Below are 115,343 nucleotides of genomic sequence, written 5' to 3'. Positions count from 1 at the left end.
TAAACGACCAATTGACCATATGTGTAATCCGGTCAATTACAGACACATTTTTTACTCATTCAGACAACAAGGAGGTGCATATACCATGAGAACCATTGATCGAAGGCAACAGGTCATTGACTCGGCGGAGAAATCCTTTGCCCTGTTCGGCTACAAAGCAACGACCATGGAGCAAGTTGCCCGACTCGCCAATGTAGGCAAGGGAACAATTTATACTTTTTTCGAAAATAAGGAAGAACTGTTCGACGAGATTCTTCACTCCATCATTACCGATATGAAACAGATCACGGAGCAAACGGTGAAGGAAGAAAATTCGTTTCTGGACAACGTACACCTGAGTATGGACTCTTTGCTGGAGTATAGGGAGGAGCATGAGCTGTTAATCAAACTGTTCCAGGAAGTGAACGATTTTGGCACGCCACAGGCCAAGGAAGGTCTGCAGAAAGTAGAGACAGCGATTCTCGAATATCTGGAACGCCAAGTTCAGCGGGCAATGGAATTGCAGCAGATTCGAGAGGATGATCCCAAGCTGGTCTCTTTTGTCCTGCTGAAACTCTATGTCACGTTAACCTCGGATTGGAACAAAACGCATCCTACGCTACACAAGGATCAGATTAAGACTTTCGTAGGCCTCTTTCTCAAGAGTGGATTATAGAGGAGGATGTGCGGCTGAATCCTTGTAAAATTAGAGATAGATATATAACGGAGTAGCGTGATAATGGGGAGAGAACATGATGAAATCATTAACTGTATTTGGTCAGGATTTGAAATCCGCATTTAAGAAACCCAAAGTATTCATTCCGATTCTCGTTGTGCTGTTCATTCCGGTGCTGTATAGCGGTTTGTTCCTCAATGCATTCTGGGACCCGTATGGCAAAATGAATGAATTGCCTGTGGCCGTGGTCAACACGGATCAGGGCGCAACCTACAATGACAAATCGCTGGAAGTCGGTCAGAATCTGGTCGATGAATTGAAAAAAAGTAATGATTTCGACTGGCAATTCGTGACACGGGAACAAGCGGAGCAAGGTATGGAAGACGACAAGTATTATATGACCATCGTGATCCCCGAGGATTTTTCAGCAAAAGCTACCACTCTGATGGAGGATCACCCACAACCAGCGGAGCTGATCTATGAGCCCAATGAGGGATACAACTTCCTCGCGGGTCAGATTGGTGGAACTGCGGTCAAACAGATCAAATCCAAAGTCTCCGCCAAAGTAACTGAATCGTATACCGAAACGTTACTGGATCAGGTGGAGAAGATCTCTAGCGGTTTATCGGATGCCGGAGATGGTGCTGGCAAGATCAACGAGGGCGCAGCCAAGCTGGATAATGGTGCCTCTACTTTGAAAAAGAACCTGTCCAAACTGGCGGATGGAACCGACAAATTGGAAACAGGTATGGCACCATTAAAAGAGGGTACAGCTACCTTGGCACAAGGAATCGGTACGCTTCATGCAGGAGCCAGCTCCCTGTCGGATGGATTGTCCCAATTGGCGGCAGCAGGCACGAAACTGGGTAACGGTGCATTGCAGGCTGAAACGGGCGGCAAACAGTTACAGGCAGGTATTCAGTCCGCTCAAGAAGGCGCGGCTAAGTTGGATGCTGGACTGGAAGCTTCCGAACAAGGAAGTGCGAAGCTGGTAGCCGGATTGCAAACCTCAGTGGAAGGCAGCAGCAAAGTAAGTGAAGGTGCCAAGGCCGTTGCACAAGGACTTGCCCAATTAGCCGAAGCAAGTCCCGAGCTTGCCGCTAACCCGGCTGTTCAGCAATTACTGGCAGCAAGTCAGGCCGTTGCCGCTGGCAGCGAACAGGTCTATCAAGGTGGACAGCAATTAGTGGAAGGCAGCAAAAGCCTTCAGGCTGCGCAACAGCAACTGCATCAAGGCAGCAGTCAGCTAGTGCAGGGTGAACAGCAACTTTTACAAGGAGCAACACAATTATCAACCGGACATAAGCAGCTTGCAACGGGCCTTCAACAATTTAACACCAAGTTGACCGAAGCAGCAGCCGGAGGAGCCAAACTTGCAGAAGGTTCGAGTCAGTTAAATACAGGTGCAGGCCAATTGGTTACGGGTATGAACCAGCTTTCAGACGGAATCACCACCATTGCCGAAGGTTCCCGCAAGCTGGATGATGGTGCGGGAACATTAAAAGAAGGCACTACCAAATTAACCGACGGCTCTAGCGAACTTTCCACCAAGTTAAACGAAGCGGCAGCTGAAACGAGCAGTGTGAAAAAGACGGATGAACTTGTTGAAATGTATGCACAGCCCGTTCAGGTGGATGAGCATAAACATAACGAAGTGCCCAATTATGGCACTGGATTCTCGCCATACTTCCTGTCATTGGGGCTTTTTGTCGGCGCATTAATTGCAACGCTAGTTGTACCCACACGCGGCAGTACGTTTACCGATACGAGTAGCTGGAATCGTTTTGTGAGTAGAACACTTGCTTTCACGATTATGAGTGCTGTCCAGTCCCTTCTCGCTTCCTGGCTCGTATTGTCCGTATTAGGTCTGGAGGTTCAAAGCATTCCGTTATTCTTCTTATTCAGCTTTGTGACCAGCTTGAGCTTTATGTACATCATTCAGGCTTTGGTTACTTGGCTGGAGAATCCCGGACGCTTCCTGGCAATTCTCATGTTAATCTTCCAACTGACAACCAGTGCCGGTACATTCCCGTTGGAACTTATTCCGAATTGGTTGAAAGTGTTTAATCCATGGCTGCCAATGACGTATTCGGTAACCGGGTATAAAGCCGTTATATCAAGTGGTCAGTTCGGCGTGGCTTGGGATCAGATCGGCATTCTGTGCATCTTCGCCGTGATTGGTCTCGGAGGAACCTTAACGTATTTCCTGATGCATCACACCACGGAGAACGCAAACGTCAGCAGTGAAGTGGCACTTCACCTGTAAATTCGTAAATTAAAAAGCAAAGGCGTGTACCTAAGTCCCCCTCTTATGGACAACAGAGGTGTTGGCTAAGGTACGCCTTTGCTTTTCTAGTTTTAGATACAATCTAAGTTTGCTAACTTCATATTTCTAGTATGTAGAAGATATATCAAAGCTTGTGACAGCGAAAGTAAACAATAGCACGAACGCAATAAGTAATACATACATCGCTGTACCAATGATTCCACAAACTAGACCAGCAATCGCTAACCCTTTTCCTTGCTCCATGCGAACTCTGATCTCTTTGAAGGCTAAAGATGCAAATATAATCGCGGCGATTCCGATTAAAATTCCCACGTAAGGAATCGTGACGGACAGAATCCCCAAAACAAGTGATACAATCGACTTACTATTGGTCTTTGGTACTACATAAGGCGGTGGTGGCAATGTGTCGTTATAATAATGATCTACATCATTTTCGTGATGTTCCAAGGTAAATCCTCCCTTCAAGGATATGAATTTAAGAACTGTTTATCCATGTGATGATACAAATCAAGAATACCTCTAACATATAGATATTATTATAGTCGTAATACTTTTCTGAATATCTTTGGGGGATCACTACGATGAAAATCGATAAAGTAATGAACATACTTATGATTGTGATGCTTCTACCTATTGCTCTTTATCGAAATAATGTAGCTGTATTATGTTTTAGTATTGTTTTGTTTGGAATCATGAGTTACACCACTTATCGAATGCGAACACGTTGGAATGTAGTAACTTATATCGTGTTGACCCTTGTATTGATGATCTGGAACATATACCTGTGGACATAAGCTATATTTTTTAAAAAAAGAACGCACCCTTATTACTCAAAGGATTGCGTTCTTTCCACATTTCTTAGATTTGAAGTCTCTTCTATCCTTCCACTTCCACCCGCTGCAAAAATGTCCGAGTACGTGCAAGTTTTGGATTGCCGAAGATCTGTTCTGGAGGTCCCGCCTCTGCGATTTCCCCGTTATCCATGAAGAATACGCGATCCGCAACGTCACGGGCGAAGCCCATCTCATGCGTGACGATCATCATCGTCATGTTTTCCTGTGCCAGCTGTTTGATTACGCGTAACACTTCCCCGGTCAGCTCCGGATCAAGTGCCGATGTCGGCTCATCGAACAGGAGGATGTCCGGTTGCATCATGAGTGCGCGGGCAATAGCTACACGTTGTTTCTGTCCACCGGACAGATTACCAGGGTAGACATCGGCCTTGTCCGACAGCCCTACTTTGCCGAGTAATTCCAGACTGCGATGCCTGATGACGCTTGAACTTTCTTTTTTCAAAGTTTTCGGTGCGAGTTCCAGATTATCTTGTACAGTCAGATGCGGGAACAAGTTGAAATGCTGGAATACCATCCCCATACGATCCGTCATCTTGCGAATATCTGCGGCACCCGCGTAACGGCCATTATCAACCAACGTCTGATCCTGAATGCGAATCGTTCCGCCCGAAATATCCTCCAGATGAATCAGGCTGCGCAGCATCGTACTTTTCCCCGAACCCGAAGGTCCGATGACGGCAATTACTTCGCCTGGTTCCACGTTGAAAGATACCTGTTTCAGTACATCAAGTGTGCCGAATGATTTTCTCAATTGATTTACTTCTATTATATGTGTCATATGCAGACAGTCCTTTGATTGATCAGATTTAATTTATTCAAATGAAAACCGCTTCTCCAGTGCCTTGAACAGCACGGTGAGTACAAGTGTCATGAGCAGATACATAACCGCCGCCACGAAGAAAGGTGTCAGCTGTAAGTCGCGATTTACCGCCGCTTGGGCGTAATACAACAGCTCGGGCACAGCCACGGCATAGAGCAGTGCCGTATCCTTGATGAGCGTAATGGATTCATTGGCCGTTGCGGGCAATACTACACGAATCATCTGAGGAATAATGACTTTAGTCATCGTTTGCCACTTTGTTAACCCCAGTACCTTCGCTGCCTCATGTTGCCCCTTATCAATGGAAAGCAGTCCGCCCCTGAAGATTTCAGCGAAGTACGCCGCATAGTTTAGGATGAACGCAATCCCCGCTGCAACAAAACGATCAAACACCAGATACTCTCCAATCACCGGAAGCAACGGTAATCCAAAGCAGAAGAATAGAATTTGGAGCAGCAGCGGTGTTCCTCGCATCACATATACATACGTATGGGCAATCCATGCCAGTGGTTTAATTTGGCTTCTCATAGCAAGCGTGACCGCAAATCCAAGCGGTACAGATAACACAATCGCTAGCAAGAACATGAAAACGGTGGTCTGCGCACCCTCTAGCATAGGTTTTAAAATGGTCGATAAATAATCCCAACTCATTGTTTTGTCTCCTCTAATCTGTTAACCCCGCATTCCTCTGGGGCATGAATCGCTCCAGCATGGAATACGGGGTCCGTTTTGTTTCTAACTATATATCAGGTGTGTAACCTGCCTATTTCAAAACCTTGTCTTCACCCAACCATTGGGTGGAGATTTTAGCAGCTGTTCCGTCTGCATTCAGCTCATCCAACGCTTTTTGCAGCTGATTCAGAAGCTCTTCATTGCCTTTTTTGATACCAATGCCATATTGTTCCGGTGCAAGAGATTCATCCATCAGTTTGAATGTTCCCTCTTCTTTGGACATGTAGTATCTCGCTACCACTTCATCAATGATGACCGCATCCAGACGTTTTGTCTTCAGATCCGTCAGTGCAAGCACGTTATCCTTAAATTCGGAAGCTTTCACTTTATCCTTCAGTGGACTTGCTGCTAGTGCATCTGCCGCGGAGGATAGTGCCTGCAATCCCACATTTTTACCATCGAGTTCATCCAGCTTTGTGATTGGCGAGTCTGCCAAGGTAATAGCTACCTGACTGTTTTCCAGATACGGCTTCGTAAAGAGCACTTTCTCTTTACGCTCATCCGTAATGGTGTACCCGTTCCAGATCATATCGATCCGGCCACTGTTCAGCTCTGATTCTTTGGAAGACCAGTCGATTGGCTGGAATGTGATTTCTTTACCCATTTTCTCCGCTGCAGCTCTTGCGTAATCAATATCAAAACCAACAATTTCATTCTGCTCGTCCCGGAAGCCCATTGGAGCAAACTTGTCATCAATTCCTACAACAATCGTGTTATCGTCTTTGCTTGCGGAACTGGAACAACCAGCCACAATCAATACACATATACTAATAAATAATAGTAGAATCGCTTTTTTTCTCATCTCTCGAACCCCTCCAAGTCTGTAACCAAAACCCAAACGCTTTAGTTCGTTACCACGTTATCAGAGATTTATAATAACATAGCATGGGAGAAGAGTCGAGTCTCTTGCCTATTTCCTTCTATTTCATGCAGCTTAATTGTCAACAATCTGTGAAAAAACCTCTTTCACTTGTGCCGGTTCCACCAGCTTCTCGCGTACAGTCGAATTCCATAGCTCCGGGTTCTGAAGCTCCTTTAATTCCGTACCTGTCCATTGTTGGGCAGATTCACGACGTAAGGTATGGCTGGTATTCTCAAACTGGTAGACGATCTGCTCCAGATTATCGATCATAACAAAGTTCGCAACCGCATTATATACAAGTATCCGCTCAAGTTCCTCTGCATCCATCTCACGCGTATCCAAGCTATAATTCACTTGGACCGTGAACGTCTCCGGGTACAGTTGGTAACCATTCAATCTTTCACGTAAAGGTAAAGCCTGATTCAGATGACTAAGGTTTGAATGATCACCCATGTAGGGACTGCGATATTCGGCTAACGCGGCAAAATCATGTGTCAGCGGATTCTGCTGCTCTTCCTCGTACCGAGCCTGTTTCGCCTCGATCTTCGGATTAACGAAGCCCTCAACAATCACTAAGCCAATGATGCCCAACACAACAAGTGTTATAATCCATATGTTTCTAATTCTCATAACGCATCACTCACTTCATACTTACTAACGATCCGATACGCGCGATGCACAACCAAAGGAATAATAACACTTAGTAATGGGATGGCAAAGGCAATGACGATCACTGCAAACTGATAGGGTCCATCCACCTGAATGGGTCGATTAAACCAGATGCTGCTTCCGAATCGCAACGCTGCCTGCGTCCCCCATAGTACGAGTATTAATACCGCCCACAACCACCATATTCTGCGATTCCACTGCACTAAGGCAGGAATTCGAATAACCGTGGTTTTCACGGAAGTTGCAGAATCGTTCGTCTTGTTGATCAACAGATACAATACATACATGCCACCAACAATGAGACTCACGATCATAAGCAGATTGTTTATGGCGGAGCCTTGCATCAGCACTCTCATTGGAATGGTAATGATCCAGGCTATGAGGCTATAAATCAGAGCAGACTGCAACAACGCTGTCCAGTAAGGAACACGTTGTACCCTTCGATGGTCACTCATCACTTCATCCATACCAGCGATATGCTGAATGGCGGTCTGGAACGCCTTCTCTTCACTCATCCCCTGCGAGATATAATCGTCAATCCGCGCAGCGAGATTGCTGTGAATCTCTTCTTTTAATTCTCGGTTGTCCAATGTATCTTGTGCATGAGCGAACAAACGATTCACATGACGGGTGATGCGAACTTCCAATCTCATAGGTCTTCATCTCCTTTTTCTCCAGTGACAATCATGCAATCAATCAGTGCCTTGGCTGCTTGCCAAGCATGAACCTGCTCTCTATAGGCTTCGAGGCCTTGCGTTGTAATTCGGTAATATTTGCGTCGTCCTCCCTGCGTCTCTTCCCCCCAGTAGGACTCCACATATCCACTCTTCTCCAGCCTCTTCAAACTGGAATAAAGCGTGGGTTCCTTCAATTCAAACTGCTCTCCGCTCTTGCGATAGATCTCCTTAATAATGCTGTAGCCATAGTTATCTGCGGGTATAAGTACACTCAGAATGATGGGGTCAATATTGCCCCGAATCAGATCACTGTTAATCACTTGCACATCCATCTACGAGTTTCACCGACTTTCTTCCGTCCTGTGTATACTATAAGACACATTACTATGTCTGTAAAGGTAATATGTATCACATGGTAAATATGCATCGCAAGAGTAACTTTAGCAACATTCCTCTCTTGCTTTTCGTCTGGAAGATATTAGGGAGGTGGACAAAATAAAATTCTTCAATACGTTAAGAACCTTGACCACATTGGTATTTCTTTCAACTATGCTGATATTATCTGGCTGTAATTCGACTCCAAGTAATGTTACAAAGGAAATCGAAATGGGACTAGAACAGGTTCAGGAATCGGAATCCAACTTACCTCAGAAACTTCCTACGCCAACTATTCAGAGCGAAAGCGGCATCTCTATTCCCGCTATCCAGGGCAGTTATTGTTGGGGAGGCGCCTGCGCTGATTACGCTAGCCTAAATTTTGAAGACAACACTCCCGTCCAAGTTCTTGTCGGTGAGACTTTATCCATAGATATGGGTATAGATATCCCCCCAGATGAGATAAATATTTCTGAATATGTGAACAAGCGCAATCAATCCATTACTTCTACGGAGGGGACCTTCCAACTTCCCAAGGAACCAGGGACACATTATTACAGTGCATTTCTCCGCTGGTCTTCACCTCAAGATTCACAGATCAGCCTAGGAGATACTTCTTTTACGTTTGTGGTTCATGTCGTTGAATCAAAATAAAACCAAACAGGCCCTCCAATACTGGGGAGGGCCCGTCTACTCTTTATATTTCTTATTCGTTTTTCTTCATTTGATTCCATATTCCGTTTATATTTCGTTATTGTACATCTTGCCTCCATCTATTGCTGCACTTTCTCTCTATCTTTCCCTTTATCGGATTCACCTGCGTTTTTGTTGGCAGCATCGCGATCCTGTTTCATTTCTTCCACCGTTTTCACCTTAAGACGTGCTGCACCTTCATATTCCTTTGTTGGAATAAGGTCGCCAGCAGCAAGTCTCTCTTCTGCGGCAGCAATCGCATCCCCGTACTGCGGCAACCACTGGGCCTGTGCAACCAGCATCTCGTCGACCATCTGCCAGATTTCTTTTGGATTACACACGGCACCCACGAGCGGGTCCATCATGAACGCCTGACGAAGTAATTTGTCGTCTCCGTTCACCGCGGCTTCAACCGCAAGACGTTGCACGAAAATGCTCACATTACATACCGCAGCCGGACCAAGTGGCAGATCGCCTACATGCGGCATGGAGATGCCGTTGCGATCCACATATCCCGGTGCTTCAATAATCGCATCATCTGGCAGGTTCGAGATTACTCCATTATTAACGGTATTGAAATGTCCACGATAGACACGTCCCGTCTCCAGCCCTTCAATAATGTACGAACCGTGCTCCTCACCCCGTTTTTCCGGAATGAATTGCATCGGTTCATCCTTCATCCAGTTTGGAAAATCAGTCTCAAACCAGTTGCGTCCCTCGGTACATACCCGCAGATACCCACCTGTCTCTCCGTTAATCCAGTTGCCCAGGTCGATCCATTCGTTGATCTCTTCCGGACGTTTGCGATACCACGGCACATATTCACTCAGATGACCATTCGATTCCGTGCTGTAGTATCCGAAGCGGCGCAGCATATCGATCCGCACTTTCTCAGTGCGGCTGTACTCCGGATGTTTCTCGAAGGCTTCGAGCAGATCACCTGTAAGGTCTTTACCTTCATGAGACGCCTGAATGTACCAGGTCTGATGGTTGATGCCGGCACAGATAATATCCACTTCGCTCTTTTTCAAGCCAAAAGCTTCCGCAATCTGATGATGACCATGCTGTACACCATGACACAGTCCGATCGTCCGCACACCACCATACTTATTGCAAGCCCAAGTCAGCATCGCCATCGGATTGGAATAGTTCAAGAGCAGCACGTCGGGTGCACTCTGTTCACGAATATCTTTACAGATATCCAGCATCTCGGCGATTCCCCGTTGTCCGTACATAATGCCGCCTGCACACAGCGTATCGCCGACACATTGATCAACCCCATATTTCAGTGGAATATCCACATCGGTTGCAAATGCTTCCAGTCCCCCAACACGAATCGTACACAGTACATACTTCGCATCTTTTAACGCTTCTCTCCGATCCGTTGTCGGCTGAATCTGAATATTCAATCCATTCTCACGGATATCCCGCTGACACAGCTCAGTCACCATATCCAGATTGTGCTGGTTAATATCGCAGAACGCAATCTCGATGTTGTTAAACTCTGGTACCGTGAGCAAATCCCTTAGCAATCCCCGTGTAAATCCGATACTTCCTGCCCCGATAAACGCCACTTTAAACGACATGCCTATGTCCTCCCCTAATCCGAATCTTTTGCTTCGGTTAATGACTCTCTTCATGAAATCATTGTACCAACGGCAAATAGGGAAGCGTTATCAAAATCATGACCTGTTCAAGATCTTGTTGTCAAAAATCCTAACTTTTATGCGCCAGATCCACTAATCGATATGTATTCAAAAATAACTGCAATCGGCTCATTCATCCGGCGGGTACTGACTAACATGTCGTTCCATAGAGGAGCGAAATTCAACTGGAGTCGAGCCTGTATATTTCTTGAACAACATATGAAAATACTGACGACTGCCTACTCCAACATAGTCGGAGATTTCCGAAATCGGGATATTCGTCTGCTGAAGCAGCATCTTGGCCTTCTCCATGCGAAGCATCGTCAGGTAGTCGGTAGGTGTGCGCTGCGTGTGCTGACGAAAAATACGATGTAAATAGCCTGGATGCAGATTAACTGCTGCCGCAATATCCTTCATCTGAATGTTGCGATCCATATTGTGATGCATGAATTCAATGGTTCGTTTGACATACAGCTCCGCCTGATCTGGCGCACTCCGGCTCATTTCTCCGCGCAGACGTGCAACACGGACCAGCAACTGAATAAACAGTGTACGTACCAGCATACCCTGTTCCGGGGACGAGAGATTCCGGGCTTCGCGATGTTGTGCCCTTTTCTCTGTAGGAATAACTCCTATTGGTAAAGATGACCTTCCTTGCTCCAGCAGACCTCGCTGGTCGAGTTCCAGGACCAGACTTTTCATAATATGATACACCTCTTCCGGGTCAGGCAGTACCAGATATGGCGAAGCATTAGAGAGTAGAGTGCGAACTTCTTCCTCCTCCAGCGCGAGCTGACGGATGGATAGCTGTCCGGGAGGCGAGCCTGAGAATCCAAACTCCACATTGAGCATCCGGCAAGGGACACCATCTTCCACCAGCAAACGGTGCGGGACACCTGCGTCCAGCATAATGAACTGCCCTTTTTTCAAAACAGCCTGCTCCGAACTCCCATCCGACATCTGCACATCCACCCGGCACATTCCCGAAATAATATACATGATCTCTGTGGATTCATGATGGTGATAGGACATACGATAGTTGTCCCACTGCTTGTAATAGTAAGCGTAGAAACGCGGCCCGCAGTCCTCAGTTCGCAATGCCTCCTGATACAGGCTTCCTGTCCAGTGCTTCGTAATGCTCATATCCATACCTCCATTCCTACAATGATCGATCCTCACTTTTCTCCATTGTAACAATTCTGTCGGGTGGATATAAACTGTCCTGACTTAAATGATGGTTGTATTATGTAATTAGATAAATATATAATTAGTATATCATCTAATCCTTTATGTAAACTGTCTATACTTAAGGAGGTTTCCGCTCATGAGTACCACCTTTCATTTGGTGAGACATGGTCTCAAAGAACGACGAATCGGTGATGTCTCCCTCACTTCCGAAGGGGCTTTACAAGCCGAAGCCACGGCACTTCATTTTGCCAAAGCTACCTTTCCCGTTACTAAAATTCTTACCAGCCCACTTCGACGAGCCCGAGAAACCGCAAGTATGATTTCCCGCCTTACCCATGCCCATATAACCGAAGACCCTCGCCTGCGCGAACGTGCCAATTGGGGCGATTCCCCGGATCAGTCATTCGAAGAATTCATTGCGATGTGGGATCGATGTACGTCTGACCCAGATTTCATTCCACCCGTGGGAGACTCGGCAAAACAGGCTGGTGAACGTCTGGCCTCCCTCCTAACCGAACTGGCTAATGAAGAGCCAGAGAACAGTAACATTATTGTGGTTGCACATGGTGGACTCATTACGGATTTTCTGGTGCAAACCTTTACCGAGCGTGAGCTTAACGTCTGGCATTCCGACTTTATAGCTATGCAGAACCAATTGATCCCCGAATGCTCCATCACCACATTGATCCATGATCAAGGAAATTACACCATTGAAGCGTTCGCTTCAACCGAGCATCTAGACTCTAACGATATAAAAGATTGACGTAACATGGATCGCCCGAACATGGCAAGCTCTATTCCCAACTCCATCAGATCCTCATGTAAAAAAGCTCTGAAACCCCCATGTGCCGAGACACAGGGGAGAATCCAGAGCTTTACAACACTTCAAAATGCTTTAGAACTTGCTCATAACCATTGACGCTGCTTCTTTACGTTACAATCTGATCCAGTTTTATGCTATCTTACTATTTCATCAACCTGCTTACTTTCCGCCCTTACCTGGCGTGTAGAACTTAGGCAGCGTTACTTTGGACCAGTCCATATCCGACGCCATGTAAAAGGACGGATAGGAAGGCTGGTTGTATCCACTGTTCTGCCCGGCAATGCCCACACGATACATCGCATCATGCATCAGCGTGTACAATTTGCGGTCCGTTTTCTCGGTACTCAGATAGATACGAATCGCTGAACTGTCGGTGGTTCTCACCAGCATCTCTTCCCGCCAATCCCCGAAGATATCAGCCACGAGAGAAGGTGTACCTTTGGTGTGATTGTTAGTCAATGTGCCTGTTGCCGTCAGCAATGTGCCACGATTCCAGTCTTTGATGGTTGGTGTAACATCAATCGCACCATCAACGATCTGTGTCGTCATATCGGCAGCCCAACGGATATTCATATTCGTTCCCGGCATCTGATCATTGATTTTTTCACCAGTCGCTGTCCATAATCCTACAGCCCATGTCTCCAGCCCACGGCGAGTCGGATCAACATCCCCCACCATGCCGCGACCGGTATCTTTCCCCGTGTATCCACCATAGATTACTTCTCCGGTCTTCGCATCACGCAGGGAATAGCCGTATGGCGCCCAAGGACCACCCTCATGTACCATAAAAATCTCCAGTCCCGGACGATCCGGGTCGATATCTGCCACATGAAGAGCGTCCCCATGACCCAGACGGGCAATGGTTCCCGGTGCAGCACTTTCGGCAGGCATCAGGTCTGTTGAGCTGTACAGCACGCTGCCGTCATGATCAATCGTGGCGGAGCCATAGATAATCTCCTGTTTGCCGTCTCCATCCACATCCGCCACACTGAAATAGTGCGCTCCCTGAGTAGTAATGGAGCCGTACTCTGGATCTGTGCCATCCACACCATGCGGCCCGTCATTGAACGGGTTCTTCATCGGTGTCCAGCCGCTGTCCACTTTCCATTCCTTTTTCAGCTTCTTGCCGTCCCAATTGTAGGCAACCATCGTTGAACGTGTATAATATCCGCGTGCAAAGATAGCAGACGGTTTATTTCCATCCAGATACGCCACGCCTGCCAGGAAACGGTCCACCCGATTGCCCGGTTCGATCCGTGCCATTGCATAATCGCCCCACATCAGACCATCATCATAACGCTCAGGTTCATATGGAATGGTCTCCAGCTCTTTGCCTGATTTGCCTTCAAATACCGTAACATACTCAGGACCATCCACGATAAAACCTTCAAACTTGCGCAGCTCATTGCGGTTGCTGCGTTCTACCGCATATACATCAATGAAGTAGTCAGCCAGGCTCTCGGCATCCTGCTGAGATAATGGGTAATTATATTTTTTCTCCATTCCAAAAGCCTCTTCCAATGTCGCAGGCCAGTTCCCTTTCACAACCTCATCATGTTTATGCCAGCTTCTGAACATATCCACCACGTGGTCGTAGTAACCGTCAGCACTTAAACGATAATCATCCTCGTTCTTCACACCTGCCTTGCGATCTTCCTTCGGTAACGTGATGTACTTCTCGGATGTCACTTTGCCTTTTTTGTTATATTTGATAATCTTCGTGCCCGGAGCGGTCTTAAACATCATCTCGGCTTTGCCATCCCCGTCAAAATCATAAACGAGCATCTGTGTATAGTGAGCACCTGCCCGGATGTTGACCCCAAGATCGATTCGGTACAGCAATTGTCCGTCCAGGGTGTACGCATCAATGTAGGTTTTACCGGTGTATCCTTTTTGCGATACGTCCTTGGCATTGGAAGGGTCCCATTTGACGAAAAACTCATATTGGCCATCCCCATCCACATCACCCACGCTCATGTCATTGGCGGAATACGTGTAAGCTTCTCCCGCAGGCGTCACACCATCGGCGGGTTTTTTCAGTGGAATGTCCACATAGCCGTTCGCCCAAGGTTTGACGGATGCACTGCGTTTGCTCTCCTTGCCCTTCTTGTTGACTGCTGCCACTTCATAACGGGAAGACGATTTGCCTGCGGCATCTACATAGTTGGTGCTGTCGGTGACGGTAGCGACCTTTTTGCCATCACGGTAGACGTTGAAGTCCGTACCTGTCAGCCCTTTGTCGCTATACCCTGTAGCCTCATCACCAAGCAATCTCCAACTGAGAAACACCCCTTCGGATGTCGACGCAGCCACCAGTCCCCGATCCAGATACTCCAGTTGAATACTTTTCATGTGACTGCCTCCTTTGCTAGATTGCAGGCTGGCTTCCGGCGCACCCTTCCCATTCGAAGCTTCTGCTCCAGTGATTCCTGCTGTTCCTCCAATGAGCAAAGCTACGCTGAGTGCCGAAGAGAGCACCTTGGCTGCAAGTGGCATACGAGCCTTTCTGCGGCCTGATTGCAGACCTGAAGCCGATCCTTTATGTACCGGCGCTGTTGTTTCTGAGTTCATCCACCTTCACGCTCCTTGAGACAGAATAGGTTACGTTTATACATATCGAATGATTAGACGTTCGGTAATCCATATGTTCACATTTTCCTGAATGCGCTTACAAAAGTATAAAAGAATAATTCTCCTAAACAGACTTTCTCGGCTCCGTCCCCCTTTCCTGCCCTCTTTACTCTGAGCAGCCCCATCCTGCCCGTCGGGTATTATTATAGCTACCCTGCCTGGAATGACATAGGCAAATATCCGTCCAAAACGATTAATATTCAGTGTTTGTGAGGTTATCCCGCCAAAGAATTAATTAGCACATACTAACTAACTTGGGGTACACTTTTCCAATTCACATACATCGGGCTGTCGCATTCTTTAAAGGATTTCACCATCCTTCTTTTTCTTTTACTTTCTTCTAAGTAGACTCGCGTATAATCAACGAAGTCTTATAGGTTTTCACTATAGGAGCAGATTGCATCCCCTTCAAACGCCGGGTAAGGCATTCCGTAACGTCCCTGACCATTTCGGGAATACAATTGGTTAATGTGGTCAGCTCCGGGTTAGTCATCAATCCGACAGGATGGTTATCAAACCCAATAACGGACATTTCCTGAGGCACGGATATTCCCCTTTGCTTTGCTGCTCTCAATAAACCAGTAGCTACAAAGTCACTACCCGTTATCATTCCATCCGGCAATGGAGCAGAAATAAATAATTGTTCACCCAAGGCATAACCATCCTCCATAGTTACCAGACCTGCATAACATTGTGATTTCGCACACGGAAGGCCGAACTGTTGGTGAGCCCGTTGAAACCCGTTCCATCTCTTCTCTTGCAATGGTGTCAGGTAATCCATACAGAAAAACAGATGACGGCGTCCCTTCAACAGCAAATATGAGGTCGCTTGAAAAACCGCATCTTCTTCATCCATTCGAAAGACATCGAGAAACTCCCCGTCCATCGCTTCGTTGCATATGATCCCGATGCCTGAACCTAACCATTCTTTAATTTCTCTCTCCGAGAAATGGGAATGCGCAATAATTACAGCATCCATCTCCCGATGTAACAATCGGGCATACACATCACGTTCATACTCGCGGGATAATTCGGTCTGATAGATGACAAGTCGATACCCCACGGAGCCTAAGGAACGACCTAATGCACTAACAAGCTGGCTGAAATAGGGATGCTCCACATCGGGGACAAGCACGCCGATATGATTGCTTGCCTGCAGGCGGAACTGAACCCCATGCGTATTGCGAACATATCCCAGCTCCTTGATAGCTTCTTTTACTTTTTGCCTGCTTTCAATGGATACATGAGGATGGTCGTTTAACACACGGGATACCGTAGATTTAGAAAGACCACTTACACGTGAAATATCAATTATGGTAGGCAACATAAACACCTCATATGAAAAGTATTGACCTGGGAACGTTCCCAGCAACTATGATATCGAAAACAACCTCTAGGGAGGAATAACACAAATGGAAGTCACCTATACCCCGGCTGTAACTGAATATCTGATATTTTTTGATTTTGACGAAACGTATTACCCACATGAATGTTCGCCTGAACACCTCAGAAGAGTATACGAGTTGGAAAGATATATCCAGCACCTTGCCAAAAATCATCATGTAAAGGTAGCCTGGGTCACCGGAAGCAGCATTCAGCAAATACAGGCAAAAATGAAAACGGCCGGTATGACGCAGTTCCCCCATTTTATAGCAAGCAATCTGGGAACAGATCTATGGGAAGTCCGGCATGACGGACAATTGCTTACCCTTCCTTCATGGCAAAAGATCATTCGAGAATCCGGATTCTCCCGTAGAGATGTAGAAGATTTAATTGGTGAATTGAAATCAACATACAACATTGCTCTCCACGAACAGACTCAATTTGGTCATTCCGGTTACAAAATGAACTACTATTATTATGCAGAATCTTTAGTCAAAACCCAATATGATATTCATATTATCAGGCATCTGGCTACCAATCACGGAATTGGAATCAATATCAATGAGTGTAATCCCAAGGCGGGTGATCCAGAGCACGCCTATGATGTTGATTTTATCCCCGCAGGAACCGGAAAGAAAGCGGCTGTGCAATTCCTGATCGATTACAATCAGGTGCTCCTGTCCAATACATTGGCCTTCGGTGACAGTGGAAATGACATCGAGATGCTTCAGATGGTTACCCATGGATATCTTCTCCAGAATGCAACGACCGAGGCAAAATCATTCCACCACAACGTTGCCCCCTATCCATACGCCGAGGGAATTTTGCATATATGTAGAAATTTCTTTGGCGAGTAATTCATGTTTTGGCGAAAGTACTATCAACTGTACAATGTAAATACCGCCACTTTCCTCAACGGAGAAGGGCGGTATTTTACATATGATTGACGGGTTAACATGCTTGTAGCTTATCTTAAACTCCGAATTACCGAATTACAGATCACCGATGATTCCTCTTAAGGCTCAATACCCCATACCAGGTTTTCACCTTGGTAGAGTGTTACCTTATTCCAATCCTGGTAGGATGTTTTCGTTGGATCGAAGGAGTAGTCATTCGTCTCGTCAAAGTTGGACCAGTCTGTTTTGTACATGCGAAGCTGGATGTCTCCAGTCTGTCCACCAGCCTGAATGCTGCCAGCAGCAGATGTGAAGCTCAGCTCCACATAGGAATCTGTGAAGGTACGCTGGATATTGGCTCCACCCACTTGAGCGTAATCGATGGCAGAATCCATCGCAGCTGAGCCTTCTTTGGAGAAGTAGTACCGGATCTTCAGATCACTCAGATTCACAGCAGTACTGCCCAGGTTTTTGATGTTGAAATACGGTTTGATCTGGCTATCTTGAGCATTGGTATCTCCAGCACGATATTGCACGACAAGATCACTCGTTGGTACAACGACACTTTGAGGTGTCGCGGAAGCTACAGCGGAATCGGCACTTTGCCCTGCTGCATTCACTGCACTTACCACATAATGATACGTCGTGCCGTTCGTGAGGGCAGTGTTCGTGTAGGACGTACCACTCACATTCGTGGCGATCGTTGTGAACGGACCTGTTGCACTCAGCGCGCGTTTCACATCATAACTTGTTGCACCTGTAGAAGCGGTCCACGTCAGGCTCACCTGTGCATTGCCTGCGGTTGCTGTGAGAGCAGTCGGTGCTGCTGGCGCCGTCACACCTGCAACGGGTGTAGCTGTTGCTGTTGCAGAGTTAACACTTTCACCTACTGCATTTGTTGCTGTTACCACATAATAATAGGTTGTACCATTGATCAGGCCGGTATTGCTGTAAGACGTTCCACTTACATTGGCTGCAATTGTTGTGAATGGACCAGATGCACTCAATGCCCGCTTCACACTGTAACTTGTAGCCCCTGTAGAAGCAGTCCACGTCAAGGAGACTTGAGCGTTACCGGCAGAAGCTGTCAATGCTGCTGGTGCTGCCGGAGCTGTTGTTCCCCCCGGAGGATTGCCTCCACCGTTACTTGCAGGAAGTACAGGGAATGCGTTTTCCACCAGTGCCACGAATTGATCATGGAACCAGTGACCCGATACCGGAGCATTAGGCAATGCACCTGTTAATACACCATCCCGCGTTGTGAAGGTTGGATCACACATCCGGTCGAAACCTTTGCCTTCGTTATTCGGAATTTCGGAGCTGGAGCCATCGGATTCACCCGGAGGTTTCACCCATACATAAGCATCCAGATGCGCTGGTCCTGGTGCAGCCTTAGGTGCTTCACCAATACCTGCGCCACTGGCATTACACCAGTTCCCCCGATGCTCCCGGCGATCTACACGTCCGGAGTTCACATAATCGTTGATGTTGCTGCCCGTAGCAGATGCTGGACGGTCTACCCCGCCCCACCCATTTCGGCTAGTATCAATCAGGAAACCTGTGCTGCTTGGCCAGCCAGCTTGTACGAAATCAGCATACAGCGCAGCGGTGAAATCGGTTTCGTCAAAATAAGGATTCCACTCATAAAACTTGGCAGATTTAATCGGTTGTCCACCGATATTGAGATCAGGGTTAGACAGGTTCGGCTCCCCCAGCGGTGTGGTGTTCGCTGTATTTGTAATGAAACCATCTGCACTGCTCAGACCCGCGGCTGTCCCTTGCACAACACTTGTATACAGCGCAACTGCTGCAGAACGGTTGTTATCCCATCCAAGCCAGCCGGAGTGGCCGATATCCAGATAGTTGTACACATTCGGAATGGCGTGCAGCTTGTCCAATGCATACTTCACACCCGCCTCATAGATACCTGTTGAGCTGGCTTGACCACAAGCTGGTGTACTCAGGTTGGTCACAAGGTTAGGCAGACTGTCCGGTTCAATGACAGCAATAATACGAATATCCTGATACTTCGGATCTGCGAAGATATCTGCGAGCACATCAATATAATCCGTTTTATAGGTCTGCAGTGCTGCCTGTGTTAGTGGAAGTTCACCATTCGATGCGAGTGCATGACAATCCCGTCCAGGCAAGTTATAGATAACAAATGAAGCCGTTATAGGCGTACCCGGTTTCTTTTGAGCGAGAACGGCATCCAGATGTTGCTCTACACTTTTGCGACCAGCGTTGTCCGTCCCGCCATAGATTGCAGCAATCCGATCAACCCATACTGCGGTTGGATACGATTTGACCGTCTCCATCTTGGCCTTCAACGACACATCGTTGGTCAGTGCAATGGACGTATCCACGAGAGCTGAATAGTCCTCGTTCAGATACGCGGTTGCCCCTACAAATGGATTATCCACATGTGCTTCAGCGGCCTGAGTCAAGCCTGGAGACAGTCCAGGGAAAATCCCCGCCGCGAGCAGCGTTGCTGCAAGCATTTGTTTTACACCTTTGCGCAGGATCTTCTTACCTCTCGATTTGGTTTTCAATTTAGTCTTCATAGTTCCACCTTTCCTTTAGTTAGATTGGGTTGTACTCATGTCTGATCCTCTGTGTCATTATGATGCTTAGCACGAAGAGAACGTTCGGATGAGTTGGTTGTATCACCTCCAAAAGAAATGGTTGTATCACTGGAATCTTGAGCAAACAAATGGTGTGTGAGGGCGAATCATGTGAATGAGTATAATATGGTGGGTGTGGTTGAACGTGTGTTAGACATGAAGAAGTGTGAAAAATGACTTATGGGATGTCTGAATCCTAAATTGGGTAAGCGCTTTCTTCAAACAGTTAAAAAAAAGGTCTTCGCCTATCCATCTACAAACATGATGTTCGGTGTCACCTCCTTATGTTCTGATTATACGACATGTAAATATTACTGTAAATTGAATTATATAAATTTAATTATATTTTTTTCCATAATTCAGGCAGGAATCTGGACATCCCTTGCTCCAAAAGACACACGAGGTCCATCCTGGCAATCTGCCACAATGAACCTCGTGTTTTCCAATGCCGAATTAACCCGCTCGTCTAGATCGTCACTACATATGATGCCTTGTTCTTAAATTCCTACGTCTAGGGCAAAACGACAATGTCTCCCGGTTTCAACCCGCTAACTACTTCTGTCTTGTCCCCCGATTCCATTCCAGCCTGGATCGTCAGCGGCTCTGTCTGTCCATTGCCTTTGTCTAACAGTACGTAAGGCTCGGTCTGATCCCGCATAATCGCGAGACTGGACACTACCGTCACTGTATCCTTCCGCATTGTCTCGATATCGCCTTCCAGACTCACGCCTCCATACATTCTGGCGTCCGGCTTCAGATCAATGACCACGTCAAACTGTGAAGCTTGCTTGAGGTCCGTATCGGTACTCTTGCGGGCGAATTTGGACACCTTACTTACCTTTCCGGTGAATTGCAGGTCTTTCTGCGCTGTCATTCGCACCTTAACTGGCATGCCCACCTTGAGCCTGAACATTTCTTCCTCACCAACAATCGTCATAAATTTCAGTTTGCTGATGTTTGTAATGGATCCGATCAGCTGTCCTTCCGTCACCGCACGTGTCTTGCTATCCTCTTCATTCATCTGAAATATACCGGAAGCGGAAGCATACACAACAGACTTACTTATAACTGCCTGCTTTTTCTGTATCTCCTTCTCCTTGAGGACCAGCGCTTTCTGATTCAACTCATTCGTCAGGCGTTTACCTTCCCGATCTGCAAATGCCTTCTTGCGCTCCTCTTCCGTCACGCCAAGGGTCTCACTCATATTCGCCTGATCCAGGCTAACCTGATTCATCTTGTTTTCCAGCTGGGCTTTCTCCAGATCACTCTGCAACTGTTCAACTTCTGTTTGCAACGTAGAAGTATCGAGGGTAAACAGGATATCGCCTTTGCTCACCTGCTCACCACTTTTCACGTGCCACTGCTTGATGTTGGAAGCATACGGAGCGAAGATATCCGTCTGATCGGTGTATACGGATTTCCCCTTCACCTGTATCGTTTGCGTCATCGTTTCCTGTGTCACATCAAAGGTAATCGGGGGCGGAATCTCTATAGGCGCCTCCGGTTGTGGCTTGTACTTTTCATACAACCAGTACCCCACACCTGCCAAAAGTACAACGGTGAGGATAATTTTAATCCATTTCTTCATGTGCCCAATTTCCCTTTCGCTGATAAAATTACATTGATTTGATCACAGTTAATGCATTGGTCCGAGATGCGCTGATTGCCGGATATATACCCGATACAATGCCAACCAGAACAGCAAAAACGATACCAAGTGGCAGAGCCGACTGCTGAATAACGACGGTCATCGGACCATTCATCTGATCTGCCATCTGACTCGCCAGCAGACTATTCACCCCGCCGAGGGCAGCAAAGGCGATCCCCACACCAGCCACACCGCCCATTAACCCAAGCATCGCTGCTTCCGTAATAAACATCTGACGGATCTGCCACAGATTTGCGCCCAGCACCTTCATCACACCAATCTGTTTACGACGCTGATGCGTAGACATAATCATCGCTACAATAATGGATAATGAGGCCAGCAGCATGATAAAACCACCGATCCCCAATGCTGCTTTTTGGTACATCGCCAATTGACCTGACATCGCTTCCTCTTGGAACAGATTACTCTGTGTGTTTAACGTCAGCTTTTTAATCTGTTCTTCCACCTGGGATACATAACGTTTGTCTTCAACCTTGACCAGAGCCGAGTTAAGATGTTTGGCCGCACTGCTGTCGGCCTGCTGTAATCCAAGCTCATCCTGCAATGCACGAGCTGTATCGAGCGGCAGATATACTTTTTTATCGTTTTGAGCACTCATATCATCCATGTTGGAAGGCTTCATCAGTTCTCCAGACACGCGTATAGAGCCGCTCATTTTGGTTTTGCTCGCATTCGCATAATCTTCATATCGAAACTGAATACGCTGCTGCACCAACTGATCCTGCTTCGCAGACATTTCCGTAAACTGCTCCAAAAGCTCATTGTTATATGGATCAGCATTCAACTGCTCGAATAACTTCTGAGTTACTTTGGGGTCCACGAGTCCAAATGCAGCCCCATAACTGGTTACCGCCATACGACCATCCTCTGCCCCACGTCCCTCAGCATACTTGTATCCAAACCCGCCCAGGGTCTCCAGCTGGGTACCAATGACCTCAACATACGTGCTGCGACCATCCGGAAGCACCATTTCCAGCGAATCCAGCTTTAACATGGGAGCCACGGCAACAACATGGGGTAGTCTTTGGATAATCTGAATCTTTTCCAACGTCAATGCTCCCCGTTCAAACTTCGATGTCTGACCATTCCCCTTGCCGTTCCCCGTACGAATGCCTTCATTGGGCGTAATCGTAATTTCATCCATCTTGTAATTGTCGTTCAATGTTTTCTCGCTATAGGTCTGCACGGACTGCCCTACACTAAGTGCAATGATCATGGCGGCAGAGCCGATGGACAGCCCCATCATGCACAGCAGTGTGACCATTTTTCTACGAATGATCTGTCCCCAGGCCATACGTGCTACATCCCGTATTCTCACATTTCCTCTCCTTTTGCCTCAAACTTCCCTTACTGCTTCTTCGACCAGTATTCCATGTTGCAGGGTAAGCACAACTTGCATCTGCTCTGCGACCTCTGCTTCATGTGTCACAATGACAAAGGTTGTATTCATATCCCGGTTAAGCTGCTGCAAAATCGCAATGATCTCTTCCTCCGTCTCAGTATCCAGATTCCCGGTAGGCTCATCTGCAAAGATCACCGAGGGTTCGGTAATGAGCGAACGTGCAATACTGACACGTTGTTGTTGACCGCCCGACAACTGGGACGGGAACAAGCTTGCTTTTTCACCCAGTCCAACCTGTTCCAACAGCTTCAATGCTTTTGCTTTGCGTTTCGAAGGGCTTATCCCCATAAATACCAAGGGTAATTCTACATTTTCCCGGATTGTAAGATTGGACAGCAGTTCATAGGATTGAAAAATAAACCCGATGTGACTGCGCCTGAACTCCGCCAGGCGATTCTCACTGAAACGTACAATATCTTGTCCCGCAATTAGAATCTTGCCCTGATCCGGTTTCATCAGCCCCGCCATCAGATTAAGCAGTGTAGACTTGCCTGAACCCGAACTGCCCAGCAGGGCCACCATCTTGCCTTCTCCAATCTTCAGGTTGATATCCTGAAGCACCGGCACGGTTCCCTGGCCATTGCGGAACGAGTGGGATAATTGTTCAACTTGAAGCATTGCTACATGTCTTCCTTTCTACTTGCTAAATATGTACAGAGGTTGTATGTAAAGATTCGCGTAGCTCATTCCCTTTTATTATAGGATGGAGATGTATCGGGGCTGGCCGGAGTTGTATCCAACTTGTAACATGTCATAACAAAAAGACCTTGTCCGCAGAGCAGCTATCGCTCCATCAGACCAAGGTCTTATATTCGTATACCTTCCGCAGCTTACCAGGCTCTGAAACTAAAGCGGTACATTTCACTTTTATCCACTGAGCTGCTTACAGCAAATAATTCATCGTCATTCCATTTCAGACTGATGAAGTTATCAATATTGCGATAGATCACCGTATCGGACGAAATCTTGCTGTCATTCAGGTAGGCAACATGTAACTCATTCTTCTGATTCTGACTGTCCATCGGGAAAAAGTAAGCTATTCGGGATTCATCTGCATCCAGATCGAAGCTCCAGATCGAACCTTGTAATAACAGATCATACTGCTCCTCTGCTGCGTGATACCGATACAGCCCCTGTACCTTATTCATCGTTCCCTGGATGAGCATGTCACCATTTTTCAGCAACTTGTACTGTTGGATGTCTTCCATTGCAGCATACGCCTTCACTTCATGCTCATCCTCAAGCGATACACGATAGATAGCATACTTGTCTTTCAGCATCACCAGTATATAAAACTGTTGGTGATCCTCGCTGACCTGCAACACATCCATAACGATAAACGTATCACTCGAACCTTTCCCTTGTCCTGGTCCTGTGAACATGCTCATCAGCTCTTCATACGTGTAGATGACATGACTCGTCCCCTGGCTCAGATCAACTTGTTTAAATAACAGATCATCCTGACCGATGTAGGAGTCGTTCCCCACAAACACTCGATAATACGAGTTATCGTACGGAAGCTTGCGACGTTCCCCGCTCTGTATCATATACTCATACGTTGTCTTCTGCGTCTGACCTGCCCGATACTGGGAGTAAATGATTTTCTTGTGATCCGGGCTGATCGTTACACCGTAATCCGTATTAGCCGCAATGTTCTTCACTTCCTTATCATCCAGATGCAGAAGAGACAGCTTGAGCCCTGAATAGGAAAATTCCGGCTGATTAAATATAATCGTATTCCGGTCTAACACTTCAAAATCAAAGATCGCAAAGTCATTTGGAATTTTGGTAGCCGACTCGATCTGAATCGTACTGCTCGGTGGTGGTGCCAGACGGCTGTTGAACTGCTCACTTGGCAAAATCACCGTTCTTGGTTTGAGATTTCCGAGACTGAACAGGCTCCCAATCCCAAAAATCCCGCTGACAAATGCAATCAACAACCCTGACAGCATCAATCTGTCACGGTTTTTACGCCAAAATCCAGGATGTCTCATGCGTTCATTTCCCCCGGAAGACTGATATTCACTTGTGTCCCTTCCCGCATGATGCTCTTCATCTCCACTGTTCCTCCATGACGCTCAACGATGTTTTTCACAATAGACAAACCCAGCCCGGCACTGCCTTTCTCGGCCCTGTTGATTCCTTTATCCTGGTAAAAGGGTTCAAATACATGTTGGAGCGCTTCAGCACCGATTCCTTCCCCCTGATCACGGATCACAATAGCAATGGATTCACCTAACCGGAAGGATTGTACTTCGATAATGGAGTTCACATCACTGTACTTGACCGAATTATCCAGGATGTTGAGGAAGACCTCCTTCAACTTATCCCGATCTCCCTGTAAATACTGATGTTCCTCCAGCTCATAGTGAATGCCTATATTGTACTTGCTCGCCTTAATCGACATGTCCTCACAAGCTTCACGAATAATATCTGATATATCGATACGTTCGAACCGGTATGCCTGAATGACCGCAGAGGAGACCGAGACCTCCAGAATATCCGCAACCATCGTGTTGAGACGCTGGCTTTCCTTGATAATATAATTCATGCCTTTGTCAAAAAAGTCCTGGTCGGTAAACCCGTTATCCCGTAAAATCTGGGCGTACCCCAGAATCGTTGTTAAGGGTGTCTTCAATTCATGTGTCACATTGTCAAAAAAGACTTTGCTTCTCGCCTGTACTTGCTTCACTTCGTCCCGCTCTCGCTCAATCACATCAATCTGCTCCCGCACCCGATCAATCATGACGGTGAAGCTTGAAGCCAGTTCACCGATCTCATCCTTGGTTGTAATCTGAATGTCCGCATTCAGACTTCCTTGGGCCACTTCCGCAGAACGTTTCGTGAGTACACGGATGGGTTGTGTAATTTTCCGGGAAATAAAGATGGATGCGATAAATACAAATACGAAAATAACTGCTGCAAAAAACTTGATTGTATTTTGAAAACGAAGGTTGCGTTTGAACAATTCCGTGTAATCCTTCTTCATCTGTACGATTCCAATCAATTGTTGATCCATCTGGAGAGGGAAGGACAGACTGGCTGTGACCCGACCCTCATCCACAACTGTGGTGTAAGCAATCCGGGAATGTACGGCTTCCTCCACATCAGGATGGTCAGACCGCTTAGCAACGTTAACCTCGCTGCCAACAGATTCGTATGGCGAAGCATCGGGGCGATATACTATAATCTCCCCACCAACGGCTGATCCAATCTGCTCCGCGAGCTCGCGACTCCCTGCTTCGAGCGAGTCTCTGCTCATGCGTTTGTTATGTATCAGAAAGTACTGATTCAGCGCGATGTCCAAATTTCTTTTGGATTGCACCATATCCTCATGCACTTCCCTGTACATATTCTCCTGGGCTACCTTATTGGACAGAATCAGCAGGACGGAGAATCCGATAAAGACAATGACCGAGAACAGCACCACCATTTTGAACTGGATCGTCCACTTCATGTCTGTACCTGAATATTCAGCTTGTACCCCACACCGAATACCGTTTCAATCATCGAAATGCCTTGCACACCACTATCCAGTTTCTTGCGAATCCGTTGCACGTGAATATCCACCGTTCGAGTGTCCCCTGCAAAATCAAATCCCCATACCTTGTCAAGTAGTTCAGAACGTGTATGCACCTTACGATGATGGGTCACGAGAAATAACAACAGATCATATTCTTTATTCGTGAGTCCTGCCCGTTCCCCGTCTTTCCACACTTCCCGTTCATCCTTGCGGATCTCAATATGCTTGCCTAGCCTTACCACCTCATAGGACTGATTCTCCAGTGTCTCGCTGATCAGATCAATCCGGCGAAAAATCGCCCGAATGCGCGCAACCACCTCACGGATATCAAAAGGCTTCGTGATATAATCATCCGCCCCAAGCTCCATGCCAAGTACCTTGTCCAGCATGTCCGACTTCGCAGTGATCATGATGACAGGTATCTTGGAGTTCACAGATAGTTGCCTGCACACATCAAAACCGCTCATATCTGGCAGCATCAGATCCAGCAGGATCAGATCCGGCTTCGAATCCCGAAGCAGATCCAGACCCTCTTTTCCCGTAGCTGCTTCCTTGATCTCAAATCCTTCCTTACGTAACGAATAGGACAAAATATCGCGAATGGACTCCTCGTCCTCAATAATTAAAATCTCTTTTTTTCTCATGATACTTTCGTAATCTCCCTGCTCTATGAATTTCCTTCATCTGCCTATATTTTGTATCCCAAGCCGTATGCTTGAATAGAGGGAAGCACGAAATGTTACAACTCCGATACAACTCTGAACCTTTTGGAAACAACCTCCCGATATACTTGGATCATAAAGAGACTCATACCAGACCGGACCCAAGCCTGATCTGTATCCAAGGGGGATTCACATCATATGAACAGCACACGAATTAATGAAGCTTATATCAACTATAAATCAGAAATCACAAGGTATCTATCCCATATCGTCAAACAACCGCAAGACGCAGAAGATCTGGCACAGGATTGTTTCATTCGACTAATGAACGTTACCGTGGATATCCCTGAAGATCGTATTCTCTATTATCTCAAACGCATTGCCCGTAACCTGGCGATGGACAGCTTCCGCAGGCGGACCCGTACACTCAGACGAGACAGCCGTCTGGAGGTACCTACCCATCACGTCGATACGTCCCACCTTGAAATTAGCGAAGGTGTTCATGATCTTGTTTCCCATATCAACAACACCGAACATCGTAAAATATTAGAACTTCGCCTCATCCATGGATACTCCATTAAGGAAACGGCGGAGCTGGTGAATCGCAGTGAAGGCATGATTAAATCCTCTGTCTTCCATGCCGTCAATCGAATTCGAGCCAAAGTCATCTCATAAGAGATGGCTTTTTTTATGCCGAAATCAATATACGAGGGTAGATTGGATAAATAAAGACAGGATCGAATTACCTATGGATATGTCAAAAGACCCAATTTTACAAATATCGAGTTAATTTTTACAAATTGTTATGACTATGTGAGATTTTCATGTGGTAGAATATGGACGAACTCATGAATCAACTAATATTTGGGAGGGATTTGGTTGGGTAAATTAACAGGTATGCGAGGAGTATTTTTAAAATCACTCCTGGCATTGTCCATGGCTTTGCCGCTTCAGATCGGATTATGGAACGGAGATGCATCGGTTCATGCGGAAGGACCGACAGACCCGGCACCGTTCATCCAGGCAAAGGTTGTGAACCAAAATGCAGGTAAAAAAGTATTGTTCGACAACTCTCACGGCCAAACGGCTGGAGCTGCAGACTGGGTCATTGATGGAGGTTTCTCCGACTTCGGGAATGCACTCGCGAATGATGGTTATTATGTCAAAGAACTTCGCAAGACAACTCCATTTACCTATGATGATCTGAAAGAGTATAACGTATTCGTTATTGCAGAGCCTCAAATTCCTTTCAAAACATCCGAACAAGCAGCACTGAAACAATATGTTGAAACGGGCGGCAGTATCTTCTTTGTTGGAGATCACTATAATGCAGACCGTAATAAAAACCGCTGGGATGGCTCTGAAGTCATCAACGGCTATCGTCGGGGAGCATTCGAAGATCCGGCCAAAGGTATGAGCACCGATGAGCGTAATTCTGAAGCGATGCAAAATGTAACCGGCTCGGACTGGTTGTCCGATAACTTCGGCGTACGTTTCCGCTATAACGCACTTGGCGATATCAACGCCAATATCGTCGTACCGGCAGATCAAGCCTTCGGCATCACAGAAGGCGTATCGGCTGTAGCCATGCACGCCGGTTCAACACTCGCAATCACTGATCCGGAAAAAGCAAAAGGTATTGTGTACCTGCCTAAAACCAATGCTAAATGGAATAATGCGGTAGACCAAGGTGTCTACAACGGTGGTGGGATTGAAGAAGGTCCTTACGTGGCAGTATCCAAGCTGGGCGCAGGTAAAGCTGCCTTCATCGGTGACTCCTCTCCAGTAGAAGATGCATCACCAAAATACTTGCGTGAAGAGACAGGCACACGCAAAACAACTTATGACGGTTTTAAAGAAGCCGATGATGCCGTGTTGCTCGTGAACACCGTGAACTGGCTTGCTACACAAGAGAACTACACAAGCCTGACTGAAGTGAACGGACTTGAACTGGACACAGCTACAGCGCTGCTGCCATTCGAAGAGCCGGCTGCTTCCACAGAACCACAAGCTGAACCTTGGTCCGCACCTGCTGCCGGATACAAGTGGTACGATCGTTCCACATTCAAAGCTGGTTCTTACGGTGGCCCTGCATCCAGTGCGAACGCTGCATACAGCTTCGTGAAACAGGATACTCTCCCAAATGCAGAAGACTTCCAGGTTCGTGTAGTTGTGGAGAACATGCCACCCAACACAACCGTATCCGGTTATAGTGCGGGTATCTATCTGACTGGCGGAACACAGGTCGCCATGATCCAGAATGAAAGTGGTACTTGGCCGACTTCGTACGGCTATAGCTCCACATTCAGTGTAACCTCAGACAGCAAAGGTCGTGCGATCAAAGACCTGAACGTACGCATCAAACCAGGTACAACTGGCGCTGCCAGCTTGCGTCTGCGTCTGAATGGTAGCAACCTGATCACCAATGCCGTGACTGTTGGCAATGTGCCAGCAGAACAGCTTCCGGAAGAAGAAGGACCGATTCCAGCAGCGATCACCGTTGCTGAAGCACGTACCAAAGCTGTTGGTACGACCGTAACTATCGAAGGTGTTGTAACGACAGAGCCGGGTGCATTTGGTGGACAAGCCTTTTATCTTCAAGATGAAACTGCTGGAATCTACGTATTCCAGCATACTAGCGGCTTCCATGCAGGTGACAAGGTGAAAGTAACGGCAGCAACAACCATCTATAACAGCGAGTTCGAGCTTACCGATATCGTTGCGATTGAGAAAACAGGTACGGCTTCCGTACCTGCTCCAATCGAGGTTACTGCAATTACAGATGCGAACCAAGGTCAACTGGTTCAATTGAAAAATGTAACGATCGAGAATATCATCAGTGCTACACCAGTTGGATCTTTTGAATTCGACGCGGTAGCAGCAGATGGAACGAGCACACACATCCGTGTAGACACCCGTACAGGTGTGACGGAGACTTCCTTCCCTTATGCTGCGGGTGACAAAATCGATATCACAGGCGTTTCCGCTATTTTCAAAGATGTATATCAATTGAAACCTAGAAGTTTGAATGATTTTGTACCTGCTGAAGAGCAAGGTGGCGGCGAAGTGCCTTCCACTCCAGCTGCAGGAGCACCGGGTAAACCGGTGCTTTCTTCTGATAATGGATATACCACTGGCCTGTTCGAAGGTTCGTACAACGTAAGCATGAACCTCTGGTGGGGCGAAAATGGTTCTGAGTACAAACTGTATGAGAATGACGTTCTGATTGATACACAGAAGTTGACTGCGGCTTCACCATCGGCTCAGTCCTCCAAAACCACCATCACAGGTAAGGCTAACGGCACGTATACATACGTAGCTGAGCTGACCAATGACAAAGGCACAACACGCAGTGACGTGCTGACGATACAAGTAACCAATGCTGCTCCAGGCAAAGCTACGTTGTCCCAAAACAACTGGGATGGTGATGGCAACTACAACGTATCCATGAACCTCTGGTGGGGTACAAACGCAACTGAATACCGTCTCTATGAAAATGATGTTCTGATTGATACACAAGCGTTGAAAGCTGCTACACCTGCTTCTCAAAGTGCTACAACGGAATTGTCCGGTCGTGCTAACGGAACGTACATGTACCGTGCTGAGCTGATCAACGCCGCAGGCGTAACCAGCACCGAGACAATTACAGTTCAAGTAACCAAAGCATTGCCTTTGGCTAGCTAAGAGGAATGTAAAGAAGCCTAACGTTTAACCAAGCAACTAAAAAACCGAAACCAACATTGCCTGATCCACAGGGCAACCTGGTTTCGGTTTTTTTCATTCATTTCAAACGTTCCGGCTCATATCCATTTCTAACAAATAGAATGCTGTTCCATACAGCAGAATAAGCGGCGACGGCGATGACACTAATGACAAAAATCAAGTTCATCTGTGTAAACGTATTACCGCTTCCCGTGAAAATGATCAGAATCACACTGAGTCCAATATTTTCTCTGTTATGTTTTTTAAACTTCTGAAAAACCATTCTGTATAGTAGTAGGAGCACCATAAACCCAATCCATATATATTTAAATAATTCCATAGGTCACCTTCCTTTTAAAAAAACTCATTTCTTATATTGGTATCGATGAGGGGTATATATTAATATCCTTAATTCCCTTTATATAGAAACCTATTAATATTACATTGAATTGGAAAATAATTCAATCATTTTTATACATATTCTTGAAACCCTCTTATTCCTCAACGGTTAGCTGAGCAACAAGAACGTACCGTTGTTTATTTGCAGACACAAAAAAGACTATCCCTGCCAATATTCTGGCACCCGGATAGCCCTCTCTTTTTCCTCTATTATCAAATCTTAATTTATCATCTAATATTCTCGTAGCTCCACATTAACTCTACACCAACTTCTTACGAATATACCCCGAGATCAGGTCGATAATCGTGATCATCACGATAATACCCAGCAGGATTATACCTACTCGCGGCCAGTTCCGTGTGCTAAGTGCAAAGATCAGTGGTGTACCAATTCCCCCTGCTCCAATTACACCAAGTATGGTCGCGGAACGTACATTAATCTCGAAACGATACAATGTATAGTTCAGGAATCCAGGCATAACCTGCGGCAGGATGGCAAACCACAACTGCTGCATACGATTGGCTCCAGAGGCAAGCAGCGCCTCAGATGGGCCATAGTCGATATTTTCAACTTCATCCGCGTACAATTTTCCTAACATACCAATCGAGTGTAAGCCAAGGGCGAGTACCCCTGCGAACGATCCCGGGCCAACTGCCTTGATGAACATCAAAGCCATGATAATCTCAGGGAACGTACGGATGAAGCTGAGTACCATTTTACCTGCACCTGAGATGGAGCGATGTCCACTCATGTTGCGGGCAGACCAGAATGCAAACGGGATACAGAGTACTGCCGAGATTACAGTACCTAGTACGGAGATTGCCAACGTGTCCAGGAGACCTCGCAGCAAGTCTTCTCCCTCAGGCAGATATACAAAATCCCAGTCCGGTGAGAAAATTCCGGCTACAATAGCCTTCATAATCTGAGCAGCGGTTTCCTTGAAACCAGTAAACGGTACACCAGCAAGGGCCCAGGCATACACAAGGATCAGCAGTAATACAATAACCCAGCGTAGCGGGTTTTTCCGTGGTTTTGGCCGGATGCGGCTTGTTTCATTTTTCATCATAGCAATTTCTCCCGCAGCTTAGTACTTACATAATCAATGACCAGAACAATGACAAGGGTAAACAGAATGATTACGCTGGTCTTGTCATACTCCAGGAATCCAAGTGTAGCCTCATAGTAGAGTCCAATCCCTCCGGCTCCGACCAATCCCAGAATGGCAGCAGCACGTATATTAATTTCGAATGCATACAGCACATAGGATGTGAACTGGGCAGCCAGTTGCGGCACCACGCCATATACAATGAGCTGAATCCGGTTCATACCAACAGCCGTCATCGCTTCCAGCGGCCCCTGATCAATGGTTTCCAGCGTCTCATACGTCAGCTTCGCAATCAGACCTACGGAGAACACAGCCAGTGCCAAGATTCCGGGGATTGGCCCCAGACCAAACACAGCAACGAACAAAGCAGCAAGCAGCAAATCCGGCACGGTCCGAATCAGGTTCAGCAGAAAGCGCGCCGGATAGTAAATCCAGCGACTCGGCATCAAGTTACCGGCACAGATGATCGAGACTGGAATGGCAATAATGGCACCGATCGTTGTTCCAATCAAGGCCATTCGGATCGTCTCCAGCATGCCTTGAACGATATTATCAAAGTAACTCCACCGGGGTGGGAACATATCCTTTAACAATTTCCACATTTCAGGGAATCCCTGAAATAACTCTGTGAAGCCGGCATCCGTTTGCTTGGCACTGGCCCACAGAAGGAGCAGAATGATCACTAAGGTGAGCAAATGTTTGGTACGCCCAGGCGGTTTCGGGCGATTTACAACCTGAGCCGGGCTGGAACCAGGTTCCTTCCCCACTCCGCCTGAATTCTGAAGTGGAACGTTGGACTGCCCCTTCATACCACAACTTCTCCCTGCTCATGCACAGCCTGCTTGTCCAACAATTCGTCAGCCAGAATCGGTCTGCCGTATATTTCTGCAAAGCGCTCATCCGTTGCCTCTTCTACCGGGCCGTCGAAGACCACCTCACCTGCTCGCAATCCGACAATACGGGTCGCATACTCTCTCGCCAGATCAATAAAGTGAAGGTTGACGATGGTCGTAATCCCAAGATCCTGATTAATACGTTTCAGGTCATCCATAACCTGCTTTGTTGTAAGTGGGTCGAGTGAAGCAACCGGTTCGTCGGCCAGAATGATTTTTGCTTCCTGTGCCAGTACCCGGGCAATAGCCACACGCTGTTGTTGTCCACCAGACAACTGATCTGCACGGGAATAGGCTTTCTCCGAGATATTCACACGATCCAGCGCAGTGAATGCCAGTTCAATATCCTCTTTTGGAAAACGCCCCATAATGGTACGCATGGTGGAATGATATCCAACCCGTCCAGCGAGTACGTTACGTAGTACACTGGACCGTTTCACCAGATTGAAACTCTGGAAAATCATGCCGATGTCACGTCTGATCATGCGCAGCCGTTTGCCTTGTGCCTTCGTGATGGAACTTCCGTTAATCAGAATCTCGCCCTCACTAATGTCGTGCAGTCGGTTAATGGAGCGTAAGAGCGTTGATTTACCTGCACCGGACAGACCCACAACAGCAATGAATTCACCCTGCTCAAATTTCAGATTAATATTATCCAGGCCCTTGGTGCCGTTAGCGTAAGTTTTGGTAACGTTATGAAGCTCAATCATGACAATATCCTTCTTTCATTCATAATGATCAACCATACATGAGTCCTTGTTATAATGGCACAAGCCAGCGCAGCGTAGATCACGCTGAACTGGCCTGTCCATTGCTACGATTAAGCTGTTCCCATCCAAGAAAGCGACTACAAAGTGAACAGATTCCGAATTACTTTTGGATCAGAATTATTCACCTTTCACTTTTTCGCCATACTGACGAACGATCTCAAACTTGCTATCATCGGACTCTACATAACCTTCATGCGTATAGATTTCTTTGATGATCTGGTGACCTTCAGTATCTTTACCGATATCGATGAAGGCTTGTTTGATCTTCGCAGTCCAATCTGCATTCATGTCTGTACGAACGGCAATGGTATCGTTAGGAATAGGCTCAGTGAACGCCAGTACACGTGTATCTTCAAATACAGTCGGATAGTCTTTTGCTACCGTGTTGCGGGCATCTTGGAAAATAGCTGCTGCATCAACGTCACCGTTCAATACAGCGATAACACCTTGGTCATGACCTTTCAACGTTACAGGTGTTACATCTTTTAATGGATCAATGCCTCTATCCAACAACAGACCTGCTGGCCATACATAACCTGCGGAAGACGTTACGTTTTGGTAAGCGACTTTTTTACCTTTAAGGTCCTCGATGGATTGAATCGGCGAATCTTTTTTCACAATGAACATGGATTTATATGAATCTGCCAGTTGCTCTGTAGGAGCTCCTGTCTCATCATTTACACCGAAACGTTGTGCTTGCAAAATAACCTGCGCAGCGCCTTTTTCTTTAGCCAGTACATAAGCTGTCGGAGGCAAGAAACCTACGTCTACTTTGTTGGAAGCCATTGCTTCAATAATTGTGTTGTAGTCGGTGGATACGCTGACTTTTACCGGAATGCCCAGTTTGTCACCAAGCAGCTTCTCCAGTGGTTTCGCTTTGGCTTCAAGCGTATCTGCATTCTGGGAAGGAACAAATTGAACCGTCAATTCAGTTGGCACATAACCTTCGACAGGTTTCTCTGTCTCTGCCGTAGACGTACCGGATGCATTCGAACTCGAATTATCCCCGTTAGCCGAACCTGTTGTACTACTGCTAGACCCACAAGCACTTAGAAACAGAACCAAAATCAACAATGGTAAAAATAAAGCAGACTTCTTCAAACGAACACCCTCCAAAGAGTTTCTATTTTTCAGTACTTATCTACTATAGTTGCCAAATATTAGCGCGATGTGAAACGAAATTTGGAGTTTTGTAAAGTTTCCTGTCAGGCTGTCAGCGCGACTTGTATCTGTTAGAATAGGCTCATTATGGTTGAAGATATAAGAAGAACATCGGAGATAACGGCGTATACTTCGGTTCTTCAGGCTATTCATTCTTCTCCGTTTTATGGTAATTCCATATATCTGAACTTATATATTAGAGGAGATTGTAAAATGACATCCACAAACCATACGGCAAGCTTCGACATTCTGTTCACCAGTGATCTGCACGGGGCCATCCGCCCCATTCATTACAACACCAATGCCTACCGCCCAGCTGGGCTTGCCCTGCTGGCTTCCCTGATTCGTAAGGAACGTGAACGTTCACCTGAATTGATGCTGGTGGATAACGGGGATCTGCTGCAAGGATCACCCTTGGCCTCCTATGCAGCTTCACAGGTTTCCAAAAACGAAGTGCATCCATTCATAACAGTACTGAATAAACTGGGTTATGATGCTGCGGTGATGGGCAATCACGAGTTTAACTATGGTCAGGCATTATTACGCGGAGCAGTTGAAGCTTCCAATTTCCCTTGGCTGTCTGCCAATATTGTAAAAGATGAGCAACCAGATGTACCTGCCTTCGGTCCTCCATATCTAATCAAAACCCTATCTTCTGGCGTCAAAATCGCCATATTGGGCGCAACTACGCATTACATACCGAACTGGGAGCACCCCAAGAATATTGAGGGTTTACAGTTCCTTGATGCCTTGGAGACCATTCGTACATGGGTTAGCTATATACGCGAGCATGAACAACCCGATGTCATGGTTGTGAGTTATCATGGCGGATTTGAGAGTGATCTGGAGACAGGAGAACCTGCTGAACGGTTAACTGGAGAAAATCAAGGCTATGCCATCTGCCGGGACATCGAAGGCATCGATGTGTTGCTTACCGGACACCAGCATCGTCAGCTTACCGCTAATATTCATGGTGTAACCGTCATTCAGCCGGGATTCAGTGGAAATGGTGCGGGGCTTGTATCCGTTCAGTTGGAACAATCATCGGGCGGTAAATGGCAGATTACAGATAAGAAGGCTCAGTTGTTACTTCTGGATGAACATCATGAGGTTGAACCTGATGCAACCGTCATGAAACTGACGGATGGGCTGGAAACTGAGGCACAAGCATGGCTTGATCAACCTATTGGCGAGGTGGCTGGGGATTTATCCATCACCAATGCTACGGCTCTGCGACTCAAGGCACATCCATTCATTGCTTTTGTACATCATGTGCAGATGGAAGCGACCGGGGCTGAGCTGTCCAATACCGCGATGCTGAGTGAAGAAGCTCGGGGATTCGGACGCCATATCACTGTTCGGGACGTGTTATCCAACTTCATCTATCCCAACACGCTTACAGTACTGGAGCTGAGCGGTCAAGATATCCGGGAAGCGCTGGAACAAACGGCCCGTTACTTTGAAGTGAATGTTTCTGGCGAGGTGGCAGTCAATCCGGCTTATATGGAACCCAAACCCCAACATTATAATTACGATATGTGGGCTGGCATGGAATACGAGCTGGATATCTCCCAACCTGTAGGCAGTCGAGTTGTGAAGTTGGAACATGAAGGCAAGCCAATGGACATGAATGGCACGTACTCTGTGGTGATGAACAGCTACCGCGCTGCTGGCGGCGGGGATTATGCAATGTATCCGGGTAAAAAGGTACTGCACGAAGGTGCCACGGACATGGCCGCACTGGTGGAGGATTACATCCGCAGACACCAGCCGTTAAGGGTGGAGCAGGCGGATAATTGGAAGGTGGTTGGCAGTTAAATGAGAAAGAGCAGATCCTGAGATCAGGATCTGCTCTTTTGTTTTCAACCTATTGCTTACTTGTTCTTATTTGAATTATCCTATCCTGTCCGGTTATCCGATATATTGAAGAATTAACTGATATAAGGCTATTGAAAATCCTAAGATACTCGCTTTCATTTTAGATGGATGATTTCTTTCGCTGCGAATCAAATAAAAGAAAACCACAATAAATCCTGCGGGGATCCATAGCTCAAAGACACCTTCTGATGTACTTTGAGAATAAATTGGAGTAATGAACGTACTGATCAAAAAGTAAAAGAAAACCGTAAAACGTCTTGTTTCTAATTGCTTGCTCCACCTTACTAAAATGAAAATAATAATGATTGCGATAATCGTAATGTGTAAAGGGGGAAGAAGAAGAGCAGCATTCCCAAATTTGAATTCCATTCCGCATTGCCCTCCTCTCTTCTAATGCATCACATGACTGACTACAGGCATACGTGTAAAAATTCATTCTCATGCTTCAAAACCGCTGGCAACTTTCCAAAAACGGACCTATTCCAATATATTCTTATTTTAACATACAATCACATTTCCATCTCCATTTTCCTTCAAGGGAATATGCAAAAAGAGCAGAATTGAGGAGCATCGTGCCCTCATCCCTGCTCTTTTTACATACCTACAAGTTCTCTAATACATGTCACATATTATCCAAAATGACTACTGAGCCTTTTTACGCAGCTGACTGTAATACAACTCGCTGTAGAAACCGCCTTGTTCCAGCAACGCATCATGCGATCCTTGCTCCAGTAGCTGCCCATCCTTCAGCACCAGAATCCGGTCGGCCTGACGGATCGTGTTCAGCCTGTGGGCAATAACAAAGCTGGTACGGCCTTGCATCAGGCGTTGCAGCCCTTCCTGAATTTTGATCTCTGTGACGGTATCAATACTGCTGGTCGCCTCGTCCAGTACGAGTATCGATGGATCTGCCAGAATTGCCCGGGCAATGGCGAGTAATTGCTTCTGCCCCTGACTAATGCCGCTCCCGTCGGCCTGGAGCACTTTGTCGTATCCATCCTTCATTCGCACAATGAAGGAGTGGGCATTCGCCAGCCGGGAGGCTGCTTCCACCTCTTCATCCGTTGCGTCCAGACGGCCAAATCGAATATTTTCCCGAATCGTGCCCTGAAACAAAAATGAATCCTGTAGTACAAACGCCATATGTGACCGCAGATTCTCACGCCGAATGGTGGTCATATCGCGTCCATCTACCGTTAATGTGCCACCTGTCGGATCATAGAAACGGGATAACAGCTGAATTAAAGTTGTCTTCCCGGCTCCGGTCGGACCCACAAGGGCAATCATCTCCCCCGGTTTGGCTTCAAAGCTGATCTCATGCAAAATGTTACGCCCTTCATCGTATCCAAAGGATACTTTGTCGAAGCGAACGGCTCCCTCTACCTTGTCCAGAGATACCGCTGCCCCTTCATCCTTTGCTTCCTCATCTTCGTCCAGCACCTCGAATACACGCTCAGCCCCAGCAATCGCGGACAATAACGTATTCCACTGGTTCGCCAGATCATTCAGCGGACGGGTGAATTGACGGGCATATTCCACAAAGATAATAATTACCCCAACCGTAACGGAACCCTGAATCGCCAGAATACCACCGATGCCCGCAACAATCGCAAAGCTCAGGTTGTTCAATCCATTCATCAGTTTCGGGATAAAACCAGAGATCGTCTGTGCCCAGAAACCGGAAATCCGAATGCGGGTATTCCGTTCCTCAAAACCGCGAATCACCCGCTCCTCTTGCGAGAATGCCTTAATGATCCGCTGGCCGGATAACGTCTCTTCGATGTAACCGTTAAGTTCACCGAGATTGCGCTGCCGTTCCTTGAAGAGCGGCCCCGTTCTGCGCGTAATCCAACGCATGCCGATGGCCATCAAAGGCACAACGATAAAGGTAAGCAGGGTCAGTAACGGGCTGAGCCACAGCATAACCCCAAACGTTCCGAGCAGTGTTAATACACTCGAGAAAATCTGGATGGCCGAGCTGTTCAACGTACCGCTGACATTCTCGATATCATTGGTCACCCGGCTCATAATCTCCCCCTGCTGGCGTTTACCGAAGAATGGAATCGGTAATTTGTGCAGATGGGAGAACAGATCATACCGCATGCGGAACACGGTTTCCTGTGCAATTTCGATCATCCATATATTTTGTAACCAGGATGTAAGAGAGAACAAGACATACACAGCAGTTAATCCAATCAGAAACCGAGTCCAGCTTGAGTCGGCTTCACCCGCGATGAAATCATCCACGGCCACCCCTACCATGTAAGGGCCAAGCAAAGCGAGTGCGGAGCTGGCAAACACCATCAACAGTACCATGGACAGCTTAACCTTGCGACGTGCCAGATAGGTCCAGATACGACCTAGCGTACCTGACCAGTTCTTCGCCCGTGCCTTGGGTTTGCGACCACCACCTGATCGTAATGTCTCCGGATCAATCGGCGGTGGCGGCTGACGGAAAGGCTCAATGAATGCTTTGAACATGCTGTGCACCCTCCCCGTATTGTGATTCATGGATTCGACGATACAGCTCTGACGATTCCATCAGGTCTTCATGTTTTCCTTGCCCAATGAGTTGTCCATCATCAAGTAGCAGAATCAGATCCGCCGAAGTGGTCGAACTGATCTTCTGGGTGATGATAAACGTGGTACACGACAATTCTTCCAGCGCATCCAGCAGTCTGCCTTCTGTAGCCACATCCAGTGCACTTGTGCTATCGTCCAGAATCAGAATTCTTGGTCTACGTACCAGCGCTCGTGCAATGGAAAGTCGCTGCTTCTGTCCACCGGAGAGATTCACTCCCCGTTGACCCAGCAATGTATCATAACCGTTTGGTAAATTCTCAATCGTTTCATGGATCTGCGCGCGCTTCGCGGCTTCCACGATCTCATCCAAGGTAGCATCTTCCTGACCCCAGGCAATATTCTCCCGGATGGAACCGGTAAACAGGACAACCTCCTGAGGCACATAACCAATCGCACCACGCAGCATGGACAGATCCAGCTCTGATGCATCGGCACCATCAATCCGTACCTTTCCTTGATCCTCTGTGTATAACCGCGGAATAAGCTGTACGAGCGAAGATTTGCCTGAGCCAGTTGCTCCCATAATGGCAATACGCTCCCCCGCTTTTGCCGTGAATGTGATGTTATCCAGTACTGTAATTTCACTATTCGGATAACTGAATCCTACACTGCGGAATTCAACCGCTCCCTGCACAGCGCGCTGTTTCTTCGCCGGGTATACAGATTGCGGAAAATGCGAAGATTTCATAGATCCAGCAGATGGTGCAGACGTTGATAACGACTTCGTCTGTTCAGTCTCCGACGTGTCCTCCGTATTAAACACTTCATTCAGTCGTTGCGCCGAAGCGCTTGCTCTGGAGAAGGTTACCAGAATCCATGATAACGCTGACATGGCACCAATTGTACGAAGCAGGTAGTTAATGACGGCGACCACTTCACCCACAGTTGCATTACCGGAGGCAATGTCGACTCGTCCAAACCAAAGCACAGCGATGATACAAACGTTCATCATTAGCAGCATGAACGGCATCGTGGTCTCCGTCAGGCGCAGCGCGGAGATAGTGCCTTTCATCAGCTTGCCGCTGAATCCGGCAAAGCGTTCAATCTCATGGCCCATCCGTACGAAGACACGGATCAGCCGAATGCCTGTCAGATTCTCCTGGATGACTCCATTGACGGCATCCAGTCTGCGCTGCACATTGCGGAACAGCAGCGCTGCCTTTTTGATCATCCACACCACAACAATGAGCAGTACAGGCACCATGACAACCAGCAGCAGACCCAACCTCGGGTTCACGATCAAAGCCATAATCATGCTACCAATCACCACCAGGGGCACACGTGTCATGAATCGCAGACTCATGAAGACGGTGTCCTGAACCTGGGTCACGTCCCCCGTTAATCGAGTAATCAAGGACGACGTCGCGAACCGGTTGAAGACGGCATAAGAGAACGTTTGCACTTTCTCATACAGCTTCTCCCGCAGATCGTATCCGAACCCCAAACTCGCATGGGATGCAAAGAACGAACTTGCAATGCCGGCAGCAAAAGCCACAACAGCACTCCCCACGAGCACGCCACCCCATAACCAGACGACAGATAAGTCTCCCTGCTGAATCCCGTTATCGATGATCTTGGAGATCAGATAAGGCTGAGCCAGCTCCACCGCAAGCTCAATTAACATCATGACCAGGGCTGCAATCGCGGCAACTCGGTACTTCTTCAAGTAGTACAACAGCTTGATCATAAGCATTCCTCCGGCTTGAAGCACCCTAAACCGATAACACGTTCCAGCTCAGAGCCTCCATTAGACATGTTGTTTTCTCCACTGCGTCCAATATGTAATCATTTCTATGTACACATATGGTTATTATAGCGTATTTTACAATGCCGCTTCTATTCTTATTACCCTACTTTTCCCATTACAATAAACTTCTCTTCATTTTGGCATTAAAAAAAGGAAGGTCTCCCTCCCCCACGCTAGTTAAGTGCTTACAGCTGATGTATTCTCTCGGTCAAATATTCCCGCCGTTCCGCCACATAGGCACGAATTCGCTCCGGTTCACCCGCAAATACATCCATGGGCCATTTCATGTATGGGTCCTTGTTGACATCTTCACGAATCTCATTGTGCAACCGATTCACCAAGGGCATAATTCGCTTCTCTGTAAAAGCCTTCATCAGATGCTGGCGCAGCAGCTTTTTATATTGCTCACGAAAATGTCGGAAGGCCAACATTTTGCCCGTAAGTTTATTATACCCCTGGATACGAACAAGGCCGGCATCCACCTTCGCCCCGTAACAATTTCTTCCCCAGGTACCTTCATAATCCCATGGCAGGATACCATATTTTTTGGTTTTTGTTTTCTCATACCACGTGTAATTCTGATCAAATCCGTCAAAGTTGCCGGTAAGTACAGCCCCGCATAACCAGCGCAGATAGTTGTCCGTATCGATCCTCGACTGTAAAAAGCGAAACAGCTCCAGTCTGGACTTTGTGTTCAGTTGTTGAATAAACGTACGCAGCCTGGCCTTATCCACATCCTTGCCACGAATCAAACTGTATCCTGACAACAGGTTCGTACTCGTGTTTGTTGATGATGAGTTCGAGTTGATCGTAAACCCCGCATGATCATTGATCGCATAAAAGATACTTCGCACAGGAATTTTCCTTTGGCGAAAAAAGAAGGATTTCACCCCTTCGATCCGCAGGTATACCCCTAACAGCTCCCCATTAAGGTAGAGCACACAGTGCCGAGTCGCTGGGGCCGGTACACGGATCGACTCGAAGAAATGAAAAGACAGCGCATTTCGAAGCAGCGAGGGGTCATCATACTCCGCATTAAAATGATACGTCCGGCTGGATGTACGAATCTCAAATGACTTTTTGGGATAACCGCGTGTATGCCCTCCTCGATAACGAATCCGGATCGGAATCTGTTTGTCCTCCATCTGCATGGAGCCTTTAACCAGTTGTTCAGACCATATATCGGATGTCAGTTGTTGATACTCCTGCGCAGGTACAGCAATCCGGTAGATAGGTAAACCCATGCTCATCCGCCTTTCAATGATCTGTAATATTGGTCCGGTACGTACTTCCTGCATCCTATGCAGGAGCACAGCAGGTCGAACGGGCATATGCACAGGATCATGCAAGCAAATACAAATGTAGTGTACTCAAATACGAACAAAATCAGGAATCTATCATCTATGAATATACAAGACTTTGTATAGATGATAGCCAATTTGATATACAAATGGTTTGTTGGCTACACCCTCCAACGAGCATGCCACATATGATTAAACTACAGACAAACTTGAATGCAGATTGAGAGATTATCACAGCACCCGTCATTTTAGTTGATCTGAACTTATATTTTGGAAGGGGTAAATACAATGTCTATGAATGGTCAGGGAATACGAGGTTTGCTTGGGAGAGAAGTCAAAGTCAATCGGGGTCCGGAAGCAGTTCAAGGGAAATTAATAGATGTTCGTGGTGACTACATGGCTATTAGTTGTAAGAACGGACTCGTATATGTAAATGGATTAAATGTCAAAAGCATCACCGACACAGGTCGTTCCAGTGGCAGCTCAACTCCGATGATGAACTCCCTACCTTCTAAATCCTTTTTGGAAGTGTTAGAGGCATTGCGTCTCAGACGTGTACAGATTAATCTGGGATGCCGGGATGAGGTAGAAGGAGTACTGACTGAGGTTAACCAAAATTCATTAATCATCATTACAGCTCGCCAGGAAATTGTTCAGATTCCGACATGTCACGTCAAATCGATATGCATCGTTCGTGGTGGCAATAAATCTAGCGGAAATAAGTCCTGCGGGAAACCTTCTCACCCTGACAAATCCAGTGGACACAAGTGCTGTGAGAAACACCCTCACAAATCTACTGGACACAAGTGCTGCGAGAAACACCCTCACAAATCTACTGGACACAAGTGCTGCGAGAAGCACCCTCACAAATCTACTGGACACAAGTGCTGCGAGAAACACCCTCACAAATCTTCCGGACACAAGTGTTGCGAGAAGCCCCCTCATAAATCTTCCGGACACAAGTGTTGCGAGAAGCACCCTCATAAATCTACGGGGTATGTCTCAGGCCGGAGAAAGTAAGCCATGCCTGCAATGCTAGTGATCTGCCAGTATAAAAGGGAGAGTAACAGTGGGGCCCTTAAGGCGCCGCCAGAACTTCTCCCTCTGGGAGATCCCTGTAAAATAACATATGAAGATCGCCCTCCATATGACACATATAAATCAGGATGATCTGCCTAACTTCGCAGAAATATAGTTATCTGCTTACATACTAAGCGGGATGTTCACTACCATCTACGTCCACGATCACCCCTGTTGTGATCATTCAACTCACCAAGACGATCATAAGTCTCTTTATATATCCGAATCACAGCCTGAACTTTAATAAAATCAGCATCTTCCGGTCCAAGTCCCTCCATAAACATTCTCTGAATAATCTGTTGGAAGAATTGCACTCTGGCCTCAATCTGTTCTTGCTCAAGCTGTAATATGTCTTCGAAACTGTGGTTCCCTATGTAATCCATCAACTCATCATCATGTCTGGAATAATCTGCGTTTCTCCGATCTGCTACCCATTCATCCGGCTCATTGGACTGGAGGTTAACACTGGTGCGTAATTGGGATAAGATGATTTTCTCTTTGGCTAACATAACATGAAAATCTTTGTTACGGAGCAGCTCCGATACAATCAGACTGCACATTTCACGATTTTGGATCAGTATGCCGTCAAAAGGATGCAGCGTCCACTCCCCGTTCGCATAATACAGGTTAAAGTTAAAGAACTCACTGCCATATTTGTATTGAATATTAATCTTGGTCTCATCAATAATCTCGAATGAAAAGTCCAGCATGTTCAGCAAGCTCCTTCGCACAACCCCAGATTTTACCATCATTCTATCAAATAAATGAAACAAAGAGACGCACTCGGCGTCCCTCGTAGAAAATAAAACCATGTAGCAATCTCGATACGATATGCAGCGAGTCCTACCCTAATCCAGGAAAGATCCTAATGCACTGGAATCCGGTTTGTTTTTCTCCGGAATGGCAGCAGCCTTCGGCCCTTCCAGACCCAGTCGATCGCTCATTTTAGCGTTAAGGGTTGTCATCTTGTTGGTATAGTCATTACAGCTCTCGATGATCCGGCGATTAGACTGCTCGGACAGATCCAGCGCAGACATCAGATCACCCATCGCCTGATTGACCGCTTCAAGGGACATCGCCGGTTTGGACAACAGTTCATTTGTTTTCTCTGTTGTTGTCTTCAACAATCTGGCGTTCTCCTTGAATTGATCTTCAATCGTCTTATTCGTAGCTTCCACAGCAGAAATGACCTTCTCCTGATCATTAAGAGCCATCGCAATCATGGCCGAAACGGTGATCAGATTCGCTGTTTTATCAATGGCATTATTAACGGAATCAATCAGCTTGTCATTGTTATCATTAATGATGTCGGTAGCTGCGATTGCCTGATTGTACAGCATGATCATCTCTGTCATGGATTGGGTACGTGTTACCACTTTGCGCAACCCACGCTCCAGATGTGCTTTACGATTCTCGTTCTCAGGCTTGGCAATCTCGGTTTCGAACAATGCTTTCAATTGATTACCAAAGGAAATTTTGGTCTGCAGATTGTAGATCTCCTGAATCGAAGAACGTTTCAGCTGACGCATGTTCACGATGCTTTCTTCCAGGTTATCCTTACCGTCGCGCAACCCGTTAATGATGGCATCAATGTTCGTGCGAACGGATTGATAACGGTACACGTAGTTTTTCAGCGGGCTTTTACGCAACAACTTCCCGACAAAACTCACATTTTTACTCTGCTGCAGACTCTCACATTCATCACGGAGCTTCAGGATCATGTTGGATACCTCTGCCCGATTCCCGGACATCAGTTCATTGACTGGACGATCAAGCAGCTTGAGAGTCTGTCCTGCTCTCTCTTGTGTTTTCACGCCCAACTTGCCGATATCATCCATTAAGGTATCCAGGTGAGCCGGATCACTTTGGGACACTTTCTGAATAAGCTGCGTTGCTTCCTGGTTAATCCGTTGCTCATCTTCCTGCTTCAACTGAGCCCATTCCGTTGCCATGCCAATCCCTCCTATAATTCAGAGCTGTTATACCGTTGATGTATTAGTTCCGCTTTGTTCTGGAGCTCCATTAAGTCTTTATGTTCAATCGTTGATACAATATCCGATATCTTGGAATCCACGTCTCGAAGACCATTCAGAAGCATACGCCGATTATTGCGTTTCGCTTCTCCACTTAAACGTAGAAATGGATTAATAAAACCGTTCAAGTCTTTCAAAATCAGTCTGCGCACCGTATGGTTAATATCCCCGTTGTTTAGTTCCTGAAGAGAAGGAATCACACGCTGCAGACGGGCAAACAACGCCAATGATTTCTCCACGATCTCATTATCCAGCTCGTTCTTCTGACCTTCTGAGATGATCATGTCTTCCAGAACTTCCAGGTACTCAATCACCGGATCAAATACAGGATCTGGTTCAGTCCGGGAAGGCTTCGCTTGTTGTTCTGAGCCCGCTCGTTGTGCGGGAGTGGAGCTCGAATGGGACTGTGCCGGAGAAACTTCTCTTGCCCCTGATGGCACTGCGCTCGGCGCTTGTCCACCATTCAAACGGGATGGTTCATTTCCGATATCTGTAATGGGTACAGGGGCTGATGACGAACCCTCGACCTGTTTGCGTGGCGTGGAACGTGAAGGAATCAGTCCCCCGACCACAGTTGCCAGTGCCGGAATTGCCCACGTGATGACATCCGGTAGAAAGGGACTCGAGATCGCTGCGAGACCATAACCGACCAATGCGCCTATACCTATCTTCGTTTTCCGTAACATTACTTGTCCTCCTGCCTTAACAACACATACCCGTATTGTAAGAAACTCATCCAGAAGGTGTCAATGTTGAGAGAAATTCTCAGCTAGACGTGGTGTACTCCGCTTACCTTCTGAACGTCGATTATAAATGGCTGTTCAATATGACTTCCCAGTATGCCAAACTTCGGATGAAGTGGTCCAATATCATGGCCAAGTGCAGACTTGACCGCTAGATACGGGAAGTTCACGCCCGACAGACAAGACATGTGCAACCCACCCGACATACGCGGATTGATCTCCAGCAGCTTCGGTGTATCCTTGCGATATTTCATCTGTATATTAAAATTATAAGGAATCCGATATACTTCTGCCACATTGCGGGCAATCGCGAGCAATTCCTCGTTTTCTTCAAGCAAACGCAAACGTCCTCTTTCTTTTCTACGCGGGATGGCCGTTATAAGTTTCCCATTGCGATCCGAAAGACAATCAATGCTGTATTCATATCCTTCCAGTACCTCCATCACCATGACATTTTGAAAGGACGGAGCAGAAGAGAACGCACGCAGAGCATCTTCATACGAAATGGAGTTAAGCGTGTATCCGAACAACTCCTGCAACGGATCACGTTCATTATTAATCACTCGGAATCCCATACCACCCTCACCATTACATGGTTTGAAGCATACATCGTGTCCACGTGCACGTAGCGCCTCATAGGCTTGCTGGAATTGTGCAGCATTATTAACCGTGAAATAATCCGGAATCTCCATAATGCCCTTCTCACGCACCGATTCATAGAACCGGTCTTTCTCCATCAATTGTTCCAGCAATTCCGTGTCCGAGCATACGATAACCCGTGTACCGATCTCTTCGAACAGGGAGATATGTCTGCTGATGTCCAGCATGTTCCAGCGCGGAATAAACACATCAATCTGATGACGACGGCAAAAGTCGAGGCAAAAATCAACATATTCCCGGCCCGTTAGACGCGGTTCAACTTCTGCAACATCACAGCCCTGTAATGCCATGTGTCCCGGATCAGGATGAGTACCGTAGATCTCAAATTCCATGCCGTCCTCATTGTCCCTAATTGCATTCATATAATGGTACGTTACAGAGAACCAACGGTTGAAGTAAATCTTCATTTTTTTCATTTATACGGTCTCCCTTATCTCGGCATGGTCTAGCTGAGTCTGTTGATCGTTATGAATACGGTGAACGTAATCGAGAATCTCATCTGCTGCAAAAGCACCGAATTGTTCCGTAAATTGATACGGCACCAACTCAGGTGCACGCTGTCTCTCCACATGTAATTCTCCGTGGGACGGAGCAATGGCATGCTGCGCAAAGTCCAGCAAACAGCGATCCAGCAAGGAATCACCCGAAGCAATCACAGGTACATCGCCAATGCGTTGCCTAATGTGCTCCACTGCAGCTCGTTTGTTCACGGCCGAAGGCACCAGATAGAGCTTCCGACCCTGAATCGAACTCTCCCATCCCAGCGTCTCTAACACCCGAATCTTGTCCGCAATATGCTCCATTGGAAGCTTGTCACGTTCGATTAGCAATGCAAAGAACAGCTCATCACACAATCGCTGATTAATTACCCACTCCGGGCTCAGCACATCGTCAAATAAATTCAGGATCTCTTCGGGAGTAGCTGCCTGCTGACGAAGCAAAGAACGAATATGCAGATTCCATTCATCGTCTACCTGACCGTCAACAATGATGTTGCCACCATTACTCGTCACTGCATATTTCGGGATACATTGGCTCTGAAAAATATGAATGCGCCGGTACTGCTCCACGGTACGTGTCGTCACCGGCATAAATACAATGTCTTGTGGCAAAGACTGCAACCGCTCCAGTGCATATGCTGACATAAAAGCGGACAACTTGCCGTTAATCCACTCTGCGGGAACAAGTCCCGGTGTATCTTCGGGAATACGGAGCGCACGACGGGAGTACACCAGCGTCTGGTCCAGATCACTTGCGTAGATCATCATTCTCCGCCACCTCCCAGGGATTGAATAATGCCGCAACAGGAATAGGTTAATCCCGGATATACCTCAACCGGCACATTTCTGTCTCTGGCGAGCATCATGATATGTTGCAAATCCGGATTATCCAGACGGTCCACAAGAATCTTCCAGGGGACCCGTCGCAATAACACTCGGGTTGTTTCTCCTATTCCAGGTTTGATCAGATTAATGTTCGCAATACCAAAGGATTGCTGGATGGACTCGATATCCTGCCAGCCTTTCCAGGTAATTTCCGAAGTACTGGTAGCATTGTCGTCCGAGCGAATCTCCACTTGTTCCATCATCTGCGGAAAATGCTGAGCAATAGTATCCACGTATTCGGTCGACACATCCGCAGAGGACCATTCACGATACCATTTGGCCCCGTGAAAATCTGCCGGTCCAATCAGATCATCGCGAAGTACTGTACGGCTCACCATTCCAGAGACTGTGGAATTCAGACAAGCGCTAGGAATGAGATAATCTTCCCTCGTCCCAAAGGTGCCTGAACATTGCCCCGGATCGGCCAACACGGCAAGATCATCATCGAGGCTTACACCATAAGTCCGTTCCATTTGGTCACAGGATTCTTTCAGCACTTTGCGAATAGCCCCTTTGCCTGTCCAACCATCTACAAATTGAATGGCTGTTTCCAGACCATGCTGCTGTAAGATATATAAAATTGCGTTCTCGTCCATACCCTTGCCACGAATAATCGAAATGCTATAATGCGGAATCGTCACCTTGTATTTCAATTCAATATAACGCTTGATCAGGATGCCCACAGGCGTTCCGGCTCGAGCCAAAGATACCAGAACAAGATTCAGTCCCCTGCGCTCTACAATCTTCTCAGCCACAATGGCGGTATGACGCGCGATTCTTGCAGCGGATTGTTCCAGCGTCTGATGGAACAGCTCAATGTATTCTGCTGTGGGCTGATATTCCACAGGCAGCATCTCCGAATAATGAACCCCGGATTGGATCGCCTGCTCCCGTTCACCCGTTCCCTTTTCCAGATCCACATGGCTGATATCCTTCAGTAGGAAAATAACGTCGGATGCATCATAACTGCCCATCGGTTCGGGAGACGGAATCTCACGTTGTCTGATTAGCTCCAGTGTAGTTAAGTTCATTGCTCGTTGTCCCCTGTCTTCTCTGGCAAGCCGCAATACACAATATGAATGTGTCCGCATCCCAACTGCTCCAGTACCTTCACCATCGGTTCCATTCGCTCTTCGGACATCTGTCTCTCCAGCAGAACAAAAACCTCGTCATATTGTCCCGGGGCGATGTTGTAGATAAAATTACGAACAGATGCGTCTTCCGGTGAGGCATATCCGGCACCACTACGAACAGCATATCCTGGAGTCGGATGGGTGTGGATTGGACTGCGAGTCGTGGATTGATACCACACGCCTTCTCCCATCTCGGCAGCAATACGCATTGGAATGTACATGAACTCCCCTGTTCCCATCACCAACGTCCGTTCTCCCGTACGCTGCAACCGAAGTCGTTCTGCAATCCGGCTAACCTCCTGACGTAATACGCTATTATGACGGGATTGCATACCAAACCTGCCCGTATGCTGGACGTAGCTGGCTGTGCTACGTTTACCTTCACCATCCTCCGAAGTGGCTTGAAGCTGATGGAAGGCATCGGCAACGGTAGAAGTCTGAAGCGTTACGGCAGGATGAGATAACTGCTCATCTTGCTGTGTTGGTTCCAACTGTGGAGTACCTACCACTTCAATGCGGCCCTTCAACAGGCTTAACGGTGTAATGGTAATTCCCAATTCAGCTTCCAGTTCGGCAAATCGAAGTTCGTCCGCTTCCGTACGCCAGTCTAGCAGCGAAGCAATCACATATTGCTTCCGGGGATATCTGGCCTGAATATCCCGAATGATATTCAACGTCGTTTTGCCCGTCGTAATCTCGTCGTCCACCAGAACAATCGGGCCCTCTCCTGCAAAGGCTCCATGATCCAGCGCATAACAACGATGAGCCATCGCGTGGGAATGTTCTTCTTCAAATTGAATATCTGGATGCATCGCTGGAACATATTCGCGAGTGGTGTGAATATAGGAGGCTTGATCAGCAAACATCTCGTACATGCTGTGACCCAACGCTGTAGCGGTCTCGGCAAAACCAACAAAACGAATCGTTTCCGGCAAACTCAAGCTTTCTTGCAACAGCATGTTATACACTTGCCGGGCTTGCTGGGGATCAATCAGCCCCTCGACCATTTTCCGTTTCCACTCGGTGATCTGATCTTTCGTCTCTTCCGTCTCCTCAGTCAGGTGCTCATATAACAGAACAGCCAATGCCGCGCCGCTCAGAAGCGAGGTATACGGGTTAACCGGGATGTGCTTGCCCAGCAGTCTGCTTACAAACAGAAATGAACGTTTCTTATTGATTCGTGCAGCCATGGAAAATAGAGATTCTAGTGGAAGTTGCAGCGGGTTATGTGTAACCTGAACGTTTAGACTGAATTGATCAAGAATTGGGAACGTAGTTGTGTTGTTGCTCATGTTTGGGCAAGAGCCCGACAAAATGCTGCTGTTCATGTAACACCCCATATATTTGTGATCGGATTAGAATTCGATTCGCCCAGCTCAAGTGTGGTTTAATCTCATTCATTTTGTTATAGTAATTACTTTTGAACACACCCAGGCTACCGTCATTACGGGCGATGATGTCTTGGGCATCGGAATATTCTTCATGTGTAACAACGTACATCGCTTGTACGGGCTTAATATGAGAAGGATGAATGATCGTTTTGCCAACAATTCCATTTTCCTTGTCCATCATGACTTCACGCATCAATCCATCCATTGTGTTCGTAATATATTTCATTCTCAGATGCAGCCCTGATTTGCCCAGGGTTTCTTCGAATGGAGTCTGTCGTAATTGAGGTTTGAACACGCGCTCCCGCTGACTGAAATATTCCCAGACAGGACCTGAGATCACATACGGCTTGTCCATTCGTCCAAACAGATTGATAATATCTGAGATGCAGTCACGGATCGTGGCGATATCGTATATGGTCAATTCAGGACTTCGGCGTAGTCCAAACAAGCTGGAGAAATCGGTCGCACCAATGCGTACATTGAGCACATATTCAACATGTTCATCGAGGATGTTTCGAAGGCCCAATAAGGTCTCCCAACGTGTCTCCCGATATATAATTGAAGCCGTTTCCAAAATAGGCATTCCATAGAGAACGGGATAATGATCCGGTTTCCGTTGATTATACTTGCGGATCTGGTCAAAATAGGCTCTTCCATTGCCTACACAAAACTTAGGCAAAGCCACGCCTGTCAGCATAGAAACCAATTCTCCCAACGTATCAATGAGACGTTCCAACTGTTGTGGTGAACGTACACGAGCAAACAGAAGAGGCATTTGATCCTGACTCAGCATGCCTGTCTCCATATAAGTCATCAGTTGAGTTAGATGCTGTACCAGACACTGCTCGGCAAACTCTACTTGGTCGTCACCTACAGCGTCCTCCAGATCAATAATAATGGTCGTCAGACCTTCATGCTTACCATTTATAATGTCGTCCGCGATATGTGCGCGCGTCGCGGGCATATATAAAGCAGCCCCAACAGCATATGCCAGTAGATCTTTGGAAGTCCGGTGATTGAACGAGACGGGTGAAGAGAAAAATAAAGTATCTTCTTCTTCCAGACTCAAAAAGTTAAAATATTTCAGGATTGTCTCCTCCTCGCACCTTTGGCAATAGCCAATCTGCAATAGTTGATTCAAGCTGTCGGGGCATAAAAACCAATCCCTCCTAATCTGGAGGGATTGAATGAATACATACGAATGATTACTTTCTTCCCGCAACCCACTGCATTCCCCAATCATGAGCCTCGTCCAACGCCTGATGCCCATTATAGAACTGCACAATTCGTTCAATACTGAATGTCTCATTGTTCACATTGCGTAACATCGCGATGCCACACATGCCAAGCGGGCTCCCGTATTCATTCATTCGGACAATGATATCCGGGCCGTCCTTCTGCTGGATGGTTACCACACCGTCTACTTGAGACCAGTTGGCCACACCACCATAAATATAGGTAAATACCAAGATGCGCTCAATTTCCGAGATACGGGCACCATTAATCCGCAGATTCTCTCCCGTCTTAACCGATCCTGTCCTGTCATCCCCATCCAGTGCAATATAAGGGAAACGGTTCAGTGAACCAAACGTCTGTCCCAGGGCCTGAATCACATCTCGTGTACCATCCTTCATCTCGAACAGGCAGCCCAAGTCCAGATCCACACTCTTGCTGCGACCAAATAATCCTTTGCTGCCCTGTTGATTCCAGTTCAGGTTAATCAGGATTTCACCAAGTCCCCCCGCATTTTTCTTGAGGTTAATGGTGTCTCCCTTCTTCTTCAATTCAATTTTGCTGAAATTGATCGAATTCACAGGAGCAGGTGTAGGTTCTGGTGCGGGTGCCGGGGGTGATGGAGTCGGTGCAGCTGTCGGGGGAACAGTTGATGTGGTTGGTGCAGCGTCTGATCCACCATCCACATCAACACCAAAGTTAGCGCAGAGTGCATTCAAACCACCTGCAAAACCCGATCCTATCGCATTGAACTTCCATTCTCCGTTATGGCGATACAATTCACCAATGACAATCGCGGTCTCCACTGTAAACCCGCTTCCCAGATCATATCTCATCACTTCCTGACCTGTAGCTGCATTGGCAAACCGTAGAAAACCATGCTGAACCTGTCCAAAATGATGGCGTCGTGCTTCACCGTCATGAATCGTCAGGCTGAAGGCGATTTTCTCAATTCGGGCAGGGATTTTGCCAAGATCAATGGCGAATTGTTTCTTCTCGCCACCAACCTGTCCACCATCCATATACGTGATGAACGAGGTAGAGGGCTGATTATAAAAGATAAAATCCTCATCTCCAGCCACTTTATTGTCTGAACCCAGAAGGAATGCTGATGTGTCCAGTTCCACACCCGATGCTGCCTCCCAACCAATGCCTACCGTTAGACGGGACAAGCCGAGATTGGTTTTGGTCAGATCACTCTTCTGGCCTTTCACGACAGAAATCGCCATAGCAGACTCACCTTTCTATGCCAAGTTATTGTGCATCCAGTCCGTAATTTTTGCATAAAGCAGATAGTCCACCTGTGAAGCCGCTGCCTACCGCCTGGAATTTCCAGTCCGCACCTGCACGGTAAAACTCACAGAACACCACAGCTGTTTCTGTGGAATAGTCCTCTCCGAGGTCGAAACGAAGCACTTCCCGATCACTTGCAGCATCTACAACACGAACAAAAGCGTTGGAGACTTGTCCAAAATTCTGCCCTCGTCCATCTCCATCGTAGATGGTTACCGTAATACCGATCCGGTGAATGTGCGCAGGGATTTTGCTGAAGTCAACGACAACTTGCTCATCATCGCCGTCACCCTCCCCCGTACGATTATCACCGGTATGTGTGACTGAACCCGCACCGCCGCTTGGATTGTTGTAAAAAACAAAGTCATCCGTGCCTTTGGCTTTTCCATCTTCGTACAACAAAAAAGCCGAAGCGTCCAGGTCAAAATCGACTCCACCACTATATTTGTTTGTGTCCCAACCTAAACCAACTACCACACGGGTAAGGCCCGGATTCGTCTTAGTCAGGTCAATACGTTGTCCTTTGGCAAGACTGATCGTCATTTGTTTTTCCACCTTTCCAAGATATGTGATTAAACGAAAAGGAGAACCGTCCAGGAGACGGTTCTTCCCATCCTGTAAGTCGTTCTGTACGTCCTATTGCAAACCGTAATCGCGTGTCAATCCAACCAGTCCATCCTGGTAACCACTACCGATGGCACTGAACTTCCACTCGCCGCTATGACGATACAATTCACCAACAACTACACCCGTTTCAATGGAGAAATCTTCTCCCAGGTCAAAACGAATCAGTTCTTCGTTGTTTGCTTCGTTAACAATTCGCACATAAGCACGGGAGACTTGTCCGAAGTTCTGGCTACGTTCTGTAGCTTCGTAGATCGTAATAGAGAATGCAATTTTCTCTACATTTGCGGGTACGTTAGGCAGGTCGATATTGATCTGCTCATCATCACCATCGCCATCTCCTGTACGGTTGTCACCTGTGTGAACAACAGAACCATTTTCATTTTGTGGATTGTTGAAGAAGATGAAGTTTTTCTCGCCTTCTACTTTACCGTTTGCATTGGCACAGAATACCGATACATCCAGGTCAAAATCTTTTCCGCCATCATACTTATTGGTATCCCAGCCCAAACCTACTGTGATTTTTGTCAAACCTGGGTTCGTTTTAGTCAGATCGATTTTTTGACCTTTAGAAAGATTAATTGCCATCGTATGATCATCCTCGCTTATTTAAGTGTATTGTATTATCGTGACATATGAATATCAGGATTATTGTCGATTTAGGTTAAATCTTGTACTTAGGAGTACCTGCGAGCGAGTTCATTGATATGTACCGCATGGGAACCCTCTCCAATTGCCGAGAATTTCCATTCGCCTCCATGACGATACAATTCACCACAGATCAACGCTGTTGAACCTGTGTAGTTATCGGATAGATTGAACTTCACGAGCTCACTGGAATTTTTACCATCCAGAATACGAATATAAGCCTTCTCAATCATGCCAAAATCTTGCTTGCGATTGACACAATCGTAGATATTAACAACGATTAATACTTTATGAACATCAGCAGGAATACGGGACAAATCCATTTTGATCTGTTCGTCGTCACCGTCTCCCTGTCCTGTTAGATTGTCACCTGAATGGATAACCGAACGACATGCACTTTGCTTGTTGTGGAAGCAAACCAGGTTGGAGTCCTTGACCAACTTGCCTTCCTCATTCAACATGATCGCCGATGCATCACAATCGATATCCGCTTGTTTTTTTCTTCCAAAGAAACCTTTGGCAGTTACCGGGTCCCAACCGAGACCAGCAATCACCTCAGTAAGTCCTGCATTGCCTTTGGTTAAATCAATTTTCTGTCCTTTGACCAAATTAATGCTTGCCACTGATTTTCACCTCCCTTCATATGTAAATAGCTACTTAGAGATTGAATTCACTCGGATTCAGTCCAAGTACGATGCATATCTCGGCAACGACTCTTTTCTCCTGATCATCAAAGTTACCGTCAGCTGAACCAATCGCACTGCATACGCCCACAATAACGCGTCCTACATCCGGCTTGGCTTTGAATTTCCCAATGGCTTTCAGCGCTTCCTGCTTCCCGATCTCTGGAGAGAACTCAAAGTTCGCGACATAATGATTAAAGCGTGTAATCACTTCAGCCATATCAAATACTTTCAATTCCTGACTCAGATTGATATAACCGGCCATCTTGTTCTTTTCCGCTTCGTCAATGGAACCATCTGCAAAAGCAACCAGTGCACAACCTGCAACCACGGCATCCATAAAATCTTTATTTTTAAACTTTTTGACTTGCTCTTCAAGTCCTTGTTTTGTAGAATTTAACCAGCTTTTAAATGAACTCATACTCAACCTCCAATAGTTTTAACCTGGTGTTCCGTACATTCTTTTCAAGATTTTTCAGTAACTTTCATCTCTACATCATGTTGAATATAAGTTAAATTATTCCTTAACTATACTCTGAAATACGGCAATTTTCTACATTAAAAAACAATTAATACCTTATGATACGCATCGTTCTGAATATAGTTTCAAGCAAATTTCAAAAAATTGCTCGACACTTCTTTTCTACTCACATACAACAAATAGAACCCTAACCACCGATGATTCGTTCCGGCAGTCAGGATTCTATGTAATACCTCAACATATATATAATTCGTTCAACTCATTCAAATTCTATGCAATACTACTATTCCTTTCCGTAAATCTCCTCCACACGTTCTTCCTCATTCGTAGACAACAGAACATTAAGCAACCCCATGGCATTATTGGCATCGGTTCTCGTCGTCTTGTACATCTCGGAAAACGCCGCTTCATCCTGCTCCGGGTCCATCGCAGCAAGCTTGCCCCATGACGTGCGGGCTTTGTCGTATAGCGTACTCAACGTGATGTCACGCGGATGCTGTGCAACAGGTGCCATGGATTCAAATTTCGCTGCGACCCTGAAGAAATCCATCGAATCCTGGAATGATGTACTGTTATAATCCTTATTTTTCATCGCATCTTCAGTAATCAGCAGACCTTCACGGGCGATAAACAGTGTTTTCACCATGGCACGTTCCAGATTGGTAGCTTCTTCCCAAGTTATATAAGATTCATCAGGTGCTTGTACGGTTGTGAAAAATGGAAAGGCATCATCAATTAACCGCTGCGAATCCGAATGAATTGGAACCTCTGCATTCATGTCCACAACGGCATCACTATAGTTGGCCACATTAATATTTTTGGAACCTTCCTCACTAACCCGACGCACCGGATGATCATTCAGAGGGATACGGATATAACCGAGCTTATCGGCATACTGCTGCTTCAACTCTTCCAATGTGGAGTCCTTTCCAATCTTGCCGTCGTCGGCTGAAGAAGATTCTTCTGTAGTTGAACCTGTCTCCTCACTCCCATTCGAACCGGTTGCTGCGGTTTCCGTTACGGTCGCATTTGAGCTACTTGTCTCTGACGAAGCAACTTCTGTACCGGAAGCAGACTCCGGCGATGACGTCTCTTTCGCTCCGCCACCACAAGCTGTCAGAATCGCTGCCAAACCAAGCATAACTGTGAACGTCTTTATCGTATAATTCCATTTCATCGTATAATCTTCCCCTATCGTATGTACATTCCTGAGAACCATTAACCTCTGCTCCAAGACTTGAACACTCACTTACAAAAATATCCTTTCATATAACATGCTTGATTCACACAATTGGACATGGTCTACATTCTATCATAAGTTAAAAATCGGTTGTATACGACGATATACCTGTGTCTAAAGCCTTTTACTAGGAGCGCATTAACTACCACCGCAACACAAAAACACTGCCGCCCGTATGGACAACAGCGTTCATGAAACGTAATTATTTGATACCTTTAGCCTTCTCCATATGCTCTGACCGAATCTGAGGATCCGTGGAATTGACCGATGATAACAGAGCGTAGATCGCCTGGATATCCTTCTCTTGAAATACCGTTTCGGGAACCTCTGTCTCAAGTCGTTCCGTCTTGCGCTGAATCGTCTCCACCAATTCATGATCGTAGATGATCAGTTCATCCGAATTTACATATCTCACAGCAGGATCAACACTGATGCGGCATCGGTTGGTGAAGGTCACCATAGAGACGAGACGTACTCTTTTGTAGTCTCCAAGGTGTGCATGGATGGCTTCCACATGTGCACGATGCTGCATAAGTGGATTGTACATTTTGACCCGGCTGCTGCTGACCGACCAATTGGCCTCTCTTCTTCCACCGCGAATCTCACCTGTCGTCAGATTTCTGGTTTCGATCACAAAGATTGCCCGAGGGCCGATCACGACATGATCAATCTGCGAATAACCGGAGCGTGACTTCGGATTGGTAACGAGCAGGTCGTTCAGCACTTTATATTGACTTGGAAGACCTATCAGCTGATCTGCTGTGCTAGGCTCCTCCGGCTGGCGTGTCCAATCCCCTTCCGCTTTTTTCTTGCGCTTACTTCGGACCATACGCGGGGGAATGGTTGTCGTCGATGGTAATGCTGAAGCGGAGGCTGTAATCTGGTTCGCAAGCTCTGGCTGTGTCTTGAACAGAGACAGGATTTTCTTGAACATGGGCAAGCTCCGTTCTATTGTAGTGTGGGTTACGGGTGACCATTACAGGAGGAATAACATCCTTTGACACATTCATTATGTAAACTTCTATTACTTATGTCGGATAAAGCGGGGTAAAAATAAAGGGAAGGTGACCAAAATCTCTCCATTATGCAAAGTACATATGAACATTTAACCAATTTTGTGACTTTAGACGCATAAACAGGCCGAAAATTGAAAAAAACAGCGCAACCTTTTCTGAATCGAAAAAGAATTACGCTGCTGTTCTCTTGGATGTTAAGCCTGAAGATAATAAGTGTAGAGCACCTGTGTACCTTTCTCATCCAGACCATTATTCGCTATTTCGTGGTACAGGGATTCGGCCAGAGCCAGCCCAGGCGTTTTCATGCCCATCGCTTTTGCAGACTCCAGTGCAATGCCCATGTCTTTGATAAAATGTTTCACATAGAATCCAGGCTCATAATCGCCTGCGATCATGCGCGGACCGAGATTGCTGAGCGACCAGCTTCCGGCTGCACCGGTAGCAATGCTCTTCAGCACGGTCTCCGCGTCCAGACCAGACGTCTTGGCATAGGCGAGTGCTTCGCATACACCCATCATGCCAGAGGCAATGGCAATCTGGTTGCACATTTTGGTATGCTGCCCTGCTCCCGCCTTGCCTTGCAGCACAATGTTGGTGCCCATCTGCTCAAACAGCGGACGCACGGCTTCAAATGCCTCCGAACTACCACCAACCATAATGGACAGCTTCGCGTTCTGCGCTCCGATATCACCGCCCGACACAGGGGCGTCCAGTGCATGCAGTCCTTTGGCTTCCGCAGCTTCAAAGATTCGTGCAGCCAGTAACGGACTTGAGGTTGTCATATCAATCAGATATGACCCCGTTTTGGCATTAGCTACGAGTCCATCCTCACCGAGATAAATCTCCTCCACATCCTTCGGATACCCCACCATCGTGATGATGACATCACACGCGGCAGCCAGTTTGCCTGGTGTGTCATGCCATACGGCACCCTCTTTCATCAACGCTTCCGCTTTGGCAGCGGTTCGCGTGTACACATGCAGCGGATACCCTGCTCTCTGGATGTGCCCAGCCATGCTTTTACCCATCACGCCTGTACCAATAAAGCCAACTTTTGTCTCTTCAGGTGCCTTCGTTGTATTTGTCATCGTAGGTTCCTCCCTATTTCTCTATGCTTCGCTCAGTGTTTGTCTTCGACATTGCTATATCTGTATGTTAAAGCTTTCTGTCTAGCTCGTCTATCTCGTTTGCAGCTTTCTGTGAAAAAATCTGAAAAAGGAATCAACTTCCTATATGCTGTACAACCTAACGGAAACTTCCTTCATTGGAAAGGAGGATTCGCATGAGTCGTGAAAAAGGTCAAATAACCATTTGGTTGTCCTTTTCCATCATTTTATTAAGTGCCGGACTGGTCTGCCATGTCTTGTCCATCCCAGCAATTCTCGAAGCTGGCGGCAGAGACGGATGGTTGTCTGTCGTGGCGGCAGGACCTTTTTTCATGTTGTTTCTATGTATGATGTACATCATTATTCGGCGTGTACGTGGACAGCGATTAACAGATTGGATTACGCGAGAATTCGGGGCGGTCCCTTCCTGGATCTTCCGGATCTCCGCTTCCATTCTGCTGTTCACGCTTGGCACGCATACGCTGTATGAGACAACCAACTGGACCGTATCCACGTATCTCCAATTCACACCTCCCTATGTTCTGGCAGGTGGCGGAGCACTGGTTGCTGCGTGGGCAGCGGCTAAAGGCATACGCTCCATTGCGATGACTTCTAGTCTGCTGCTGCCCTTTGTCATTTTGCTTGGTTATTTTGTAATGTCCGCCAATATGAAATATAAAGACTACAGTCTATTGTTCCCGATTATGGAGAACGGCATGGGTCCCGTGTGGCGGGGCATGATCTACTCTCTTGCCGGACTTATGGAGATCTGGATTCTTATGTTGTTCCAACATGAAGTCAAAGGCAAGATTCGTTGGTGGCATGTTCTGATCCTTGGCATTTTCATGCTCAGTATGGCTATCGGACCAACCATCGGAGCCATTGTGGAATTCGGACCTGAAGAAGCAGCCAAACAACGAAACAGTCCCTATGAGCAATGGAAACTTGTGAATATCGGCAAGCTGCTGCAACACGTTGATTTTTTGTCCATCTATCAGTGGCTCAGTGGTTCCTTCGCAAGGGTCGCTATATCCATGTATCTCATCGTGGATCTGCTGAATTTCCGCAGGCCGAAGAAACGATATATCGCGATTCTCACCATCACCGTCCTCATGAGCTTCATGGCGATGCAATGGTGGCGCATTGATTACGTCGACTATTATGTGGAACATATTCAGTTCCCGGTCATGCTCGCTTATGTATCCATCGTTACCGTAATATTGACCATTGCCGCATTAATCCATAAAAAGGACAAGGAGGCTCCCAAACGTGCCGATCTCAACCCAGCCCAAGAATAATCCTGACGTTGAACCGTTCCGAATGAACGAGCATAACCTGAACACCTTTTTTGCCGGATCTGACGATGTCATCATCAATAGTCACATGATCGGAGAACCTCCGATGCAACTCCTTATGACCTATTGCAGCGGTATGGTAGATAGTGAAGCGATCTACGATATTATTCTCCCGGAACTCAGACGAACATATGAAAATACACACTTTATCCGTACATCCGACATTGAAAAGTGCATCAGCCTGGATTGGACCCGAATGGATCTGCAAGACCCGGCATATGGCACTGAACTAATGTCTCTCCGTGTTTTTGAAGGTCATATGTTAGTCTGTATACCATCCCTTCAAGCCATGTGGAGTATTGATATATCTAACCTCCCTACTCGGACACCGGAGGAATCGACCACCGAAGTTTCGATCCGCGGGGCAAGAGATGGGTTCATTGAACCCCTTGCCGTCAATGTTGCCTTGATACGCACCCGTCTGCGTACGAACCAACTGGCCTGCAATATCGAACTGATCGGTACACGTTCTGCAACCAAGGTGGCATTGATGTATATCAAGAATATCGCCAATCCGGAGCTGATCGAAGACGTCCAGGATCGGTTGCGTAAGATTGAGATCGAACGAATCTTAACCGCCAATGAACTAGAAGAATTGCTGTCGCCTTCGAAGATTACTTTGTTTCCCGTCACCCATTATACGGGCAGGCCTGACTTTGCTGCAGAATGTCTCCTGAACGGACGTTTTATCCTCATTGTCGACGGCAATCCCAGCGCCATTATTGGGCCAGTTAATCTGTTTCTTTTGCTCAAATCACCGGAGGATGCAAGCTTTCCCTTCTTGGCTGTGAACGTAGGACGGATGCTGCGCTTTCTTGGCCTGATGATCACCGTGTTCCTGCCCGGATTCTATATTGCGCTGACATCCTTTCATATGGATCAGATCCCCTTTCCTCTAGTCGCGACGATCTCGGTTGGACGCATGGGACTTCCGATGGAATCGGGAATGGAGATGTTTCTCATTATGCTGCTGATGGAGCTGTTCCGTGAGGCAGGGGTACGTTTGCCAAGTGCCATCGGCCAGACATTAACTGTCGTTGGAGGTCTGATTATCGGAGATTCCGCCATTCGAGCCGGCATGGTCTCTCCCCTCATGATTGTCATCATCGCAGTTACCGTCGTAGCTGGAGCAACCATTGTGAATCAGGTCATGACCAGTTCTGTGCTGATCCTCCGGTTCCTTTGTTTTGTCTTGGGAGCTTCCCTCGGTATCTATGGGTTCATCCTGTCGTTGATTCTGTTCCTCATCTACCTGACCGATCTCAAATCATTTGGCATTCCATATCTCACGCCGTTAACACCACTTCATTTCAAACAAGCGATAGCTTCATTATTCAAACTGCCAAAGGGGTTAGGTAAACGAAGACCCGTCTATCTCGAGACCCAGGAGCCCCGCAAGAAAGGGAACGAACGATGAAGCGTTTGTTGCGGCGATATATGCTAGGTCTGTTAAGCCTATCGATGTGTGTGATGACAAGCGGATGCTGGAGTGCCTTTGAGATTCAACAGGTAGACTACGCCAAAGCATTTGGGATTGATTACAAAGACGGCATGTATCACCTGTATGTACAAACGCTGGATTTTGCCAGTGTCGCCAAAAGTGAAAGTTCAACCAAAAGTGCAGATACACCGCCTGTATGGGTCGGACATGCCGAAGGGAAAACCATGAGTCTGGCGTTGAACGAACTGTTCCGTACGGCTCAATTACACATGGCTTGGGGGCATGTGACAGCCATCGTTATGGCCGAAGGTGTGCTAACCAGCAAACACATCAAAGAAGTGTTCGACATGCTGGGACGGTTTCCAGAATCCCGTTATACAACCTGGGTGTATGGAACACGAGAGCCTCTGGAGAAAATCCTAAGTGCAACGTCCATCTATAATATGTCGCCACTGGACAGCATTCTTCACAATCCACTCCCCACGTACATGGAAGAATCGTTGTACCCGCCTGTGCTTAGCTTTAAGCTCATTGCAACACATAACGATCCGGCTACAACGACGTATCTGCCGAGTATTGCATTGAACGATACCCAGTGGGCTGAGAATGAGAAGAAACATGATTTGTTTCTGGTGGAAGGGGCCTTTTTCGAAAAGACTGGTTATGACTTTGAATACTTTCCACGCAGTCAGCTTCCCGGTTATCATTGGTTAATCAAAGACATGCGGCGTGCTCCCTTGCTTGTGCAGAAGGATGGAACGATCTATGGGGCACTCAGTGTAGGATTGCCAAAGATCAAAATTAAACCTGTCATTCAGGGTGAAGACGTTACGTTCAACATTGACGCCCAATACCTAACTGCCCTGTACGAATACCTGGTGCCCACCTCGTATGAAGAGATGATCCAGATTAGTGAAGTGAAGTTACGCGAGCAGATCATGCAGACCTATCGTCACGGCCTTGAGCGTGGTGTGGATATTTACGGTCTTCAGGAGAAGCTGTATCGCAAGAATCCGAAACTCTGGCGTAAGTTATCAAACAATGGCAGCAAGATGATGCTTACCGAAGACTCGATTCAGGATCTGAAAATCCATCTCACCATCCCGTATACAGGGAAATATAAACGGAAAGTATAGCAAGAACGCGAAACATCCCTTGTCCGTCTGGAGCCGGATAAGGGATATTTATGTAGATGGATGTCGTTCGCTTGCAAATCGGATCATGCGGATCTATGACTGCGAAGTTTCCATTCCATTAACTTTCACTTCTTATAATAATGCATTACCCGCAACCGGGTAGTCAGGATTAAGGTCTGAGGAATGAGCACAAAGACAATATACATAAGTACAATTAACCATAGATGTGCGGCAAAATGTTCTGCACCGAACGATGGTTTCGGACGCTCAATCCAATACCACCAACAAGGGATGGCAATAAACCATGTCAATCCCGTCGAGAGGAACATGTCTTTTACATCGCTCCACAGAAAGCAGAACACCGCGACGAACAAAATAGGACCTGTCCAAGAATCCAATATCGGTCCCCAGCTCTGGAAGATAAAGATAATGGCAGGATACAGAAGATTAATGGTCCAACGCCATATGTTATTAGTATAAAGATTCATAAAACTTCTCACCCCATACATACCGTTACGATCGTAACTTTAATTATTTGGGTCATTTTCTCCATTCTTATCACTAGAAGAAGCATGATTTTGGATATTATAGCTCATACTACCTTCAGGAAATTATCGAAGGAGTGACAGCATGAGGTTAAAAAGTATCATCGCCGTTGGAGCCGTGTTAACTTGCTCAACTCTGTTATGGGGCTGTGGCAATGGCACTGCGAATAATGCTTCCCAGCAACAGAATGACACTGTTCGATCGGAGAGTTGGAGCGATCCCAAACGACTGGAAGCTTCCCATCTTGAGGCGCTTGAGCGTATGGAGAAAGATCATATCCACCGGATGGTCTCGCTTAGCGCAAGTACAGATGGAGACAAAGTGATGACCACACTTGAACGGTCGAGCCAAAAGTTGGAGGAAATGCGACCGCTCGCTGAGATGCTCCAGCATGAAGGGCATCCAGCACTATTACAGCGAATTCAGGACATGTCCGGTGACATCCAAGGTTCCAAATCCGTCATTGCCGAGATGAAAAATCTGCCTCAGGACGGTAAAATTAAGATCCAGTCTGAGAACTCCGATTCCTTGCATCACATCAGCAGCTTCCGCGATTACCACCAGTACATCCAGGGACAAGTGCAATCTTTAGACGGTAAGTCTAAGCAAATGTCCCACTAACCCTAAAGATAGTTCAGAGAATCGTTACAGTCGGAATACGATAATCCGATGGTTAACGATTCTTTTTTATTAACTTCATATTGTTATCCCTCTACTACAGCTTCATTCCACCCACAACGACACCCAGATGAACACGCTAAATAACAAGACCGGCGTAAGTGCACCTGTGGCTAGGATGATCCAAAGTGTCGCGGGTTTGATCCTTTGGCAGTATGTATCAACCTTGCGCATCCGATCTTTGCGCCACTTGGCGAACCTGAGCTGTCTGACCATCCGACTCAGAACTATTTGCCGCTGCTCGCCCTCTTCGAATTCATCGATCGCACGCCGCAACTCCTCGTATAATTGAGCCTCTTCCTGACCAGCCACTGTAGGTGTAATCATCTGACCCTTCCTCCCATGAGAATATTATTGAGATACAGCCGCTACTTAATTAACACGGTAAGGACCTTCAAAGTTTGGGGTTTTATTATAAATGAATACACCAAAATTCCGGGCAAGCCCGGAATCGACTATAGGTTTCTTATCATCATTTTGGTAATTATTCACGTACAAACTGCTCTGCACATTGAAATTTATTGTTTTCTTGCCTTTACACCTTTATACCTGCGACTCTACTTCGAGTAAGAATCGGATTATGGTGAACAACATACGCTTTTTTGAATCGATCCAGATAGGTATTCTCATGAGATTTGGGCGTCAGGATAATTAATTTCCGTGACAGTTCCCTATGATACAGATCGAAGACCTTCAGCTTGCGTTGTTCGTCCAATGCACTGTCGAACTCATCAAGCACGATGAAGCCTGGGCTTGTCTGCAAGTTACGCAACAACGCAAGTGCGAATAACAACGAACTCAGAGACTCTTCTCCACCCGATACCCCTTTTCCAACTCGTCCTCCGCGTGCCTTGAGACTCACATCTTCCATCGTTCCTCGATGTCCTTCCTTGCGTGCACGGATATACAGATGAAAGTGGGTTCTCCCTTTTTTGTCCGCATATTGCTCCCAGTTGATTTCGCCTTCGAACTGAAATAGCGTCATGTACGAACGAAATTGCTGTTGGATCTCAAGGACCCGCATCTGTATCGTTGTCTCTAGTTGATCCTTTAATTGAATGGTCCGCTCTTCATCTTGTTCAAATAACAGTTTGGTCCGCTTGTATTCATCCTGAAGTCGTTCAAATTCCTCTTTCACTACCCTGTAGTTTTCCGGTGCTGCTGGATCAATGTTGGCTTCATTACGGGCGTGATTATACTTCGTTTTCCCCGTTTCATAGCCCATTCGAATCTGGGAAAGGGACGGTATTGTACGAGATGACTGTTCTATATCCTGACCTTCATCCAATTGCAAAGTCTGCAGTTCCTCGAGAACCTGCTCCATTAGTAATGAAGAAACCCCTTTAAAATCCTCAATCTCCAAAATGATATTCACATGCTCCGCTTCTGCGGTAACAAACGACTCCCGACGATTCTCCATCTGTTTATTGATCCAATTCAGCTTATTCGTCTCGGATTCCAATTGGGCCTGCGTATCATGATCTTCACGCTTCAACCGCCGTAAGCGAGTGCTGATTGCATCCTGCTGGTCCTCATACTCCTTCATCTGAACTTGAATATCCCCAATCTGAGCCTTCAGATCAGCCAATCTGCGCTGGCTTACATTTAATTGTTCGTATTTTCCCTTCAGGTTACCGAGACGTACATAAAAGTCAGCTTCCAGTTGCAATACGCGAAGTTCTTCCTCCAATTGTACAAGTTGTTTTATGATACCGGACTCCAGCTTCTTCATTTCCCGGATGCTTTGTTGTTCTGCCGCCAGCAAGCTATTTTCCTCCATCAGCTTGTCTCTACGATGATTGCGTTCATGTACACGCGTCATGAATGCCTCTGCACGCTTCATCATAGGCAGTATAGAGTTTAGTTCCTGTAGTCTACTGGCCAGGCGTGTGATGACTCCATCTGTCCGTTCAACCTTCTCCATCAGAATTGTAATATTTTTCTCCAATTGCGCCCTTCGGAGCACAAGAGCCTGTTCACTCAAAATGTACCTTCGTTCCTCCTGCGGTCCTCGGATGCCCATGCTATCCAACAAAACACCTTCTTTAATTCTGGGCTCGAATTCATGGAAAAACTGTTCTACCCACCATAGGGCTTTCATTGCAAAAGGCAATAATTCCTCAGTCAAATCTGGCTTTACCTTCAAGTGAAGAGAAGGAATTCTCATCACTGATTTATCCGGAATCACGCTGTTCAATGGCACATGATACAGATCATTGGGGACACTGGCATATCGACCATCAAAAAACACGGCATATTTAATGGGTTCAAGTAATTCCTCGGATTGAAGCGAAGCTTCTTCATCCATCTCCACAAGATCTCGCAGCGGATAAGCCTGAACCCCGCGTTTATCGAAATAGCTCAAAGATTGACGCTGACGGCTGGACCAATCCCGGTTGGATGCAAGACGTTCCCTTTCATCCAGAAGCTCTTGTCGCTGATGCAGCAGATCACGTTTAAGATCCTTGTTCACATTCAGTTGCTCTTCCAGCACTGTCATCTCTTTCAGTACCTGATAACTTCCGGTATACCGCTGCAAATAATCACTGTGCTCCTGTTCAGCCTCTCGATCTCGTTCAGCTTCCGTTTCCAGTGACGCAATTGCCTTGATATGTTGGGTAACTCGATCATCAGCTGCGCTTAACATATTCTGTAACTGCTCATGCTCCAGACTACGCTTCTGCAACTGTTTACCGACCTGATCCAGCTGTAGCTGCACCTCGTTCTCTGTCCGGGTAATCCGTAGCTGCTCCTGTTGGATTGCTGCCAGATCAGATTCCAAACGCTGGATAACCTCCACCATTTGTGCCTGTTCAACATTTAACTCCTCTTGCCAGCTAGAACGTTGCTGCAGTTCAACCGTGAGAGCTTGCATCTGTTGCTCGCTGTCCGATTGCCTCAATTGAATTTGTGTTACTTGTAGCCTGATGCGAGCAAGCTGATCCTCCGAATTCTCCCGATCTAATTCAAGTTGTTCCAACTGGTCCTTGAGATCCTTTTCTTCACGCTTGTAGTAATCCTCCAGTTGAAGCAAGGAGGAAGCATATAATTTCCCACCTTCCAGAAGACGTTTCCGGTTATCCTCATATCGATCCAAACTGGACTTCTGTATATGCAACCACTGTTTTTTGTTACTCACATTGGTTTCAGCCTGAATCAGCGTTTGCCTTGTCTCCTGCAGTTGTTCCACACTTTCTTCCCAGTTTCGCTGCACTGCATCTATACCATGCATCTCAGCAAATATCCGAAATCTTTCCTCCGAATGCATAACCGCGAACTGATTAACCTCCTGCTGATACCAGATCAAATAGAATAAATCAGGGTCAATTTTATATTTGTATTCCAGATCTCTTTTATATGCCGTAAAATTATATTGCCGATCCCCTGAGCTATATCGTGTTTCGTGTAACCACTCTCCAGGACGATCCCCAGAATATACAACATACTCCCGCTTGATGGGCTGGCCTGATCCGGGCTCCTGCGAAATATATATCGCAAATTCAATCCATTCAGGAGCGTCGATCTTCATGTCCCCTTCGTTGCGAAATAACAACCGGATCTGTGCATTCCATGTATGATCGGGTAACAGATTCCGGGATTTCAACCCTTCCAGTTCTACTTTGGATGAATACAGGACCGCTCCCATGCAATACGTGATCGTCGATTTTCCAGCCCCATTAGGTCCAGTAATCAATATATGTTCCTGTTTGCCTGACAAATCCATAACCGTATTGTCATAGTCACGAATTCCGGCGAACCACATTTTATAAGGTATCATCTCTTGTTATTCCGCTCCTTGCTGTTGAAGATTATATCTTTTGAAAAATTTCATGACCTCTTCTTTATTCAACTGGTTGGATTGACTGAATTCGACGGTACGGCGCAAAAATGAATCGGAAAACATATGTACACCTATCGCCGTTAGTTGATACGCCTTTTCGGGTGAACGGGTATCATACTCTTCAATCGCACCAATTTTACGTAAAGGGTCCAGATTCATGAGCAATCGCTGGTTGGCCTTGGTCGTTTCATGTCCAAATGCATCCAGGAGTTGGTCAAACAGTGTATACTCATGCTGCAATACTTCCTGTTGATAGAACATGAACAATAATATCGCCAGACTTTCCTTGGAAAGTGTACTTCGGGCTGCTCTCGCTGGTACTCTCATCATGACGACAAGCTGATCCCGATCCTCATCATAGATCAATTGAAAATAACGGCTTACACCCTGATTCACTCGCTGTATAAACGAATAAAAGGCTTCCTCCTGACCTGTAATATTCAATTGCTTCTCAACCTCTCGGCGTGACAAGCCAAAGTTCCCTGCCCGAATCGTGGCAGACGAAGAAAACAACAGGTTCATAAACACCAGTTCTTCCTGCTCTGTAAGCATACCTTTGAGCGTCTGCATCACATGAAGAGCATTGAAATTGCTTGTGGTCTCCATTCCCTGCTCTTGGTTTACCTCTTCAGAGGAGATATTCGCGTGCTCATTCGTCATGCTGATTCTCCTTTCGCAGCTTACGGCTGGTTATCCTTTGATTTCGATCATCAGGCTCGATCCAGTCCCATAACTTGGCATACGGTGGACCTGATGCCACGGCATTGATCTGTTCCATATCCAGTGTTTTGTTACCGATCAGGGCAGTGATGGCAGTCAGCGCATTTATTGCGTCACCCCATTCAGATGATGTAGCTTCGATGATAACCTGTTCCACCGGTGCTTCTTCCACAGCAGCCATATATTGCTCGATTGCTTCTGTCTGGATCATGGATTTGGTCAATAACCACTCGGTATCTCCCATTAATTCACTTAGTTGCTCAAGAGATACTACTTCTTCTACAAACAGCAATTCAGCCGGATCGGACAGATCTATAGGTTCAGTAAGAGGTTCGTATGTCTCCAGGTATTGTACTGACTCACTCACAGCTGTGCCGGACAACGGCGAGGCAAATTTAACGGGGACCCATAAGCCGTCCATCGCTTCATCAGCATACTGGTTCTGTTCCATAAAACTAAGTAGCTGGTAAACATTAGGCGTGTCCGAATCCAACGGAGGATCATACATACTGACAATAAATTCACGAACTTTCTCGGGATGAATTGTAGACGACAACAGGGTTTGCTGCATGGTTGTGAATTTCAAGTATTTATTAATCATCCCTATACTCAAGTGAGTCCCTTCTGCTAATACGGCTGTTCCCTGCTGCATGAGATGACTTAAGACAAGACTGTCTTCCAGTGTCTGAAACTGATGAAGCCGCTCACTCAGCTTCTGCTCAAGTTCCCGCATAAGCTGATGTATAATTTCCAGTTGTGGCAGCGCATTGCGATCAGCCAGTAATTCCAACTCTCTTTCCTTCAGTAATTGAAGTGCATGTTCGACATTACGGATCATGCTTGCGATTTTATTCCCCCCGGATATACCGTGATCGTCATAAGCCTCACTATGCTCAGCATCCCGTCTCGCTTGAAAAAGAGATCTGCCGATGTCATCATGCATGTAATAGGCCAGAGAGTCATTCGCCAAGCGGATCAGGGCATCCATCATTCGTTTGCCCACATCTCTCATCTTGATCTGCCGAGTCTGCTTCGAAATCCAGTTATGCTTAACGAGCACACCTACGATCTGTTCTACTTTCTTGATCTCTGGTGGTTCAGCATCATGATATTTATTTCGATAACGATAATAGAGTGTGCTTGCGTTCTCAATGGGTTCATCCAGCCCCAGCGCAGCCTCATTGACTAACTGGATGATCCGTAAAAATCTCAAAATCTCAACCGGCGTCTGAAAAAAATTCTGAGACCCCAGATCACTCAGAACACCGGATAAGGAGGAAATATCCCGCATGGTCTGAAGAAGTTCGGGTGCTGACTCCTTATGCTGAAATATAGAGATTAAAGATTGATCCACTTAGTCCACTCCTCCCGCTTACCAAGTACCTGCTCCTGTTCTAACTGAGTAGTTGTCAGTAGTAAGTCCATATATGCTTTGAATAGAGACTGATCCTGATAAACCTGATGATCGTGGGCTATGAATTTCAACACAAGTTCTTGACCAGCCAAAGCAGCGCTCATCTCACCAGTAATTAGAAGTCCATCTGCATCATAATCACTCCACAGCATGGCTTGTTTAATTGAGCTATCTTCTTCCAGTAAACGTTGAATGAATGTCCTGTGCGAGCTGCGCATATGTCCATCCACACAGACGATGAGTGAATTGGTTTGCTCTACAAATCCCGGTTCAGCAGCCATTCGGGTAAGCACAGCCCGATTTTCCACCAGCCACAATGTTTCAGCGTTGGTTCTGTAATGCTCCTGGGCAATGGACAGATCCGTCAACGCGTGGACTGGTCCAGCTTTATAGGAAGACCACTGCCCCTCCAGGTGACCTGCAAAATACATGGGCGTTATTTTCCCAGGACTAATCATACCCAACCATTCAGCTGATGTGCCTGAGCTGTGCTCAAGCCATGACAGGAATTCCTCCCGATGCATATCAAATGCCTTAGAGCCTCCAATTCCGCCATAATAGCGGGAACCGATCTCCTTCCAGTCAAAGACAGTAGCAGATAACGCAATCTCTGTAATCGCATGTATGAAATGTAACCCCTTCATTCTCTTTTCAACATTCCAACGAGCAGGGAAGTGTTCGCTCTCCAGCAGTTTAGCAACGTTCCATTGAAGACTCTCATTCAGCAAAAGTACAGGCTTGGAGAGTTCTGTTGCCCTTCCGGTTGGATTGTCTTTGTATACTTCCGTCAGATTACCTACACGTAATTGATACTTCTCCAGTTCAGCCGATTGAACCTGTTGATTACATAACACCCGTCTCTCCATATCGTTAAAAAGACGATATCCCATCCGATAATGGGCACGCTCTACCGTCTTTCCATCCCGCTTCAATCGAATTTCCTTGATAATCCAGCCCTGTTGCATCAGATCAAAGGCTTCCGATTCATCCATGTCCACCCTCTTGCCCTGTGTCCATCCTTGCAGAATGGATGGAGGTTGTACATGCTCCAAGTAGCCAGTTTGGCCCCCATCATCTGTATTTTCTTCTTGAAAATCCAGAGCCAGAATAAGTGTACCAGTATGACGGAATGTCCGAGCAGTTTTGCGGATGATGTGAAGTTCATGAAGTGACGTTTCAACATCAGTTTCCGTCCGAGTTGGCGTTGTGCTCCTTATCTCCTCGCCCTTCTTTAATAGATAATTCGTTATGTAATTCAATATTGGCTCTGATCCCCTCATTACTCGCTCCATCCTCATGTACTAGATTATTCTCTATTGTATCAGCAATACGCTAGCCTGCATAAAACCTGATTTTGAATACAATGGGTTAACATCCTTGTCCGTTATCGTATCATGGCTGATTGATTTGGAATCGTGAATAAATATGGTAAAATCACTCTAATCAAGAATTGGTATGGAAGGAGTAATGATCATTAATGAAATTACTTATTGAAGAAGCACGTCCGCTGTACGAAGCAGCCAATCGTTTCAAACAGCAAGCAAGCTGGCAATGGCTGAGCAACTCCCATACTTTTGGTGTCCAGGACCCGGAATCCGGACAGATCGGCTACTGCACCGTGATGGGCAACGGAGGCGAGATGTATGGAATGGCTGTCTACCTGGGTACAGAAGGACTGAATACCTTGGCTAATCTGATGCAAGGGATCATAACGGAAGACCCTGTTTTCACCCAGCACTGCTTCCTGTTGTCCTTCGATAACCGGGACGAGCTTACTGCCGAAGAATACAAACAATTAAAGGCTTTAGGCTTCTCTTACCGCGGACGCAACGCCTGGCCTACCTTTCATCTGTATGAACCGGGATACGTGCCGGGACCTGTTCGGAAAGCCGAGGACCTTCGATTCTTCGCCACCTGTGTTGAGCAGGCCATTGAAGTCGCTTCAGCAGTACGGTCTGACCCGGATCAGCTCTTTCCTTCTGATCAGCGTCTGTTCCTCACACGTGTGCCAGAGCTTTCCTCTGACGGACAAGCATTGAATTGGAGCAGCCAGTGGCTTGAACCACAGCCTGTCGTTGTAAAGGAAACTGCGTCTATGTTTATTGACGAATTTCAACAAGCGCGTCTGCGCAAGCTGCCTTGCCCATCAGAATCATTCTGGGAATTCGGATTATCCTATCTGCCTACAGCGATTGGTGATAAGGAACGCCCCTATTTCCCACAGATTATCATCGTCACTGAGCCAGCCTCCGGCATGATTATCCACTCTGCCGTCGCAGAACAAAAACGCAGTATGCAGCAATGTGCAGAAGTATTGATTGATCTTCTGTTGCAGCGCGAATATAGGCCTTCCCGACTGATCTTGTCACGACCTGAATTGGCACAAGCCCTGTTGCCCTTGCTTACCTCCATCGACATTGAAGTGTACACTGCGGACCAGCTACCGATGGTAGAGGACGTTTTACAAGAAATGAGTCAGTTCTTGCATTAATCCTTGGTTGGGTATGACAAAAAGCGGTGATCTACCTTGACTTTAGTCCGGGAAGATCACCGCTTTTTGAGTACACGTAGATTTTTTGGCTACGCTCCTATTCGTTCACGCTAACCACCAATGCATTCAGACATACCGCACCCTGTGCACGCACATTAACAACAATAATCGGCGTTTCCAGCATGTCGTGCATCCAGGACATATACTCTTCTACTTTTTCGTTCGGAAGGATCGTCAGAATAACCCCTGCGAATCCACCACCATGAATACGACAAGCGCCATCACCCAGGTTTTGCAGATAATTCTCGGTCAGTGCCAACGCGATGCCAATCTCCTGCTCCTTCACAGCGCCACTCTGATATACATTCTGCAACCACTTCCATGACGAGTTACCGGACGCTGTAATCAGCTTCAGGAAATCAGCAAAACGTCCATCCCGCAACGCCTGAACCTGACCATCGACACGATTGTTTTCTTCCAGGAAATGAAGCGCACGCAGCACGGCACGATCCCCAGCCGCTTCACGAACCTTCTTGAGGTTGGCATAGATTGCGTCAGCTGTAATTTCCCGAACATACTCACTGCCCAGCGCCTGAGCAACCGCTCTCATCTCATATGGCACAGCAGCGTAATCTTCCGTCAGATCGGCGTGGTTACCGCCCGTATTTACAATGACCAATGAATAACCATTCTGTTGGAAATCCCACTGAACAGGCTCAATGACAGGCTGTGCAGGATTTTCAAAATCAATGGCAATCAGTCCGCCATACGCACAAGCCATCTGATCCAGCAGACCGGAAGGTTTGTTCCAATAGTGATTCTCCGCATACTGGCCGATTTTGGCCATGGTCACAACATCCAGTCCACCGTCATTATAGAAATGATTCAAAATCGTACAGATCAGCATCTCGAATGACGCCGAGGAACTAACTCCTGATGCCGAGAACACATTACTTGAGAGGTACGCTTGGAAGCCGCCTATTTTATATCCAAATTCTCCAAATCCCGCAGCCATACCGCGAATCAATGCTGTTGTGCCATCGTCTTCCGTATTTGGCGTGAGATCTGTGAGATCGATTACATATTTCTTGTCGTAGCCTTCCGAATAAAAAGTAATAACCGACTCCGCAGTTGGTGCAGCCACGGCAAGTGTATCCAGTGTAATGCTGCCCGCCAGCACTTTACCATGGTTATGATCCGTGTGATTGCCGCCAATCTCGCTGCGTCCTGCCGCGCTGAACAACTTGCTTCCCTCTTGCGTGCCAAAGTACTCTTCGAACGTTGCGTTCAGCTTCGTGTAACGTGCAGTCTGTTCCCCTACTTGTGATTGTCCATACATTTGGGCAAGCAATGCTTGGCCCTCCGTGGATTGGATCAGATTCAATGGTTGTGTTGTCATTCATAATCCTCCTATGGATATGCAGCTTTTATTTTTAGACTGTTGGTGAACATGGTTGTCGCATCTGTTTCATACCTTATTCCTCTCCCATTATCTCAGCTTCGTAGCGGAAAAGGTAGGGTAGAATTGAAAGTTTGTAAGCGTTTTGTGAAGTTATTTGTTGTAAAAACAGGATTGAAAACCATTTTACAATAACTTAAATTTGTATAGAGTAAAAACACATTATTTTCCAACCTCAATGTTGCTATGCTTTACATCTTATTCGTGGAGGAAACTATGAAGATTAAATCGAACTATACCAAGTTATTTGGTGCATTTTCGCTTACATTTTTGGGTGATGGACTTACACTTGCTGCGGTTCCTTGGCTCATATCAACACTTACGAGCGATACGCTGTATGCCTCCATCACCATGACGGCACTTCGTTTACCCTGGCTGCTATTCAGTCTGCCCGTGGGTGTTCTCATCGACCGATACTCACGCAAACATATGCTGATTGGGGCAGGCTTTACGCGAATGATGCTTCTGCTTGCTCAGACGTTATGTATCTGGGGAGGATGGGTGAGTATTCCGATTCTCGCTTTATTCATGTTTGGTATTGGCCTTAGCCGAGTCGTATTCGACAGTACGGTGCAGACGATCATCCCTCAACTTGTAGATGAGAGTAAATTAGAAAAAGCGAATGGGCAGTTCACCGCCGGACAGTTAATTACCAGTGACATTCTGGGCGTTGCTCTGGGAGGGTTCATTATCACCCTGCATATTGTTTTTCCTTTTGCCATAGACGCCGTAACGGCTGTTATTGCTCTGTTTTTTTTAATCAGTTTGAAGGGAAACTTCTATCCAGGGGATACGGAAACATCCAAGAAGGAAGTTCGCCCAATGAAGAATTGGAAACGTGAGATGTGGTCCGGTATTCGATATGTCTATCATGATCGTTTTCTCCGCGGATTAGCTATTCTATCTGTCACCATTACGCTGATGTATTCGATTATCCTGGCTACTCAGATCTTTTTTGTACGAGATGTGCTTCAGTTGGATGCTTTTGCATTTGGTATTCTCATCTCCATTGCAACCATCGGCAGCATTGTAGGGAGCCAGGCTGTTGCATATATGCGTAAGAAATGGAGTACAAAACAATTAATTATCTCCTCCATTCTGTGCATGGGAATGATCTACGGTGTGGTGGGCCTAACTACAAATGCGTATATGGTAGGCGGCCTGTACTTCTGTGCTGCATTTTTCATTATTGTGTACAATGTTACCCGTTCCTCCATCCTGCAACGTTCCGTTCCTAATGAGCTACTTGGTAGGGTCGGAAGTGTGTTTCGCTTTTTATCCTTTGGCATCAGTGCCATTGGTACGCTTCTCGGCGGATTATTGGTGCGGGTTAGTGAGACGACTTTTGACCGCATATTCTCGCTGCAACTCCCTTACCTCTTGTTAAGCCTGATCTATATCCTGTCTGCTCTGATATTCGCACTGAAGATGAAGAATCATTCAGAGAGCCAGCAGCGTAACATCAACGCTTGACTGTAACGTTAGGTCATACTTGATAATGATCTCAAGCTTACATGAAGGAGAGATTAAGGATGAAAATTACCGCGTTACGTTCAGATCAAATCTATGAGGAGATCATCCAGGCTGCACCTGATGAGAAATTGGAGTTATACCGCGAGCTTATGATGAGTCCATTCATGAACAAATGGAACATTCAACAGATCCCGTTTCGATCTCAAGAGCCTCACGGCTTCGACGTGATTATGATGAATAATTTTATGAATATCGCTCCCGCAGATATCACACCTGAGATTAACAAATCGTTAGCAGCGATTTCGTCTGAGGCATTTTGGCAACAGTGTCATGAAGCTGTCCGTAGGAGTCTATCTACCTTTACAGATCACGGGATTGAGCTATCGGTCTCCGAATATCTATATACGATTTTATTAGGCGATAAAAACAGTCCATCATTGACCATGAACGAAGGCATCAGCGGAGATGGTGGAATCCCGGGTTATATTATTGCGAACCTGATCCCCAATAGGTATACTCTACCTCGTATGCAATCCGTGTTAGCCCATGAATGCAATCACAACATAAGGTATCAATATATCCAGTGGAATCCACAGATTACGCTTGGCGAGATGGTTGTTAGCGAGGGGTTGGCAGAGAGCTTTGCGACATCCCTGTATGGAGAAGATTTGCTAGGCCCCTGGGTAGCCAAAACGGATATGGAGACTTTGAATAAAGTAATCAAACCGAAGATGAAAGACAAGCTGCATGTCACCGGTTTTGACCAGATCAATCCGTATCTATACGGCGATGAACTTGCCCTATTGCAAAATTTCACGCCCGTAGGTATGCCCTATGCGGCTGGTTATGCCTGCGGTTATCACTTAATTCAATATTATCTGAACAAAACAGGTACACCGATTACCGAAGCAACCATCACTCCGGCAAGTGTCATCCTTGCTGAAACAAAGGAATTTTGGAATGAAGACACCCTATTTCACCGTTAAAGACATCATTCAGATTACAGGCATCACCAAACGCGCATTACATTATTACGATAAAACGGATCTATTAAAACCGAGCAAAGTCGAGGACAATGGCTATCGGTATTATGATCAAGAGGCACTCGGGAATCTGCAAATGATTCTGTTGCTCAAAGAAATGAATTTCTCACTGAAAGACATTGCAGCCATGATGCAGCTTTCCAAAGACGAACAAAAAGATATCCTAAGAGAGCATCGCAGTACACTGGTTCAACGCAAACAAAAGCTCGAAACCATCATCGACCAGTTGGACGAGTATGTGGATGGAACGGATATCTCTCATCTTAATCTGTTTGACGATTCTCCCATTCTGTCCATTCAAGAACAATATGAATCCGAGGCGAAGTTCATCTACGGAGATACCGAGAAATACCAGGAATTCGAAGCGAATGTGAGCCAGCTGTCTGCGGAAGAGCAAGAACAAGCCTACCAGCAGTTCTCGGTCAACATGGAGCAGGTATTTCGGGAGTTGGCGAAACATCAGGATCTGTCCCCTGCTTCTGGTGAGGTGCAATCGTTAGTGCGTGAATGGAAGAGTTGTCTGGAGCAGTTTATGAGCTGTGATGCTGAGATTCTGAGGTGTATTGCAGAAGCCTATACGACAGATCGTCGCTATGCGGGTTATTTTGATCAGTTTGGCAATGAGGGATTTTTGAGGTTTTTGTATCAAGCGATTATGGTCAATGTGGAGGTTGGGGTCATTTCAGCTGTGAAAGATGTTAGGTAACCTCCGAAAGAACGCACTGAAAAAACACGGAACAATGGTAATATCAATTAAACGCCCATTATGTAAATGATCAATCTAATAAACCCATGGCTAGAGCACCTTAGCCATGGGTTTGATGATGGATATTTTAATTTCTAGAAATGTTTTTATCTGAACTCACCGGCTAAATCAACTCCGTCAAATGTAGCCTTTGGATAATAATAAACAAACATAGGTAGGCCTGTGAATGAATCAGACTTATTTAAGGTAAGGAAATCCACTTTGCCAGACGATGTCTGGCTTACTGTATTGTTATAGATTTTACCTATTGCTCCAGTTTCAAAATTTACAATACCTACACAATCAATTTTAACTTCTGCTCGGATGTTTCTTTTTATGCCAGCTGTGTCCCATCGTCCATATAGAAATTCCAACTATTTTTACCGAATCCGTTATCGTATTCTACATAACCAGTTAAAGCTAATGTTTTATTGTTACCTGTGAAAAATTTCTTTGAGACAGAAAAGACTGATACGTCCCCTTTATTTTGAATATATGTTATATTATTGTTTAAAGCTGAGTTTTCTTTTAAATATTGTGTATCTTCGTCAGAAAATGGTTCGTTCACTTCATACTTATCTAGTATATTTTGTATTGACCTCTTAAAAATTATTATGAAAGGGGTTTCGACAATGCACATTGTGTGGAATAATATACTTATTCTCGTTGTTAGCCTTCTTATCTTAGCTGGACTAGTTTCTGGCACAATCTACTTTTTAATAAAAAATAGGTCTAAATAGTTCACCTCCTTATGACGATACAACTTCCATATATTACTCAATAAATTATAACAAAACCCTCTTTTAAAATTAATAATATCTTATCTTTTTATATTGATATATTTGTTGTTCGCTATCTCTCTACAATTATTAGACAGTTCCCTATTCGAATAATATAAGCGAACTACAAAAAGTTAATTTCAAGTAAGCAAAAAGCGTACCGCTATTCCACTGGTACGCTTTTTGTTTTTTCTTCTTGGTAAATTTTTATTTGCCAAATAAAATTTCAATTTGACTGACTGTATAAGAGCTTCTTCTCTACTTACCTTTCCCCCGCTCAAAATAAGCATGCAACCGATACAAACAAATCTCCTTCGTCCAGCGATGCAGCAACGCCTTTTCCTCCGCATCCTGCACCTGCACATTCAGCGAGAACAGGCCATCCTCGAATCGTGTCATGCTGTCCTTCGCCCCACTCCACATAGACATCGGCATGTCGATAATCAGTTTCTCAACCCGTGTTGCCGTCTTATCATTCCATTCCCATAGCGCAAGTTTGCCTTTGTCCGAAAAGTCCTTCCGTTTCCGGTACTCCTTCTCCGTCAGGTACGTATGGAAAAACCTTGCCATCTCCCCCGGTGTGATCGGGTCCATCCAGTGCGCTTCGCCTCGCTCCAGCATGTACAGCAGCACGATCATTTTGTAGCTTTTGTTCATGAGTGTCTTCTCCACATCACGCAGCCACGCCTCATGGCGGACGTACACCTCTCCCTCAGTCGGGGACAGCAGCTCCGCCCAATAGAGAAATCCAACATAGGAGCCAAATTCGTTCCGGTACCCGATGCTCTTCGAACGTCCCATCAGATGCAGCTCCAGATAGTTCGGAATACGCCCCAGCTCTCGCTTCACACTTAGAAAATCCTGATGCAGCTTCTCTCGCCGTGGCAGCCGTTTGCGGCTTAGCTCCTGAAGCAGATTCACCACTCGGGTCTCCAGATGAATCCCGCAGTTGTCTGGAACTTCCGGCACAGCCGAATCCCGATCTTTCGCGGTTCCCTCCAGCTCCCCGCGCACATCCAGCAGACTCAGTTTCACATCCGCATTGCGGTAATTCCCGATCAGATCGATGATAACACAATGAAATTTGCCCTCCGCTAACCTTAGACCACGCCCTACCTGCTGGGTGAACACGGTGAGTGACTCCGTTGGACGCACAAAGAGAAGCGTGTCTACACGCGGTATATCCGTTCCTTCATTGAACAGATCCACCGTCAACACAACCTCCAGTTCACCCGCATCAAGCCGCCGAATGGCTTCCTCTCGCGACATCTCCGATGTGCGCGAATGCAGACTGAGCACCTTCACCCCCTGACTGCGAAAATACGCAGCCAAATAGTCCGCCTGCCGGATCGATGAGCAAAAGCCAATCGTTCTCGTCTGCTTGTGCCGCAGCCAGGCCGCATAGATCGTCTCCATATGCTCCTCTTGCAACTGAACAGCCATGAGCTGTTCTTCATCATACTTTGTCCCGATCCAGCGGATCTGCGAATAGTCCGTATCGTCGAATACTCCGTAATATTGAAATGGCGCCAGCCAACCTCGCCGGATCGCTTCAATAAAATGCATCTGGTACGCCACATTCCCATCACAGAGCGCATACACATCCTTGCCATCCAGTCGATCCGGGGTAGCCGTGATGCCCAGAAGGAACTTAGGCTGAAAATGCTCAATCACCAACATGTACGTCTTCGCCGCCGCATGATGGAACTCATCCACCACGATCAGATCAAAGGCATCCATCGCAAAACCATCCCGGTGCTTCTGCATACTCAGCGTAAAGATCGAAGCGTAAACACAGTCCGCTGCCCCATCCTTATAATGCCCGTTATAGATCCCATGACTGCGCTCCGGCATGATCCGTTGAAAAGACCTCTTCGCCTGGAACAGAATCTCTTCCCGGTGCGCCACAAACAACACCCGCTGGAACCGCTGGGCGAAGAAACCCGCCAGATACGTTTTGCCGAGCCCGGTCGCCATAACGACCATCGCCTTATCATACTGCTCCTCCATCGTGCCATGAAGTGCTTCGAGGGCATCCAACTGAGCATAGCGCGGTTGAATCGGCACCAGTGACAGCTCGGCGAACTCTTCCTCTTTGTCCTCTGGCAGACCTGTGCCAAATTCCGCTTCTTCCATCTCCGTGATGCGCTGGATCATCTCCGGGTTCTTCTGGTGATATTTGCGGTACTCTTCCTCATACAGTTCAATCGAATCCGGGTTCACCGGCAAGGTTGTCTCGTGGTAGAAGCTCTGCATGAACTTATCCAAAGCCATCTGGAACGTATATGGCTCCGCCTCCGCATTCATCGCGAGATTCCACTCATACCCCGTCTTCAGTGCTGTGAAGGAAAAGTTCGAAGAGCCGACAATTAGTAGTCCTTCGCCGTTGTCATGATCAAACAGATACGCTTTCGGGTGAAAAGAAGTCCCCATACTTCGCCACAGCCGAGCTTCAATTCGTGGATCGACCTCACACAATGCCCGCAAGCCCTCCGGCTGCGTGATATACAGATAGTCTCCCGCGAGCATCCGCACCTCGGCTCCACGTTCTGCTGCCCGTTTCAAATGCGGCGCAAGCAGCTTCACACCAGACTGCATAATAAAGGACGTCATAATATAAATCCCGGACGCATGCTGCATCCGGGAAATGAGTTCGTCTGCCAGGTTATCTGTAATGAGTTTAACGTTAAGCTTCGTCGACATCGATCAGATACACCCGTTCCTGGAATCCACCGCGTGCCTCAGCCTTGTCCGCCCGTAGCTTATCCAACTGCGCCGCATTCGCTCCATGCACCTCCGCCAGCGCCCGGATTACTTCGAGCATGTCAGCCAGTTCTTCCAGCGCTTCCTGATCACTTACAGCACTCATGTATTCTTCCGATTCTTCTTGCAGCTTTGTTCTTAGTTCTTGCTTATATTCCTCCGGGTCCAGAATGCGTGTGCGGCATTCCTTGCCACTGGATGTGATAATATGCGGAATCTTGTCCCGCACCAATTTGTTGTATGTAGGCATGTGGTATAACATCCTTTCTGCTGTGAGAGCCTTCGAGCCTCGCGCCAGAATCTCCCTTTTTGCCATTATACCATTTGCTATGGGGAGGGATGGGTTGATTTTGTAAAGTGGTTGGGATGGAATGAGGAGATAAAAATAACCCATGACTACTCGTATTCGAGTTGAAATGGGCTTTTAAGTATACGTAATGTCCAATTGTTTGCATCCAACTGTGGATCAGAAGAATTCTATCCCAATAGTTTTGCAACGATCGAATTCGTATCCATTGTTTCTTTATTAATTTCGACCAAGCAAGTGTCATCATCCATAGCTGGTTCATATCCGATTCTAACCTTCTCAATTGCATACTTCTTCTTAATATCAAGAATATACTCTATTAACTTCTGAGCTTTTAACGTTGTCTCTGAATTTTCTCCGCTGAACAATTCCTCTTCAGGAAAATTAATTACAATATCTCCAAATTCCTCATCGAATGAAAATACAATCATCACGTCGTTAAGGGTATGACCCAAGCTAAGCTCAGACAATAAAAGATTCCCTGATCCCTTAGGAGAAAGAATCTTTTCAAAGCTCTCTATTTGCTGAAATTCAATATCGCTCTCACTATGGTTTTCATAAAAATGAGAACTTTTGATCCGTTTCGCCTGAATGTTCAAATCATTCTTAATGAATCGATCCAGATTGTTTTTGTTAAAATCAATTAAAATCATTTCCATGCAGTCCATAGCCAAACCTTCTTACATCATATAATCTTTTCATGTAATCCCAATGTGACAATAATTCGGTATTGTAGATGGATATATCAGCCGGCTCAATAACTAAATTTTGATTTTTGGTTATAGGACTTACATGGATCGTCCATCCACCACTCCTATTATGATGCGAAGTAATTACTGGCAATTTCGGTTAAATCATCATTCCCTAGCTCGATGTTGGTCAGGTAGTACACAAAGAAGTCGTTAATATCTTCCTCTTGAAATAAACTCAAATATTTGAATGCAGTCCATAAAATATCATCTTCTGAATAAAGATCATCACCCAGCTTTGTTTTTGCAAACCGAATTACTTGCTTCGTATAAGTTCCACATTTAGCTTTTATTAATGCATTCAGGACAAAATGAATCTCATCTTGATTGTCACTCTCCAGAATATTTGTTATCTCTGAAGCTTCTAATTCTTCTAAGTATACTCTGGATTTGACTTGCTTGAATGCACGTAGCGCTTTGGGTTCATCATTGTAGAAATCTTCCCAAAAGGTTAAATACGCAATCTCCTCGGGCAGTCTAGTAGATGATTGATTAGGCTTATTTAATACAGTCCAATCATTATTCAGTTTGTCTGAGACCACATTAAATAGTGTCGCATCATAAGGAAGAATCCGATTAGCATCATTTTCAATTCTATAATACGTCTCTCCAGACACGGTAGACTCTATTTCAAATACGGTATATTTTTTATCAATAGATATATCTATTTGCATCTCCGATTTATCTTTAAATTGTACTCTCATCATCTCACTCCAGTTATGTTAAAGTTACCATCTAGATCAATGATCCAAAACAAGTCATCTTCGTTCTCTCTAAGCTTCCTAGGTTTGGATACTTTCAACTTCAAGTCAAAAGTGCTTAGCTCTCCAGTTTTTTGATTTTGGTAGAAGTGGATTTCTCCTTTTCCATAGGGAGTCTCATATTGTTGCTTTGATGTCATTTTCGCCCAATCCTCTATTCTACTACCATTGCTTGTTAACATTTTTCTAGCCTTTTCATCCCATAGATTCTCGCCTCTGATGATAACTTCCGAATTGGACATCACATCTTTTTTTAGAAGAGTTTGTTTGTATTGAGTATACTGGTGCACATCTTGTGCTCCCCATTTCCCTCCGTTAGAACTCTTCATGACGTTACCAGAAGTTGAGGGATAACCTCCAGATGGCACTTCAGGTTTAGACTTCGAGAACTTCAATCCACCATTTGGAACCTTATAGCCCCTATTATACGTTCCTGTAAAAGCCAACACGAGCTTAGCAGTCTGTAAACCTCCAATAGAAACTGCTGCTTGCCATGCAGGTATGGATTCTCCAGTTACGGGATGATGACCTTCCTTAAATGCGCTGATCTGTTCATCATATATATCCCCCCCACTAGACACCGGTTGCTTAGGCCCAGCCCTCATTTCCTCATAGGTACCACCCTGTTCCCAATACTTAACAAACTCCTTTTGCCCTGGCATCCCATCCTCTGCTTCACTGGCAGGCATGTTAACTCCAAACAAAGGGTTATATACCATTCGTCGTTGTTCTTCTGTGTTACTTATATTATGGTTCATCATTGTATGGACAGCAATCTGTCCAGCAACGGCTCCCAAGCTCACCTGTTCCTGATCTGCTTGTTCGAATCTCTCGGCAATCGCGAACAGATCTTGGGATGACTTAACCATACTTTCCAGTGCTCGGTCCAATACTGGACGTGACTGCTGATAATCATAGAAAAATCGTTCCTGCGTTGCTCCCGCCCACTGAGACTGGATGAATCCGATCCGTGCGGTCAGGTCATTACGTATACCCTCCAACTGCTGCCTACCCTGCTCGATCTGTCTGGATACATACAACAGTTGCTCTGGTGTCACCTTAATTGTACTCATATCATTCTCCGCGTTTGAAATAGGATTATACCATGTTAGCAGAAGCTTGATGTATATACATCCTTCTAACATCCTAATATTTCCTTTCTCACCATAACAATATTTCCAACAACGTACTTCATAGGTCCTAATTCAAAGGAAATCTTCTTAATCTCTTGATTTAATAGAAAATAATTAACAAACACACCAACGGGCACGCCGTTAACAATGCCGCTGTAAAACTGATCTGTGCCGCGACTCGTCCTCCGGTAAACTCTTGCCGTGAAAAGAACATCCAGATCGAGAGGTACGTAGCGCCTAGTGGGAATGAAATTATCCCTCTAAACGTACTCGGTTCCATGTATCCAGTCATCATGCTTTTACCAATTAGGATTAATGTAACCAATTCCAATATAGATAATATAAAAAACGCGATAGCAATCACTCTTTTCAAAATGTACACCTACTTTCCAGACGCAAAGCAAAGAGCATCCTTTGTATTCTCTGCATCATATATCCTTTATTTGGATGATATCATCTTGTAAGCGTAACATAGATAAATCAAACATTTAACCCAAATGATCAATTAAAAAAACATCTTACTCTGATGAATCCTTCATCAAACGTGCAGATAGATCATCCAATATCTCTTTCGTTCGTTGAATAAGACTTTCGATGTTGTTTAGTTTTAGTGGTTGATCGTGTGGACAATCCTCCAAAGATGACATATGTTGCATCGTGCCGATGAACAAGGCAATATCTAGTCCGGGTTCAGTCTCCGTATGCACTAAAGGCAAGATTTCATTCATGGTGAGTTCTTTGGGTGGATGAACTGAATGATACTTATGGATATAAAGCGCCTTAATCATGGAGGCTAGAGCCCAATCACATAGAATTAGACAGGCTTTAAGCTGATTGTGATTACGCATGATGACGGCAAGTCTGAGATGATACTTAGCATGTTGGTGATAGGCCGTTATTGTGGTACATAGCATGTGGTAAGCAGGAATGTGTTTGGACCTAGGTTGTGTGGAGATATCATGGTCTTGCAAACGTGGGGTAAAATCTACTTGGTGATTACAATGCGCTTCGGTTATGGACCAATTTCTTGCCATTGTCATCCCTCCAAAGAGTTAATACCAGTATTATACAATAAATTGATACATATAGTAATCAAATAAATTATTTGTATTCTTCGTTTGGTGTTTACCTTAAGGAAACTTGTCTACACTTTTGAACATAGAGAGGTGAATACCATGAACGAGGACAGAGAAGTTTTGAAGCTGGTCGGAGCCAGAATTCGTGCACTACGCAAAGAAAGAGGGTATTCACAGGAATCCCTCGGAGAAAAAGGTGGATTTCATTTTTCATACATAGGACAGATCGAACGCGGAGAAAAGAATGTTTCTTTGGTAAACCTCGCAAAGATCGCTGAGTCACTTGAAGTGAACTTAATGCAGCTTTTTGCTTATGTTGATGAGGACATTCATTTCACAGAATCAGAAGTAGTTATACAGGAGATTGTAGCCATGTTGAGAGACGCCTCCCCTGACAGTATTCAACTAACCAAAAATGTGATACGTGAGATATTAAAGTGATCTTGAGCATATAAAAAAACAAAGGCAAGGCGGCTTACAAGCTGCTTTGCCTTTGTTAAATCCGTCATTTTAGTGAGGTCACTCAGATAGCTTTCGTTTTTCTACAAGTAGGGTAGCTACTACATCCCCAAAATTCCGCCCCAGCTTTATTCTTACGTTTAACCATTGCAGCCCCACAACTGCACTTGATATTAGATACGGTTTTAGATAAAGATTGCTCTTTCTTGGTCATAGTAGTTTTTACTTTTCTATTGGAAGGCGTCCATTTCCCCCAACTGCGTAGCTTGCTGTCTACTAAACCACCGTGCCAATAATCCACTTTGAATTGATCTGCTTCTTTTCTTGCTGGACCCGTAAGATCAGATGTCGTCACGATTAGAGACAAAATACAGTCATGATTCCTTTTCGCACCTACCAGCTCACGAACCGTCATTACTTGCACCTTATTATAATCGGCATAACATTTGGCTTGGACTGCTGTTTTTTCACCGCGCTTATCCGTAATAACCAGATCTACTCCTCCATCTTTACTCCCAACGCCAACTTCTTTTACGGTATAACCGTTGTCTCTAAAATAGAGTGTAAGTAAACGTTCGAACTCTGCTCCGGTCATTTTATCTAGTGGTAAAGTTAGAATCACTTCGTCTGATCTGCACGTAGAGGAGGCACGATTAAATCCGCTACTCACGGGTTTTTAGTAGTCTGTTTCTTCCGTGGGTTGGACTTTTTTCTTTTTTTCTTTTTAGAAGGCTGTAATAGTCCAGCAACAACTGATAATGTAACAACACCAATAGCGAGCCATATTGTTTCATTCAATCACTTATTCTCCTTAGAACTTATAAAAATATAACCGATATACCTTTTAAATGGCTTTCATACTTTTAGCAATACGAAGTATAGTTTTTTCATTTTCATCAAAAAAATCCTTTGATACTTTAACGTAGTAGTTGTACTCAATTTCATCATCAGACATACAGGGTAACTCCAGTAAAACCATTCCATCCTCATAAACAACCCACATATCTGCCTTTACTCCGCTATCGAGTTTTAAACTTTGATATTTCAACGATTGTGACACTGAATATTCTATACCTTTGAAAACGTGATAACTAATACTGAAGCCGAATCTGTTGTTATGATATGTGGTCCACACTTCATTGCTTCTCTCATTTTCAACACTCTTATATGTACTTGACTCAGTAGTTATAGTATTTTCTTTGTTATTCAGACCGGTACTAGAATCACAGCCTGTAATTACAATGATCAACATTATGACTAGTAAATACTTCATCGTTTTATTCTCCTATCCAATTAGCTGTATAGCAGTAATTTCATTTCTTCAGAATTAAGGAAGTCTAATAAAGAAGCGTTTTCCGAAAGCCAATGTAGAAGTTTTTTCTGTTCCAAGCTCCATTTTAAAAATAGAAACAAATATTAGATCTTGTTGCGTAGTAACACCATTTATAACTGGGCTCCCAAACAAATTGATACCTGCACTAACCCATTCATTATCTGACTCTTCTATTGAAGAGTTTACGACCCACTCAACGAAATCTTCTTTGCTTGGGTTAGTCACAGCAAGCAAAATCAATATAAAACCAATTATAATCCAAAAAATTACAATTTCCACTATTAATACTTGAGCTATACACTTCTTCACTTCTCATATCTGTCCCCCTCCTCACTTATAGTTATTCCTGTAGCTCTAATGGATTCTATTATCCGCTGAGAAAAAGGCTCATAGAATCATTATTCATAAGAAATCTACATATTTCCACTGTAAATTACAATACTTCTCTAAGACAATCCATTCCTAATCAAAAGTACATTCAACGACATCATACCTGTAGGTATTTCTCAAGATGACCTAGGTCCGTTTATTCTAATTAAAGAACAAAATGGATGCATCGCAATGCTATTCTCCTTTTGATATGATACAAATATTAGGAACAATTGAAGGGGGAAAAATGGAGGACATGCTGAATTATCTTAATAGTCTTAATGAACGATTAACGGAAGAAGTCCAAAAATACCGTAAAAATAATAAATCTAACAATTTAAAAACGACACTTGAAAATATTTTAAGTGAAGTAATTGAAATAGATATAAGTACTTTAAAAAAGAGTGATTTTAGAGACTATATGAGCCTTATAGAATTTATGACTTTTTCAAGTTTAGAAATTAAAGATTATTCGTTAGGGGAGATGATTTACCAAAAATTGTTTCCTCAATTAACATCTTCTTCATTTTTTCAAAAAGATCTAGAAAAGACAAAAAAAATTTGGTTATCAAGTTCTACCCTAATTACAAATTATTTTTGTATTCAGCATGTTTCATCAGGACTTTCTGACGAACAAGTTCTATCTCTTGGGACAGTATTAAACTGGTTTCACAGTTTCAGCTGCATGGGATACATTAATGACGCAGTTTTTCTGGACATGTTAATTTCTACACATGGTCAATGGAAAGATACTATGACCCCAGAACAAGAAACAACTTTTTGGATTACCCTTGCTGAATGGATGGTCCGCGAGTTCCTTATGGCAACACCATATAATCTTTCTCACTATGATAAGGTAAAGACATTTTATAGTGATTACAAAAAAACGAAACGCCTTACCCATGTAAGTTATCTGGTAATTCAATATATATCAATCATTATAGGCGTAGCGGAAGAAAAATTAGATTTCTCTAATTTAGTTGACAGATGCGGCTATATTTTAAGCCAAGTTAACAAAACGTTTTGCAAAGTACATGGAGCAGCATTATCAAAGGTTTTCTCTGACGTGTTAATGATTTGGAAACCAAAACAGACAGATCTCACATCATTTTCAAAAGTTATACATGGAAGTACATCACCTGCATACAAAAACGAATACTTTAGTCGTATCTGTACTGAAATTAATTTAGTCCAATGGTTCGAAAGCAATGCATACTCATTAATTGCATTAGCTTACCAACACTCATTTTTTTCAGATGAGGAGGTAAAGGACAACCTTTTTAAACTAGCCTACAGTCTAAGTACTGCAAATTTACACGCGGAAGCAAAGAAATTGTACGAAGCACTACTATTAGATAAACCAAATAACCATTCTACTTTAAATAATCTTGCTGTTATTTATAGAGATAAAGATAAAAATTTTGAAAAGGCATTACAGTATTTTGAGCTTGCTGCAAAATTAGACCCATCGGAAGAAATTTATGAAAATAATATAAATAAAACTATTGAAATCATAAAAAAAGAAAAAGAAAGACCTAAACGACAAATCGACAATTATTTTAAGCAGACCGATAAACAACAAAAAAGTATTTGTTTTGCCTTATATAAATTAGAATACCTAGATAAAGTCACAGCAAAAGACATAGAAACGGTATCCAGCTTCAAGGGCCCTTATCTGCAAAAACACTTATCTCATCTTCAAAAATTAGAACTTATTTATAACCATCCAGAACAAGGGTGGAGGCTAGAAGAACCGATTCGCGACAATGTCGCAAGTTATGTAAACCCTAAATTGGAACGCCAAATCATTCGAAACAATCAAGCAATTATGTATCGACCGATCTTTTATCATGAATCGGAGATTAATCTATATCGGGTACTGCTAGAATTATTTCCGCAACATTTTGTTTTCCCTAATATGGACTTAAAAACGATTATTGAAGTTGAAAAAATTCGAGATTATATTAGTGCAGATTACTTAGACTATCTTTTTAAAGCTCATGTAGACTTTGCAATAATTGATACAACTTCCTACCTACCTATTCTTACTTTTGAAAAGGACAGCGAATACCAGGATAGGGAACCACAAAAATCAAATGCAATTAAAAAAAATTCAATTTTCCAAGTAAGCGGACTTCCGTTAATCCGCATCCGGTATAATAGCGCTATGGATTATGAACGACTAAAAGAGGAAATCAAACAAGCAACTAAAGAATATATACTTCAGATCAGTGGAAGCACTGACGCTGAAACACGAAGAATTTTAGAGTCCATTGATCCCAAGCGTTTTGGGATTGTAACTGCTCAACCATTAGATGATGAATTAAAGGGAGTTTGGGGAAATCTGGTGGGGGATGTAATTGCTGCTCATACTAACTCAATTGAATTGGACAAGGAACAATGTGTGTTACGGGTGACTATAGATGAAAGTGTTAAACCTGTCCTGGAATTTGGAGCCGACAGTATCAAAAGTAATCTCTATCAACAATATCCTATGTTAAATGCGGTACAGTTTTATTGGACAAACATTTTCAAATGAACATGAGATAAATATTATGTCACTTAACCGATAAATGGATCGGATTATTGTCCCGTAGTGTCATAATTTGCTATTGTAAGTGTTTTTTATGCTCTCTTTTATGCTACTAAAAGTAAAGGCCTGTATTGATAACTCAAGTAGACGAGCGACTAAAGGCTAAATTGCCGGCTGTCTACTTGAGTTAAGTTATCGCGGGACAAGAACATTGTGTCATATTCGATTAGATGGTAATCTATGTTTTTTAGTTGTATGGGTTGAGTCACCTGTTCCCTCGTGTCTCACAGAATCTGCTTAGTCCGGGATTACAAGACTTGGCTGTTCTTATAAATGAGGGCAATTTAATGAGAAGTATCTTTGTCTGTTGCCATATATTCGAATAACTAGCTTTAATCACCTCATCCATGTTGACGCGAGTTCCACAAAAATTTCAGAGTTACTTGTCAAGTAAAAGACGTATTTTCCTAACAATATTTTCTTTATCTATAACCGATATAATTTTAAATGAACATTCATTAGTTTTCGTCACTAAATCTTCAACATATTCCTGGATTGATTTATTCTCCTTTTGGATAATATTTCTTACCCAATTTGCGTAATAAGAAGATAGAACTCCAGACATTAAATACCCATATGTGATCTCGGGCAACTTTAAAATCAAATATTCTACAATTCCTTTCCCAGGGCGCTCATTATAGAATAAGGTATAAAAATCCTTCTCTGATAAATTAAAATGAATGTTACAAAAGAAAACTCTATAATCATCCTCATAAATATACTCTTCAGTTGTATAAGATATATTTCTGCAAAAATAAATCAAGTGACTTGCAAAAAATTCTTCTTTTAATAACCGGGGTGAACTAACTATATCACTTAGAAAATTCATTTCCCACCTTCTGTAATTCATATTCTTAACTTGCATAAAATCAAAATCGTAAAAACCAATAGGATAAGAGTTTCTTTCTGATAATATATATATAAATTTGAGAAACTTTATAGGTGAAAGATGGCTTTCCGCCAGACATCTTTCTATTATTTTTTCGTTTAATCTAGATATATTAATATGTCGACTAATCCATATTATTAAGTCTTTCTCTATTCTGTGACCAATGTTACTCTTACTGATCCTATGACAAACGTAGTCCAATATAGCTTTACTATAGATTGTCTCACTATTCCACTCAGGCTGAACAATTCGCCTGAAAAAAACAATCTCATTTCTCCATTCCCACGAAGGACCAGTGTATAACATATGATAAAAAACCAAAGTTACCTTATATTTCAATTTCATTTTTCTCGTCAAAAACAGAACATATTTTTTATTTTGTTCAGTACACTCCAAATTAATCATATAATCAATGATTATTTCACTTGTTTGTTTATCCATAAATTCACTGTTGTAACTAGAACTGATAGCCCCCCAAAAGTGAGAGTACTCATTATTCTTTATGCTATCAACGAATTTATTGTATAGTCCTAGTAACTCCCTCAAATACTTTTCATAACTATTTGAAAAAAACGTCTCGAATTCATTTGATATTTTTGTTGTATTACTAAATAAATCTAGAGCATAATCGTACAATTCTCTTCGTGTAATCCAATCGTGCACTATTTCAACATCATTGTAAGACAAAACTTTTTTCTTTATCTCCAAGGGCAATGTAAAATAATTTTCAGAATATGATTTATCATCACAGTATGTAGAGAATACATTATAAATCTTTTCGTATTTCCCCTTATCCTTCTCGATTATGAGAGAATTATTAATAGCAATAGCCTGAAGGTTCCAAATTTTCAATAAATCACTAAGACTCAAATCTATTTTCGTTTCCTCAATTTTTTTATATAGCATTTTAAAAAAATTATATATAAAGTACGGTTTATAATTAAACTCATCATGTTTACAAATTGAAAAAAATTTACTGATTTTTTTGTTTGGTTTAGATGGATCTATTGAAAAGAAAATTTCATTGATTACATACATTAACATATCTTTCTGTTCCTCTTTAGGGATGGTCTTCAACTCTGCAAAAATGCTGTTAAGCAAAAAATTGCTGTTTTTACTAAATGAATACTCAAAAGATTCTCTATACTCTTCTGAAATCTCATCCTTGATTAAAATATATAAGTTCATCCTTCGGCTTTCTTGCATATTAAATAATGCCTTCATATTTCCAAGCGTTCTCAAGAAAATATTTAAATATAGCGAAAAAATTAATAATAAACATATCTCCCATGAAGCCTGTATAACTTCATTATATATACTTGTACCAGTTAAACTTTCAATAGCTTTCTTTTCTAAAAATGGATAAACCGATGCATAAAGTATAAGGATTTTAAAAACTGTCGATGTAAATATATTGAAACCCAGACGCTTCAAGAAGAGTGTTTTTGTCATACTCCTACCCCAAAATTTATCATATTTATTTTGAAGTGCATAACCTATCGTAAACTGAAAGAAAGCATACAGAATCCCATATAACGTCAAAACACCAATAACTAAAGATAAATAGCTCTCCTCATTACCTACACTTATGATCTTATACTTTTGTTGAAGAGCTATTAACATAACGATAACTATTGAAAGAATTATATTACGTATAAATTTTAATATTTTGAAATATAACTTTGCATTGTTAGTTAGGCTTAATCTAACTTTTATTCTAGAATATACTGGGATCACTAATACTTTAATAAATAACAAACAAATCAACATATAAAACAATAACTCTTTGCTCTCTAATAAAAATCCAAAAATATTCATATAGTCTTTCCTTTCTACCCACTAATGTTATTTTTGAGTATCAATTATATTGAAACTGCAACTCATCTTTTAAATATTACACTTTTCAAACAATACACTTATTCGCCACCGCCACCATCTTCGCAGGCATCTCTTCCCGCAGTCGCCATACAAAGCTCATCGGTTTGTTCCCTTCATGACTCACATAGTCTGCTTCGCCCAGAAAGACAAATGTAGACGTATATCCATGCTCCTCCTTATACTCCCTTACGAACAACGCGATCCGATTGCCCGTCTCTCGATGATGGATATACCGCTGCGCGGTAGCCGTATGCTCCGACACCCGGCTCTGTGTCTGCCAGTGGAATAGACGCTCGTTGATCGCATAATCCTCATACAGCGTAGATGGAGAAAAATCTTTGTCCGACTTGTTCAACGTTATGAAGAAGATATCCGTCTGTTCGTCGGCAAAATACTTCACACCTTCACGGAAGGCGGGAGATTGCTCAGCGTTCCAGTAGCCGAAGGCGGCAAGCACTTGGTCGATGGAGTACATACAGTGGATATCCAGTGGACAAGTGTATGGGAATGAATTGCTTTTATCCACAAATCGCAGATGAGCCAAATTATATTTGAAAATATCCACAAGCTCTGCTCGGAATGCTTCACAAGACAGCACACGCTGCACACCCTCTTCGATGCTGCTCAGTCCTAGTTTCTCAGGCGCAGCCCGATGGAAGGTCTAATAGAACATAATCAACATGCGCTGTTCATCGGCGGTAGTCGGTTCTTGGCCTTTTTCAATAAAGTCGATCAGGAACGTCAGCCAGCTTCGGGAGTTAATCGTCAGCACAGACGGTAGTCGGCGGATATACTCCTCGTGTTCATCTTCGATGGGTGCTGTTAATCCGGCTTCGGCCAATATACCGCGGAAATACCTTCTCCCCGTACGTCCACCATACAATTCAACCAGTGACATCCCGTGATGCTCTACAAAATGAGCCAAGGTCAGTGGCAGTCCGGTGTCTTGCTGGAACGTTTGCAGCTTCTGGATCAACGCTCTGCGATTACGACTCATCTGCTTGAGGTTGCGCATAATATATTCCTTCGCTTGTTTTTCCAATTGAATGAACGTGCCACGAGGCAGGTTCGAGAAGCCGTTCTCGACGTAGTACGAGATGGAATGTTTAGTGGCGCCGATCAGAGCACGGAACTTATCCTGGAACCTGTACTCCTGATGCGCTTGCCCGATGAAGTCGAGCACGGTCAGGCACTCTTTGCCATCCGCCATCCTTAGTCCACGTCCCAACTGTTGCAGGAATACGGTCAGACTCTCAGTAGGACGCAGGAACAGGATGGTGTTCACCTCAGGGATATCCACGCCCTCATTGTACAGATCAACGACAAAGATCATGCGCAGTTCCCCGTTCACCAGCTGTCCTTTCGCAGTATGACGTTCCTGTTCGCTCGACCCGCCATGCAGGGCCATGGATGGAATGCCGGCTTCGTTAAATATTTTTGCCATATACATCGCATGATCCACCCCTACACAGAACCCAAGCCCCTTCACATCGTCCAGATCGGTTACGTATTTGTTCAGACTTTGGATGATCTGGTTGGCACGGATTTTGTTATGAGTATAGAGCTTCTCCAGTTCGTTCAAGTCGTAGCCTTTACGCGACCACTTCACCTGGGAAAGATCAACGGTATCGGTGACGCCAAAATATTGAAACGGGCTGAGCAGCTTCCGATCAATCGCATCAGTCAGACGGATCTCGGCGGCAATCGTATGATCGAAGTAGGCGGTAATGTCTTTACCATCCATCCGTTCAGGCGTCGCGGTGAGTCCCAGCAAAATCTTCGGTTCGTAATGGGATAACAGCTTCTGGTATGAAGGAGCAGCCGCATGATGGAATTCATCCACAATAATGTAATCGTAATAGTTTGGACTGGTGATCTCCGTCAGCTTCATGGAGTTAAGACTTTGAATACTAACAAACAAGTGGTCCAGCGCCTCTGCTCGATGATTCCCGACATGCAACTCACCAAAGTTCATATCCTTCAGGATATACCGGAACGTGTCCCGGCTTTGCTTTAAGATTTCTTCCCGATGGGCGACAAAAAGCAGCTTGGCTCCCGCATGGCTTGCACGGAACCGTTTGTAGTCGAAGGCAGAGATGACAGTTTTGCCAACGCCTGTGGCGGCGACGATCAGATTACGGGTTCGTCCATACAGCGTACGCTCGGCGTGAAGCTGTTCAAGTACTTCTTTTTGATAATCGTAAGGCTGGATGTCGAGGTGAAAGTGGTTGGACTGATCTTTTTTGCGATTCAGAGCCGCCTTCAACTGTGCCTCATGGCCTTCATCCTCAGCTACATACCGCGTAAATTCACGGTCATTCCAGTAACTCTCGAAGGTCGCTTCAATCTTGCGCAGCACATCGAGTGAATCCTTCTCCGTCACCTTGAGGTTCCACTCCATACCACTGGTCAGCGCCGGGTTGGATAGGTTAGAAGAGCCGACATAGGCTGTAGTGAATCCAGTATCGCGGTGAAAAATGTACGTTTTGGCGTGTAGCCGAGTCACTTTGGTATCATAGGAAATCTGGATTTCTGTGTTAGGTAATTTGCTGAGTTCAGTAATGGCCTTGAGGTCGGTTGCCTCCATATAGGTGGTCGTGATGATCCGCAGCTTCCCGCCGCCCGCCGTGAATTGCTGAAGCTGTTCCAGCAGCAGGCGAAGCCCGCTGAACTTGATAAATGACACCAGCCAATCGATCCGATCGGCGGTCACGATCTCCTTTTGCAACTCCAATAACATACTCGGCTCGGACTTGGCACCTGTGAACAAAGAGCTTTGGGAGATCGGCGTGTCTGGACGAACGATTTTGGTATCCCGGACCGCACGAATGCTGTTCAGCTTGGAATACACATGGGTCAGCACTTCCCCCTGCTCATCCAGTTGCAATTCGTTGTATTCTTCTTCCCCCAGTGTGCCTTTCAGGGTAGCAATAATCTCATTACACGTTCGAATCTGCGCCAACACTGCTGTCTTATCTTCCGTCTGTTCCCGCACAATCTTGAGCGCTCGCCGGGTCACCGCTGCCAGATACGTGGACAGCAGCTTGCGCGCTTCCTCTGCATCCAATTTCTCGATCCCAATGTTATACACATCCGGGTCCAGCGCCGAAATCTCCTGTCTGGTGATGGTGTTGATAAGCTGTTCATATATACCTTGTTTCATGAATGTACCTCGTGTGGGTTAGGATGGTTGTGGATATTTCTCTATGTATAGGGTGCGCTAAAAATTACTTCTTCTATATTATCGACCAACCTGTGGAAGATTTCATTAGTTGTTTTGATTTCATAGGAAAAAGCACCTCTACTTGTGGTCTGGTAGAAGTGCCTAATTTTTTTCCTTCTAAGATTAATTATAGATACCTACAACTCATATAACCTTTTCACTGCACCAGTTCGGATCATATGGCATCTGACTTAATTTTAAAATATCATCAGCTGTGTAATACCACTCGGCATCATCAAACCATAAATAATCCTCGCCATTATCTTTAAAATACTCTACAACAAATCTAAAGATAAACTTGTACTCATGATTTATATTTTCAATATCTAAAGCCCAGAAATAATTTTCGCTTTGAGTAAGCCAAGTGAAACTATCAATTGAGTCTTCCTCTACTTGATTAACATTAAATGTAAAGTACTTTAAGTTGTCCTTATTATCCATGTTTTTAAAAGTCAATTCATCAACTTCTGATAGTGTTCCTTCAGCGGATATGAAGAGATCATCACGGTATTTATCTTTTATCAAAATACAAAACATGTTCGCTTTTTGCGCTGCTTTCTTAAAATCCTCAATGGCTTTTTCAGGGGAATAGTTTTTTATCTTTTTCAAAAAAATCAAAGAACTCACTTCTTCAAGACCTCCTCTAATTCGTTAGCAGAACTTATTATTTTTATTCCTTTATTCTGAATCATTTTAACTAGATTTTCCTGGGTTCTATTATTTACAGTAATATCTTCAATATAATATATGATTTCCTTATTATCGTAGTTAAAGTATTTCTCATTTAGTGGATCGGTCAATTTATCAAATTGTTTTTTACTTACTGCACTTAAAGACTTTTTCACTTCAATAAGATGTGAATCTGTTAACACGTCAATATCCCCTGCTATTGTATCATCTTGCAATTTCAACTGTATTCCAGTACCCTGTAATCTTCCTGTACCTTTTACAGTCTGTGCTACTTGGCCCTCTAGAACATCACCAGCTTTTGAGCTTTTTAAATTCTTCTCAATAATAGCATCTATATCTTTAGAACCTTGTTTGGTCCAAGATACCTCGTTACCGAATTGATTAGCGTATATTGTTTTCTTGCCTTCCATTCTTAACCTTGAGTCATTAGTTAAACTGCTAATTCCCTCTGATTCTTTCTTGCCTCCGCCCGACCCAATGTCGTCCTTCGAACGAAAAGCTCTGCCAAACAAAACATACGCCAAAGCCTGCCCAGTCATCGCTCCACCGTAATACCCTGCACCACTCTCATCGATCTGTTTCTTCTGCTCTTCCACAAATTGCTCTATGTCAGATCTCGCCGTACCCGTGCCCCAGGCGGTGTCCCATGCAAACTGAATACCTCGCCCAACGTCCACAACTTTTCCCACTGTCATCGCATATGCCACACTGCTTAATGTACTGAACGGGTTAGAGAAGAAAGCTTCTGCCGTCTGACCCATTCCTGATATTGTTTCTCCTACTGATTTATCAAGCAGCCCTACAGCGAAATTCCGCTTTAGTTCCTCTGGAATATACAGCGCAACTTCACCTGAGCCGTCCGTTGTTCTGAAGTTCATTGCGATAAACGTAAACTCTTTCTGGATTTCGTCCAACAGCCCGAGTGTAGTTGGGAACACTTCTTTCACCTGCATAAAATCCCAGAAGAAACGCTCTCCTGTCACACCGGACCAATCGGATTGCAACATATAGATGGATTTTTCCAATTCCCAGACCATTCGCTCCAGTTCCTGTTTCTTCTGCTGGACCAACCGGGCCTTTTCCTCCAATAGATCGGGATGTACCTCGATTCGCTGCATTTCCTATCACCGCCAACCTGACCGTAGTTTATCTAACTAAATTTTAACAAGTAAGAAGGAAGATTGGAATCAAACGGAAGGATCATTTCCTCAGAGGTTATCCGGTCGTTGGGCAACATCCTTGGGTAACTATTTTTGCACATTAATGCATGGATGAATGCCGTTGAGTCGACTGGGTATCTTGTACAAAAAGAACGACTTCTATCACAGATAGAAGTCGCACAAGATAACGATACAGCCTGATTAGATCTTCTTTAAGACACTACAAATTGTACGACAATTGGAGTGCCTGCATTTAATGCATCTCCACCGGGAATGGTAATTGTAGTCGTCGTAGCCGAGGATGTATCTGCTGTTTGCATAAGGCCATTAATATAAAGATTGTAGTAGTTGTAGCTGCCTGGAAATGCGGTTGCAGCTACACCAGCGTCGTTTGTAAAATCAGTCGCAGCAATGGCAAACGTTGCTCCAGTGCCGGTCCCATCACCAATGGTTGCAGCAAATCTTAAACTGTTCTGAAATGGTGTCACAAGTGGCATGTCTCTCACCTCCTACCTAACATAGTATATGTAGTAGTTTTGATAGGAGTGAAGGCAAAGGAACCAGCAACTAAAACCAATTTTAACCATTTATGATATTGGTTGTTATTATAATCACCTCTACAGTAATAGGTGTCCCTGCAAAGATCACACCATTTTGTGACGAAAAAAACAACCTCTCCGCACTTACACTGTATGAGTTTCCTGGTTGGACGATCCCGTTTATATAAAGATTGTTGAAACTGGTAAGTCCAACCCCGGCAAATTCGGTTATGCTGCCGCCATCGTCATTTGTGAATGCTGTGGCAGGAATGATAACCGAGGCCGACAAATCCAGATCGGTGTCCGGAAAATAGAAGTAACGGTTTGCCGTAGGAATGATTTCAATTCCGGGTACGGTGCCCGGCGGACCTTGCTCACCTTGAGGACCAGCAGGACCCTGCGCTCCGGGAGTTCCCGGTTGACCCGGCTCACCTTGAGGGCCTGCCGGGCCTTGCGCTCCGGGAACTCCCGGTTGACCCGGTTCGCCTTGAGCACCTGCAGGACCCTGCGCTCCGGGAACTCCGGGTAGACCCGGTTCACCCTGAGGACCAGCGGGACCCTGCGCTCCCGGAACTCCGGGTTGACCCGGTCCGCCGTGAGGTCCTGCAGGGCCTTGCGCTCCAGGAAGCCCCGCTTGACCCGGCTCACCGTGAGATCCGGCAGGGCCCTGGGCACCTGCCACACCTTGTGTTCCAGGGAGACTCACAGTCTCCAATTCGTGCTGTCTCAACGGAGCGAGCTGGGGGGCCGGCTCATAGCATACCGGGTTGCTGCCTCCCCCTCTCGGTAATGCAATGACTTTTTTGTCACGGGCCATTTTCTGTGATCTTAATGGACGCTTCAGTGAACAGCGCTTTCGCCGATAAGATCTACGGATAATATGGCATTTCTTTCGTTTTCCCAAGTGTTTTTTTCTGCATTTCAACGTAGAACGACTGGGCCTTAATTTGTTGAGGGTGGCTGTCCTCTTGTTCAGATACTTCAAAATGGTCATCTCCTTAGGCCAAGGCACACAGTATATATGCCCTATACTATGTCCTTAGCACATTCGGAGAGTGTGCGAATAACTATGAGGGAAGCCCAATAAAAAAGACAAGAGTCCTGCTATAGTTGTCCTTTGTCTTGCCAGCATGGCTCCATTGTCTAATTATGGGGGAAGCTGAATACCCTTATGAAGCGGAGCTTAACTTCCTTTTTGTCGTCCAATAGCTCCAGCCTTGGAATACTACAAACAACGCTACTACCATGGTCAAACTCATCCCCATCTCCACCACTCGCTGCATATTCCCATTCAAGAAAACGCTGTCCCCCTGAGTTACCGCGGAACTGAACTGTTCTGAGGCGAAAAATACATAATAGAGACTAAACATCAGCATATGAACAAAGGTATACATGATGGAGAAGGCAAAAGGACAGCGGGGGATGGGATGATCTATAATACAAATATTACCAGACCACACAAGAGACAAATTCCGTGATAAACTAACGCTATGCTCCAGTACAGCGCCGATGCGTTGCTTGATAAGATTTTATATTGAAACTCGGAGGAATATGGATGAGAACGGCATTAACGAAATGGAACCGAATGAGTCTTATTAAACGAATTTTACTAGGAATTGTCTTGGGGATTGTCTTGGCCCTAATCGTGCCCGGTGCAACAGGAATTGCACTTTTTGGTTCCTTATTTGTCTCAGCATTAAAGGCGGTTGCTCCAATCTTAGTGTTACTTTTGGTGATGGCCGCTATATCCAACCATCGAAAAGGTGTTCAAACCAATATGAAAAGGATTATCGTCCTTTACGTTATGAGTACCTTTCTGGCTGGGCTACTCGCTGTTGCGGCAAGTTACCTATTTCCGGTGACATTGACTTTGGTATCGGGCGTGCAAGAATTGACTCCACCTGATGGCATTGTAGAGGTCTTGAAGAGCTTGTTATTGAAGTTGGTAGATAATCCGGTAAGTGCACTGATGAACGCTAACTATATTGGTATTCTGGCTTGGGCGGTACTGCTTGGTGTTGCTCTCAAAAGCTCCAGTGATAACACCAAAAACCTGATTACTCAATTCTCGGAAGCTGTATCGAAGATTGTGAAATGGGTAATCCAGTTTGCACCGTTCGGGATTATGGGTCTTATTTTTGACTCCATTACAACAAGCGGACTCTCGTCTTTGTTGGGATACGGCAAATTACTTTCCGTTCTTGTTGGATGCATGTTGTTTACGGCGCTTGTTGTCAATCCGCTCATCGTGTATCTGAACATTCGTAAGAATCCATACCCCCTCGTCTTGCAGTGCTTAAGAGAAAGCGGGATTACGGCATTCTTTACACGAAGTTCTGCGGCGAACATTCCAGTCAATATGAGATTGTGTGAAAAGTTAGGCTTGGACAAGGATACGTATTCGGTATCCATCCCGTTGGGCGCTACGATTAATATGGCGGGGGCAGCCGTTACCATATCGGTCTTATCCCTTGCAGCCGTTCATACGATGGGCATTCAAGTGGATTTTGGAACAGCGTTAATTCTCAGCGTGTTGTCCGCTGTAGCCGCTACAGGCGCCTCGGGTGTGGCAGGTGGCTCTCTTCTTCTTATTCCTATGGCATGCAGCTTGTTCGGTATATCGAATGATGTTGCGATGCAAGTCGTTGGGGTTGGCTTCATCATCGGAGTGTTGCAAGACTCTTTTGAAACGTCACTGAATTCATCCTCGGATGTCTTGTTTACCGCTACAGCAGAATACGCTAAGAAACGTAAAGAAAGTAAGAAAACAGCAGTTCAGCTCTAAACCAAAAGTTGGCCTACCATATCCCCTCCTGGTTACAGTGAAAAAAGATCGCATAATGACATGCGATCAACACCGTAGACCCGAGGGGATTTCTTCATTACAACGTAAAATGGAACAATAACTTCTGCAACATTTTTTCTCCATAGAAGAAGGCATGAGCGCTCCGTTTTCTTGCATCAGCGATACACAATATTAAAAAATCCCCTTCAAGTAACCACATGTTCTGAACGAACACCTTTTACTTGAAGGGGATTGATCTGTACTCTATTTCTCGAATCGGAACCAGCCGAAGTCAAACTGACTGCCTGGCAGGAAGATAAAGCTTACTTTCTGCTCACCTTTCACCTGTTCAAGTTCAAACACCCGCTCTTCATATCCACTTGACTGCGTAAACTCAACCAACTGGTTACTCTGTCCGTCCGCACCTGCGAAGCGAATATGAATCGTATTCTTATCAATCGGTGAATGACCATAGATCACAAGCTTCGATGTGCCTTCTGCCGTAAAGTCCATATTTTCAAACTCCAACGATACATTGTTCCCGATGCCTTCAACACGGTCACCCTCAATTTTAAACGTATCTCCATAGAGATGATCACAGGATGCAGCCGCATTCTGCTCGAAGGCCCGACTCTGACGTTCGAAGGAGAAGCCTTTAATATGAATCTTCTGCTTCAGCACAAAACAGATCGAAGTGATCCCGCTAAGGCGTTTGGACAATTGGTATGTCTCTTCCTGGTACACATTCCAGATGGACTCTTTGTCATACACCACATCTGCGATCATCGTGCTTCCCTCTTCATCCGGCATACCTTCCCAGATCTGAATGAAGTAGTCCTCAGTGGACAGCGTGAAAATAGGAATCGTTATGGTATCGGAGCCGTACGGTCCGAAGTCAATATTACGGAAGCCTACGTGCGTCTCTCCATCCCGACTTGTCGCTACCCCGCGCTCATTGCCGTTACCAACCTCACCTTTGGTGTAATCGTACAGTCCGCCCGTGATGAAGCCGTATGGATCTTTGTAGGCTGTGCCGAGACCTTCCGCCTTGAACTCCAGCTGGGAGATGAGTTTCGTTTTATCCGTACCGTTGGTACTGGTTGCGCGAAGCCGGAACTCCCCGTCACCTATAGCCGATACCTTCACCGCATGTTGATGCTCACCGTTGTCGCCCGTTTCTACTTCAACAGCTTCCACTTTGGAAATGTTGGACTCGATCCCCGCATCGTTCACAACGGCCCACTCGATATCTCGGTAAGAAGTGTTCTCCGGATACAGCTTGGCGGTTACGACCAGCTCCGGGTTGGACGGATCGAGCAACTGTCCTGCTTTACTGATGATCTCAATTTTCCGCAAAGGAATCTCTTGAGCATTCCCCGTAAGCACCGGACGTTCTTCATTGTTCATGAAGACAGCTTTCACTTGTTTCTCATTAACCAGTTCCGCATCCACAATACGCGATTCAAACTCAGCTACAGCCTCTTCCAATCCTTCGGAAGAAACTTCAATCCGCACCGTTCCAGGTTCATTTGTCGCTCCGATGATCGCCATCAGTTTGCCGCTGAACAGTCTTCTGCTCAATCCTTTGTATGGATCATAGTCCGTGCTGTCCCCGTTATCCAGACCGAGCAATCGACCTGCACCCGTCACCTGAACTTGCACGCGGTTATTCGCATTGTGCACCGGATTACCCGCTTCATCTTCCACATCAATTTCTACAAAAATCAGGTCTGTGCCATTCGCTTGCAACTGCTCCCGATCCGCCTGCAGACGAATTTTCTTCGCATCCGTATAGGATCTTTGCACATCGGTTGCAATGATCTGCCCGTTCTCATCGTAAGCGATCGCTTTTAGCTCGCCCTCTTCGTACGGCACTTTCCACCAGCCTGACAGCTGTGTTCCATTAGCATGATCGATATCGTAGGTGCCAATGGTTTTACCGTTGAGTTGCAGCTCAATCTTAGGTGCGTTGCTGCACACGCGTACATCAATGATCTGACCCGGGCTGAAATCCCAGTAAGGGAACAAGTGAACCATCGGACTTTTCTTATAATCCGTCCAAGCCGCTTGGTAGATATAGTAGGAGTCTTTCGGGAACGTTGCTGTATCCAGCTGTCCAAAATACGAATTCTTCGTATGATACGGCGTCGGTTCTCCGATATAATCGAATCCAGTCCACAGGAACTGCCCCAGCGAATACGGTGTATCCCGCTCTGCCAAGATGCAGTATTCTGCCGACTTCGCGCCCCAGCTCGTCGTACTGTTACCCAAAGCCGAGCACTGCTCATCATCATCTGCCAGAATCGGCTGTTCGAATGGGAAGTGATAGATACCACGACTCTGTACCACAGAAGACGTTTCACTACCATAGATGATCCAATCTGGATGTTCTTCATGATGTTTGTCGTAATATTTTTCCGCGTAGTTGTAACCTGCCAGCTTCACGATATCTGCGCATTTTTGTGCATTTTCCCATGGCATGTAGTTCGAACCAATCGTCACGCCAGCATTACCTTTTGGATCAAATTCCAGCACATAATCCATCAGCATCCGGGTTACTTCCTGTCCACGCTCATCCGCATGGGTATCATAGATTTCGTTCCCGATACTCCACATGATCAGGCTGGCATGGTTACGGTCGCGCTTCACCCAACTCTTCACATCGGTATGCACCCACTCCGGGAAAAATCTCGCATAGTCGTATGGCGTTTTGGCACGTTCCCACATATCGAAGGCTTCAGACACAACCAGCATACCCATCTCATCTGCAAGTTCCATGAACTCTTTGGCAGGCATATTATGCGCGGTACGGATGGCGTTAACGCCCATTTCTTTGAGCAAAACGAATCTTCTACGCAATGCTGTCAGGTTAAACGCAGCTCCCAACGCCCCAAGATCATGGTGTTCACACACGCCGTTCAGCTTCATCTTAACTCCGTTCAGGTGGAACCCTTCATTGGCATCAAGTTTGATATCCCGGAATCCAATGCGCTGTGATACCGATTCAACTGTCCGATCTTCCGAGATCAATCGCAGCTCCGTCACCAGTTCATACAGATGCGGTTCATCCGGGCTCCACAGGTTAGGATTCACAACCATAAGCTGTTGGCTATCTGTCGCTGCAACCGCTTTTTCAACCACCGAAGCCGCAACATTCGCTTGGCTGGATGCCACCACCTGACCTTCATACAAGATCGTATGCACCAGCTCTGCCTGCTGATTCTGTTCCAGGTTCAGCTCCGTATCTACTTCCACCTGCCAGCCATTCGGCTGCTGATTAATGGATACATAGATCCCATCCGTAACGATATGGTTGCGGTCTCTCGTCTTCAGCCACACATGGCGATAGATTCCGGCCCCGGAATACCATCTGCTGTTCGGGCTCTGATGCACTACTTTGACCACAATCTCATTGTCGCCTTCCACCAGAGCATTCGTGATCTCATGTTCAAAAGCAGAATAGCCATACTTCCACTCCCCAACCAACTGCCCGTTCACATACACCGAAGAGTCCATGTATACGCCATCAAAACAAAGCAAAAGCTGCTGCTCATCCTTCGTGTAATGGAACGTCTTGCGGTACCATCCAATGCTGTCTTCATACAGTTCAAGCGTATTATATATCAGCCAATCATGGGGAAGCTCCACAGGTTCATATACCAGACCCGCAGGTTCCGTAACATCCAGCTTACTTTTCGCAAACTGCCATCCATCATTAAAAAGTCTCTTCTGATTCATGGTAGATTCTCACTTTCTTGAAGTAAATTATGATTGCGGTTACAACAGTTGATGTCACTTTTTCCGAAAACCTTTTCGGTAATACACAAGTAGTACTATACCACATAACCCGATTATACCATCAGTCTCTTTCCTGTAACTCCTTTTCATAAGATTTTTTAGCCATAATGATGAACGTTTTACTCCCTCCAAGCATTGTAACTTTCGATGACAACAAACCAAAAAGGCAACCCGTCAACCGGGTCACCTTCTCTGTTCTATATCTATCCCTTGTAAAAAGGGTTCCACCCTATGCCTTTGCCCGATGGCATCGCGCCAGGCACCCCATCCGCTTCAAGCAGCGGACGGACAACTAACTTCACGGGCCACTCCCTGCTCTCGAATATCGCATGAGCTAGCGCGGCCCGGTCAGATTCGGGAAGCTGCACATGTTGCAGCGCTTCCTTCCAAGCCTGCTCTGTGATCTCCAATAACTTCGTTTCCGGGATGTGATACACTTCGCTAAGTGCCTCCATGATCGCAGCCAGATTCACCTGCGTCCCCAAAGACTGCACATAGAAAATCAGCTTCTGAATCGTCTCGTTATACAGGCTATTCGAGTAGCCCGGGCGAATATGATAGGCAGGGTCTGCAATACCATGTTTGTCCAGATAAGGCTGATGCAAACGCACGGAATCATGATCCCGGAACAAAAGACCTTTTACCTGATTATCCCGTAACACCAGACAGCAGTTCTGACCATGAATCTCAGGCACAACGCCCACCTTGAACAGACGCATCACGATATCATAAAACGTCGTAGCTATACTGGTATAGAACTCGAGAACATCCGTGCTGCTCAGGTTTTCCCCCAGAATATCCGTTAATAGATGATGCCCTTCCAGATTCACACCCAGTGCGGCCATTGGAATGACTTTGTAGGCTTCATTCAGCAACTCAGTGGGATACACACGAATCTGTGCAGCCAGATGCCGGGGATGATCATCGAATAGTCCCATGGATTCCGGCATGAAACCCCACCAGTTCTGTTCTTCACACATATACACCTTGTGCTTCAACGTCTCGTCACAAGCAACAGCTTGCCTTAGCATCCGTTCTCCAGCAAGACCATTCAGAAGTTTGACTACTGGAAGATAGCGAGCTGCCCCTAGCGACAGCACACTAACCGGAAGTTTGAGCATCCGAGTGGACTTGGTTGACGGAGCCATCGAGCGCAGAGAGGATGTGGCCTGTACGTCACCCACTTCTACATCCAAAACAATAAGGCTACCCTCTTCGATCTCTCCAGTAAAGCGAGGCAGAATCACATGCTGCAATTGCCACGGATGAACAGGCATCGGCAGATATTCGTCCAACGTGATCCCTTTTTTGGCAAACTCGGCTTCTACTACTCCACGCTGAATATCGCTTAACACATCCAAAATGGACAATCCATCTTCACACCCTTGCTGCACGGCATCCAGCCGTATAGCTACCCAGCGCAGCGAAATCGTCTTCCCGAATTCTGCTGCATACCGTGTTACATCTTCTGGGTTGAATCCCACCTTGGCTTTGGACGATGGGTGAAATGGACGATCCCGCAATGCCGCAACACGTTCACCTTTGATAAACCACTTATAAGCAGAAGCCGGGACGTTGGCGGACAGATACTGGACTTGTTCCCAGCCCAGAGCATACTGCTCCACAGCAATGTCCAGACTAGCAAGAAACTCCGCCACTCCGGGCTGCGCATAGGCCTCATCCGACAAAGCCCTCTGTAACACCGCACGTCCAACCTCAGCCGGAGAATCAAGGAGAACCCAGCTTCCATCTGTTTTCTCCTCATAGATCGGTGAACCCTGGACCCACTGAATCCCCTGTCTCACCCCTTCTTCAACCAGACACAGTACACCTTGAGTGTGTAATCTGTAGCGAGAAGCTACATTCTGATTAAGCTCTTCGCTGTCATATCCCTTGTACAATCGACGGAACGGTGCAGGTGCCGTAGCAAAATCAATGAATGGGTAATCCTCCAGTGGGAGTAATTGCTCCGACAAAAATGAATTTATCAGATCCGCCATAATCCGGCGTTCAGCGGCTTGCAGACTGGAACGCTTCATCAGTGTTGACATGATTATTGTCCTCCGTTAGATAATGGAATGCCGGGTGCGGATGCCCCAGAAAATCATGATGCGAGATGGTCCAGCAATAAGCGCCAGACTTTTCAAACAAAACAATATCTCCCACGCGCAGCAGTGCTACCTCCGCATCAGAATGCATGCGATCTTTGGGTGTGCATAGCTCACCTACGATATGGACTCGATGACCTCTTACCTCTGGCCGGGCAAATGAATGCTTCCAACGGTCCGTCACCATAATCTGAAACGGATGGTTATGGCCCCATGAAGCAGGCAGACGATTGTGGTGCGTACCTCCCCTTAACACGGCAAAATACTGATCATGAGAGGTTTTGATATCCGTAACTTCTGCTGCGTAATACCCGTGGTCTGCCACCAGCAGTCGACCCGATTCAAAATACAGCTGACCTCCGCGGGAAGCAAGGCGCTCTCTGGCTTCACTTTGCTCCAGCAGGGAAGTGAACAAGGGCCAGTCGAATCCGGGGCTGCCATCATACGTAACACCGAACCCACCTCCTGCATTCACCACTTCCACAGGAAGATCATACTGTTGCTGCCACTGTTCCACCTTTTGCAAATACAACTCGATCATCTCGGCGTGCAGCCTTGCATCCATATTGTTGGACAAGGAGTGAAAATGGAACCCGCTTAACCGAACCACACCCGCGCCTTCCACACGAATGAGTTCAATGGCTTCTTCCACCGCCTCTTCATCGATTCCAAAAGGACTCGGCCCACCACCCATGACAATCTTCGTCCGGGGTAACGTACTGCTTCGCAGATTGATTCGAAGAAGAATGCGCACCTCCTGCGCTTGCTTCTGTTGTTGCTTGTGTTTCGGCTCATTTTCTTGATCCTGTTTTTGCTTCTGCTCTTGCATCAGTTCCTCGCCGTATGCTTGCGTATATCTCTGCTCCGGTTTCTGCTCCCATTCTTGCTTCTGCCTGTTCTCCTGTACCTGCGCCTGCCCATGCTCCTTCTCTCTTTCTTTCGCAATCGCAATGATCCGCCGCAGCTCCAGCAAACTTTCCACATGGATGTAGCTCACGCCATGCTCGATCGCCAGCCGCAGCTCGCTCTCCTTTTTACCCGGACCTCCAAACAGAATCGGAACCTCACGACTTACCGCTCTAACCTTGAGTAGCTCTCCAATCGAAGCCACTTCAAATCCCTTCACCAATGGAAGCAACGCCTCAATGATCCGCGGATCAGGATTCGCCTTAATGGCGTAGAACAACTGTGTGTTCCCAGGCATGCTGTCCAACATCTGATGTACCTGTTCCTGAATGCCAGCCAGATCATAGACGTAAGCACATACCGGATCTTCCATTCCGCGTTGTAGTTCATCAATTGTATGCCATACACTAGGTTTCATATCTGCCCACCCGCATTCCTGTAGTCATTCCGTTTTTGCGCATATGCCCGAAACGCCGTATTCCGATCATCACCAAGCACGTATATATGTACTCCCCGCTCAGCCCAAAGCGACATATCCTCCACACCTCTGGTGACCGTTGCATAAGGTACTTTGCACTGCCGAGCGGTAGCATGCAATTCATCCAGTGCACGTCTCACATCCGGGTGCTCCGTCTGCCATGGCACACCGAGGGATTGCGACAGATCCGCCGCCCCTTCCAATACAAAACTCACCTGAGGGTGAGACAGAATCTGTGCACTTTGCCGCACGCCCTCCACACTTTCGATCATGGGTACAACCATCACCTGTTGGTTCGCTTCCCCAATGTATCCCGTGAGCGGATATTTCCCAAATACACCGGGACGACCACTATTCAAGCTCCGCGTGCCAACCGGATGGTAGTAGGCGTGACGAACCGCTTCTTCCACCTGCTCCAGTTGCTCGACATGCGGAATGACGATGCCTTGTGCACCACAGTCCAGCACTTTAAGAATCTCTGCTCGCTCCACCTTCGAGATACGTACCAACGGGGTTAGGCCGACCAGTTCCGCCGCCCTGATCAACTCTTCCACCGATTCCATGGATGTTGCGGCATGTTCCAGATCAATAATGACAAAGTCATATTCCGCATGTCCGATCATCTCAATGATGACCGGGTGCGGTATGGATACAAAAAGGCCATAAACTGGCTGTTTGCGTGCAATTTTTTCCTTCAGCGTGTTCCTTCTCATTCGACGATTCCCTTTAATTCGGGTGTTCTCTTTGATTCAAGTAAATCCTTTGATATCTTGAGCGGATTGCTCGCTTTGCGGAAATATAACTCTCCATCCCCATACAGACGGCGCTTTGTCATCTCTTCGATCAGTGCATCTTCGGCAAAAAGGTCATATGCAGCGAATCGCTCTTCGTACTCCGGGTGCTCTCGCTGATAATCCACAATCACACCTGCGCACAGCTGCCAGAACGCTTCCTCCGACAACCCAAACTTCTCCAAAGCCAGCGCAATATCCGTCATACAGATAAAAAAGAATGCATCATATGTATAGTCACGGACTTCCGACACATCTCCCGCATAGATGAAGGAATACCGATTGAACTTGCGATGGGTTTCCGGCTCTGGGTTCAGCTTCGGTGCCCTTTCCGGGTGTAACAGTTGATCTGGTACATAGCGAACGCCATCATGCAAGTCCTTGATAATGATTCGTTTAGGCAAATCATCTTCCAGTACCAAAATGATATTCTGAGCATGAGATTCCAGCGCAATCCCGTGTGCATAGAGTAGATGAATAATCGGCAGTGTAACTGTGCGAACAAGGGCCTCGCTCCACTTTTCCACACCATGTCGTTCTACAGCATCCTGGATAAACGGAACACCATTGGGCTGCACCAACATCAACGCATTCAGCGGCCATGCCGTCTCACCTTGCTTCAGGTGAACAGAAACATTCTCCCGCCAGATGGCACCGAGTGTACCGTAGGCCCGTCCATATTGGGTTGCAGGCAACTGCTCATAACGAAATGACAGTCCCATGATTTCTTTTAAAATGCCAAACTGCACCTGCTGCAACAGCTCATCTTCACGAATGAGTTCTTCCAGCCAATCGCTGATCAGCGGTGCGTTCTGGGTTGTATGCTGTGCCAGAATGCGCGTACTCGACGTGTTGGTAATACTGAGGGCCAGCTTGATGTAAGGGGCTTCCGGATTTATCCGGTTCGAGAGTGAACGGATCGACTGCTGCGCACGATAGGGCGAAGACGATAGTCCAAGATACACGATGTCCCCATCCATCCGTTGACGGGCATATACCGACTCCAACTGATGCTCCCACTGCCATGGATGAACTGGAATGAACACATAGCGATCATCCGCGTCAGAACCTCCCATTTCCCCATCCACCTTGCTGTCTTTGCTGCCAACGATAGAGCCTATTGAGCTATCTTGAACAGCTGTTATTTCACCAACCTCGGCACTGCTCTCAAGCTGATCTGCACTCGTCGCATATGCGTTGACGTTTTCGCCCATGTCCGCACGACCTTGTTGTTGCAGGATCTGTTGAAATCGCTGCATATCCTCTACGGTCAGATGTTGCCCCACCAGTTTTTCAGAGCTATACCCTGCGGATACAGCGGTCTGAGCAAATTCTTTTTTCACAGCCACCCAGATTAATGCAACCTCTGAGTTAAATTCCGGGCCATAGGCCAGATTGTCTTTCAGAGAAAATCCCAGTCTCGACTTGTAGCTCGGGTGGTACAGATGACCGTCAGTCATATGACTTTCGAGCGCATCATAATGTCGATCTTCACTCGGAATGTTCAAGGGCAATATAGCTTGGCACTGGCTGTCCTTTGCCATCGTTTCGAGCAGTTCCTGGATAAAAGCTGTCACATTTGCACCCTTCAAAGCGTTCAGCACAATTTCCTCCAAAAACAGATCCAGATCGGTGCAGAGTACGCCTTCTCTTTGGATCGAACCCTTCTTCACCTTCACCCGACCAAATGAAAACTTCTGCTCGGCTTCACACGTGTACGCCACAGGTTTTCCTGACGATGTAAGTCCTTCGGTTCGCCATTCGCTCCCACTTACATGACTGTCCAGAATGCCTTCGAACCACATCGCCTCCAACGTCTGCCGCATGATCCGTTCCTGTACACCCACGTAGACTGCTTCTGTCCTGCCGCCTGCTTCAGCCCTGTATCCCACGACTCCCACGTACTTCACTCCCCATTCGTTTCATTACATTGCTCACCGGCACGTAGGCCGGGGTCTGGCTGATCCCTCTTAGACAACTCACCAAGTTTTGTTTGGCCAGAAAAGCATCCGTTGTCAGCAGATGTTGCACATAAGCATTGCCCGTTCGTTCCAGTTCATCTACAAGTACCTCACGTACCTGTTTCCAGAAATGCTCCTCGGATACGTTCACATCTCGCGCCATGGCATGAATTAGAGAACCCAGATGATTGACGATAAAATAGTAAGAAGTCCGCGCCCAGGCTTTCTCTCCCGAATAAAATAATAAATCGGACGCAGCACGATCCTGCTCACTTATAAGTTCCTCATCCACACTGACCCCTTCCAGATCGCGGACGATAAACTCAACAGGCAACCCATCCTTTAAGGTCACAAGGGTATTCTGTAAATGAGCTTCAAAATGAATACCTTTCTCTCCCGCCGCCCGTACAATCGGCAGCAGCGAACATGCCAGATATCGTTCCAGCCAACGCTCGGCAATGTCACGTCCACCACCCAGCATCGTCATCAACCTAGAACGCATCCCGGGAAGTGGTGCTTCAACCAGACTGGATAAGACATACGTATGCTCAACATCAAACTCAATGGGCCGATAAGCTATCGTAAACAGACTGGTTAACTCTTCATTTTCAAAAGCACAAGTCGCTACACCCGTCTCATACGCAATATGTGTGTTCGGTTCAGCACCGAAGCAGCCATGCTGCCTGACGTATCTGGAGGCATCTAGTGTTCTGTGCATCTGCTCAGCACTGTTGGTGCGAATCATGTTCGTGATCTGCATATTCAGTGACAGCTTGATATTGCAGTTCCATTCGGGAACATAAACTGTACGAACCGAAGAAGTCGGATAGACGATTGGCCCCGCACTGCCGAGTAAGATTAGTTTTTCATCTCGAAGATAAGACTGTACCTCGGTCAACCGTGATATGTACGCATATTGCCATGGATGGACAGGCAGTAGCCCATACATTTCACTTTTTTCTTTTAAAATAGGCTCCACATGGCTCCGCAGGAGATCATGCAAATCCATTACCGCCTCATCATCCACCCATTCCTGCACGTAGACATCCTGCCTCACGGCGATATAACAGAGTTGAAACGATGTCCGTAACTCCGGACTGTACTTCTGTACATCCTGCTTGCTGAAGCCTTTGGTGTTCTTCGGGAACGGATGGAACGGATGACCATACAACAGTGACTGTTCAGATGTACAGTAGTCGTGGATGTCGAGACCAGCTGCTTGTTCGATATACAACGTGAGGTTGCCCACACTGTTATCTACCTTTTGTGCAAAATCTTTGGCATACGCCGCCTCTACATGATACGTATTCTGATCCAATGGATGTACATTCTCCAGCTCAAGTGAACGCTTCATTTCCATCACACTTTTCTTCATTCCATGTTGATCCGAACTCGCTCCCTGTGCTCCATCTCCACTTAGCTCACATGTGATCCAACGTACCAAGTCGCCATAATGCACCGCTTCCCCGCCAGATTCCATGCTGAGGTATTCATGCTCCCCCATGGCAGAGTAATAAGACAAACGTCCTGTCACCGTCACCCCGCTGGCTTGAAAAGCAACAGCGTACGTCAGCGTATTTGAATTGATCCGAATGTCGTTTTCCTTCTCTAGCGCAAGCTCACGGATGTAACAGTTCAGCAGCAGTTTGCATGAATGTTCATGGGCCTGCTGCTCAGCCTCAGACCGGAGCTTGTTTTCCATCTCGAACAATGATGCCAACCTTCTTTCGGGTTATAAGTAAGACCAGGGGAAGTGTAAGCAGTATGGCGCAGCCAAGTCCGATACAGATTTCTTTGAGTGCTCCCCATTTTGCCATCTCCATGGACGTTCCTGCCCCGGCAAGCCATTGCCAACGCATATCGTAATACAGGGTCAAGCCCATCACTGCAAACGAAGAAGCGAGCCGCTCAATTGTGGTCGATAATACCGACCCTTCATGCATGTCTTCGTCCGGTAATGCTTGCAGGCCAATCGCAGAGATACTCATGCCTGACAGACCAACGCCAATTCCGCGGCACGCCATGAGCATCCCGATGATCCAGATCGATGCTCCCATGGGCAGAACTGCAAACGACAAGATCGATATCGACACCAGCAACGTCCCCCATGCGATAAAATGTATGGACCGACCACGATCCAGCAAGCTGCCGCCAATCCACATGAATAGACTTGTACAGATTGATAAGGGAATGAACAGTGCACCGGACAGGGCCGGTGACAGGTGGAAGACGTCCTGGAACAATAACGGCAATGCAAAGATCACGCCAAACATGACACAATCCTGAATCGTCGAGATCAATACGGTCAGCGGAAAGACGGCATTACGTCGCAGCAACTGGTACCGGATAAGTGGTTCCTTCCGACCGTTCTCTGTCTGGACAAAACGAATGAGCAGCACCACACCGAGCGCAATCAGCAGCCAAGGTACCCATACTGCCACGACAGGACTTGCGTACAACTGTACTCCCAGACTAAGGGCACCTACCGCACAGATCAGCAGCATGACACTGGTTGGATGCCATTTTTTCCTGCGGGCAGGGATATAGGTCTGAATGACTCGACCGCACCCGATGAACGAGAATATAGCCAGCGGCACATTAAGCCAAAACAGCATTTCAAGTCGTCCATACTGAATGATGAAGCCACCCAGCGTTGGCCCGGCAGCCGGAGCCAACATAAGCAGCAAGCCCCACGCTCCTGTAATTCGTCCTCGCACCTCTGGTCCGTATACATCAAACAACAGCACAAGGGATAACGGAATCATCAGCCCCGCGGCAACGCCATGCATGAAACGAACCAGCAACAGTACCTCAATAGAGTGATAAAACAACGCACCTGCTACCGAGAACAGTCCATAGATACTGATGCCCAACATATACGTCTGCTTACGCCCCAGTCGGTCCACAATCAGGGAAGCCAGCGGCATCGTTAACGTCATAGCCAGCATGTACAGCGCGATGATCCATCCGCCTGCTGTCGTAGAGATCTGATAATATTGCACAAAATAAGGCAGCAGCAGGTTAAATGCACTGTTGGTCAGTACCAGCGAAAAGGCACCGATCAGAATCGCGAGTAATACTGCATGCCTCTTCATCAGGGAAAGCTTCAGCATGCGGCTGTTGCTAAGGCAATCGCTTCAGCTACCGATTTCTCAAAGATCGCAAGGATTGCACCCGATTCTTGCTCCGTAATATTCAGCGGCGGCAAAAAACGAACAACCGCTGAATGACGCCCGCCCAGTTCTACAATTAATCCATTCTTGAAACATTCACGCTGAATAGACTCAGCCAGCGCACCATTAGGCAGATAATGTCCCAGACGATCCTTGCGTCCCATTGGATCAACCACCTCAACACCAATCATCAACCCTCTGCCCCGCACATCACCGATCTCTACATATCGCTCTTTCAATGCATTCAGTTGATTCATGAACTGCTCACTGCGCAGATGCACATTGTGTAGAACATCCTGTTCCCGAATATAACGAAGTGTCGCAAGTCCCGCTGCCATGGCTAGTTGATTGCCACGGAACGTGCCTGTGTGTGCACCAGGTTGCCATTGATCCAGCTCTTCCTTATAGATGACAACAGACATGGGCAGACTTCCGCCAACCGCTTTGGAGCAGATGATTACATCAGGTACAATCCCGGCATGTTCGAACGAAAACATTCGCCCTGTCCGTCCGATGCCTGTCTGCACTTCATCGATGATGAGTGGAATGCTTCGCTCTGCTGTGATTCGCCGCAGCTCCCTCAGCCATTCGATATCTGCCGGAATGGCTCCACCTTCACCCTGCACCGTCTCCACAATGACCCCACACGGTGCCGCAATACCGCTCTCGCAATCATCGAGCAAGTTCTCGATATACTGTGCGCTTAACCGGGCCGTCATGCCTTCACCAACACCAAATGGGCAACGGTATTCATAAGGAAAAGGCAGGAAATGAACATCGGGCAGCAGGCTTTGCAGATGTTGTTTCTTGCTCAGGTTGCCACTCATCGACATTGTCGCTTGGGTCGAACCGTGATAACCTCCCTGAAAGGCAAGAATAGACTTGCCACCTGTAGCATGTTTGACCAGCTTAATGGCTGCTTCTACTGCATCGGCCCCCG

At 45.8% G+C, this 115,343-nt stretch carries 93 protein-coding genes and 1 pseudogene (1 of these 94 cut by a window edge); 19 read left to right on the top strand and 75 right to left on the bottom strand.

Annotated elements, in window-relative coordinates; genetic code table 11:
* The first annotated feature begins 85 nt into the window (after positions 1-85).
* Both MKY66_RS05400 and MKY66_RS05395 read left to right on the top strand, forming a co-directional pair.
* A complete protein-coding gene (locus tag MKY66_RS05400; protein WP_076213552.1) occupies positions 86-655 on the top strand; it encodes a TetR/AcrR family transcriptional regulator in 570 nt (189 codons plus the stop codon).
* Between the two features lie 79 nt (positions 656-734).
* Positions 735-2,921 carry a YhgE/Pip domain-containing protein gene (locus MKY66_RS05395; RefSeq protein ID WP_076213549.1) on the top strand — a complete coding sequence of 729 codons (2,187 nt, stop codon included), beginning with the start codon at positions 735-737 and terminating at the stop codon, positions 2,919-2,921.
* A gap of 126 nt (positions 2,922-3,047) precedes the next feature.
* On the opposite strand, the gene MKY66_RS05390 is transcribed toward MKY66_RS05395, so the two are convergent.
* The 7 genes from MKY66_RS05390 to MKY66_RS05360 form a co-directional block, all read right to left on the bottom strand.
* A complete protein-coding gene (locus MKY66_RS05390; RefSeq protein ID WP_076213546.1) occupies positions 3,048-3,389 on the bottom strand; it encodes a DUF4190 domain-containing protein in 342 nt (113 codons plus the stop codon).
* A 429-nt stretch (positions 3,390-3,818) separates the two neighbouring features.
* Entirely contained in the window at positions 3,819-4,574 is a 756-nt protein-coding gene (locus MKY66_RS05385; protein ID WP_076213541.1) for an amino acid ABC transporter ATP-binding protein, read from the bottom strand.
* Positions 4,575-4,607: 33 nt separating this feature from the next.
* The gene (locus tag MKY66_RS05380; RefSeq protein ID WP_076213538.1) at positions 4,608-5,267 is read right to left on the bottom strand and encodes an amino acid ABC transporter permease; all 660 of its coding nucleotides are present in this window, start codon (positions 5,265-5,267) and stop codon (positions 4,608-4,610) included.
* Between the two features lie 112 nt (positions 5,268-5,379).
* Complete coding sequence (locus MKY66_RS05375) at positions 5,380-6,150, bottom strand: amino acid ABC transporter substrate-binding protein (protein WP_036606344.1); 771 nt, start codon at positions 6,148-6,150, stop codon at positions 5,380-5,382.
* Positions 6,151-6,282: 132 nt separating this feature from the next.
* Positions 6,283-6,840, bottom strand: coding sequence for a DUF4825 domain-containing protein (locus MKY66_RS05370; RefSeq protein ID WP_076213535.1), 558 nt, complete (start codon positions 6,838-6,840; stop codon positions 6,283-6,285).
* Positions 6,837-7,532: a permease prefix domain 1-containing protein gene (locus tag MKY66_RS05365; RefSeq protein ID WP_076213533.1), complete on the bottom strand. Its 696-nt coding sequence runs from the start codon at positions 7,530-7,532 to the stop codon at positions 6,837-6,839. The genes MKY66_RS05370 and MKY66_RS05365 overlap by 4 nt, the downstream gene beginning before the upstream one ends.
* Positions 7,529-7,888: a PadR family transcriptional regulator gene (locus MKY66_RS05360; protein ID WP_047841826.1), complete on the bottom strand. Its 360-nt coding sequence runs from the start codon at positions 7,886-7,888 to the stop codon at positions 7,529-7,531. Before MKY66_RS05360 ends, MKY66_RS05365 begins: the two co-directional genes overlap by 4 nt.
* Positions 7,889-8,078: 190 nt before the next feature.
* Between MKY66_RS05360 and MKY66_RS05355 the strand changes: the two genes are divergently transcribed.
* The gene (locus tag MKY66_RS05355; protein ID WP_339806988.1) at positions 8,079-8,585 is read left to right on the top strand and encodes a hypothetical protein; all 507 of its coding nucleotides are present in this window, start codon (positions 8,079-8,081) and stop codon (positions 8,583-8,585) included.
* Between the two features lie 119 nt (positions 8,586-8,704).
* Here MKY66_RS05355 and MKY66_RS05350 read toward each other — a convergent pair whose 3' ends face one another.
* A complete protein-coding gene (locus MKY66_RS05350; RefSeq protein ID WP_076213528.1) occupies positions 8,705-10,210 on the bottom strand; it encodes an alpha-glucosidase/alpha-galactosidase in 1,506 nt (501 codons plus the stop codon).
* Positions 10,211-10,399: 189 nt separating this feature from the next.
* The gene (locus tag MKY66_RS05345; RefSeq protein ID WP_076213525.1) at positions 10,400-11,413 is read right to left on the bottom strand and encodes an AraC family transcriptional regulator; all 1,014 of its coding nucleotides are present in this window, start codon (positions 11,411-11,413) and stop codon (positions 10,400-10,402) included.
* Positions 11,414-11,594: 181 nt separating this feature from the next.
* Here MKY66_RS05345 and MKY66_RS05340 point away from each other — a divergent pair, with 181 nt between their 5' ends.
* Positions 11,595-12,221: a histidine phosphatase family protein gene (locus MKY66_RS05340; protein WP_076213523.1), complete on the top strand. Its 627-nt coding sequence runs from the start codon at positions 11,595-11,597 to the stop codon at positions 12,219-12,221.
* 219 nt (positions 12,222-12,440) lie between these two features.
* Here the strand turns inward: MKY66_RS05340 and MKY66_RS05335 are convergent, their stop codons facing one another.
* Both MKY66_RS05335 and MKY66_RS05330 read right to left on the bottom strand, forming a co-directional pair.
* The gene (locus MKY66_RS05335) at positions 12,441-14,777 is read right to left on the bottom strand and encodes a rhamnogalacturonan lyase (RefSeq protein ID WP_076213623.1); all 2,337 of its coding nucleotides are present in this window, start codon (positions 14,775-14,777) and stop codon (positions 12,441-12,443) included.
* Between the two features lie 475 nt (positions 14,778-15,252).
* Positions 15,253-16,239, bottom strand: coding sequence for a LacI family DNA-binding transcriptional regulator (locus MKY66_RS05330; protein WP_256704284.1), 987 nt, complete (start codon positions 16,237-16,239; stop codon positions 15,253-15,255).
* An 85-nt stretch (positions 16,240-16,324) separates the two neighbouring features.
* Here MKY66_RS05330 and MKY66_RS05325 point away from each other — a divergent pair, with 85 nt between their 5' ends.
* Positions 16,325-17,152, top strand: a complete 828-nt coding sequence (locus MKY66_RS05325; RefSeq protein ID WP_076213520.1) for an HAD-IIB family hydrolase — start codon at positions 16,325-16,327, stop codon at positions 17,150-17,152.
* A gap of 158 nt (positions 17,153-17,310) precedes the next feature.
* Here the strand turns inward: MKY66_RS05325 and MKY66_RS05320 are convergent, their stop codons facing one another.
* The 7 genes from MKY66_RS05320 to MKY66_RS05290 form a co-directional block, all read right to left on the bottom strand.
* Positions 17,311-19,755 carry a glycoside hydrolase family 6 protein gene (locus tag MKY66_RS05320; RefSeq protein WP_179088554.1) on the bottom strand — a complete coding sequence of 815 codons (2,445 nt, stop codon included), beginning with the start codon at positions 19,753-19,755 and terminating at the stop codon, positions 17,311-17,313.
* 571 nt (positions 19,756-20,326) lie between these two features.
* Positions 20,327-21,403: an efflux RND transporter periplasmic adaptor subunit gene (locus MKY66_RS05315; protein ID WP_076213517.1), complete on the bottom strand. Its 1,077-nt coding sequence runs from the start codon at positions 21,401-21,403 to the stop codon at positions 20,327-20,329.
* A 28-nt stretch (positions 21,404-21,431) separates the two neighbouring features.
* Positions 21,432-22,802, bottom strand: coding sequence for an ABC transporter permease (locus MKY66_RS05310; RefSeq protein WP_083657228.1), 1,371 nt, complete (start codon positions 22,800-22,802; stop codon positions 21,432-21,434).
* An 18-nt stretch (positions 22,803-22,820) separates the two neighbouring features.
* Positions 22,821-23,504 (bottom strand): ABC transporter ATP-binding protein, encoded by a 684-nt coding sequence (locus MKY66_RS05305; RefSeq protein WP_076213514.1) that lies wholly within the window; start codon positions 23,502-23,504, stop codon positions 22,821-22,823.
* A 212-nt stretch (positions 23,505-23,716) separates the two neighbouring features.
* On the bottom strand, positions 23,717-24,880 hold the full coding sequence (locus MKY66_RS05300; protein ID WP_076213511.1) for a hypothetical protein: 1,164 nt from the start codon (positions 24,878-24,880) through the stop codon (positions 23,717-23,719).
* Positions 24,877-26,343, bottom strand: coding sequence for a HAMP domain-containing sensor histidine kinase (locus tag MKY66_RS05295; RefSeq protein ID WP_076213508.1), 1,467 nt, complete (start codon positions 26,341-26,343; stop codon positions 24,877-24,879). Before MKY66_RS05295 ends, MKY66_RS05300 begins: the two co-directional genes overlap by 4 nt.
* On the bottom strand, positions 26,340-27,053 hold the full coding sequence (locus tag MKY66_RS05290; RefSeq protein WP_076213505.1) for a response regulator transcription factor: 714 nt from the start codon (positions 27,051-27,053) through the stop codon (positions 26,340-26,342). The genes MKY66_RS05295 and MKY66_RS05290 overlap by 4 nt, the downstream gene beginning before the upstream one ends.
* A gap of 216 nt (positions 27,054-27,269) precedes the next feature.
* Here MKY66_RS05290 and MKY66_RS05285 point away from each other — a divergent pair, with 216 nt between their 5' ends.
* Together MKY66_RS05285 and MKY66_RS05280 are read left to right on the top strand one after the other, a co-directional pair.
* Positions 27,270-27,746 carry an RNA polymerase sigma factor gene (locus MKY66_RS05285; RefSeq protein ID WP_076213502.1) on the top strand — a complete coding sequence of 159 codons (477 nt, stop codon included), beginning with the start codon at positions 27,270-27,272 and terminating at the stop codon, positions 27,744-27,746.
* A 261-nt stretch (positions 27,747-28,007) separates the two neighbouring features.
* On the top strand, positions 28,008-30,755 hold the full coding sequence (locus MKY66_RS05280) for a DUF5689 domain-containing protein (protein ID WP_256704288.1): 2,748 nt from the start codon (positions 28,008-28,010) through the stop codon (positions 30,753-30,755).
* A 97-nt stretch (positions 30,756-30,852) separates the two neighbouring features.
* Here the strand turns inward: MKY66_RS05280 and MKY66_RS05275 are convergent, their stop codons facing one another.
* From MKY66_RS05275 to MKY66_RS05255, 5 genes are all read right to left on the bottom strand, one after another.
* On the bottom strand, positions 30,853-31,113 hold the full coding sequence (locus MKY66_RS05275) for a hypothetical protein (RefSeq protein ID WP_076213499.1): 261 nt from the start codon (positions 31,111-31,113) through the stop codon (positions 30,853-30,855).
* Between the two features lie 319 nt (positions 31,114-31,432).
* Positions 31,433-32,239, bottom strand: a complete 807-nt coding sequence (gene phnE / locus MKY66_RS05270) for a phosphonate ABC transporter, permease protein PhnE (protein WP_139331943.1) — start codon at positions 32,237-32,239, stop codon at positions 31,433-31,435.
* Positions 32,236-33,087 (bottom strand): phosphonate ABC transporter, permease protein PhnE, encoded by an 852-nt coding sequence (gene phnE, locus MKY66_RS05265; protein ID WP_083657224.1) that lies wholly within the window; start codon positions 33,085-33,087, stop codon positions 32,236-32,238. Before phnE (MKY66_RS05265) ends, phnE (MKY66_RS05270) begins: the two co-directional genes overlap by 4 nt.
* Positions 33,084-33,881 carry a phosphonate ABC transporter ATP-binding protein gene (gene phnC / locus MKY66_RS05260; RefSeq protein WP_036606306.1) on the bottom strand — a complete coding sequence of 266 codons (798 nt, stop codon included), beginning with the start codon at positions 33,879-33,881 and terminating at the stop codon, positions 33,084-33,086. Before phnC ends, phnE (MKY66_RS05265) begins: the two co-directional genes overlap by 4 nt.
* Positions 33,882-34,058: 177 nt before the next feature.
* On the bottom strand, positions 34,059-35,042 hold the full coding sequence (locus MKY66_RS05255; protein ID WP_076213496.1) for a phosphate/phosphite/phosphonate ABC transporter substrate-binding protein: 984 nt from the start codon (positions 35,040-35,042) through the stop codon (positions 34,059-34,061).
* Between the two features lie 273 nt (positions 35,043-35,315).
* Here MKY66_RS05255 and MKY66_RS05250 point away from each other — a divergent pair, with 273 nt between their 5' ends.
* Positions 35,316-36,920, top strand: a complete 1,605-nt coding sequence (locus tag MKY66_RS05250) for a bifunctional UDP-sugar hydrolase/5'-nucleotidase (RefSeq protein WP_076213493.1) — start codon at positions 35,316-35,318, stop codon at positions 36,918-36,920.
* A gap of 93 nt (positions 36,921-37,013) precedes the next feature.
* Here the strand turns inward: MKY66_RS05250 and MKY66_RS05245 are convergent, their stop codons facing one another.
* The 20 genes from MKY66_RS05245 to MKY66_RS05150 form a co-directional block, all read right to left on the bottom strand.
* A complete protein-coding gene (locus MKY66_RS05245; RefSeq protein WP_076213491.1) occupies positions 37,014-37,349 on the bottom strand; it encodes a hypothetical protein in 336 nt (111 codons plus the stop codon).
* A gap of 273 nt (positions 37,350-37,622) precedes the next feature.
* Positions 37,623-39,461, bottom strand: a complete 1,839-nt coding sequence (locus MKY66_RS05240) for an ABC transporter ATP-binding protein (RefSeq protein WP_076213488.1) — start codon at positions 39,459-39,461, stop codon at positions 37,623-37,625.
* The gene (locus MKY66_RS05235) at positions 39,442-41,250 is read right to left on the bottom strand and encodes an ABC transporter ATP-binding protein (RefSeq protein ID WP_076213485.1); all 1,809 of its coding nucleotides are present in this window, start codon (positions 41,248-41,250) and stop codon (positions 39,442-39,444) included. The genes MKY66_RS05240 and MKY66_RS05235 overlap by 20 nt, the downstream gene beginning before the upstream one ends.
* Positions 41,251-41,495: 245 nt before the next feature.
* The gene (locus MKY66_RS05230) at positions 41,496-42,554 is read right to left on the bottom strand and encodes a CotH kinase family protein (protein WP_256704283.1); all 1,059 of its coding nucleotides are present in this window, start codon (positions 42,552-42,554) and stop codon (positions 41,496-41,498) included.
* A gap of 1,283 nt (positions 42,555-43,837) precedes the next feature.
* The gene (locus tag MKY66_RS05225; protein ID WP_076213482.1) at positions 43,838-44,401 is read right to left on the bottom strand and encodes a hypothetical protein; all 564 of its coding nucleotides are present in this window, start codon (positions 44,399-44,401) and stop codon (positions 43,838-43,840) included.
* A gap of 138 nt (positions 44,402-44,539) precedes the next feature.
* On the bottom strand, positions 44,540-45,643 hold the full coding sequence (locus tag MKY66_RS05220) for a toxic anion resistance protein (RefSeq protein ID WP_036606281.1): 1,104 nt from the start codon (positions 45,641-45,643) through the stop codon (positions 44,540-44,542).
* Positions 45,644-45,654: 11 nt separating this feature from the next.
* Positions 45,655-46,410, bottom strand: coding sequence for a hypothetical protein (locus MKY66_RS05215; RefSeq protein ID WP_076213461.1), 756 nt, complete (start codon positions 46,408-46,410; stop codon positions 45,655-45,657).
* Positions 46,411-46,493: 83 nt separating this feature from the next.
* Positions 46,494-47,543 carry an ATP-grasp domain-containing protein gene (locus MKY66_RS05210; RefSeq protein ID WP_076213459.1) on the bottom strand — a complete coding sequence of 350 codons (1,050 nt, stop codon included), beginning with the start codon at positions 47,541-47,543 and terminating at the stop codon, positions 46,494-46,496.
* On the bottom strand, positions 47,544-48,392 hold the full coding sequence (locus tag MKY66_RS05205) for a hydrolase (RefSeq protein ID WP_076213604.1): 849 nt from the start codon (positions 48,390-48,392) through the stop codon (positions 47,544-47,546). It lies immediately after the preceding gene.
* Positions 48,392-49,543 carry a cysteine protease StiP family protein gene (locus tag MKY66_RS05200; protein ID WP_076213457.1) on the bottom strand — a complete coding sequence of 384 codons (1,152 nt, stop codon included), beginning with the start codon at positions 49,541-49,543 and terminating at the stop codon, positions 48,392-48,394. Before MKY66_RS05200 ends, MKY66_RS05205 begins: the two co-directional genes overlap by 1 nt.
* On the bottom strand, positions 49,540-50,835 hold the full coding sequence (locus MKY66_RS05195) for a phosphoribosyltransferase family protein (RefSeq protein WP_076213455.1): 1,296 nt from the start codon (positions 50,833-50,835) through the stop codon (positions 49,540-49,542). Before MKY66_RS05195 ends, MKY66_RS05200 begins: the two co-directional genes overlap by 4 nt.
* Positions 50,836-50,902: 67 nt before the next feature.
* Positions 50,903-52,123 carry an HpcH/HpaI aldolase/citrate lyase family protein gene (locus tag MKY66_RS05190; RefSeq protein WP_256704287.1) on the bottom strand — a complete coding sequence of 407 codons (1,221 nt, stop codon included), beginning with the start codon at positions 52,121-52,123 and terminating at the stop codon, positions 50,903-50,905.
* Between the two features lie 118 nt (positions 52,124-52,241).
* Positions 52,242-53,498 (bottom strand): TerD family protein, encoded by a 1,257-nt coding sequence (locus MKY66_RS05185; RefSeq protein WP_076213451.1) that lies wholly within the window; start codon positions 53,496-53,498, stop codon positions 52,242-52,244.
* 25 nt (positions 53,499-53,523) lie between these two features.
* Positions 53,524-54,105, bottom strand: a complete 582-nt coding sequence (locus MKY66_RS05180; protein ID WP_036606267.1) for a TerD family protein — start codon at positions 54,103-54,105, stop codon at positions 53,524-53,526.
* Between the two features lie 93 nt (positions 54,106-54,198).
* On the bottom strand, positions 54,199-54,774 hold the full coding sequence (locus tag MKY66_RS05175; protein ID WP_076213449.1) for a TerD family protein: 576 nt from the start codon (positions 54,772-54,774) through the stop codon (positions 54,199-54,201).
* A gap of 89 nt (positions 54,775-54,863) precedes the next feature.
* Positions 54,864-55,457 (bottom strand): TerD family protein, encoded by a 594-nt coding sequence (locus tag MKY66_RS05170; RefSeq protein WP_062837433.1) that lies wholly within the window; start codon positions 55,455-55,457, stop codon positions 54,864-54,866.
* A gap of 34 nt (positions 55,458-55,491) precedes the next feature.
* Positions 55,492-55,938, bottom strand: a complete 447-nt coding sequence (locus MKY66_RS05165) for a tellurite resistance TerB family protein (protein ID WP_036606259.1) — start codon at positions 55,936-55,938, stop codon at positions 55,492-55,494.
* Between the two features lie 343 nt (positions 55,939-56,281).
* A complete protein-coding gene (locus tag MKY66_RS05160; protein ID WP_076213601.1) occupies positions 56,282-57,175 on the bottom strand; it encodes a hypothetical protein in 894 nt (297 codons plus the stop codon).
* Positions 57,176-57,440: 265 nt separating this feature from the next.
* The gene (locus tag MKY66_RS05155; RefSeq protein ID WP_017690394.1) at positions 57,441-58,172 is read right to left on the bottom strand and encodes a nuclease-related domain-containing protein; all 732 of its coding nucleotides are present in this window, start codon (positions 58,170-58,172) and stop codon (positions 57,441-57,443) included.
* Positions 58,173-58,448: 276 nt separating this feature from the next.
* Positions 58,449-59,342, bottom strand: coding sequence for an NAD(P)-dependent oxidoreductase (locus tag MKY66_RS05150; protein ID WP_076213447.1), 894 nt, complete (start codon positions 59,340-59,342; stop codon positions 58,449-58,451).
* A 194-nt stretch (positions 59,343-59,536) separates the two neighbouring features.
* On the opposite strand from MKY66_RS05150, the gene MKY66_RS05145 reads away from it, so the two are divergent.
* The 3 genes from MKY66_RS05145 to MKY66_RS05135 are packed head-to-tail and all read left to right on the top strand — an operon-like array spanning position 59,537 to position 63,292.
* Entirely contained in the window at positions 59,537-60,658 is a 1,122-nt protein-coding gene (locus MKY66_RS05145; protein ID WP_076213444.1) for an endospore germination permease, read from the top strand.
* A complete protein-coding gene (locus MKY66_RS05140; protein WP_256704282.1) occupies positions 60,630-62,132 on the top strand; it encodes a spore germination protein in 1,503 nt (500 codons plus the stop codon). The genes MKY66_RS05145 and MKY66_RS05140 overlap by 29 nt, the downstream gene beginning before the upstream one ends.
* Positions 62,129-63,292, top strand: a complete 1,164-nt coding sequence (locus tag MKY66_RS05135) for a Ger(x)C family spore germination protein (protein ID WP_076213441.1) — start codon at positions 62,129-62,131, stop codon at positions 63,290-63,292. Before MKY66_RS05140 ends, MKY66_RS05135 begins: the two co-directional genes overlap by 4 nt.
* 125 nt (positions 63,293-63,417) lie before the next feature.
* On the opposite strand, the gene MKY66_RS05130 is transcribed toward MKY66_RS05135, so the two are convergent.
* Positions 63,418-63,780 carry a hypothetical protein gene (locus MKY66_RS05130; RefSeq protein ID WP_076213438.1) on the bottom strand — a complete coding sequence of 121 codons (363 nt, stop codon included), beginning with the start codon at positions 63,778-63,780 and terminating at the stop codon, positions 63,418-63,420.
* Between the two features lie 142 nt (positions 63,781-63,922).
* Between MKY66_RS05130 and MKY66_RS05125 the strand changes: the two genes are divergently transcribed.
* Positions 63,923-64,459, top strand: coding sequence for a hypothetical protein (locus MKY66_RS05125; RefSeq protein WP_076213435.1), 537 nt, complete (start codon positions 63,923-63,925; stop codon positions 64,457-64,459).
* A 102-nt stretch (positions 64,460-64,561) separates the two neighbouring features.
* On the opposite strand, the gene MKY66_RS05120 is transcribed toward MKY66_RS05125, so the two are convergent.
* From MKY66_RS05120 to MKY66_RS05100, 5 genes are all read right to left on the bottom strand, one after another.
* On the bottom strand, positions 64,562-64,843 hold the full coding sequence (locus MKY66_RS05120) for a hypothetical protein (protein WP_076213432.1): 282 nt from the start codon (positions 64,841-64,843) through the stop codon (positions 64,562-64,564).
* 208 nt (positions 64,844-65,051) lie between these two features.
* Complete coding sequence (locus MKY66_RS05115; protein WP_076213429.1) at positions 65,052-68,294, bottom strand: hypothetical protein; 3,243 nt, start codon at positions 68,292-68,294, stop codon at positions 65,052-65,054.
* A 6-nt stretch (positions 68,295-68,300) separates the two neighbouring features.
* Entirely contained in the window at positions 68,301-68,963 is a 663-nt protein-coding gene (locus tag MKY66_RS05110) for a hypothetical protein (RefSeq protein ID WP_076213595.1), read from the bottom strand.
* 43 nt (positions 68,964-69,006) lie between these two features.
* The gene (locus MKY66_RS05105; RefSeq protein ID WP_076213426.1) at positions 69,007-70,431 is read right to left on the bottom strand and encodes a hypothetical protein; all 1,425 of its coding nucleotides are present in this window, start codon (positions 70,429-70,431) and stop codon (positions 69,007-69,009) included.
* Positions 70,416-71,750 carry a DUF2399 domain-containing protein gene (locus MKY66_RS05100; protein ID WP_179088553.1) on the bottom strand — a complete coding sequence of 445 codons (1,335 nt, stop codon included), beginning with the start codon at positions 71,748-71,750 and terminating at the stop codon, positions 70,416-70,418. The genes MKY66_RS05105 and MKY66_RS05100 overlap by 16 nt, the downstream gene beginning before the upstream one ends.
* A gap of 218 nt (positions 71,751-71,968) precedes the next feature.
* On the opposite strand from MKY66_RS05100, the gene MKY66_RS05095 reads away from it, so the two are divergent.
* Entirely contained in the window at positions 71,969-72,982 is a 1,014-nt protein-coding gene (locus MKY66_RS05095) for a hypothetical protein (protein WP_076213422.1), read from the top strand.
* A 97-nt stretch (positions 72,983-73,079) separates the two neighbouring features.
* Here MKY66_RS05095 and MKY66_RS05090 read toward each other — a convergent pair whose 3' ends face one another.
* Complete coding sequence (locus MKY66_RS05090) at positions 73,080-74,381, bottom strand: galactokinase family protein (RefSeq protein ID WP_076213419.1); 1,302 nt, start codon at positions 74,379-74,381, stop codon at positions 73,080-73,082.
* Between the two features lie 276 nt (positions 74,382-74,657).
* Here MKY66_RS05090 and MKY66_RS05085 point away from each other — a divergent pair, with 276 nt between their 5' ends.
* The 3 genes from MKY66_RS05085 to MKY66_RS05075 are packed head-to-tail and all read left to right on the top strand — an operon-like array spanning position 74,658 to position 77,663.
* Entirely contained in the window at positions 74,658-75,914 is a 1,257-nt protein-coding gene (locus tag MKY66_RS05085; protein ID WP_076213417.1) for an MFS transporter, read from the top strand.
* 59 nt (positions 75,915-75,973) lie between these two features.
* A complete protein-coding gene (locus tag MKY66_RS05080) occupies positions 75,974-76,900 on the top strand; it encodes a DUF2268 domain-containing protein (RefSeq protein ID WP_076213414.1) in 927 nt (308 codons plus the stop codon).
* Positions 76,875-77,663, top strand: a complete 789-nt coding sequence (locus MKY66_RS05075; RefSeq protein WP_076213411.1) for a MerR family transcriptional regulator — start codon at positions 76,875-76,877, stop codon at positions 77,661-77,663. The genes MKY66_RS05080 and MKY66_RS05075 overlap by 26 nt, the downstream gene beginning before the upstream one ends.
* 373 nt (positions 77,664-78,036) lie before the next feature.
* Here the strand turns inward: MKY66_RS05075 and MKY66_RS05070 are convergent, their stop codons facing one another.
* The 8 genes from MKY66_RS05070 to MKY66_RS05035 form a co-directional block, all read right to left on the bottom strand.
* Positions 78,037-78,270, bottom strand: coding sequence for a hypothetical protein (locus MKY66_RS05070; protein ID WP_143760351.1), 234 nt, complete (start codon positions 78,268-78,270; stop codon positions 78,037-78,039).
* A 469-nt stretch (positions 78,271-78,739) separates the two neighbouring features.
* Complete coding sequence (locus MKY66_RS05065) at positions 78,740-81,184, bottom strand: DEAD/DEAH box helicase family protein (protein ID WP_076213405.1); 2,445 nt, start codon at positions 81,182-81,184, stop codon at positions 78,740-78,742.
* Positions 81,168-81,494, bottom strand: a complete 327-nt coding sequence (locus MKY66_RS05060; RefSeq protein ID WP_076213402.1) for a nucleoside triphosphate pyrophosphohydrolase — start codon at positions 81,492-81,494, stop codon at positions 81,168-81,170. Before MKY66_RS05060 ends, MKY66_RS05065 begins: the two co-directional genes overlap by 17 nt.
* 227 nt (positions 81,495-81,721) lie before the next feature.
* Positions 81,722-82,219 carry a hypothetical protein gene (locus tag MKY66_RS05055; protein WP_076213399.1) on the bottom strand — a complete coding sequence of 166 codons (498 nt, stop codon included), beginning with the start codon at positions 82,217-82,219 and terminating at the stop codon, positions 81,722-81,724.
* A 149-nt stretch (positions 82,220-82,368) separates the two neighbouring features.
* Complete coding sequence (locus tag MKY66_RS05050) at positions 82,369-82,974, bottom strand: hypothetical protein (protein ID WP_339806972.1); 606 nt, start codon at positions 82,972-82,974, stop codon at positions 82,369-82,371.
* Between the two features lie 29 nt (positions 82,975-83,003).
* Positions 83,004-84,134 carry a WXG100 family type VII secretion target gene (locus MKY66_RS05045; protein ID WP_179088552.1) on the bottom strand — a complete coding sequence of 377 codons (1,131 nt, stop codon included), beginning with the start codon at positions 84,132-84,134 and terminating at the stop codon, positions 83,004-83,006.
* 160 nt (positions 84,135-84,294) lie between these two features.
* Positions 84,295-84,525, bottom strand: coding sequence for a hypothetical protein (locus tag MKY66_RS05040; protein ID WP_339806970.1), 231 nt, complete (start codon positions 84,523-84,525; stop codon positions 84,295-84,297).
* 187 nt (positions 84,526-84,712) lie between these two features.
* Positions 84,713-85,228 carry a hypothetical protein gene (locus MKY66_RS05035; protein ID WP_083657214.1) on the bottom strand — a complete coding sequence of 172 codons (516 nt, stop codon included), beginning with the start codon at positions 85,226-85,228 and terminating at the stop codon, positions 84,713-84,715.
* A gap of 141 nt (positions 85,229-85,369) precedes the next feature.
* Here MKY66_RS05035 and MKY66_RS05030 point away from each other — a divergent pair, with 141 nt between their 5' ends.
* The gene (locus MKY66_RS05030; RefSeq protein WP_076213391.1) at positions 85,370-85,711 is read left to right on the top strand and encodes a helix-turn-helix transcriptional regulator; all 342 of its coding nucleotides are present in this window, start codon (positions 85,370-85,372) and stop codon (positions 85,709-85,711) included.
* 82 nt (positions 85,712-85,793) lie between these two features.
* On the opposite strand, the gene MKY66_RS05025 is transcribed toward MKY66_RS05030, so the two are convergent.
* The 3 genes from MKY66_RS05025 to MKY66_RS05015 form a co-directional block, all read right to left on the bottom strand.
* A complete protein-coding gene (locus MKY66_RS05025; protein ID WP_339806968.1) occupies positions 85,794-86,324 on the bottom strand; it encodes a restriction endonuclease in 531 nt (176 codons plus the stop codon).
* Positions 86,325-86,573: 249 nt separating this feature from the next.
* The gene (locus MKY66_RS05020) at positions 86,574-87,002 is read right to left on the bottom strand and encodes a hypothetical protein (RefSeq protein WP_076213386.1); all 429 of its coding nucleotides are present in this window, start codon (positions 87,000-87,002) and stop codon (positions 86,574-86,576) included.
* Positions 87,003-87,056: 54 nt separating this feature from the next.
* Positions 87,057-87,341, bottom strand: a complete 285-nt coding sequence (locus tag MKY66_RS05015) for a hypothetical protein (RefSeq protein ID WP_339806966.1) — start codon at positions 87,339-87,341, stop codon at positions 87,057-87,059.
* A gap of 301 nt (positions 87,342-87,642) precedes the next feature.
* On the opposite strand from MKY66_RS05015, the gene MKY66_RS05010 reads away from it, so the two are divergent.
* Positions 87,643-89,970 (top strand): DUF2726 domain-containing protein, encoded by a 2,328-nt coding sequence (locus MKY66_RS05010; RefSeq protein ID WP_339806964.1) that lies wholly within the window; start codon positions 87,643-87,645, stop codon positions 89,968-89,970.
* Between the two features lie 433 nt (positions 89,971-90,403).
* On the opposite strand, the gene MKY66_RS05005 is transcribed toward MKY66_RS05010, so the two are convergent.
* The 6 genes and pseudogenes from MKY66_RS05005 to MKY66_RS04980 all read right to left on the bottom strand — a co-directional run bounded on the left by MKY66_RS05005 (position 90,404) and on the right by MKY66_RS04980 (position 99,220).
* Positions 90,404-92,731, bottom strand: a complete 2,328-nt coding sequence (locus tag MKY66_RS05005) for a hypothetical protein (protein ID WP_076213360.1) — start codon at positions 92,729-92,731, stop codon at positions 90,404-90,406.
* Positions 92,732-92,816: 85 nt separating this feature from the next.
* Positions 92,817-95,954 (bottom strand): annotated as a pseudogene (locus MKY66_RS05000) (DUF3427 domain-containing protein).
* 204 nt (positions 95,955-96,158) lie between these two features.
* Positions 96,159-96,641, bottom strand: a complete 483-nt coding sequence (locus MKY66_RS04995; protein ID WP_076213357.1) for a hypothetical protein — start codon at positions 96,639-96,641, stop codon at positions 96,159-96,161.
* Positions 96,638-97,822 carry a WXG100 family type VII secretion target gene (locus MKY66_RS04990; protein WP_076213348.1) on the bottom strand — a complete coding sequence of 395 codons (1,185 nt, stop codon included), beginning with the start codon at positions 97,820-97,822 and terminating at the stop codon, positions 96,638-96,640. The genes MKY66_RS04995 and MKY66_RS04990 overlap by 4 nt, the downstream gene beginning before the upstream one ends.
* 254 nt (positions 97,823-98,076) lie before the next feature.
* Positions 98,077-98,361: a DUF4183 domain-containing protein gene (locus MKY66_RS04985; protein ID WP_076213346.1), complete on the bottom strand. Its 285-nt coding sequence runs from the start codon at positions 98,359-98,361 to the stop codon at positions 98,077-98,079.
* Positions 98,362-98,443: 82 nt separating this feature from the next.
* Positions 98,444-99,220, bottom strand: a complete 777-nt coding sequence (locus tag MKY66_RS04980; RefSeq protein WP_218639203.1) for a DUF4183 domain-containing protein — start codon at positions 99,218-99,220, stop codon at positions 98,444-98,446.
* 738 nt (positions 99,221-99,958) lie between these two features.
* Between MKY66_RS04980 and sstT the strand changes: the two genes are divergently transcribed.
* A complete protein-coding gene (gene sstT, locus MKY66_RS04975; RefSeq protein WP_076213344.1) occupies positions 99,959-101,188 on the top strand; it encodes a serine/threonine transporter SstT in 1,230 nt (409 codons plus the stop codon).
* A gap of 264 nt (positions 101,189-101,452) precedes the next feature.
* Here the strand turns inward: sstT and MKY66_RS04970 are convergent, their stop codons facing one another.
* The 8 genes from MKY66_RS04970 to MKY66_RS04935 form a co-directional block, all read right to left on the bottom strand.
* Positions 101,453-104,926, bottom strand: coding sequence for a glycoside hydrolase family 2 (locus tag MKY66_RS04970; RefSeq protein WP_076213341.1), 3,474 nt, complete (start codon positions 104,924-104,926; stop codon positions 101,453-101,455).
* A 263-nt stretch (positions 104,927-105,189) separates the two neighbouring features.
* The gene (locus tag MKY66_RS04965; protein WP_076213339.1) at positions 105,190-107,037 is read right to left on the bottom strand and encodes an IucA/IucC family protein; all 1,848 of its coding nucleotides are present in this window, start codon (positions 107,035-107,037) and stop codon (positions 105,190-105,192) included.
* Positions 106,997-108,418: a type III PLP-dependent enzyme gene (locus tag MKY66_RS04960; protein ID WP_076213336.1), complete on the bottom strand. Its 1,422-nt coding sequence runs from the start codon at positions 108,416-108,418 to the stop codon at positions 106,997-106,999. Before MKY66_RS04960 ends, MKY66_RS04965 begins: the two co-directional genes overlap by 41 nt.
* Positions 108,415-109,191, bottom strand: a complete 777-nt coding sequence (locus MKY66_RS04955; protein WP_076213334.1) for an aldolase/citrate lyase family protein — start codon at positions 109,189-109,191, stop codon at positions 108,415-108,417. Before MKY66_RS04955 ends, MKY66_RS04960 begins: the two co-directional genes overlap by 4 nt.
* Entirely contained in the window at positions 109,188-111,170 is a 1,983-nt protein-coding gene (locus tag MKY66_RS04950; RefSeq protein ID WP_076213331.1) for an IucA/IucC family protein, read from the bottom strand. Before MKY66_RS04950 ends, MKY66_RS04955 begins: the two co-directional genes overlap by 4 nt.
* Positions 111,145-112,932: an IucA/IucC family protein gene (locus tag MKY66_RS04945; protein ID WP_256704285.1), complete on the bottom strand. Its 1,788-nt coding sequence runs from the start codon at positions 112,930-112,932 to the stop codon at positions 111,145-111,147. Before MKY66_RS04945 ends, MKY66_RS04950 begins: the two co-directional genes overlap by 26 nt.
* Positions 112,910-114,343: an MFS transporter gene (locus tag MKY66_RS04940; RefSeq protein WP_076213326.1), complete on the bottom strand. Its 1,434-nt coding sequence runs from the start codon at positions 114,341-114,343 to the stop codon at positions 112,910-112,912. Before MKY66_RS04940 ends, MKY66_RS04945 begins: the two co-directional genes overlap by 23 nt.
* Positions 114,337-115,343 carry the 3' portion of a diaminobutyrate--2-oxoglutarate transaminase gene (locus MKY66_RS04935; protein ID WP_076213323.1) on the bottom strand. 349 nt of this gene lie beyond the right edge of the window, so only the last 1,007 of its 1,356 coding nucleotides appear in the window; the start codon falls outside the window, past its right edge; its stop codon occupies positions 114,337-114,339. The genes MKY66_RS04940 and MKY66_RS04935 overlap by 7 nt, the downstream gene beginning before the upstream one ends.

The organism is Paenibacillus sp. FSL R5-0766 (assembly GCF_037971845.1).
Lineage (GTDB): Bacteria > Bacillota > Bacilli > Paenibacillales > Paenibacillaceae > Paenibacillus.
Note: the sequence above shows the minus strand (reverse complement) of the source record. Positions and strands in the feature narration are given on the sequence as shown.

Bases quoted from the DNA above. Each gene is read 5' to 3' on its own strand.
- MKY66_RS05010 (WP_339806964.1), top strand. From the start codon at position 87,643: ATGATACAAATATTAGGAACAATTGAAGGGGGAAAAATGGAGGACATG.
- MKY66_RS04940 (WP_076213326.1), bottom strand. From the start codon at position 114,343: ATGCTGAAGCTTTCCCTGATGAAGAGGCATGCAGTATTACTCGCGATT.
- MKY66_RS05005 (WP_076213360.1), bottom strand. From the start codon at position 92,731: ATGAATATTTTTGGATTTTTATTAGAGAGCAAAGAGTTATTGTTTTAT.
- MKY66_RS04960 (WP_076213336.1), bottom strand. From the start codon at position 108,418: ATGAAACCTAGTGTATGGCATACAATTGATGAACTACAACGCGGAATG.
- MKY66_RS05225 (WP_076213482.1), bottom strand. From the start codon at position 44,401: ATGCTGGACTTTTCATTCGAGATTATTGATGAGACCAAGATTAATATT.
- MKY66_RS05295 (WP_076213508.1), bottom strand. From the start codon at position 26,343: ATGAAGTGGACGATCCAGTTCAAAATGGTGGTGCTGTTCTCGGTCATT.
- MKY66_RS05205 (WP_076213604.1), bottom strand. From the start codon at position 48,392: ATGATCTACGCAAGTGATCTGGACCAGACGCTGGTGTACTCCCGTCGT.
- MKY66_RS05285 (WP_076213502.1), top strand. From the start codon at position 27,270: ATGAACAGCACACGAATTAATGAAGCTTATATCAACTATAAATCAGAA.
- MKY66_RS05165 (WP_036606259.1), bottom strand. From the start codon at position 55,938: ATGAGTTCATTTAAAAGCTGGTTAAATTCTACAAAACAAGGACTTGAA.
- MKY66_RS05160 (WP_076213601.1), bottom strand. From the start codon at position 57,175: ATGAAATGGAATTATACGATAAAGACGTTCACAGTTATGCTTGGTTTG.
- MKY66_RS05235 (WP_076213485.1), bottom strand. From the start codon at position 41,250: ATGATCAAGCTGTTGTACTACTTGAAGAAGTACCGAGTTGCCGCGATT.
- MKY66_RS05350 (WP_076213528.1), bottom strand. From the start codon at position 10,210: ATGTCGTTTAAAGTGGCGTTTATCGGGGCAGGAAGTATCGGATTTACA.
- MKY66_RS05380 (WP_076213538.1), bottom strand. From the start codon at position 5,267: ATGAGTTGGGATTATTTATCGACCATTTTAAAACCTATGCTAGAGGGT.
- MKY66_RS05095 (WP_076213422.1), top strand. From the start codon at position 71,969: ATGAAATTACTTATTGAAGAAGCACGTCCGCTGTACGAAGCAGCCAAT.
- MKY66_RS05345 (WP_076213525.1), bottom strand. From the start codon at position 11,413: ATGAGCATTACGAAGCACTGGACAGGAAGCCTGTATCAGGAGGCATTG.
- MKY66_RS05020 (WP_076213386.1), bottom strand. From the start codon at position 87,002: ATGAAGTATTTACTAGTCATAATGTTGATCATTGTAATTACAGGCTGT.
- MKY66_RS05030 (WP_076213391.1), top strand. From the start codon at position 85,370: ATGAACGAGGACAGAGAAGTTTTGAAGCTGGTCGGAGCCAGAATTCGT.
- MKY66_RS05090 (WP_076213419.1), bottom strand. From the start codon at position 74,381: ATGACAACACAACCATTGAATCTGATCCAATCCACGGAGGGCCAAGCA.
- MKY66_RS05250 (WP_076213493.1), top strand. From the start codon at position 35,316: ATGACATCCACAAACCATACGGCAAGCTTCGACATTCTGTTCACCAGT.
- MKY66_RS05200 (WP_076213457.1), bottom strand. From the start codon at position 49,543: ATGAACTTAACTACACTGGAGCTAATCAGACAACGTGAGATTCCGTCT.
- sstT (WP_076213344.1), top strand. From the start codon at position 99,959: ATGAGAACGGCATTAACGAAATGGAACCGAATGAGTCTTATTAAACGA.
- MKY66_RS05075 (WP_076213411.1), top strand. From the start codon at position 76,875: ATGAAGACACCCTATTTCACCGTTAAAGACATCATTCAGATTACAGGC.
- MKY66_RS05025 (WP_339806968.1), bottom strand. From the start codon at position 86,324: ATGACCGGAGCAGAGTTCGAACGTTTACTTACACTCTATTTTAGAGAC.
- MKY66_RS05280 (WP_256704288.1), top strand. From the start codon at position 28,008: ATGGCTTTGCCGCTTCAGATCGGATTATGGAACGGAGATGCATCGGTT.
- MKY66_RS05330 (WP_256704284.1), bottom strand. From the start codon at position 16,239: ATGTTGCCTACCATAATTGATATTTCACGTGTAAGTGGTCTTTCTAAA.
- phnE (WP_083657224.1), bottom strand. From the start codon at position 33,087: ATGAAGGGGCAGTCCAACGTTCCACTTCAGAATTCAGGCGGAGTGGGG.
- MKY66_RS05335 (WP_076213623.1), bottom strand. From the start codon at position 14,777: ATGCCACTTGCAGCCAAGGTGCTCTCTTCGGCACTCAGCGTAGCTTTG.
- MKY66_RS05365 (WP_076213533.1), bottom strand. From the start codon at position 7,532: ATGAGATTGGAAGTTCGCATCACCCGTCATGTGAATCGTTTGTTCGCT.
- phnE (WP_139331943.1), bottom strand. From the start codon at position 32,239: ATGATGAAAAATGAAACAAGCCGCATCCGGCCAAAACCACGGAAAAAC.
- MKY66_RS05085 (WP_076213417.1), top strand. From the start codon at position 74,658: ATGAAGATTAAATCGAACTATACCAAGTTATTTGGTGCATTTTCGCTT.
- MKY66_RS04955 (WP_076213334.1), bottom strand. From the start codon at position 109,191: ATGAGAAGGAACACGCTGAAGGAAAAAATTGCACGCAAACAGCCAGTT.
- MKY66_RS04990 (WP_076213348.1), bottom strand. From the start codon at position 97,822: ATGCAGCGAATCGAGGTACATCCCGATCTATTGGAGGAAAAGGCCCGG.
- phnC (WP_036606306.1), bottom strand. From the start codon at position 33,881: ATGATTGAGCTTCATAACGTTACCAAAACTTACGCTAACGGCACCAAG.
- MKY66_RS05385 (WP_076213541.1), bottom strand. From the start codon at position 4,574: ATGACACATATAATAGAAGTAAATCAATTGAGAAAATCATTCGGCACA.
- MKY66_RS05195 (WP_076213455.1), bottom strand. From the start codon at position 50,835: ATGGCTGCACGAATCAATAAGAAACGTTCATTTCTGTTTGTAAGCAGA.
- MKY66_RS04970 (WP_076213341.1), bottom strand. From the start codon at position 104,926: ATGAATCAGAAGAGACTTTTTAATGATGGATGGCAGTTTGCGAAAAGT.
- MKY66_RS05180 (WP_036606267.1), bottom strand. From the start codon at position 54,105: ATGACGATCAGTCTTGCCAAAGGACAACGTATTGACCTGACTAAGACG.
- MKY66_RS05135 (WP_076213441.1), top strand. From the start codon at position 62,129: ATGAAGCGTTTGTTGCGGCGATATATGCTAGGTCTGTTAAGCCTATCG.
- MKY66_RS05150 (WP_076213447.1), bottom strand. From the start codon at position 59,342: ATGACAAATACAACGAAGGCACCTGAAGAGACAAAAGTTGGCTTTATT.
- MKY66_RS05325 (WP_076213520.1), top strand. From the start codon at position 16,325: ATGGAAGTCACCTATACCCCGGCTGTAACTGAATATCTGATATTTTTT.
- MKY66_RS05290 (WP_076213505.1), bottom strand. From the start codon at position 27,053: ATGAGAAAAAAAGAGATTTTAATTATTGAGGACGAGGAGTCCATTCGC.
- MKY66_RS05080 (WP_076213414.1), top strand. From the start codon at position 75,974: ATGAAAATTACCGCGTTACGTTCAGATCAAATCTATGAGGAGATCATC.
- MKY66_RS05230 (WP_256704283.1), bottom strand. From the start codon at position 42,554: ATGGGTTTACCTATCTACCGGATTGCTGTACCTGCGCAGGAGTATCAA.
- MKY66_RS05110 (WP_076213595.1), bottom strand. From the start codon at position 68,963: ATGGAGACCACAAGCAATTTCAATGCTCTTCATGTGATGCAGACGCTC.
- MKY66_RS05375 (WP_036606344.1), bottom strand. From the start codon at position 6,150: ATGAGAAAAAAAGCGATTCTACTATTATTTATTAGTATATGTGTATTG.
- MKY66_RS05065 (WP_076213405.1), bottom strand. From the start codon at position 81,184: ATGTCGACGAAGCTTAACGTTAAACTCATTACAGATAACCTGGCAGAC.
- MKY66_RS05175 (WP_076213449.1), bottom strand. From the start codon at position 54,774: ATGGCAATTAATCTTTCTAAAGGTCAAAAAATCGATCTGACTAAAACG.
- MKY66_RS05145 (WP_076213444.1), top strand. From the start codon at position 59,537: ATGAGTCGTGAAAAAGGTCAAATAACCATTTGGTTGTCCTTTTCCATC.
- MKY66_RS05300 (WP_076213511.1), bottom strand. From the start codon at position 24,880: ATGAGACATCCTGGATTTTGGCGTAAAAACCGTGACAGATTGATGCTG.
- MKY66_RS05130 (WP_076213438.1), bottom strand. From the start codon at position 63,780: ATGAATCTTTATACTAATAACATATGGCGTTGGACCATTAATCTTCTG.
- MKY66_RS05220 (WP_036606281.1), bottom strand. From the start codon at position 45,643: ATGGCAACGGAATGGGCTCAGTTGAAGCAGGAAGATGAGCAACGGATT.
- MKY66_RS05215 (WP_076213461.1), bottom strand. From the start codon at position 46,410: ATGTTACGGAAAACGAAGATAGGTATAGGCGCATTGGTCGGTTATGGT.
- MKY66_RS05395 (WP_076213549.1), top strand. From the start codon at position 735: ATGAAATCATTAACTGTATTTGGTCAGGATTTGAAATCCGCATTTAAG.
- MKY66_RS04985 (WP_076213346.1), bottom strand. From the start codon at position 98,361: ATGCCACTTGTGACACCATTTCAGAACAGTTTAAGATTTGCTGCAACC.
- MKY66_RS05125 (WP_076213435.1), top strand. From the start codon at position 63,923: ATGAGGTTAAAAAGTATCATCGCCGTTGGAGCCGTGTTAACTTGCTCA.
- MKY66_RS05400 (WP_076213552.1), top strand. From the start codon at position 86: ATGAGAACCATTGATCGAAGGCAACAGGTCATTGACTCGGCGGAGAAA.
- MKY66_RS05305 (WP_076213514.1), bottom strand. From the start codon at position 23,504: ATGCTTCAAGTTGAACAATTATCCCACTCGTTCCGCAATGGCCAGGGA.
- MKY66_RS05155 (WP_017690394.1), bottom strand. From the start codon at position 58,172: ATGTTCAAGAAAATCCTGTCTCTGTTCAAGACACAGCCAGAGCTTGCG.
- MKY66_RS05315 (WP_076213517.1), bottom strand. From the start codon at position 21,403: ATGAAGAAATGGATTAAAATTATCCTCACCGTTGTACTTTTGGCAGGT.
- MKY66_RS04980 (WP_218639203.1), bottom strand. From the start codon at position 99,220: ATGGCCCGTGACAAAAAAGTCATTGCATTACCGAGAGGGGGAGGCAGC.
- MKY66_RS05210 (WP_076213459.1), bottom strand. From the start codon at position 47,543: ATGAAAAAAATGAAGATTTACTTCAACCGTTGGTTCTCTGTAACGTAC.
- MKY66_RS05185 (WP_076213451.1), bottom strand. From the start codon at position 53,498: ATGGCGATTTCTGTCGTGAAAGGCCAGAAGAGTGATCTGACCAAAACC.
- MKY66_RS05050 (WP_339806972.1), bottom strand. From the start codon at position 82,974: ATGCAAATAGATATATCTATTGATAAAAAATATACCGTATTTGAAATA.
- MKY66_RS05360 (WP_047841826.1), bottom strand. From the start codon at position 7,888: ATGGATGTGCAAGTGATTAACAGTGATCTGATTCGGGGCAATATTGAC.
- MKY66_RS05240 (WP_076213488.1), bottom strand. From the start codon at position 39,461: ATGTTCAAAGCATTCATTGAGCCTTTCCGTCAGCCGCCACCGCCGATT.
- MKY66_RS05035 (WP_083657214.1), bottom strand. From the start codon at position 85,228: ATGGCAAGAAATTGGTCCATAACCGAAGCGCATTGTAATCACCAAGTA.
- MKY66_RS05055 (WP_076213399.1), bottom strand. From the start codon at position 82,219: ATGGACTGCATGGAAATGATTTTAATTGATTTTAACAAAAACAATCTG.
- MKY66_RS05115 (WP_076213429.1), bottom strand. From the start codon at position 68,294: ATGATACCTTATAAAATGTGGTTCGCCGGAATTCGTGACTATGACAAT.
- MKY66_RS05320 (WP_179088554.1), bottom strand. From the start codon at position 19,755: ATGAAGACTAAATTGAAAACCAAATCGAGAGGTAAGAAGATCCTGCGC.
- MKY66_RS05275 (WP_076213499.1), bottom strand. From the start codon at position 31,113: ATGGAATTATTTAAATATATATGGATTGGGTTTATGGTGCTCCTACTA.
- MKY66_RS04965 (WP_076213339.1), bottom strand. From the start codon at position 107,037: ATGTCAACACTGATGAAGCGTTCCAGTCTGCAAGCCGCTGAACGCCGG.
- MKY66_RS05340 (WP_076213523.1), top strand. From the start codon at position 11,595: ATGAGTACCACCTTTCATTTGGTGAGACATGGTCTCAAAGAACGACGA.
- MKY66_RS05370 (WP_076213535.1), bottom strand. From the start codon at position 6,840: ATGAGAATTAGAAACATATGGATTATAACACTTGTTGTGTTGGGCATC.
- MKY66_RS05120 (WP_076213432.1), bottom strand. From the start codon at position 64,843: ATGATTACACCTACAGTGGCTGGTCAGGAAGAGGCTCAATTATACGAG.
- MKY66_RS05045 (WP_179088552.1), bottom strand. From the start codon at position 84,134: ATGAGTACAATTAAGGTGACACCAGAGCAACTGTTGTATGTATCCAGA.
- MKY66_RS05060 (WP_076213402.1), bottom strand. From the start codon at position 81,494: ATGCCTACATACAACAAATTGGTGCGGGACAAGATTCCGCATATTATC.
- MKY66_RS04945 (WP_256704285.1), bottom strand. From the start codon at position 112,932: ATGGAAAACAAGCTCCGGTCTGAGGCTGAGCAGCAGGCCCATGAACAT.
- MKY66_RS05245 (WP_076213491.1), bottom strand. From the start codon at position 37,349: ATGGAATTCAAATTTGGGAATGCTGCTCTTCTTCTTCCCCCTTTACAC.